Source organism: Elusimicrobium sp. An273, assembly GCF_002159705.1.
Classification (GTDB): Bacteria; Elusimicrobiota; Elusimicrobia; order Elusimicrobiales; family Elusimicrobiaceae; genus Avelusimicrobium; species Avelusimicrobium gallicola.
The window spans coordinates 1-113,567 of sequence record NZ_NFJD01000002.1; the positions used below are offsets into that span (position 1 = coordinate 1).

Annotated in this window: 104 protein-coding genes and 2 tRNA genes (1 of these 106 running past the window's edge); 29 read left to right on the forward strand and 77 right to left on the reverse strand. The window is 51.5% G+C overall.

Annotation, left to right across the window (positions count from 1 at the left end; genetic code table 11):
• Nucleotides 1–334: 334 nt before the first annotated feature.
• The 9 genes from B5F75_RS02720 to B5F75_RS02760 form a co-directional block, all read right to left on the reverse strand.
• Nucleotides 335–416, reverse strand: a tRNA-Leu gene (locus B5F75_RS02720).
• 115 nt (nt 417–531) lie between these two features.
• Complete coding sequence (secG, locus tag B5F75_RS02725) at nt 532–828, reverse strand: preprotein translocase subunit SecG (RefSeq protein WP_158093754.1); 297 nt, start codon at nt 826–828, stop codon at nt 532–534.
• A 200-nt stretch (nt 829–1,028) separates the two neighbouring features.
• Complete coding sequence (locus B5F75_RS02730) at nt 1,029–2,228, reverse strand: phosphoglycerate kinase (protein ID WP_087287598.1); 1,200 nt, start codon at nt 2,226–2,228, stop codon at nt 1,029–1,031.
• 94 nt (nt 2,229–2,322) lie between these two features.
• Nucleotides 2,323–3,048 carry a Bax inhibitor-1/YccA family protein gene (locus B5F75_RS02735; protein ID WP_087287601.1) on the reverse strand — a complete coding sequence of 242 codons (726 nt, stop codon included), beginning with the start codon at nt 3,046–3,048 and terminating at the stop codon, nt 2,323–2,325.
• A 110-nt stretch (nt 3,049–3,158) separates the two neighbouring features.
• On the reverse strand, nt 3,159–4,130 hold the full coding sequence (locus B5F75_RS02740) for a hypothetical protein (RefSeq protein ID WP_087287603.1): 972 nt from the start codon (nt 4,128–4,130) through the stop codon (nt 3,159–3,161).
• Between the two features lie 180 nt (nt 4,131–4,310).
• Complete coding sequence (gene groL / locus B5F75_RS02745) at nt 4,311–5,945, reverse strand: chaperonin GroEL (RefSeq protein WP_087287606.1); 1,635 nt, start codon at nt 5,943–5,945, stop codon at nt 4,311–4,313.
• Nucleotides 5,946–5,965: 20 nt separating this feature from the next.
• Nucleotides 5,966–6,259, reverse strand: a complete 294-nt coding sequence (locus B5F75_RS02750; RefSeq protein ID WP_087287609.1) for a co-chaperone GroES — start codon at nt 6,257–6,259, stop codon at nt 5,966–5,968.
• 160 nt (nt 6,260–6,419) lie between these two features.
• Complete coding sequence (locus tag B5F75_RS02755) at nt 6,420–7,244, reverse strand: PP2C family protein-serine/threonine phosphatase (RefSeq protein WP_087287612.1); 825 nt, start codon at nt 7,242–7,244, stop codon at nt 6,420–6,422.
• Nucleotides 7,241–9,559 carry a serine/threonine protein kinase gene (locus B5F75_RS02760; protein ID WP_087287615.1) on the reverse strand — a complete coding sequence of 773 codons (2,319 nt, stop codon included), beginning with the start codon at nt 9,557–9,559 and terminating at the stop codon, nt 7,241–7,243. The genes B5F75_RS02755 and B5F75_RS02760 overlap by 4 nt, the downstream gene beginning before the upstream one ends.
• Nucleotides 9,560–9,719: 160 nt before the next feature.
• On the opposite strand from B5F75_RS02760, the gene B5F75_RS02765 reads away from it, so the two are divergent.
• Nucleotides 9,720–10,181: a transcriptional coactivator p15/PC4 family protein gene (locus B5F75_RS02765; RefSeq protein WP_087287617.1), complete on the forward strand. Its 462-nt coding sequence runs from the start codon at nt 9,720–9,722 to the stop codon at nt 10,179–10,181.
• A gap of 57 nt (nt 10,182–10,238) precedes the next feature.
• Here the strand turns inward: B5F75_RS02765 and waaF are convergent, their stop codons facing one another.
• From waaF to B5F75_RS02805, 8 genes are all read right to left on the reverse strand, one after another.
• Nucleotides 10,239–11,813 carry a lipopolysaccharide heptosyltransferase II gene (gene waaF, locus B5F75_RS02770; protein WP_087287620.1) on the reverse strand — a complete coding sequence of 525 codons (1,575 nt, stop codon included), beginning with the start codon at nt 11,811–11,813 and terminating at the stop codon, nt 10,239–10,241.
• Nucleotides 11,800–13,074, reverse strand: coding sequence for a 3-deoxy-D-manno-octulosonic acid transferase (locus tag B5F75_RS02775; protein WP_087287623.1), 1,275 nt, complete (start codon nt 13,072–13,074; stop codon nt 11,800–11,802). Before B5F75_RS02775 ends, waaF begins: the two co-directional genes overlap by 14 nt.
• Nucleotides 13,075–13,255: 181 nt before the next feature.
• Nucleotides 13,256–15,514, reverse strand: coding sequence for an AsmA family protein (locus B5F75_RS02780; RefSeq protein ID WP_087287626.1), 2,259 nt, complete (start codon nt 15,512–15,514; stop codon nt 13,256–13,258).
• Between the two features lie 48 nt (nt 15,515–15,562).
• Nucleotides 15,563–15,880 carry a YkvA family protein gene (locus B5F75_RS02785; RefSeq protein WP_087287631.1) on the reverse strand — a complete coding sequence of 106 codons (318 nt, stop codon included), beginning with the start codon at nt 15,878–15,880 and terminating at the stop codon, nt 15,563–15,565.
• Nucleotides 15,881–15,890: 10 nt separating this feature from the next.
• Nucleotides 15,891–17,681 carry a Na/Pi cotransporter family protein gene (locus B5F75_RS02790; protein ID WP_087287634.1) on the reverse strand — a complete coding sequence of 597 codons (1,791 nt, stop codon included), beginning with the start codon at nt 17,679–17,681 and terminating at the stop codon, nt 15,891–15,893.
• Between the two features lie 154 nt (nt 17,682–17,835).
• Nucleotides 17,836–18,978, reverse strand: coding sequence for a glycerophosphoryl diester phosphodiesterase membrane domain-containing protein (locus B5F75_RS02795; RefSeq protein ID WP_087287638.1), 1,143 nt, complete (start codon nt 18,976–18,978; stop codon nt 17,836–17,838).
• A gap of 61 nt (nt 18,979–19,039) precedes the next feature.
• On the reverse strand, nt 19,040–20,230 hold the full coding sequence (locus B5F75_RS02800; protein ID WP_158093755.1) for a BaiN/RdsA family NAD(P)/FAD-dependent oxidoreductase: 1,191 nt from the start codon (nt 20,228–20,230) through the stop codon (nt 19,040–19,042).
• Nucleotides 20,231–20,336: 106 nt separating this feature from the next.
• On the reverse strand, nt 20,337–21,512 hold the full coding sequence (locus tag B5F75_RS02805; protein WP_087287644.1) for an iron-containing alcohol dehydrogenase: 1,176 nt from the start codon (nt 21,510–21,512) through the stop codon (nt 20,337–20,339).
• Between the two features lie 177 nt (nt 21,513–21,689).
• Here B5F75_RS02805 and B5F75_RS02810 point away from each other — a divergent pair, with 177 nt between their 5' ends.
• Nucleotides 21,690–22,151: a Fur family transcriptional regulator gene (locus B5F75_RS02810; protein ID WP_158093756.1), complete on the forward strand. Its 462-nt coding sequence runs from the start codon at nt 21,690–21,692 to the stop codon at nt 22,149–22,151.
• A gap of 31 nt (nt 22,152–22,182) precedes the next feature.
• Nucleotides 22,183–22,722: a rubrerythrin gene (gene rbr, locus B5F75_RS02815; RefSeq protein WP_087287650.1), complete on the forward strand. Its 540-nt coding sequence runs from the start codon at nt 22,183–22,185 to the stop codon at nt 22,720–22,722.
• Nucleotides 22,723–22,794: 72 nt separating this feature from the next.
• Here the strand turns inward: rbr and B5F75_RS02820 are convergent, their stop codons facing one another.
• Together B5F75_RS02820 and B5F75_RS02825 are read right to left on the reverse strand one after the other, a co-directional pair.
• The gene (locus tag B5F75_RS02820) at nt 22,795–24,180 is read right to left on the reverse strand and encodes an MFS transporter (RefSeq protein WP_087287654.1); all 1,386 of its coding nucleotides are present in this window, start codon (nt 24,178–24,180) and stop codon (nt 22,795–22,797) included.
• Nucleotides 24,161–25,600, reverse strand: coding sequence for an MFS transporter (locus B5F75_RS02825; RefSeq protein ID WP_158093757.1), 1,440 nt, complete (start codon nt 25,598–25,600; stop codon nt 24,161–24,163). The genes B5F75_RS02820 and B5F75_RS02825 overlap by 20 nt, the downstream gene beginning before the upstream one ends.
• A gap of 342 nt (nt 25,601–25,942) precedes the next feature.
• Here B5F75_RS02825 and B5F75_RS02830 point away from each other — a divergent pair, with 342 nt between their 5' ends.
• Both B5F75_RS02830 and B5F75_RS02835 read left to right on the forward strand, forming a co-directional pair.
• Complete coding sequence (locus tag B5F75_RS02830; protein WP_087287660.1) at nt 25,943–30,310, forward strand: MFS transporter; 4,368 nt, start codon at nt 25,943–25,945, stop codon at nt 30,308–30,310.
• 198 nt (nt 30,311–30,508) lie between these two features.
• The gene (locus B5F75_RS02835) at nt 30,509–31,870 is read left to right on the forward strand and encodes an MFS transporter (RefSeq protein ID WP_087287664.1); all 1,362 of its coding nucleotides are present in this window, start codon (nt 30,509–30,511) and stop codon (nt 31,868–31,870) included.
• A gap of 355 nt (nt 31,871–32,225) precedes the next feature.
• On the opposite strand, the gene B5F75_RS02840 is transcribed toward B5F75_RS02835, so the two are convergent.
• On the reverse strand, nt 32,226–33,815 hold the full coding sequence (locus B5F75_RS02840; RefSeq protein ID WP_087287667.1) for a bifunctional metallophosphatase/5'-nucleotidase: 1,590 nt from the start codon (nt 33,813–33,815) through the stop codon (nt 32,226–32,228).
• Nucleotides 33,816–33,900: 85 nt separating this feature from the next.
• The gene (gene pyk / locus B5F75_RS02845; RefSeq protein ID WP_087287670.1) at nt 33,901–35,322 is read right to left on the reverse strand and encodes a pyruvate kinase; all 1,422 of its coding nucleotides are present in this window, start codon (nt 35,320–35,322) and stop codon (nt 33,901–33,903) included.
• A 165-nt stretch (nt 35,323–35,487) separates the two neighbouring features.
• Here pyk and B5F75_RS02850 point away from each other — a divergent pair, with 165 nt between their 5' ends.
• Entirely contained in the window at nt 35,488–35,946 is a 459-nt protein-coding gene (locus B5F75_RS02850; RefSeq protein ID WP_087287672.1) for an alanyl-tRNA editing protein, read from the forward strand.
• A gap of 13 nt (nt 35,947–35,959) precedes the next feature.
• Nucleotides 35,960–36,850, forward strand: coding sequence for a DUF3078 domain-containing protein (locus B5F75_RS02855; RefSeq protein ID WP_143351234.1), 891 nt, complete (start codon nt 35,960–35,962; stop codon nt 36,848–36,850).
• A gap of 32 nt (nt 36,851–36,882) precedes the next feature.
• Here B5F75_RS02855 and B5F75_RS02860 read toward each other — a convergent pair whose 3' ends face one another.
• The 8 genes from B5F75_RS02860 to B5F75_RS02900 all read right to left on the reverse strand — a co-directional run bounded on the left by B5F75_RS02860 (nt 36,883) and on the right by B5F75_RS02900 (nt 44,357).
• The gene (locus B5F75_RS02860) at nt 36,883–37,782 is read right to left on the reverse strand and encodes a hypothetical protein (protein WP_143351235.1); all 900 of its coding nucleotides are present in this window, start codon (nt 37,780–37,782) and stop codon (nt 36,883–36,885) included.
• Between the two features lie 315 nt (nt 37,783–38,097).
• Nucleotides 38,098–38,808 carry an SIMPL domain-containing protein gene (locus B5F75_RS02870; RefSeq protein ID WP_087287683.1) on the reverse strand — a complete coding sequence of 237 codons (711 nt, stop codon included), beginning with the start codon at nt 38,806–38,808 and terminating at the stop codon, nt 38,098–38,100.
• Nucleotides 38,809–38,912: 104 nt separating this feature from the next.
• Complete coding sequence (gene gap, locus B5F75_RS02875) at nt 38,913–39,923, reverse strand: type I glyceraldehyde-3-phosphate dehydrogenase (protein WP_087287685.1); 1,011 nt, start codon at nt 39,921–39,923, stop codon at nt 38,913–38,915.
• Between the two features lie 87 nt (nt 39,924–40,010).
• Complete coding sequence (locus B5F75_RS02880; RefSeq protein WP_087288286.1) at nt 40,011–40,502, reverse strand: YbaK/EbsC family protein; 492 nt, start codon at nt 40,500–40,502, stop codon at nt 40,011–40,013.
• Nucleotides 40,503–40,581: 79 nt separating this feature from the next.
• On the reverse strand, nt 40,582–41,904 hold the full coding sequence (locus tag B5F75_RS02885) for a S1 family serine peptidase (RefSeq protein ID WP_087287688.1): 1,323 nt from the start codon (nt 41,902–41,904) through the stop codon (nt 40,582–40,584).
• A gap of 87 nt (nt 41,905–41,991) precedes the next feature.
• Nucleotides 41,992–42,492, reverse strand: coding sequence for a DUF1893 domain-containing protein (locus tag B5F75_RS02890; RefSeq protein ID WP_087287691.1), 501 nt, complete (start codon nt 42,490–42,492; stop codon nt 41,992–41,994).
• Between the two features lie 167 nt (nt 42,493–42,659).
• Complete coding sequence (locus B5F75_RS02895) at nt 42,660–43,616, reverse strand: L-lactate dehydrogenase (RefSeq protein WP_087287695.1); 957 nt, start codon at nt 43,614–43,616, stop codon at nt 42,660–42,662.
• A 93-nt stretch (nt 43,617–43,709) separates the two neighbouring features.
• Complete coding sequence (locus B5F75_RS02900) at nt 43,710–44,357, reverse strand: outer membrane beta-barrel protein (RefSeq protein ID WP_158093758.1); 648 nt, start codon at nt 44,355–44,357, stop codon at nt 43,710–43,712.
• A gap of 84 nt (nt 44,358–44,441) precedes the next feature.
• Here B5F75_RS02900 and B5F75_RS02905 point away from each other — a divergent pair, with 84 nt between their 5' ends.
• Nucleotides 44,442–45,023 carry an inorganic diphosphatase gene (locus B5F75_RS02905; protein WP_087287699.1) on the forward strand — a complete coding sequence of 194 codons (582 nt, stop codon included), beginning with the start codon at nt 44,442–44,444 and terminating at the stop codon, nt 45,021–45,023.
• A gap of 65 nt (nt 45,024–45,088) precedes the next feature.
• On the opposite strand, the gene B5F75_RS02910 is transcribed toward B5F75_RS02905, so the two are convergent.
• The 3 genes from B5F75_RS02910 to B5F75_RS02920 all read right to left on the reverse strand — a co-directional run bounded on the left by B5F75_RS02910 (nt 45,089) and on the right by B5F75_RS02920 (nt 46,992).
• On the reverse strand, nt 45,089–45,403 hold the full coding sequence (locus B5F75_RS02910; RefSeq protein ID WP_087287702.1) for a 7(1) septoil knot domain-containing protein: 315 nt from the start codon (nt 45,401–45,403) through the stop codon (nt 45,089–45,091).
• 110 nt (nt 45,404–45,513) lie between these two features.
• Complete coding sequence (locus B5F75_RS02915) at nt 45,514–45,960, reverse strand: cyclophilin-like fold protein (RefSeq protein WP_087287704.1); 447 nt, start codon at nt 45,958–45,960, stop codon at nt 45,514–45,516.
• Between the two features lie 9 nt (nt 45,961–45,969).
• Complete coding sequence (locus tag B5F75_RS02920) at nt 45,970–46,992, reverse strand: alpha/beta hydrolase (protein ID WP_087287707.1); 1,023 nt, start codon at nt 46,990–46,992, stop codon at nt 45,970–45,972.
• A 387-nt stretch (nt 46,993–47,379) separates the two neighbouring features.
• Between B5F75_RS02920 and B5F75_RS02925 the strand changes: the two genes are divergently transcribed.
• Entirely contained in the window at nt 47,380–48,717 is a 1,338-nt protein-coding gene (locus B5F75_RS02925; RefSeq protein ID WP_087287710.1) for an alpha/beta fold hydrolase, read from the forward strand.
• Here B5F75_RS02925 and B5F75_RS07615 read toward each other — a convergent pair.
• From B5F75_RS07615 to B5F75_RS07350, 21 genes are all read right to left on the reverse strand, one after another.
• Nucleotides 48,695–48,823, reverse strand: a complete 129-nt coding sequence (locus B5F75_RS07615) for a hypothetical protein (protein WP_255375226.1) — start codon at nt 48,821–48,823, stop codon at nt 48,695–48,697. The genes B5F75_RS02925 and B5F75_RS07615 overlap by 23 nt on opposite strands.
• A 288-nt stretch (nt 48,824–49,111) precedes the next feature.
• A tRNA-Ser gene (locus tag B5F75_RS02930) sits at nt 49,112–49,202 on the reverse strand.
• Nucleotides 49,203–49,286: 84 nt separating this feature from the next.
• Nucleotides 49,287–50,243: an NAD-dependent epimerase/dehydratase family protein gene (locus B5F75_RS02935; RefSeq protein WP_087287713.1), complete on the reverse strand. Its 957-nt coding sequence runs from the start codon at nt 50,241–50,243 to the stop codon at nt 49,287–49,289.
• Between the two features lie 7 nt (nt 50,244–50,250).
• Nucleotides 50,251–50,739, reverse strand: a complete 489-nt coding sequence (locus B5F75_RS02940; RefSeq protein ID WP_087287716.1) for a hypothetical protein — start codon at nt 50,737–50,739, stop codon at nt 50,251–50,253.
• 1 nt (nt 50,740) lies between these two features.
• Entirely contained in the window at nt 50,741–51,454 is a 714-nt protein-coding gene (locus B5F75_RS02945; protein WP_087287719.1) for a TonB family protein, read from the reverse strand.
• Entirely contained in the window at nt 51,454–51,831 is a 378-nt protein-coding gene (locus tag B5F75_RS02950) for an ExbD/TolR family protein (protein ID WP_158093759.1), read from the reverse strand. The genes B5F75_RS02945 and B5F75_RS02950 overlap by 1 nt, the downstream gene beginning before the upstream one ends.
• A gap of 30 nt (nt 51,832–51,861) precedes the next feature.
• Complete coding sequence (locus B5F75_RS02955; RefSeq protein ID WP_087287726.1) at nt 51,862–52,515, reverse strand: MotA/TolQ/ExbB proton channel family protein; 654 nt, start codon at nt 52,513–52,515, stop codon at nt 51,862–51,864.
• Between the two features lie 14 nt (nt 52,516–52,529).
• A complete protein-coding gene (locus tag B5F75_RS02960) occupies nt 52,530–53,018 on the reverse strand; it encodes a phosphatidylglycerophosphatase A family protein (protein ID WP_087287729.1) in 489 nt (162 codons plus the stop codon).
• A complete protein-coding gene (pgsA, locus tag B5F75_RS02965) occupies nt 53,009–53,629 on the reverse strand; it encodes a CDP-diacylglycerol--glycerol-3-phosphate 3-phosphatidyltransferase (protein WP_087287732.1) in 621 nt (206 codons plus the stop codon). Before pgsA ends, B5F75_RS02960 begins: the two co-directional genes overlap by 10 nt.
• The gene (locus B5F75_RS02970) at nt 53,626–54,378 is read right to left on the reverse strand and encodes a LolA family protein (protein ID WP_087287736.1); all 753 of its coding nucleotides are present in this window, start codon (nt 54,376–54,378) and stop codon (nt 53,626–53,628) included. Before B5F75_RS02970 ends, pgsA begins: the two co-directional genes overlap by 4 nt.
• Entirely contained in the window at nt 54,359–56,668 is a 2,310-nt protein-coding gene (locus B5F75_RS02975; protein ID WP_087287740.1) for an FtsK/SpoIIIE family DNA translocase, read from the reverse strand. The genes B5F75_RS02970 and B5F75_RS02975 overlap by 20 nt, the downstream gene beginning before the upstream one ends.
• A 129-nt stretch (nt 56,669–56,797) precedes the next feature.
• A complete protein-coding gene (locus B5F75_RS02980; protein ID WP_087287744.1) occupies nt 56,798–57,511 on the reverse strand; it encodes a hypothetical protein in 714 nt (237 codons plus the stop codon).
• Between the two features lie 133 nt (nt 57,512–57,644).
• Nucleotides 57,645–57,899, reverse strand: a complete 255-nt coding sequence (locus B5F75_RS02985; RefSeq protein ID WP_087287748.1) for a hypothetical protein — start codon at nt 57,897–57,899, stop codon at nt 57,645–57,647.
• A 2-nt stretch (nt 57,900–57,901) separates the two neighbouring features.
• Nucleotides 57,902–58,417 carry an acetyl-CoA carboxylase biotin carboxyl carrier protein gene (locus B5F75_RS02990; RefSeq protein ID WP_087287751.1) on the reverse strand — a complete coding sequence of 172 codons (516 nt, stop codon included), beginning with the start codon at nt 58,415–58,417 and terminating at the stop codon, nt 57,902–57,904.
• A 47-nt stretch (nt 58,418–58,464) separates the two neighbouring features.
• A complete protein-coding gene (locus B5F75_RS02995; protein ID WP_087287755.1) occupies nt 58,465–59,883 on the reverse strand; it encodes a S1C family serine protease in 1,419 nt (472 codons plus the stop codon).
• Between the two features lie 100 nt (nt 59,884–59,983).
• Entirely contained in the window at nt 59,984–61,003 is a 1,020-nt protein-coding gene (locus B5F75_RS03000; RefSeq protein WP_087287758.1) for a hypothetical protein, read from the reverse strand.
• Nucleotides 61,004–61,072: 69 nt separating this feature from the next.
• Complete coding sequence (locus tag B5F75_RS03005; protein WP_087287761.1) at nt 61,073–61,756, reverse strand: nucleotidyltransferase domain-containing protein; 684 nt, start codon at nt 61,754–61,756, stop codon at nt 61,073–61,075.
• Between the two features lie 66 nt (nt 61,757–61,822).
• Nucleotides 61,823–63,934 carry a polyribonucleotide nucleotidyltransferase gene (gene pnp, locus B5F75_RS03010; protein ID WP_087287765.1) on the reverse strand — a complete coding sequence of 704 codons (2,112 nt, stop codon included), beginning with the start codon at nt 63,932–63,934 and terminating at the stop codon, nt 61,823–61,825.
• Between the two features lie 6 nt (nt 63,935–63,940).
• Nucleotides 63,941–64,210, reverse strand: coding sequence for a 30S ribosomal protein S15 (gene rpsO, locus B5F75_RS03015; protein WP_087287768.1), 270 nt, complete (start codon nt 64,208–64,210; stop codon nt 63,941–63,943).
• A 284-nt stretch (nt 64,211–64,494) separates the two neighbouring features.
• A complete protein-coding gene (locus tag B5F75_RS03020; RefSeq protein WP_087287774.1) occupies nt 64,495–66,450 on the reverse strand; it encodes a hypothetical protein in 1,956 nt (651 codons plus the stop codon).
• Nucleotides 66,451–66,647: 197 nt separating this feature from the next.
• Nucleotides 66,648–66,818 carry a hypothetical protein gene (locus B5F75_RS07350; protein ID WP_158093760.1) on the reverse strand — a complete coding sequence of 57 codons (171 nt, stop codon included), beginning with the start codon at nt 66,816–66,818 and terminating at the stop codon, nt 66,648–66,650.
• A gap of 204 nt (nt 66,819–67,022) precedes the next feature.
• On the opposite strand from B5F75_RS07350, the gene hydE reads away from it, so the two are divergent.
• The 13 genes from hydE to mltG all read left to right on the forward strand — a co-directional run bounded on the left by hydE (nt 67,023) and on the right by mltG (nt 81,087).
• Nucleotides 67,023–68,072 carry a [FeFe] hydrogenase H-cluster radical SAM maturase HydE gene (gene hydE, locus B5F75_RS03025; protein WP_087287777.1) on the forward strand — a complete coding sequence of 350 codons (1,050 nt, stop codon included), beginning with the start codon at nt 67,023–67,025 and terminating at the stop codon, nt 68,070–68,072.
• A 114-nt stretch (nt 68,073–68,186) separates the two neighbouring features.
• Nucleotides 68,187–70,982 (forward strand): pyruvate, phosphate dikinase, encoded by a 2,796-nt coding sequence (gene ppdK / locus B5F75_RS03030; RefSeq protein ID WP_087287780.1) that lies wholly within the window; start codon nt 68,187–68,189, stop codon nt 70,980–70,982.
• Between the two features lie 207 nt (nt 70,983–71,189).
• Nucleotides 71,190–72,584, forward strand: coding sequence for a hypothetical protein (locus tag B5F75_RS03035; RefSeq protein WP_087287783.1), 1,395 nt, complete (start codon nt 71,190–71,192; stop codon nt 72,582–72,584).
• A 132-nt stretch (nt 72,585–72,716) separates the two neighbouring features.
• Nucleotides 72,717–73,223, forward strand: coding sequence for an ankyrin repeat domain-containing protein (locus B5F75_RS03040; RefSeq protein WP_087287786.1), 507 nt, complete (start codon nt 72,717–72,719; stop codon nt 73,221–73,223).
• A 129-nt stretch (nt 73,224–73,352) separates the two neighbouring features.
• Nucleotides 73,353–73,697, forward strand: a complete 345-nt coding sequence (locus tag B5F75_RS03045) for a hypothetical protein (protein ID WP_143351236.1) — start codon at nt 73,353–73,355, stop codon at nt 73,695–73,697.
• Nucleotides 73,698–74,105: 408 nt separating this feature from the next.
• A complete protein-coding gene (gene gmk / locus B5F75_RS03050) occupies nt 74,106–74,699 on the forward strand; it encodes a guanylate kinase (RefSeq protein ID WP_087287792.1) in 594 nt (197 codons plus the stop codon).
• Nucleotides 74,700–74,719: 20 nt separating this feature from the next.
• Complete coding sequence (locus tag B5F75_RS03055) at nt 74,720–75,016, forward strand: hypothetical protein (RefSeq protein ID WP_087287794.1); 297 nt, start codon at nt 74,720–74,722, stop codon at nt 75,014–75,016.
• Nucleotides 75,017–75,018: 2 nt separating this feature from the next.
• Nucleotides 75,019–75,909, forward strand: coding sequence for a uracil-DNA glycosylase (locus tag B5F75_RS03060; RefSeq protein ID WP_087287797.1), 891 nt, complete (start codon nt 75,019–75,021; stop codon nt 75,907–75,909).
• 3 nt (nt 75,910–75,912) lie between these two features.
• Nucleotides 75,913–77,883: a replication restart helicase PriA gene (gene priA / locus B5F75_RS03065; RefSeq protein WP_087287802.1), complete on the forward strand. Its 1,971-nt coding sequence runs from the start codon at nt 75,913–75,915 to the stop codon at nt 77,881–77,883.
• Between the two features lie 9 nt (nt 77,884–77,892).
• Nucleotides 77,893–78,462 carry a DUF805 domain-containing protein gene (locus B5F75_RS03070; protein WP_087287804.1) on the forward strand — a complete coding sequence of 190 codons (570 nt, stop codon included), beginning with the start codon at nt 77,893–77,895 and terminating at the stop codon, nt 78,460–78,462.
• Between the two features lie 63 nt (nt 78,463–78,525).
• Nucleotides 78,526–78,852: a DUF805 domain-containing protein gene (locus tag B5F75_RS03075; protein ID WP_087287807.1), complete on the forward strand. Its 327-nt coding sequence runs from the start codon at nt 78,526–78,528 to the stop codon at nt 78,850–78,852.
• A 101-nt stretch (nt 78,853–78,953) separates the two neighbouring features.
• Nucleotides 78,954–80,114: a tyrosine--tRNA ligase gene (gene tyrS / locus B5F75_RS03080; RefSeq protein WP_087287810.1), complete on the forward strand. Its 1,161-nt coding sequence runs from the start codon at nt 78,954–78,956 to the stop codon at nt 80,112–80,114.
• A 7-nt stretch (nt 80,115–80,121) separates the two neighbouring features.
• Nucleotides 80,122–81,087, forward strand: coding sequence for an endolytic transglycosylase MltG (gene mltG, locus B5F75_RS03085; RefSeq protein WP_087287813.1), 966 nt, complete (start codon nt 80,122–80,124; stop codon nt 81,085–81,087).
• Between the two features lie 45 nt (nt 81,088–81,132).
• Here mltG and B5F75_RS03090 read toward each other — a convergent pair whose 3' ends face one another.
• Both B5F75_RS03090 and B5F75_RS03095 read right to left on the reverse strand, forming a co-directional pair.
• Nucleotides 81,133–83,049: a heavy metal translocating P-type ATPase gene (locus B5F75_RS03090; RefSeq protein ID WP_087287816.1), complete on the reverse strand. Its 1,917-nt coding sequence runs from the start codon at nt 83,047–83,049 to the stop codon at nt 81,133–81,135.
• Complete coding sequence (locus tag B5F75_RS03095) at nt 83,046–83,387, reverse strand: ArsR/SmtB family transcription factor (protein ID WP_087287818.1); 342 nt, start codon at nt 83,385–83,387, stop codon at nt 83,046–83,048. Before B5F75_RS03095 ends, B5F75_RS03090 begins: the two co-directional genes overlap by 4 nt.
• Nucleotides 83,388–83,539: 152 nt before the next feature.
• Between B5F75_RS03095 and B5F75_RS07530 the strand changes: the two genes are divergently transcribed.
• The gene (locus B5F75_RS07530; protein WP_239406345.1) at nt 83,540–84,019 is read left to right on the forward strand and encodes a type IV pilin protein; all 480 of its coding nucleotides are present in this window, start codon (nt 83,540–83,542) and stop codon (nt 84,017–84,019) included.
• Between the two features lie 50 nt (nt 84,020–84,069).
• Here B5F75_RS07530 and B5F75_RS03105 read toward each other — a convergent pair whose 3' ends face one another.
• The 11 genes from B5F75_RS03105 to mnmE are packed head-to-tail and all read right to left on the reverse strand — an operon-like array spanning nt 84,070 to nt 96,865.
• Nucleotides 84,070–85,158 carry a UDP-N-acetylglucosamine--N-acetylmuramyl-(pentapeptide) pyrophosphoryl-undecaprenol N-acetylglucosamine transferase gene (locus B5F75_RS03105; protein ID WP_087287822.1) on the reverse strand — a complete coding sequence of 363 codons (1,089 nt, stop codon included), beginning with the start codon at nt 85,156–85,158 and terminating at the stop codon, nt 84,070–84,072.
• Nucleotides 85,159–85,161: 3 nt separating this feature from the next.
• Nucleotides 85,162–86,412, reverse strand: coding sequence for an FtsW/RodA/SpoVE family cell cycle protein (locus B5F75_RS03110; protein ID WP_087287825.1), 1,251 nt, complete (start codon nt 86,410–86,412; stop codon nt 85,162–85,164).
• 3 nt (nt 86,413–86,415) lie between these two features.
• Nucleotides 86,416–87,501 (reverse strand): phospho-N-acetylmuramoyl-pentapeptide-transferase, encoded by a 1,086-nt coding sequence (mraY, locus tag B5F75_RS03115; protein ID WP_087287827.1) that lies wholly within the window; start codon nt 87,499–87,501, stop codon nt 86,416–86,418.
• 5 nt (nt 87,502–87,506) lie between these two features.
• Nucleotides 87,507–88,850 (reverse strand): UDP-N-acetylmuramoyl-tripeptide--D-alanyl-D-alanine ligase, encoded by a 1,344-nt coding sequence (locus B5F75_RS03120; RefSeq protein WP_087287831.1) that lies wholly within the window; start codon nt 88,848–88,850, stop codon nt 87,507–87,509.
• Nucleotides 88,851–88,896: 46 nt separating this feature from the next.
• On the reverse strand, nt 88,897–90,591 hold the full coding sequence (locus tag B5F75_RS03125; protein ID WP_087287835.1) for a peptidoglycan D,D-transpeptidase FtsI family protein: 1,695 nt from the start codon (nt 90,589–90,591) through the stop codon (nt 88,897–88,899).
• Nucleotides 90,592–90,593: 2 nt separating this feature from the next.
• Nucleotides 90,594–90,851 carry a septum formation initiator family protein gene (locus B5F75_RS03130; RefSeq protein WP_087287838.1) on the reverse strand — a complete coding sequence of 86 codons (258 nt, stop codon included), beginning with the start codon at nt 90,849–90,851 and terminating at the stop codon, nt 90,594–90,596.
• Nucleotides 90,848–91,738: a 16S rRNA (cytosine(1402)-N(4))-methyltransferase RsmH gene (rsmH, locus tag B5F75_RS03135; RefSeq protein WP_087287840.1), complete on the reverse strand. Its 891-nt coding sequence runs from the start codon at nt 91,736–91,738 to the stop codon at nt 90,848–90,850. The genes B5F75_RS03130 and rsmH overlap by 4 nt, the downstream gene beginning before the upstream one ends.
• Complete coding sequence (locus B5F75_RS03140) at nt 91,738–93,087, reverse strand: hypothetical protein (protein ID WP_087287843.1); 1,350 nt, start codon at nt 93,085–93,087, stop codon at nt 91,738–91,740. Before B5F75_RS03140 ends, rsmH begins: the two co-directional genes overlap by 1 nt.
• A gap of 3 nt (nt 93,088–93,090) precedes the next feature.
• Entirely contained in the window at nt 93,091–93,741 is a 651-nt protein-coding gene (locus B5F75_RS03145; RefSeq protein WP_087287845.1) for a 16S rRNA (guanine(527)-N(7))-methyltransferase RsmG, read from the reverse strand.
• Nucleotides 93,722–95,515 (reverse strand): tRNA uridine-5-carboxymethylaminomethyl(34) synthesis enzyme MnmG, encoded by a 1,794-nt coding sequence (mnmG, locus tag B5F75_RS03150; RefSeq protein ID WP_087287847.1) that lies wholly within the window; start codon nt 95,513–95,515, stop codon nt 93,722–93,724. The genes B5F75_RS03145 and mnmG overlap by 20 nt, the downstream gene beginning before the upstream one ends.
• Entirely contained in the window at nt 95,516–96,865 is a 1,350-nt protein-coding gene (mnmE, locus tag B5F75_RS03155) for a tRNA uridine-5-carboxymethylaminomethyl(34) synthesis GTPase MnmE (protein WP_087287852.1), read from the reverse strand.
• Between the two features lie 190 nt (nt 96,866–97,055).
• Here mnmE and B5F75_RS03160 point away from each other — a divergent pair, with 190 nt between their 5' ends.
• Nucleotides 97,056–97,610, forward strand: coding sequence for a flavodoxin family protein (locus tag B5F75_RS03160; RefSeq protein ID WP_087287855.1), 555 nt, complete (start codon nt 97,056–97,058; stop codon nt 97,608–97,610).
• 68 nt (nt 97,611–97,678) lie between these two features.
• Here B5F75_RS03160 and jag read toward each other — a convergent pair whose 3' ends face one another.
• From jag to B5F75_RS03190, 6 genes are all read right to left on the reverse strand, one after another.
• Nucleotides 97,679–98,956, reverse strand: a complete 1,278-nt coding sequence (jag, locus tag B5F75_RS03165) for an RNA-binding cell elongation regulator Jag/EloR (RefSeq protein WP_087287857.1) — start codon at nt 98,954–98,956, stop codon at nt 97,679–97,681.
• Nucleotides 98,957–98,970: 14 nt separating this feature from the next.
• A complete protein-coding gene (gene yidC / locus B5F75_RS03170) occupies nt 98,971–100,575 on the reverse strand; it encodes a membrane protein insertase YidC (RefSeq protein ID WP_087287860.1) in 1,605 nt (534 codons plus the stop codon).
• 83 nt (nt 100,576–100,658) lie between these two features.
• Entirely contained in the window at nt 100,659–100,895 is a 237-nt protein-coding gene (gene yidD, locus B5F75_RS03175; RefSeq protein ID WP_087287862.1) for a membrane protein insertion efficiency factor YidD, read from the reverse strand.
• A 21-nt stretch (nt 100,896–100,916) separates the two neighbouring features.
• Entirely contained in the window at nt 100,917–101,294 is a 378-nt protein-coding gene (gene rnpA / locus B5F75_RS07765; RefSeq protein WP_087287865.1) for a ribonuclease P protein component, read from the reverse strand.
• A gap of 4 nt (nt 101,295–101,298) precedes the next feature.
• Complete coding sequence (gene rpmH, locus B5F75_RS03185; RefSeq protein ID WP_087287867.1) at nt 101,299–101,436, reverse strand: 50S ribosomal protein L34; 138 nt, start codon at nt 101,434–101,436, stop codon at nt 101,299–101,301.
• Nucleotides 101,437–101,632: 196 nt separating this feature from the next.
• The gene (locus B5F75_RS03190; protein WP_087287870.1) at nt 101,633–102,940 is read right to left on the reverse strand and encodes a hypothetical protein; all 1,308 of its coding nucleotides are present in this window, start codon (nt 102,938–102,940) and stop codon (nt 101,633–101,635) included.
• A 150-nt stretch (nt 102,941–103,090) separates the two neighbouring features.
• Between B5F75_RS03190 and recO the strand changes: the two genes are divergently transcribed.
• Nucleotides 103,091–103,801 carry a DNA repair protein RecO gene (gene recO / locus B5F75_RS03195; protein ID WP_087287874.1) on the forward strand — a complete coding sequence of 237 codons (711 nt, stop codon included), beginning with the start codon at nt 103,091–103,093 and terminating at the stop codon, nt 103,799–103,801.
• Nucleotides 103,802–103,871: 70 nt separating this feature from the next.
• Complete coding sequence (locus B5F75_RS03200; protein ID WP_143351237.1) at nt 103,872–104,492, forward strand: hypothetical protein; 621 nt, start codon at nt 103,872–103,874, stop codon at nt 104,490–104,492.
• Between the two features lie 46 nt (nt 104,493–104,538).
• Here B5F75_RS03200 and B5F75_RS03205 read toward each other — a convergent pair whose 3' ends face one another.
• Nucleotides 104,539–105,198: an HAD family hydrolase gene (locus tag B5F75_RS03205; protein WP_087287881.1), complete on the reverse strand. Its 660-nt coding sequence runs from the start codon at nt 105,196–105,198 to the stop codon at nt 104,539–104,541.
• A gap of 88 nt (nt 105,199–105,286) precedes the next feature.
• Between B5F75_RS03205 and B5F75_RS03210 the strand changes: the two genes are divergently transcribed.
• Together B5F75_RS03210 and glyS are read left to right on the forward strand one after the other, a co-directional pair.
• Entirely contained in the window at nt 105,287–106,162 is an 876-nt protein-coding gene (locus B5F75_RS03210; protein WP_087288288.1) for a glycine--tRNA ligase subunit alpha, read from the forward strand.
• Nucleotides 106,159–108,237: a glycine--tRNA ligase subunit beta gene (glyS, locus tag B5F75_RS03215; protein WP_087287884.1), complete on the forward strand. Its 2,079-nt coding sequence runs from the start codon at nt 106,159–106,161 to the stop codon at nt 108,235–108,237. Before B5F75_RS03210 ends, glyS begins: the two co-directional genes overlap by 4 nt.
• A gap of 48 nt (nt 108,238–108,285) precedes the next feature.
• Here glyS and B5F75_RS07535 read toward each other — a convergent pair whose 3' ends face one another.
• The 3 genes from B5F75_RS07535 to lipA all read right to left on the reverse strand — a co-directional run bounded on the left by B5F75_RS07535 (nt 108,286) and on the right by lipA (nt 110,685).
• Nucleotides 108,286–108,777 (reverse strand): pilin, encoded by a 492-nt coding sequence (locus B5F75_RS07535; protein ID WP_087287886.1) that lies wholly within the window; start codon nt 108,775–108,777, stop codon nt 108,286–108,288.
• Nucleotides 108,778–109,421: 644 nt separating this feature from the next.
• Nucleotides 109,422–109,766, reverse strand: coding sequence for a hypothetical protein (locus B5F75_RS03225; RefSeq protein ID WP_087287888.1), 345 nt, complete (start codon nt 109,764–109,766; stop codon nt 109,422–109,424).
• 25 nt (nt 109,767–109,791) lie between these two features.
• Entirely contained in the window at nt 109,792–110,685 is an 894-nt protein-coding gene (gene lipA / locus B5F75_RS03230) for a lipoyl synthase (RefSeq protein WP_087287890.1), read from the reverse strand.
• An 84-nt stretch (nt 110,686–110,769) separates the two neighbouring features.
• Here lipA and B5F75_RS03235 point away from each other — a divergent pair, with 84 nt between their 5' ends.
• A complete protein-coding gene (locus tag B5F75_RS03235; protein WP_087287892.1) occupies nt 110,770–112,872 on the forward strand; it encodes a SpoIID/LytB domain-containing protein in 2,103 nt (700 codons plus the stop codon).
• 64 nt (nt 112,873–112,936) lie between these two features.
• Here B5F75_RS03235 and B5F75_RS03240 read toward each other — a convergent pair whose 3' ends face one another.
• A protein-coding gene (locus tag B5F75_RS03240) for a hypothetical protein (RefSeq protein ID WP_087287894.1) crosses the window boundary here: on the reverse strand, nt 112,937–113,567 show its end. The gene runs 1,148 nt beyond the window's last position; only the last 631 of its 1,779 coding nucleotides appear in the window; its start codon lies off the right edge, out of view — the gene reads right to left on this strand; its stop codon occupies nt 112,937–112,939.

Sequence of the window (113,567 nt, forward strand, 5' to 3'; positions counted from 1 at the left end):
CTGCAGTCCGGGCTCGCGGCACTCGCCTTTCGCTGCGCTCAAACTCGTGCAACGCTGCGCCTTTCTCGTCCCTACGCAGGCCAAGCAGTTGGCCTGCTCTCTAGCGCAATAAAAAACCCGGGTTTACACCCGGGTTAAAATCATGCGCAGAGAGGGACTCGCCTTCCGGTCATTTTCCTGACGGAAAATGCCTGCAGTCCGGGCTCGCGGCACTCGCCTTTCGCTGCGCTCAAACTCGTGCAACGCTGCGCCTTTCTCGTCCCTACGCAGGCCAAGCAGTTGGCCTGCTCTCTAGCGCAACAAAAAACCCGGGTTTGCACCCGGGTTAAAATCATGCGCAGAGAGGGACTCGAACCCTCAAGCCTTGCGGCATGCGCCCCTCAAACGCACGCGTATACCAATTCCGCCACCTGCGCGAAAAATTGTACTAAGAGGGATTTTTAAAGAACTGCCTGCTACGTATATATTCTAGCAAAAAAATATATCCCGCGCAAGAAAACACTCCCCCGTTTTTACGAGGGAGTTTGAAAATTATTTGCCCGCTTGAGCCGGGGCGGTCGGCGCCGGAATTTTGACGGAATCCAACACCGATTCGGAAGATTTTTTGTTGGAGGCGATCGTCAAAATAATAGAAGTGCTCATCAGCACGGCGGCCAAAATAGCGGTGAATTTATTGACGGCATTAAACGCGGTGGGGCTGGCAAACAAATTATCCGCTCCCGAGGCGCCAAAAATACCGGCGGCAGAACCTTTGCCGCTTTGTAACAAGACCAGTAAAATCAGCAATACGCAAACGATAAAGTGCAAAATCAAAACTAAGGTATACATGTTAGGCAATTCTCCTATAAAAAATAACAATATCATTATACAAATTTTTGGCCCCGGTGTGCTTTCCTTCGGCTGTAGAGGCCCTTTCCCTGTCGGTTGGGCAGAACCCGTTTAGTAGGCAATTCTTGCTTAAAAATAGACCGGGCCTAAGAAACAGGCCCGGTTTGTGTAAGCAAAATACTGCTTAAGAAATTGCCGTCTTATTTGGCTAACGCCACTAAGCCGGGCAATTCTTTCCCTTCCACAAATTCCATGCTGGCGCCGCCGCCGGTGGAAACGTGGGAGAGTTCTTTTTGATTGAATTTGCCTTTTTTCAGCACGTTGACGCTGTCCCCGCCGCCGATAATCGTGGTGGCGCCGGCTTTCGTGGCGTCAATCATCGCCTGGGCAATGGCAAAGCTGCCTTTGGCAAAGTTCGGGAATTCAAACACGCCCATCGGGCCGTTCCAGAAGATCGTTTTGCATTTCAAGAGTTCTTCGCGGAACATCGCCATCGTTTTCGGGCCGATATCCATACCCATCAAATCGGCCGGGATATTGATGTCTTCCACCGTTACAGGTTCGGCCGTTTCGGCAAATTCTTTGCCGCAAATGTGGTCTACCGGCAACAGAATCTTTACGCCTTTTTCCTGCGCTTTGGCCAATACGGCTTTGGCTTCGTCTTCTTTTTCGGCGTCAAACAAAGATTTGCCGATTTCGTGGCCCTGTACTTTGAGGAACGTGTACGCCATACCGCCGCCGATGACCAGGACGTTTACTTTATCCATCAAATTGTTAAGCAGCATAATTTTGTCGGACACTTTGGCCCCGCCTACTACCGCGGCAAACGGTCTGGCCGGGTTTTCCAAGGCTTTGCCCAAAAATTCTACTTCTTTCTGTACGAGGTAACCCGCGCAGCCGGGCAAGAAATCCGCAATGGCGCTGGTGGAAGCGTGGGCGCGGTGTACCGTACCGAAGGCTTCCTGCACAAACACTTCGCCGTGTTTGGCCAGTTGTTTGGCAAATTCGGGATCGTTCTTTTCTTCTTCGGGGTGGAAGCGGAGGTTTTCCAACAAGGCGATTTCGCCGTTCTTGGTTTCGGCTACCACTTTATCGGCTTCCGGGCCTACGCAGTCTTTGGCAAAGTGCACCGGCACGCCAAACAGTTTTTCCACTTCGGCGGCTACAGGAGCCAGGCTGAATTCCGGGCAAACCTTGCCTTTCGGGCGGCCCAAGTGGGCGATCAGCACGATGCGGCAGTTATTGTCCAGCAAGTGTTTAATGGTTTTTTCGGTAGCAACGATGCGTTTGTTGTTGTCTACTTTTCCGTCTTTCAGCGGCACGTTGTAATCCACGCGCACCAAGACTTTTTTGTTTTTCAGGTCAACATCCTGAATTTTTTTAATGCTGTCAAAATTCATAGTTTCCTTGACTCCTTTTTGAATTCCGGCCCGGCTTTAGGCCGTGCCTTTCACTTCTTAAATTTTACAAAATTTGTACGGCTCCGGCACGCATTTATTTGCGCTGCATTTTGGCCAAAAGCTGCAAAATTTCAATATACAGCCACACCAGCGTAACCAGCAGGCCAAATCCGGCATACCATTCCATATGTTTCGGCGCCTGATAGCGGGAGGTCATCGCGTCAATAAAGTTAAAGTCCAACAGAAAATTGAACGCCGCCACCGCACAAATGACCACGCTGATGCCGATAGCCAGCGGCGAGTTGGACGTTAAGTACGCGGTGCTCACGCCAAAGAGCGAGAGAAGAAAAGACCCGATATACAAAAGCGCAATGGCCGCAGTGGCCGAGAAAATGCCCACGGCCAGCCCGCGCGTAACGCGGATAATGCCGGTTCTGTAGACAAACAACATCACAAAAAACACCAGCACCGTGATCGCTACGGCATTAAACACAATTCCTTGGAACTGCGCATTGTACATGGCCGAAATAACGCCCAAAAACAACCCTTCCAAGAAAGCATAAATCGGGGCAGTAATCGGGGCGGCCGTCGGTTTAAAAGAAGTAATAAGCGCCACTACAAAAGCTACAATGGCGATAATCCCGGTGGCTCCGGCCCAGCTTTGGTAGTGCGTCCAGGTAATCATTCCGCCGACGACGCAGAGAAAGAGCAACAAGAACGTTTTATTAATGGTGCCCTGCAGCGTCATAACGCCCGTGTCGGACAGGGCGCGTGCTTGTGCGCGTTTAAACGCATTTTCATTTAACATCGGATTATTCATAGATACCCCCTTTTTTGAATTTAATTTATTATATGAAATTTGGCGCCGTTCTATACTAAAAACACCGGCCTTTTTTTAAGGCCGGTGTTCGTTTCGCTTCTTGGTAAAATTTATTTGAAATACGGGGTTGCCGTTTGATCCAAGAACAGGCGGTTTTTAATGCGTTTCCAATCGCCGGGGCGTTGTTCCAAGACGGTTTTTTTGATGAAGTTCAAGTCTTTTTCACTCAGCGTGAAATAATCTTTGGAGGTTCTGCCGTCAAAGGTGTGGACGATGTCGTTAAAAGTAATTTGCAACGCATAACCCAAAATACCGTCGTTGTAGCCAGCTAAGAATTCTCTGCCGCTCGGAGTGACCAAAAACAACGGGTCGGTGGCCGTGCCGGAAAGATCCGTGGCGCCTTCTTCCAACTGCAGCATATTGCCTTTAATCGAGTTGGTTTTCAGTTTTCTTTCGCGGATGGCATTGGTTCCCAAGCGGGCCGTGTTAATTTTAAAGGTGTTGACGTCGCTCAGCGCAAACAATTTGTTGGGCGAAGAAACCGCCAGCACGTTTACTTTGGGCAGCTCACTTAAGAACTTAGCGGTATTGGCATCTCCCGTCCACAGCAACATTATATCGTCGTTATAGGCATAATTTTTGGCCGGGATAGAGTAGTTGCCTACGCTGAAGTCGGAATCTATTTCGCGTCCGTCGCGTTCGTAATAGGTGGGTTCATATACCTGTACCGGGTCGGGGCTGTAGCGCATGCAGGTGCCGGAAAGAATCAGCCAGTTGGAGTCCAGCGCGTACGCTTTGCAGGCTAAATCGGCTTCATACGGGCCTTTTTGGATTCGGCCGTTCTGCGGTTCATCTTCACTCGGGAAAACGACGCCGTCCTCCACATAGCGGGTGACGTATTCGGTAATTCTGAAATCTACGCGCAGATTGTTTTTAATGGCACCGTTATTGTTCTGCAGGGCGTTAGCCACTTTGGCATTAACGGCCGCGCTTACATCGGCTTTAGAAGCCGGTTTTCCGGCGGCAAATGCAGCGGTAACCCCTAACAAAGACAAACAGACAAGAGCGAATGTTTTTTTCATAGTTTCTCCTAAAGGAAATATACCTTTCTTTACTTATCATATATAATAAATGCGGATATTTCCAGGGCCAAAAGGCCCAGGCCCTTCGGACAGAGGGCCCAAAAAATATAGGTCTTTTGGAAATCTTACCCATAAAAAAAGCCGGCCTTTTTCAGGCCGGCTTTTGGTGTGGCATTTAAATTACATCATGCCGCCCATTCCCCCCATGCCGGGCATGGCAGGAGCGTGAGCGCCTTCTTTTTCGGGAGCGTCCGCCACCAAGGTTTCGGTCAAGAGAACCGTCCCCGTAATGGACGCCGCATTTTCCAAGGCGGTGCGAACCACTTTGGCCGGATCTACTACGCCCGCTTTTAAGAGGTCGCAGTATTGGTTCTTTTCCGCATCGTATCCGTCGGCCGCGCCGGTCATCTTGAGCACATTGTCTACCACTACGGCTCCGTCCAACCCGGCGTTGACGGCGATTTGTTTCAAAGGAGCCGTCAAGGCTTTGCGGACAATGTTGATACCCGTGCGGATATCTTCGTTATCGGCTTTTAACGCGTCCAACTTCTTTTGGCAGCGCGCCAAGGCCACTCCGCCGCCGGGTACAAGGCCTTCTTCCACACCGGCTTTGGTGGCGTTTTTGGCGTCTTCCACTTTGGCTTTTTTGGCTTTCAGTTCCGTTTCCGTGGCTGCGCCTACGCTGATGACGGCTACGCCGCCGGAGAGCTTGGCCAAGCGTTCTTGGAGTTTTTCTTTGTCGTACTCGCTCTTGGAGTTTTCAATCTGTTTGCGGATTTGTTCCGCGCGGGCGGCAATGGCTTCTTTGCTGCCTTTGCCGCTGACGATGGTGGTGTTTTCTTTGTCCACTACCACGCGGGCACATTGGCCCAGCATGGCCAGTTCGGCTTTGTCCAGCTTAATGCCGCGTTCTTCGCTCAACACTTCGCCGCCGGTCAAAATGGCGATGTCTTCCAACATTTCTTTGCGTCTGTCGCCAAAGCCCGGAGCTTTTACCGCACAGCCTTTCAAGGTGCCGCGCAGTTTGTTGACTACCAACGTAGCCAGCGCTTCGCCGTCCACATCTTCGGCAATGATGAGGAACTGTTTGCCGCTTTGTACAATTTTTTCCAGTACCGGCAAGAGTTCGTTCATAGACGAAATCTTTTTATCCGTTACAATGATGTAGGGATTTTCAAGCACGCATTCCATTCTTTCGGAATCGGTTACAAAGTAAGGCGAAATATAGCCGCGGTCAAACTGCATCCCTTCCACGATGTCCAGCTGAGTCGTGGCGGTTTTGCCTTCTTCTACCGTGATGACGCCTTCGGCACCCACTTTTTCAATGGCTTCGGCAATCATATTTCCGATTTCGCGGTCGTTGGAAGAAATGGTGGCAATTTGCGCTTTTTCTTCTTTGGTTTTGACCGGTTTGTGCATTTTGTTCAGTTCTTCTTTGGTGGCTTCTACGGCCATTTCGATGCCTTTTTTCACCAAGGTCGGGTTGGCGCCGGCGGTGATGTTTTTAATCCCTTCGGTCAGCATGGCGTTGGCCAATACCGTGGCGGTGGTGGTACCGTCGCCCGCGACGTCGTTGGTTTTAGAAGCTACTTCGCGGATGAGCTGCGCGCCCATATTTTCAAATTTGTCTTCCAGTTCAATGTCTTTGGCGATGGTTACGCCGTCGTCAATAATCAAGGGAGAGCCAAACTTTTTTTCCAACACTACGCTTCTGCCCTTGGGGCCCAGCGTAACTTTTACTGCGTTTGCAACTTTTTCAATGCCCGATTTCATTTTGGCGCGGGCTTCATCGCCGTAAATAATTTGTTTAGCCATAATGTTTCACTTCCTCTCTCTTACCCCAAAATGCCCAAGATTTCGTCTTGGTGAATGATTAAATACGCTTCATCGTCCAGCTTGATTTCCGTGCCGGAGTATTTGCCGTACAGCACGCGGTCGCCTTTTTTCACATCCATGGGCGCCCGTTCGCCTTTGTCGTTCAACTTGCCCGGCCCGACGGCTAACACTTCGCCTTCCATCGGTTTTTCTTTAGCGGTGTCCGGAATGATGATTCCCCCCTTCATGGTTTCTCTTTCGATGGGCTTTACGATTACGCGGTCGCCCAACGGTTTAATTTTAACTTCTGCCATATTCCATTCACTCCTTTACGAAAATATGTTTCAAATCGCCTGCGGTGTTATTAGCACTCGCTTAAGCTTAATGCTAATTTAGCATATCTGATGAAAATTGTCAACCCCTTTCTTAGAGTGCTAAAAAAGGGGTTGTTCATTAAGACGGTACAAACAGATTTTATGCTTTTGAAAAGAAGCGCCGCAAGCGCTGTTTAAAGGACATTTTTTGCGCAGGCAAAATCTTGATTAAAACGGCCGAGATATTGTCCTGCCCGTCGTTTTCATTGGAAACGCGCACCAGTTGTTTGCAAAGCTTTACAATCGGGGTTTGCTGGCCTTGCGCCAACATGGCGGCCATATCGCATTCGCGCAGGCCTTTGTAAAGCCCGTCCGAGCACAGCAGCAGCATATCCCCCACTTTTACCGGGAATTTAAGCAGGTCAAACTCGATGTTCTTTTTGATTCCCATGGCGCGGGTTAAGACGTTTTGAATTTTAGAGTGATCCGCTTCCGCCCGGGTCAGCAGGCCGCGGCGGACGTGTTCCATCGCCAAAGAATGGTCGGTAGTGATTTGGACGATTTTATTATCGCGGAATAAATATAAGCGGGAATCCCCCACGTGTACGGCGGTGGCGCAGTCTTTGTCAAACAAAACGCCCGTCAGGGTGGTGCCCATCATGCGGTAAATATCCGAAGATTGCGCCGTGGAGTAAATGGCGGCATTGGCCAGATTGGCGGCCATTAAGAGTTTTCTTTCCACCGGGTCTAACTTGGGCAGGAAATTATCCGGAATTTTTAATTGCTGGTTATTTACCTTGCGGATGGTTTCCGCCAATACGGAAACCGCAATGTTGCTGGCAATTTCTCCGGCGCTGTGCCCGCCCATTCCGTCGGCTACGACGCCCAGCCCCAAGTCGGAAGAGATGAGGACGTTATCCTCGTTTTTCTCGCGGATTTTCCCAATATCGGTTACGGCGGCAAACTCAATATCGAAGCTGCTCATAATTCCTCACTGAAAAAGATAGTTCCCGCACAGGAAATAATTCCAAACACGTATAACATCGCTAACAAAAAGAAATATGCGTTGTTATGCTGGGCATTTACGTTAAAGTTTTTTACGGGGAAGCTCATCGCATAATCCCACACGGTAAACTTCATTTTGCTTTCCCCGCCCCGGTAATAATTCAGCAGAAAGTAGATAAAAAGCGGCTTGGTATTTTCGTCAAATACGTTCGGCGCCTCTTGGTTTATTTTTTTGGATAAAAATTCATAGGCCTGGTCATCTGGCATATTGGTCAATTCGTTTGTTTTATTAAGCGACGCAAACACCTGCCGGCGCGTGTCTATTCCGACCAAATCTTCTACTTTTTGGTTGGATTTAACGACGTCGGTTTCTTTGACCACGATGTTGGCGGTCAGCACATCAAGCGATTTGTTGATGTTGCCCGCCAGGCCGGAAACGGAATAGGCCCAAATGGCCGCCCCCGCAAATAACAGCAGGAAACAGGGCAGCAGAATGCGGTCTTTTTCGCTGCGGGCCGCCAAGTGGTACACGCACAGCACCGCACAAAAGAGCCCCGCATAAAAGACGATTTTCACCACCAGCGACTGCGTATCCGGCGCAATGGACAAGTGGGAGGATAAATACGCCAGCACTATGGCCAATACCGACAGGGAAGCCGCCAAGATGCGCTGCCCCAGCGAGCGGTTAATCGTCCAGCACAAGCTGACGGCCCATGCCGCGACGAACACCAAATAGCATAAGTAATACTCCGGCGTAAAAATAAATTGGCTTACGTTGGCCAGTTCCATAAACGGCACTTGCGGGGTAAAGAGCCCCGCCATATAAGACACCAACGCCAGCACCAAAAGTAGCGTAGTGGAACGGGAAAAGGCGCGAATGGACGACGAGGCAAACACCACCACCAACAACCCCAGGGCAATGCCCGTCATCAGCAGTTGGTTGGGCTCATAAGTGGAGGCAAAGAAGGGCATAATCAGATTGGACACCAGCCCGGCTTGCTCGTCTATATGGACGGAACAGATTTTGCCCAGCAGGTAAAACACATACATAACCGCTCCCGCCAACACCATAAAAAGCGGCAGGAAAATGGCCATTTTGGCTAACACGCGGGCCCCCAGGCCAAATTTATCCGTTAAAATCGGCTTGTCCGCTTTTTTGGCGGCGGGTACAAATACGTCCACCGGTTTTACGTCTTTTGCTTCCATCATGCGGATGGTGGGCTGGGAAGCTGGCTTTCTCTTTTCGGCGGGTTCATTAGGTGCCGATGCATCCACCTGCGGTATGAGTGGCAAATGGGCAGACGAAGTGGTCGGCTTGCGCACGGCGGCCTGTTCGGCGCGTTGCCGGCGGATGGTTTCGGTCGTTCTTTTTTCTTCTTTTACAATGCGAAGCGGGCCTTCTTCCCCCAAATCAATCGCACGGCCCGAGTTGCCCATTCTCACGCGCAGTTGGTCTTCCGCGCGCATTTTTTTAAAGTAGAGATACGTTTCCTTGGCGGTTTGAAAGCGGTCATCCGGATTTTTGCTCATTAGTTTCTGCACCGCCAGCGACAGCCACCCCGGCATATCCGGCCTCAGTTTAGCGGGATCCGGTACGGGGTCATTGATGTGTTTTTGAATAATATCAATCGTGTTTTTTCCGTTATAGGGAAATTGCCCGGTCAGTACGTAATACAAGCTGGCCCCTACGGAATACAAATCGGCGCGGGTGTCCAAATCTTTTCCCAACGCCTGTTCCGGCGCAATGAAATACGCCGTGCCGGCCAGTTCGGTGGTTTTGGTGGAGCCTTTTTCTTTGTCTACTTTTTTGGCGATACCAAAATCCACCAGCTTGGGCTGGCCCTGCGGATTGATTAAAATGTTGGAAGGTTTGATGTCGCGGTGAATAATACCTTTGGCGTGGGCGGCGTCCAAGCCCAAGAGCACGCCTTCAAACAAATCCAGCACCAAACCGATGGGAAGCACTTTGTTGCGCTTAAGCAGCATGGAAAGCGTCTGCCCTTCAATAAAGGACATGACGATAAAATAATACCCTTTTTCTTTGCCTACGTTGTATACGTTTACGATGTTGGGGTGATCCAACTCGGCAATGGCGCGGGCTTCGGTCAGGAAAAGTTCCACGGCTTTTTTGTCGTTTGCCAAGGCGGGACTTAAAATTTTAACGCATACGATTCTGTTTAACGCTTTATGGCGCGCTTTATAGACGGCGCCCATGCCGCCTTCGGCCACTTTGTTTAAAATTTCGCATCCGGAGATTTCTTTTCCTACCAAAGAAGAAGAAGGGTTTTCGGTCATAATCGTCCTTAATTAAAAAGTGGAAAACTTTTAATTTATTATACAAAAACTGCTTGATTTTATCCTAGGCAATCACTAGAATATAACTAAAGCTATCATATCATATTTTAGAAGATAAGCAACAGGGGGACGCCTCCTTTTGGGCAGGCGGAAGAAAAAAATGAGTGAAAGCAGCTTTACTTTATTACGGGATATCGGCTCTTGCCCGCTGGAAAACGGGGAAGAAATCCGCTTTACGATTGACGCCTACCGGGGCTACCGCTACGTATCGGTGCGGCGCTATGTCGCTTCGGACAGTTTTTCTGGCGCGACGCGCGACGGCATTACCATGACGCCCGAAATCGTACGCGCGCTGGAGCCGCTGCTGGCCGCCTTGCCCGATGATCCCAAAGCCGTTTCCAACGGGCAGTTGGGTAAATTTGCCAAACGGCCGGGCATTTGCGTGGTGGCGTCGGTCGGTTCGTTTAAAGGGCGGCGCGGGCTGGACTTGCGCCAATGGCAGGAAGACTGCGGGTTTACCAAAAAAGGAATTTGGATTCCGCTTGAAAAACTGCCGCAAATTAAACAGCTCTTTTTGAAAACAAAAGAAGCGCTGGACGAGCGGCCGGACGACATTTTTTAACGGTTTGTTACACATAAAAAACCCCGGAAATTCCGGGGTTTTTTTATTGTACAAGGTCTATTTGGCGGTTGCCGGTTCGGCTTTTTTCTCCGTCTGCGCGGGCAGGGAGTGGTTTTCTTCCAGCATCTCCTTGGCGTTTTGGAAAACGCGGTCGGGCAGGATGTCTTTCATACATTTAAAATGACCCAAGGGGCATTTTCTCCCCCCGTGCAAGGCACACGGGCGGCAGGGCAGGTCTTTCACTTCCATCACGCGGTGCCCTTCCCCGTACGGGAAAAATCCCAACTCCCGCGTGGTGGGGCCGAAAATGGCCAAGGTGGGCACGTCAAATGCGGTGGCGATGTGCATGGGGCCGGAATCGTTGGTGATAAACAGTTTAAAGTGTTTCATCAGCGCCATTAAGTCGGCCAGGCTCGTTTTGCCGCACAAATTGGCGGCGTGCCCTTTGGAAAGCTGGCAGATTTTTTCGCCCAGGTCGGCGTCTTTGGCGCCGCCGCCCACGAGCACGGCCTTCACGCCCAGTTCCGTTTGCAGGCGGCTGATGAGCTGCACAAAATACTCCATGGGCCAGCATTTGGTGGGCCAGGCGCTGCCCGCGTGAATGCCGACTAAGGTTTGCCCTTCCAAATTGAAATCTTTCATCAGGCGGGCCACATTTTCTTCGGCGGACGGCGCATAGCGCATGCTGAGTTTTTCGGCCGTAAATTTCTCTTTTACAATTCCCTGCAGGAGCGACAAATTCCGCTCCGCATCGTGAATCATCCACGAGAACGGAACCGTCTTGGTATAGAAGAACCACCCTTCGCTGGACGTAAACCCAATGCGCACCGGCACGCGCGAAAGCCAGGCAATCAGCGCGCTTCTGAAGCTGCGGTGCGGCACGAGCAAAATATCAATGCCGGAATTTTTAATGGCTTTGGCGGTTTTCCATACGCCAAAAATTTTGTTCCAGCCTCTTTTGTCGTTTAAAATGATTTCGGAAACTTCCTTCATCGGGCGGAAGATGTCTTCCGTCTGCGGGCGGGTGATGACCACGATTTTTGTCTCCGGGAACAGCTTGGCCGTTTTTTGGATTAAGGGCGTGGTCAGCACGCTGTCGCCGATGAACGAGGTTTGGAAAATACCTATTTTGTTTACTTTTTTGCCCGTCATATTGGCGTGCTGGTAGGCCCAGTCGCCCAGTTTGGGGGCTTTGTATTTAATGTCAATGTCCCACGCTTTTAACGCTTCCAAGTATTTGTCCAGCGTGTGTTTTTCCAAAACCGGGGAATTTTTGTGAAATTTAACCAGCATGCGGCGGGCCACGGAATTTTTATCGTAGCGGATGCGGTTGGGAATGCGGCTGAAAAAGCCCATCAAAATGCTTTTTAGCGTGGAGTGCAAATCCAAATAATGCGTGTAGTGGCCCGCGCGGATTTGGCGGATGTTGGCCCAGAGGCCCTTTTTTGCCACCATAATTTCGTCAATGTCCGGGTGCCCGGCCAGCACTTGGGCAAACTGGGGCTTTACCATTAGCGTAATGTGCGCGTGGGGCCATTTGGCTTTGAGGTTTTTGTACACGGGAGAAGACAGCACAATATCCCCCAGCGAAGAAAGGCGTACGACCAAAATTTTAGGTTCATTTTCGTTCATAGTTTTTTACCACTTCCATTATTTTGTCGGTTGCTCCTTTAAAGCTAAGCGCCGCTTTGCGCGCTTTGTCGGACATATTCTCCAGCTGGGCCGGGTCGGCCAGCAGGCGCAGTACCGTTTCTTTAAAATTGGATTCGTCTACCAGCACCCCCCCGCCGTTTTCCAATAGGGCCTGGGCGGTAAGCGGGGCATTGTAAAAGTATTTTCCGAATAAAACCGTTTTGGACAAAATGGCCGGCTCCAGCAAATTATGCGCGCCGCGCCGCTCCACAGATCCCCCCACAAAAGCCAGCGTAGCGCAGGCGTAGAGCGATTGCAGCAGCCCCATCACGTCGGCGCATAAAATATCGGTTTCTTTGTTAAAATTTTGCTGGCTTACAAACGCGTAGCGCAGCCCGCTTTGGCGCAGGGTCATTTCAATTTCGGGCTTGCGCTCCAAATGGCGCGGGGCAAAAATAATTTTAATCCCTTTTTTGACAAATTCCGGCGCGGCGCGCAGAAGCATGGTTTCTTCCAGCGGGTGGGTGCTGCCGCAGACCAGAATTTGCTTTCCGCTCCAGCCCAAGGCGGTAAGGATTTTGTTTACTTCCGCGGTTTTGGCGGGGCGGTCGTTTAGCGTGTCGTATTTAACGTTTCCGCATACAAAAATGTGGTCTTTGGGCAGGCCCAATTCTTCGTAGCGCTGGGCGGCTTGCTGGGTTTGCAGGGCCGCAAAGGCCAGTGTTCCCAGTACTTGTTTAAATAAGGGGCGCACGCATTTGTAGGCGCGGGTGGATTTGGCGGAAATCCGCCCGTTAATCAGGGCCGCAGGAACGCCTGCCTGATGGGCGGCTTGGAGCATATTGGGCCATATTTCCCGTTCTACAATAAACAAGCGGTAAGGTTTTGCCAGCGTGATAAAACGCTTGCAGGAAGGATAAAAATCCAGCGGGGCAAGCAGCGCCTTGGAAATGTTCGGGTTTTTTAAAGCGGTTTCTTTGCCGGCTTCGGTGGTGGTGGTTACTAAAATGTCGCGTTTATAAAAATCTTTCAGGCGGGCAATCACTTCTTTCATCGACATTACTTCCCCCACGCTTGCGCAGTGAAGCCAAATGGCTTTTTGCGGGATTTCCCCCTCTTCTTCTAGCCCGAAGCGTTCTTTCAGTTCTTGGCCCAAGTGTTTGAGCAGGCCCCTGCGGGGCGAGAGCAAAAACCCCACCACTACGCCCAAGGCGGCAAACGGGAAAATCAGGTTCGTAAGGAAAAGCAAAAAATGTCCCATATATTGTTTATTATATGATATTTCCGCACACGCGTCAGCTGAAATCGGCGCCTTGCAAGGCAAATTAAAAAGGGCTTTTAAGAAACGCCTTCGGCTAAAGGGCCGCCGAGGAAAGAAGAAGGAAAAGTTTGGTGTAAAAAAATCCCCGGATTTCTCCGGGGATTTTTAAAAAACAGCTGTTTTATTTCTTTTCTTCGGACGAGTCGGACTTTTTAAACAGTCCCCCCAGTCCTTTCAAGGCGTCTTTGGCCGCGTTTACCGTACCTTTTACGGTGTCCGCGGCGGCGTTGGCGGCGGTGGCAGCCACTTTGCCCGTTGTTTTTACCGCGCCCGAAGCCACATTGCCGGCGGCGTTGGCCGTCCCGCTGACGACTTTCCCGGACGTTTTATAATTCAAAATGCCCCCCACCAAGGAGCCTACCGTGCTGACTACGTCCAGCTTGCCGCTGGGGTTGTCCATCGTGCCGCCGATTTTGATGACGACCGGCGTTTGCGAGGTAAGCACCGTGGCGGACACTTTCATATCCAACGCCTGCGTGAGGAAGTTAATCGTGCCCGAGCCGGAAATGTCGGTTACCTGCGAGTTGAAGGTGGTTTTGTCTACGCGCATCACGCCGTTTACAAACGTGTAAACGCCTTCGCCGCTGGTAAAGGAAATTTCGCCTTTTTGGGCGTTTTCCTGCGCGGGGAACAGCTCCACATTCAGCGCGCCCGCCACCTTGCGCACAATGCTGATAGGCAAGAGCAGAATTTTTACGATTTTGTTTTCTTTTACAAACGAATCCAAATTCGTAATGGCGCCCGGCTGCAGGTTAAAGGACACTTGTCCGTTGGCCTTGGTCATGGTGTCGGTAATATCGGTCAGATTGGCCGTTAACGAAAATCCGTCCGCCCGGAAATAAGGCACTTCAATGGGGCCTACTTTTATGTTGGCTTTAAGGTTTAAAAGCAGGTTGCCGGAAGAAGCCGCAGTCGTTTGGGCGGCCGGCTGGGCTTCTTGAGAAGCGGAGTCCTCCGCCGCGGTTTGCGGGGCCGCTTCAGCGGTCGTTTCCGCAGCGGCCGCGGGCAGTTCTTTTAGCGTAAACTTGGCTAAATCCAGGTTCAGCACCACGTTCATCACGTCTTTGATATTCTGATACGAGAAGGAAGACGTGAATTTTTCCCCGTTTAGCAATCCCGTCAGCGAATTGGAGGAAATGTTATCCAGCGAAGCGATATTGACCGTGCCGTTTAACTGCGAAACGGTAAACGGTTCATACATGGCGCTAATGTCTTTAAACGTAACCGAGCCGCTGATGTCTTTTCCTTCGTTTTTATCCGTGGCTTTAAAAGACCCGCTGATGACGCCGCCCGGATTAAAGCCGGCTACGGTGCTGGTCATCTGGACGATTTGGGCCAGGTTGGTGGTCAGATCGGCATTGACGGAATACGTGGGCGCGGGGCCGTTCCAGCCTACGGTGCCGTAGGCCGAGAGGGCGCTGTCCATCACTGAGAGCTTGGCCTGCGAAATGGTGGCGGAAGATTTTTCCAAGTCCGCCGCGGCCTTCAGGTTCATATTGATGACCGGCAGCGAGAAATCCGGTAGGTTGGGCAGGAAGTCGGCGAAGATCGCGTTGCTGATGCCGCTTAAGGTGCCGGTTAAATCGGCCTGCGGTGCGGTAAAATCGCGCACGCCGCCTTTCAATTGGAATTTGACCGTTTTATAGGAAGCCGAGATATCGTTTACCGTCACGTAGGCGTTTTTCATATCCAAATTGGACAAAAATACGCGCAATGCGATATTGACCGGTACCGCCACGGCAGGGCCGTTCTTTTGCTGATAGAACGTATTAAAATTGATTTTAACGTCAAACGGTTCCGCCAAATCCAGCTGGTTGATTTCCAGGTTCAGCTTGTCTACGGAAGCTTTCATCCCGGTCTGCAGGTCGTGATATGAAAAACTGCAGTCGTTGGCGGAAATTTTATCGGCCAGCAGTACAAACGCCGAAGACGAAGCCGCCGCCGGCTGAGCCGGTTGCTCCGCAGAGGCGGCCGCCGCCGGGTCGGACGCGGGGATGAGCGTATCAAAGTTAAACGAGCCGTCTTGCTTTTTAATAACGTTGACATCCAGTCCGTCCAGCTGTACGGTGGCGATTTCTACGCGTTTTTTAAATAAGGGTTTTAACGCAATTTTTACCACCAGTTTATCGGCCTTGGCAAAGGTGCCGTTTTGGAAGGTGGTATTTTCCGAAATGGCAAAATTGTCCAGCGTTACCCCCACCAAGTTTAGGGAAATGCCGTCAAACGAAATTTCCCGCTGCAAATTGTTTTTTGCGTACTCAAGCGCCATAGACTTGAGTTTTTCGGGCGGGAACATCAGCCGCAGGGCAACCAATGCCGCCACCCCCAAAATCACGAGCACAAGCGCGATTTTGAAACAGAGTTTCAGGAATTTTTTCATAGGTATATTGTAGTTTTTTACGTCTTGGGTGGCAAGCAAAAGAGGACGTTATTTTTTGTCGGCAGGGTCAGGCGGGAGAACCTGTGCCTCCAACACATTTTTTGCCTCGGCGCGCGCCGCGCGGAAAGCGGAAAGATCTTTATGCAGCAAAGTAAGCACCAGCAGGATAAATGCCCCGTCGTCCGTAATGCCTATTATCGGCATTACGTCTGGCAATACGTCTATGGGAGAAAGCAAATACACCACGCACAGCACCGCCCAAAACAAGGTATTCCAGGGCATTTTCCAGCGTCCCCGCACAATGGCCCACAGCATGGGGAAGAAGCTGGTAACGTCCTGAAATACCGTTGTCGGGCTGAACTTCATGCAAAGCTCCTTATGCCTGCGGCGGAAGGGCAGGTTCCTGTTGTTCCACCATCGGGTTGTGATACACCCGTTCTTCGGCGCGCATGCCCAGGATGTTTTCGTTTACGCGCATGGCATAATCGCCGATTCTTTCAAAGTTGTTTAAAATATCGGCGTAAGCGGTAATGGAATCGGGCGAGGCTTCCTGCCCGGCGTTGATGCGTTCGCGGCGGTCGCGCAGCAGGCGCTTGCGCAGGGCGTTTAGTTGCTCCTCGTCGTGAATGGCTTCGGCAAAGGTGCGTTCGGCCTGATCGTGCCACTGGCGGGTGGGCTGTTGGAAATCCACCAGTACGCGGCGGGTGCGCTTGGTAATTTCTTTCGTCAGTTTGGCGATAATTTCCAAGTCGTTTACGTCCGCCTGGGCAAAGGGCTGTTTGGTGTGGAATTTTTCCAAAATGCGGGCGATTTTTTCGCCGCAGTCGCCCATGCGCTCAATGCTGTTAAGCACGTCAAAAAGCGAAAATGCCTGCGCCACCGCATGGCGCGAAAGGTTGCCGTGCGAAAGCGAAGTTAAATAGAGGTTGATTTTGTGTTCCAGCACGTCGGTCGTTTTTTCGGCTTCTTTTACGTCGTCAATCAGGCGTTGGAACATTTTTTCGTCGTCCACTTTTACGGCGTGGATGAGTTTATCGGTCATTTTGGTTACAAAGCTCATCATCCGTTCCACTTCTTTGCGCACCGCAATCAGCGCCAGTTCCGGCGTTTGCGTAAAGCGGGTGGAAAGGTAAATCAGTTCGTGTTCTTTTTTGTCTTCCCGTTTGGATTTGGGAATAATCAGATACGTCAGCTTGGCCAGCTGGTTAATCAGCGGCAGCATCAGCATCGTGTTTAACACGTTAAACGTGGTGTGGAAGGCGGAAATGTGATACGGCAGCACGGCGGTAAGCACTTCGGTCTCCTTGGTATAAGGCGAGCCGGGCACCAGCCAGTCTACAAAGTGTACAAAGTGTTTGAAAATGCACGCTACCCAAAACACGCCAATGACGTTGAACAGGAAATGGCCCAGCGCCGCGCGGCGTGCGTTTTTGCTGGCGCCGATGGCGGCCAGGTTGGCGGTAACGGTGGTGCCGATGTTTTCCCCCAGCACCAGCGCGCAGGAAGTAGGAAAATCAATAATCCCGGCGGCGGCGCAGGTAAGCGTCATGGCCATAACCGCGCTCGAAGACTGCAAAATAACCGTTAAAATCGTACCGCTGAAAATCAGGATCAACAGGTTAAAAAGATTATTGGGCTGAAAGCGGGAAATCCATGCCACGACTTGCGGGTTTTGGGCAAAGTCGGCGGGGATGGCGTTTTTCATAATATCCAATCCCAAGAACAAGAGCCCGAAGCCCACCATGGTTTCGCCGATGCGGCGCACGACGATAAACCGCGGAATAAACTGGGCGAAAAAACCCACCGCAATGACCGGCAGCGCAAAAAGCGAAATTTGCATTTTAAACCCGAACAAGCTGACGATCCACGCCGTCATGGTGGTGCCGATGTTGGCCCCGAAAATAACGCCTAGCGACTGGTGCAGCGTCAGCAGGCCGGCGCTGGCAAAGCCCACCACCATTACCGTGGTGGCGCTGGACGATTGAATAATGCTGGTTACCAACGCACCGCAGGCGGTGGCCGCAAAGCGGTTCGTGGTGGCGATGCCCAAAAGCTGGCGCATTTTTTCGCCGGACACTTTTTGCAGGCCGTCGCTCATGATCTTCATACCGAACAGAAAAATAGCCAAGCCGCCTAAGAGGTTAAGCGTGTTTAGCAGGGTTGACATAAGGGGTTCTCCTTAGTAAATGAACTTAAAAAAAGAGAGAGCCCCAACACAGGGTTCCCTCCGTAACATGCGGCAAAATTTGATTCTTTGCAACTTTTAAAAGATTGCAAAGGACGGTGTATGCAAGAACTGTCGTAAGCGTATCGGTGCATAGTTATTTGGACATTTTAATGCTTTGTCCTTCGTTTCCTTCCTCGTTTTTGGACGTTTTTTCTTCTTCTTTTTTCGTCCACATTTTTCTGTTTTCTTCTATTTGTTTTGCCATTTCGTCATCAAACAAAATCGTGGGCATGCGGTCTTCTTCCGTATACTGCACCACATCGTTGGCCTGCGGCTGGTAGACCTGCTCCAAGTGTTGTTGGACTTCTTTTTCGTCGGTTACGGTTTTAACCGAAGCTTTGGTGACCTGAATTTGGGCCGCTTCCTGCGGGGTAACAATTTTTCCAACTCCGGGCGGAAGCACGTTGTTGTCCTCTCCAAAGACCTGAGTGGTTTGCGAGGTAATCTGCGTTTGGGCCTCAGGGGTAAAAGAGTCGCGGTTTTCACCGTAGTCGCAATTTAAGAAAAAGAGCAGAAAAGTGGCAAAAGCCCAGCAGCCTACGGCCATTATAATAAAGAAACACCCGGCCCCCACCGCATACCAGCCCGGCGTAAGCGCGGCTAGGTTAAAACTGTCCGCAAAATGAAGCGGAATAATTACATAAAGGGCCCGCAGAATACCGAGGGAACAGAGCACCGGCAAGGCCGTGCAGACAAGCAGCACGAACATGGTTTTAAAGAAGGCTTTTATCCCCCGCGTCATTTCCCAGCTGTAAATAATGGCTTTTACGGGGCCTTGGGCGCGCAGCGCGATAGCGGGGATGGCAAAACAAAGCCGAACCGATACAAAAAAGGCAAGTAAGCTTACCAGTATCTGGCCTGCATTTTGGAGATACTTAAGCATGGGCAGCAGTATCAGAATAGCCAGTACGCAAGCCACCCCCAGCAACAGGTTAAAAAGCAGCAGGTAAAAACAGGGAATGACCGATGCAGAAAGCGAGTTGGAAAAAGATTCGCCGAAGTTATCGGCTTTTGCCGCCAGTACGCGCCACAACAGCACCACCAAAAAGGAAGACGCCAACACATTAAACAGCTTAATCAAGATAGGCGAGATGTTAAAATGAGGCAGCCACCACGGCAAGGAATTTAATGCCAATGCAATGATAATGTAGACGAACAGCACCGTACCGGCGCGGTTTACCAAGCGGAGCCCTTCCAAGAGCAATTTAAAAATGTTTTGTTTTTCTCTTAAGTTCATGTAAACCCTTTACTCTATACACCCAACATTATAGCAAAACGCGCGTACGTGCGCGCGAAAATTAAAAAAGTTTTTCAAGCGCCTTGGCGGCGGCAAAACCGCTGCTCCACGCCCATTGCAAATTAAATCCCCCCAGCCGGCCGGTAACGTCCAACAACTCTCCTATCACATACAGTCCCGGCACGTCGCGGGCTTCCAGCGTAGTGGGATTGATCGCCCGGGTGTCCACCCCTCCGGCAGTTACTTCGGCGCGGGTGTAGCCGGCGGTACCGGCGGGCACAAAGGTAAAATGGTTTAACGCTTGGGCGGCGGCTTGCAGCTGCGGACGGGGTGCGTTGGGCAAATCCCCCTCCCACGGGGCTAAGAGCGTTTTGGCCGTTTTGGCGGATAATTTTCCGTGCAGGGCCGCGGCAAAGGAATGAACTTTGTTCTTCTGCGCATGCAGGTATTCCAGCGCATTAATGTGCGGCAAAAAGTCAATTTGCACGCTTTGGCCGGGTGTCCAGTAAAGCGAGGCTTGCAGCACGGCCGGGCCGCTGACGCCCTCGTGCGTAAACAGCAGCTGCCCTTCAAACGCGTGCTTACCGCAGGAAACGACCGCTGACAGACTGCTGCCCGCCAGTTGACGGAACCGGGCTTGCAGCGGCTTAGGAAACGTAAGCCCTACCAGCGCGGGGCGTGTTTCCACGACAGGGAGCCCAAATTTCTGCGCCATTTTAAACCCAAAGTTGGACGCCCCCAGCGCCGGAAACGAAAGCCCCCCGCAGGCCAGCACCACGTGCTGTGCCCGAACAGGGCCTTCCGAGGTAACGACGGTAAACAGGCCGTTTTCCAAGCGTACGTCCAAGGCTTGGGTGTTGGGCAAAAACTGCGTGCCGGCGGCTTTGGCACGGCGCACCAGCATTTGCACAATCGGCACGGCGCCAAACGAAAACAACTGTCCGTCGGCGCGTTCTTCAAAGGGAAGATGCTCCGCGTGCAGCAAGTCCACAAAATCCTGCGGCGTAAAAGCCGCCAAGGCATTTTTGCAGAAGTGTTTATTTTGGCTCAGGTAATCGGCCGCGGAAACAAAACGGTTGGAGAAGTTGCAGTTTCCCCCGCCGCTCACGCCCACTTTTACGCCGAATTTGGCGTTGCGGTCAATTAAAATTTTGGACTGGGCAAACGACCCCGCGCACATCAGGCCCGAGGCGCCCGCCCCGATGATAGCGGTATGAAAAACCGTGTTTTTGAAGTCTTGCGGGGTGTTCATAAATATAGAATAGCAAAAAAGGCCTGTTTCCGCTTGGTGAAATTGATTCTTGCTCAGCATAAAAAAGCCAGGCCCGCAAGGCCTGGCTTTTTAATAAAGAAGGGAGCTATTTGTAAGCTTCTTTCATAATTTGGATGGCTTCTTCGTGCGTCAACGAATGAACGTCCAGCGTAAATAACCCGCCCATTGTTTCTTTGGCGGTGGTGGCCAGCTTGTCCATTTCGTCGGCTTTTACGCCGTAGTCGCTCATTTTCAGGTTGTCCACGCCGCAGGCTTTTTGCAGTTTTTCCAGTGCGGCAATAAACGCTTGGGCGCGCTTTTCGGCCGGCAGGGAGCGGACGTCCTCGCCCATCGCCTGCGCCATATTGGCGTAGCGTTCGTCGGCCACTTTGCCCAGGAAGAACTTGTAGTACGGCAGCGAGATCATAATCAGCCCCGCCCCGTGCGGCAATTTGGGGTAATAGGCGCTTAAGGCGTGCTCCAGCGAGTGTTCACTGGTGCAGGAGGAAAAGGTTTCCACCATGCCGCCCAGCGTGTTGGCCAGTGCCACGTTGGCGCGCGCTTCCAGGTCGTTGCCGTCTTTTACGGCGCGCGGCAGGTATTTGGCAATCAGTTCAATGGCTTTCAAGGCAAGCGCGTCGGAAACGGGCGTAGCGATGTTGGCAATATACCCTTCCGTGCAGTGAAACAGCGTGTCAAACCCTTGGTAAGCGGTCAAATGCGGCGGAACGGAGGTCATCAGTTCCGGGTCTACAATGGAAAGCGTCGGAAACGTAAAATCCCATCCGGTGCCGATTTTTTCGGGCCCGTTGGTAATCACCGTCCACGGGTCGGCTTCCGTACCGGTGCCGGCCGTGGTGGTAATGGCCACAATGGGCAGAGCCCCTTCTTTGGGGAATTTGCCTTTGCCGGAGCCGGCGCTGATATAATCCCAATAATTGCCGGGGTTTTTGGCCATCACGGCAATGGATTTGGAGGAATCAATGCTGCTTCCCCCGCCCAGGCCGATTACAAAATCACATCCTTCCTTGCGGGCCAGCTCCGCGCCTTCTGTGACGTGGGCCAAAATGGGGTTGGGCAGAATTTTGTCAAACACCACGCTCTCTACGCCTTGCTGCGCCAATAATTTTTGAACCCGTTCCAAATACCCGTACTTGCGCATGGACGTACCGGCCGAAATCACAATCAGGGCTTTTTTGCCCGGCAGTTTGGCGGTGGCCAAATCGTTTAAGCGGCCGGCGCCAAATAAAATTTTAGTTGGCAAATAACAATCAAATTTCATATTCCCTCCTGCAATTGTACGACTACGGTTATTATAACATTTTGAAAAGGCGCCTTTTGGCGGTCTTGTTGCTTGTTTTATGGTATGATAAAGAAACGAAAAATAAAATCTGAAAAAAATCCGGTTTTTTTGTTCGCAAAATATGATATACTTTTATTAAGAATTATTATTAATAATATGAACCTCCAACTAAACGAACAAAAAGAAGAACTTCAGAAACGGCTAAACCGCTTTGAAGCGCAATGCCGGGCAAAAGGCCTGCGCGTTACCGAGCAGCGGCGGGAAATTTTTTGCACGGTGGCGCAGTCGTGCGAGCACCCCAGTGCGGAAAAAGTTTTCCAGTCCGTGCGCAAGACCCTGCCCAATGTGTCGCTGGATACGGTGTACCGCACGTTGGCCTCGCTGGAGGATATGGATTTACTGATGCGGGTAGGGCTTTCGTCCAAGGCCCGCTTTGACGGGGATTTGCGTCCCCACTGCCACTTTGTCTGCACCCGCTGCGGCGAAGTGTACGATATCTTCCCGCAAACGGGCGACGCGCCCCTGCCGCTGCCTCGCGCGGCGCGGGAAATGGGCGAAGTAAAGCAGGTTAATTTGCAGCTTCGCGGAATTTGTAAAAAGTGCCAAGCCAAGAAATAAGGCGCTTATGGGTAAGAAAACAGGAGAAACTATGGAACTCAAAGGATCTAAAACCGAAAAAAACTTAATGGCGGCTTTTGCGGGTGAATCGCAAGCTACCAATAAATACACCTATTATGCTTCCAAAGCCAAAAAAGAAGGCTTTGTGCAAATCAGCAAAATTTTTGAACAAACCGCCGGCAACGAACGCGAACACGCCAAATTGTGGTTCAAAGCCTTGCACGATAACGACATTCCGACCACGGCCGAAAACCTGTTGGATGCCGCCAACGGCGAAAACTATGAATGGACGGATATGTATGCCACTTTTGCCAAAGAAGCCAAAGAAGAAGGCTTTGACAAACTGGCCTATCTGTTTGAAGCCGTGGGCAAAATTGAAAAAATGCACGAAGAACGCTACCGCAAGCTCCTGCACAATGTAGAAACGCAGGAAGTATTCAAAAAAGCCGGCATCGTCATGTGGGAATGCGCCAACTGCGGTCACATTCACATCGGCGAAAAAGCCCCCGAAGTGTGCCCCGTGTGCGCCCACCCGCAGGCTTATTTCATGATTCACCCGGAAAACTATTAATTTGCCGGATGACTTTGATTTGCAAAAACCCCGCCGTTTGGCGGGGTTTTTTTATGCACAAATTTTGCCGCTTTAATCCCGCTTGGCCGATAGAATTCCCCCCGCCAGCGCCACCGCCGCGCCAAACCACATGGCGGCCTGATAGCCGTGCAAAAAGGCGGCGTCGGGGGCCGCTCCCCGGCTGATAAAAAGATTTTGCACCGCCGCATATACCGCCACGGAAAGGGCAATGCCCATAATCATTCCGGCGTTTCTGGCCAGCGCATTTACGCTGGAGACGATGCCCAACTTGTTTTTGGGCGCCGCGCTGATGACGGTATTGTTGTTAGGCACCTGGAAAGTGCCCGAGCCGCAGCCTGCAATCAGCTGTGCCAGCGCAATGTAGAAGAAGGACGTTTCCCCGTCCATAAACGAGAACATCAGGGTGCCTGCAATCACCAGCCCCAGCCCAATGGTCGTAATCAGGCGGGCCGGATATTTTTCGGACAGCAGCCCGCTGATCGGCGACGAAAGCGCCAGCGCCACCGGGAACGGCAAAATCAGCAGGCCCGTTTGCACCGGATCCAAATGTAAAATATCGGCGGCGTAGAACGGGAATAAGACGGAATTGGTAAAAACCGCCATAAACCCCAGTACCGCCACCGCATATCCGTAGGAAATGGCGCGCACTTTAAAAATGGACAGTCCGATAAAGGGCGTTTTGGAAACTCTTTCGCGGTAATAAAATAGCCCAAAGAACACGGCCGCCGTTGCAAACGCGCCTAAGATAATGGGCGCATTCCAATGTTTGGACGGGCCGTCGTTTAGCGCATACAAGAAGGAAAAACAAGAAATTAAAAAGAATACCGCCCCCCACATATCCATACGCATTTTGCTCTTGGGGTTAAAGCGCGGAATGATTTGCAGGCCGCGCCAAATGCCAATGGCGCAGACGGGCAAATTGACCCAAAACACGCTGGGCCAGCCAAAGTGTTGGATTAAAAAACCGCCTACGGCAGGCCCCGCCAAAGAGCCCAACGCCACCACGGCCCCGATGCCGCCGAGCGCGCGCCCGCGGTCTTTGCCGGAGAAGGCTTTTGCGATAATGGCCTGCGAGTTGGCCATCATGGCCGACGATCCCAGCCCCTGTACCGCGCGGGCGAAAATCATCATCGGCAGGCTGCCCGCCAGCGAGCATAAAATACTGCCGACGCCAAACACAAAAAAACCGCCCAAATATAATTTTTTGCGGCTGTAGAGATCGGAAAGTTTGCCGAATATCGGCAGAAAACACGTTACCGCCAAGAGATAAATCGTAACGATAAACTGGATGTTTTCAATGTTGGCGTTAAACTGATTGGCAATAGACGGCAGCGCCACGTTGACGACGCCCCCGTCCAGCGTGCCCATAAAGGTGCCCGTTGCCGTAACGGTAAAAATCAGCCACTTGCGCGGCAGGTTAAGCAGTTGTTGACTCATAAAAACCCGTAGGCTGTTTTTTGCGTTTCTTGCGTTTTTCGCGCGCGGCCGAGAAGTACGCCGCCGCCAGCGCCATCACAATGCAAAACACCATAGACGCCTGATACGCATTCATAAAAGCGTCCTGTCCCGCCAGGCCGGCTGCCAAGTAATGGCGTTTGACCGAGGAAAAAATCAAGACCGACAGCGCAATCCCCATCACCGCCCCCATATTGCGCGCCAGCGCGCTGATGCTGACCACCATGCCCAGCCGGTCGCTTGGCGCCCCGCCGATAATCGTGTTATTATTGGGGGCCTGGAAGGTGCCCGAGCCGGTGCCCATCATCAATTGGGCCACAATAATGTACGCGATGGACGGGTGCGTGCCAATGCCTACAAACATAGAGGCCCCGATAATGATAAACCCGAATCCCACCGTCGTGATTAAACGCGCCGAATACCGCTCCGACAGCCAGCCCGACACGGGCGAAGCAATGGCCAGCGCCACGGGGAAGGGCATCATCAGCAGGCTCATTTGCAGCGGAGAGCGGTGCAGAATGTCGGACATATAAAAAGGAAACAAAATAGAGTTGCAGTTAAGCGCAATAAACCCCAAAAGCGAAACAATGCACCCGTAGGAAATGGCCTGTATTTTAAAGAGGGAAAGGCCGATAAACGGGTTTTTGGAGGTACGTTCACGCATATAAAAAATGCCAAAAAACAGGACGGACATCACAAACGAACCGATGATCAGAAAAGACGTCCAGTGTTGGCTTTCGCCCTCGTCTAAGGCATACAAAAAACAGAAACAGAACAAAATAAAGCAAATGGCGCCCAAGACGTCCATTTTTACCTTTGCGTTGGACTTAAAAAGCGGGATAATTTGTATGCCGCGCCAAATGCCCAGCGCGCTGATGGGCACATTAATCCAAAACACCGACTGCCAGCCCCAATGCTGAATTAAAAATCCCCCCACGGCAGGCCCCGCCAAAAAACCCACCGCCACCATGGCGCCTATGCCGCCTAAGGCGCGGCCGCGGTCTTTTCCGCGAAACGCTTTGGCGATAATGGCCTGGCAGTTGGAAATCATCGCGCTGGCGCCAAGGCCTTGCACAATGCGGGAGAAAATCATCCAACTTAAACTTTTGGAAAATGCCGCCAGCAAAGAACCCACGCCAAAAAGGAGAAAACCCGTCAGATACAGGTATTTGCGGCTGTACATATCGGAAAGTTTGCCGAATACCGGCAGGAAGCAGGTGGTCGTCAGCAGGTAGATGCTTACGACCCATTGAATGCGCTCCAGCCCGGCGTTTAAATCGTGCGCCATGACGGGCAGTGCAATGTTGACGATTCCTCCGTCCAGGGTAGACATAAATACCCCGATAGCCGTTACGGAAAAAATCAGCCATTTATAGGCAATGTGCGGTGCTTGTATTTTCATATATGTTGATACGTTAAATCGTCTTGAATATCCAAATGTTTCCATGCAACATTAAAATATCCATACTTTATTATTTTATTTTATTTAGACCCCCCTTACAAACAAAGGGAACGGATCATACAGGAGATTTTTGGACTTTTAAAAAAGACTTTTTGTCAGTTGCTTTTTTTATGTTACAATAGAAAAGGAAACCTCTGTTTACCGACGTTTCAAAACCGAAAAAGAAGGGTCAAAAAGTCCTAAGAAAAAAATGGGCCTTTTGGCCCTTGTTGCTAAATTGATTTTGTGTTAGCATTAGGTTATAAGCAGAACCAAAAACTATACTTTCTGGAGACAACTTATATGAATAAACTGATAGCGTTAGTGCTTAGCATTTCGCTTATCTTCGGAAGTATTACTCCCTCCCTAGCTCAGTCCAACAAACTGATGAAAGGCGCGCAAAAAGCCTTGCAGCAGTCTGGCAAAGAGATTGCGGGAGCCGGAGCACAACTTCCCAAAACGCTTGAACAAGCAGCAGGCGTTTCTGCCGCCCAAACAGTCAAAAAGGCTTTATCTGCCAGTGCCGCTGTTGAGGGCGTTTCTGCGGCGGTTACCAATTCGGCGGCTAAGCCGAATGCTTCTGTTTCCGTAAATACGGCGCCTAAAGTCCCCGATTTTGGCGGCCGCTTGGAACATGAAATTCTGGCGCAGACCAAAGCGCACCAAACCGCGCCGAAAACGCTGAAAGAAATCCAAGCCATTTTGGCCCGCACGGATTTCTCGGCCCAAGACGCGCAGAGCGTATATAACCAAATTTTTAACGTAGACTCCCGCTCCGCCTCGGTTAAGGAGTTTTTGTTATTAAACACGCTGCCCTCTGTGGCAGTAGAACGCGGTTTCGCGTTGAGCGAACAGCATGCGGCGTTAGCGGTAGATTTTTACCGCCGCACGTTGCTTTCCAATCTGCAGGAAGGCCCTGCCTTTGCGGATTCTGTTTCGTTGGAAGAGCTTGTCTCCCTCTCTCCTAAAAATCCGGAATTTGCAAAATTGGATAAATGGTCCAGATCCATGGCGGCCGTAACGGACTTAGGTTTTTACGGCTCGGCCAAGGATGCGGCTTTATTGCTGAACGTTTATGCCAAAACCCCGGCGGCCTTAAAACCCGTTACGGAAGTAATCGTAGGCCGCGCGTTGTTGAATTTACAAGCTTATAAAGAACTTGAAGAAATGGCGGCCATGGCTGCCGAAAACGGACAGCTCTCCAGCGAATTCTGGAAAGGGCTGCAGTCCTATTCCAACCAACAAGGGTTGAGTCTGTCGCTTCCGTCCGTGGCGGCTAAATTGGATGCCAACACTTCCTCCCAGCTCAAACGCATTTTGAAACCGTGGAGCGAACTGAACGTCCGCCATTTGGATTTTTCCGCCAAAGCGACCGAAGACTGGGTGGCTTTGAATGCGGGTAAAGGCAAAGTTATTGCGGCCCCGGTGCAGAAAGAAGGTCTTGCCAAAGAAGCCGCAACGGATGATGTGTTTACCCCTTCGTTGGATTTAAACTTGGCCGGTTTACAGGCGATGAACGACCTGTCCGTCGGCGCCTCTCCGGTTCCGACTTCCGCGGGTGAAACGATCATTCCGTCTGTTCCGGGCGATCCCTCCACGGGCGAAGGCCCCGGCGGCATCATTGCCCGCGTAAACAGCCGCTACGCCAATGTTTCTTATACCAAACCCGTTTCCCAAGCCTTGCAATACGGGTTGGAAAAAGCGGAACGCAAATATATCCAAGAATACGGCAAAACCCCGGTTTTGGAAGATAAAGCCTTCCAGAAACTCTGGGTGGAATCGGTTAAGCCGGAATTGGAAAAATTGGCGGCTTCCAACAGAAAATTGACGGCTAAAGTGCAAAATGACGTCATTGCCACTTTGGAAGCCAGCTTTGATCCGGAACACGTGATTGCTCCGATCGAAAAAGTTTCCGTCTTTAAGAAAATTTCCCAATACTTCCATAACAGAGCCGACCGTGCGGCCGCGGCGAGAGCCAATCGTGCCGCGCAGGAAGCCAGCATCACCGGGTTGGAAGTGTCGTATCCGGCCAGCTTGGAAAGCGCTCCCGGCACTTTTATCCCGCAGGATTATGAAGTAAAATTCGTATTTGATTCGGAAGCGACGAAAAGAGCTTTCTTGAATGTCGGCAAATTGGATTCGGAAACGTTTGTCATTGATTCCAACGGTTCCCTGTTGCTGCGTGCTCCGTCCGGCGCCGTAAGAGGCTTGATGGGCGTGCAGATTGAAGGCGGCAATGCCGCTACCAAACAGGTATTCCGTGCCTTGTCTTCGCATCGCTTGGCGCCGCGCTTTGAAGCGGAAATCGCCAAAGGCGAAGATGCCGTGATGGATCTGCTGACGGAAGTGCGCGTACCGCTGCGCACCATTCTGCCCGGCAGCCTGTTGGAAGCAAACCCTGAATTAAAGCAGTTCTTAGTAGCAAAAGATTTAGAATCGGCCCAAGCGGCTTTTAGAAACACCGGCAAAGTGATGGAATCTGCCAACGCGGTTTCTGCGGTCTTGAAGGATTTGGCTGCCAAAAACCCGGCTACGGATCAGATTGAATTCCACCTTTTTACCGATAAAGCCGGTGATTGGGCGTTGAAATTGACGGCTTTCTCGGAAGGGCTGAGCTCTTTCGGTCAAGCCATCTCGGCTGCGACGAAGGTGTTTGGTAACATTTCTTCGTTCCTGACGAACTTGCCTTCTTCCGCCGGTCAGTTCGGGCCTGCTTTGGCTCCGTTCATCAGCGGCTTGCAGAGCAAATTTGGTTTGAAACACACCGCCTATATGGGGCAGGCTTTGTCGGCCGTCGGGTTGGGCATCTCGGCTGGCAGCTTGGCCATGGGCGCTATGGGCATGTTGCCTGCTATGGCCGCGTTCATCGGTATGGTAGGCGGTATTTTGGTCAACGGTATTGCCGGCAACGGTATTATCAAACAGACCAACAGCCCGATTGCTAAAGCCATTGCCAACGATCCGGTCAGCGCTTCTTCTACGGTGGCGGATTTGAACTCGTGGGCTTCCGCGGGCGGTATTTACTGCTACTTATTCCTGCCGATCGTAGGCGCGGTAACCACGGCGTTGTTTGGTACCGGCGTGGGTCTGGGCACCTTGGCTGCTATGTTTGGTGTAGCGGCGGTGGCGCCGGTGGTGTCTTCGCTCTTGATGAAAGCTTCGAAGATTACCAATATCAGAGAAACCCTCAAAGAAAAGAATAAAGACGGCTCCACGAAAACCTTCCTGCAAGGGGTGGGTGCCAACTTGAAGTATGCCTTTACGGGTACGCAAAAGCAGGAATTGGAACAGTTAATTAACAAAAAAGCCGCCAAAAAAGGCGTCGCGCCGGAAACGATTAAACCGACGGCGTGGATGAAAGCTAAATCTTATTTGAACCAGTACCTGGTGCAGATGGCCGGCCGCGTAGGTTTGTATCACTTCGGCGGTATGGTGTTCAACTCCGGCCCGGGCACGGTGCTGAAAGAAGTATTCGCCAAACCGGAACAAGCGATGTTGGCCTCTTTCTTGGCCGTGTACTTAACCGTATTCGCCGGCCGCAAATTGGGCGCCAAAGCCATGGGAAGAGGATTGATTACCGATAAGGCGTTGATCGGGCTCTCCAGCTTGATTGCCGTGGGTGCAGGTGCGCTGTCTATCATCCCCGGATTGGATATCTACACGCGCAGCGGTTTGTGGGCTTTGGCCGGTTTGGGTTTTGCCAACTTGGCCAACCAGGAACAAGCCATGGCATTGAACCGCCCGGAAAACGCGGACAAGAAAGCCGCCGTATCCATGATCTACGTATTGGCCCGCTTGACCGGTATGGGAACGATTATCTACGGTATGCTGTCCGATAGCATTGCCGCCTTGCCGGGCATGACGGTTGCCCAGGGTGCCATCTACGGGTTGGCGCTGCCGGTTGCGGCGACGTTGCTGGCCACGCTGTGGAACAAGAGCCTGATTACCAAAGACTTGAAAGATCAGTTCAGAATTTGGATGACCAAGAAGCCGAAACTTTTAAGCTATCCGATTCTGCGCTCGGAAGTGGAATCTGCCCTCACCAAAAATCCGAACTTGGGTACCTCGCTGGTAATGGATGACGCGTCCCAAGAAGTGATTAAAAACTTGGGCGACGGCTTGATGAGCCGCTACCGGGTAGACTTGAGAACGCTGGAACAGACGATGATCTCCGTCAACGATAAAGCGGCGTTAGACTTGCACCGCTTGGATATGGCCCGCAAACTCTACAGCCGCCTGCCGGAAAACACCAGACTGGCTACGGGCAATCCGTTGACGTACGAACAGTTCCGCGCCGAAGTAGAACCCTTGTACAACAGCATTGTAAAGGCTCGTGCGACGGGTGCTTCGGAAGAAAGCGTCAACAAGCTGATCAATGATTCGTTAACGGGCATTATGGCCAAATATCCGGTCGGCCGTGCAGATGTCCGCGTGATTGAAACCCGCTTGATGGAAAAGACCCGCTTAGACCGCGTGCGCATTGCCACGATGAAATACATCTATGGCAAACAGCTGACCAAAGAAGCGGAAACCGAAATTGCCGCGCAGCTGAAAAAAGTACCGGCTGATACGGACAAGCAGGAAGTAATCGATCACGTGTTGGAAAAATACCAAGCCATGGCGAAAGCCAGAGGAGTAGATTTTATTCTCCCCTCCAATGCGGTATTATAAATCCAACAGGCAGTAACTTTAAACCCCGGTCTTAAGGCCGGGGTTTTTAGTTAAAAGACAGAAGAAAAAACGCGCTGAAAACGTCGTTTGAAAACGATTCAAAAAAAGGTGTAATTTTCTTCTGAAAAGCAACCGGAAATGTGTTATAATAAAGTGGTAAGGATGTTCGTATTACTAATCATATAATAGGAGACTTGAATGCTACGGAAGTTTATTGATTGGTTTAAACCGCTGCCCGATGCCGCGGAAAAAATTACCGATCCTCAAGAAATTACAAAGCAGTATAAGCGCTGGAGACTTCGCTTATTTATCAGTGCCTATATCGGTTACGCCATGTACTACGTAACCCGCCAAAACTTGAACCCGATTGCCCACGTATTTAAAGCGGAAACGGGTATTACCAACGACCAATTCGGTTTGATGGTATCCATTTCGCTGATTGCGTACGGCATTGGCAAATTCGTAAGCGGTATGTTGGCTGACAAAAGCAACATCCGCGTTTTTTTGGCTTTTGGTTTGATGGCCTCTTCCGTCATTAACCTGTTCTTTGGTTATTTGACTTCTTTCTTCCTGTTGGTTCTGTTCTGGACGTTAAACCAGGCCTTCCAGTCTATGGGATTTCCTCCGATTTCGCGTATTTTCGCGTATTGGTTCTCTCCTAAAGAAAGAGCGAGCAAATGGACTTTGTGGGCTTCCGCCCATACGGTGGGTATTTCCATTGCGGCTATTATCGCTGCGGCCATTCTGAAACTGATGGATGTAACGCCTCTTATTCACTGGCAGTATGTGTTTGTGCTGTCCGGTATTTTGGGGTTGATTACTTCTTTCTACATTCTGCGCAGCGTAACCGATACGCCGGCGAGCGTCGGCTTGCCGCCTGTGGAAGAATACACCGGCTGCCAGCAGTTGGTAACCAAAGAAGCCAACGAAGGCGAAAGCTATTGGACGCTCCTTCGCAAATATGTACTTACGAACAAATACATCTGGATTTTGTCCGTAGCGTTCCTGTGCGTGTATTTCGTACGTTATGTAACGTTGTCGTGGGCGGCTATCTTCTTGGATACCCGCGAACTTTCCAAAGCCAGCATTCCGCTGATCTTCACGCTGAACCCCTTGGTGGGTGCTTTGGGTGGTATTACGGCCGGTATCTTGACGTCTAAGGTATTCGGCGGCCGCTGCACGCCTTCCAACGTGATTTACTTTGTGTTGTTGGCTATTTCCGCTTACGGGTTCTACCTGTTTGCGGGCCCGGATCATCTGTTCCTGACGGGTTTCTTCATCGCCGCGCTCGGTTTCTTCGTGGACGGCCCGCAGAACCTGATCAACGTGCAGATTTCCTTGCTGACCACCAAAGAATCCGTGGCCGCAGCGTGCGGTTTCTGCGGATTGTTCGGCTACGTGGGCGGCTTCTTAGCCGGCAGCGGTGCTTCCTTCATTTTGGAACACTGGGGCTGGGCGGGTGTGTTTAACGCCTGCATCGTTTCCTGCGTCATCGGCGTGTTGTTGGTCATGACGGCTTGGAAAAAAGAAAACCGCGATATTAGCGCAGCCGCTAAATAACGCTAGAAAATCCTTTACAAAACCCCGCGCTAAACGCGGGGTTTTTTATGTGTAAAAAAGCAGATAGGACGGCGTTTTGCAGGAAAAAAGAATCTGCCGAAAATCGCCTGCCTCTTAGAAGTGCAAGAAAAAAGAACGACGAATCCGGCTAAACAAATCCTGCCGGGTTGGAACAACACAGGGGCGGGCCCCGGGGCCGGCTGGAGCGCGGCGCGCCGATACGGCTGAAGGGGCAAAAGGAAGCTAAACGCCTGTAGGAATATCGGGGTTGCTCTTTGCTCCCGTTTTAAGGAGAAAGGAAAGGCCGGGCTTTTAAAACAGCCCGGCCTTTGCGTAAAACAGCGCCAAATTCGATTTATTTTACTTGTTTGATGCGCAGGTCTTGCGGCGCTTTAAACTGCTTTTCGGCAGGTGTTTGGCCCGGCAGCTGTTCTACAATGTCAAACAGCAATTCGCCGCTTGTTTTTTTGTAGATTTTTTTCTGCGGGTTTTTGGTAATTTTGAAAGGAGCTCCTTCAAAATACCCGTCCGGAATATGCCCAATCGCGGCGGCGCGGTATGTTTTCCGGCCGGACATTTTTTTGCCGTTAAGCAACAGTTTCGTTACCTTGACGGGATGTTTCTTGTTGCCGGGTTTGCATTTGTATTCAATGTAGACATTGTCCGAATAGGCAAACATAGAGTAATTTTTCCCGTCCGGATTGCATTTTAAGCTGTCCTCAACGGCCTGCTTAAATTTTTTGCCGGTAATGTTGAAGGTGGACACGTATTCCGTATACGGCAGCAGTTCGGCCAGGTCGCGCCCCGTCAGGTTGCCGGGGTTTAAATCGCGGCGGATGCCCGGCAGCTGGAACAAGGCAAAATCCACTTTTTCCTGGGGTTCCAGCCATTTTTTCATATAATCGGCCAGCATTTTGGCCACATCCGGTGCGGCGTCCGGCCCTTGCGGGTATTTGTAAAGAGTGACCGGAACCGAGGCAAAAACGCGCGTAAGCGATTTGTCCTCTATCTGATCCAGCTTTTCTTTAACGGCTTTATTTTCCCCCCATTTTGCGGGATTTAAAGCGATATAAGAAGACGTAACGCCGGTTAATTGGCCGGTTTCATCGTCAAAATCCAATTCTACGCGGCTGACTCCTTCCAGCATCGATCCGCTTTCCACAAACAGCGGGCCGTTGTCGCCCATTTTATGCTGGGCGTGCTGCAGGTGGGCATGGCCGCCTAAAAATACGTCAATCGTGTCGGCGGCGGACGGCGCGGCCGTGAGGACGTCCATTAATTGGGAAGGTTTGCGCGGGTCGGCAATGGAGTCGTGGGCCAGCAGCAGTACGGCGTCGGGCTGTGCGGCTTGGAGTTCTTGGAGCAGTTTTTCCCAGTCGGCGGCGGAAAGTTTTTTAAGCTCCATACCGCTCATGCCGGGGCCGTCCATGGAAAAACCGATGACGGCTACTTTTTTGCCGTTCCAATTGAAAATTTTATAGGGCTGAATCTGTTTGCCGGGAATTTGCAAACCTTCTACATTGACGGAAAGCACGTCCCCGTTAAATCCCCCCAGCATTTGGCCCAGCGTTTCGGCGCCAAAGTCGCTGTCGTGGTTGCCGATGGTCAGCGCGGCGTAGCCTTGGCCCGATAGGTTTTTAGGGGTTTTGCCGGCGGCATTCATCAGTTCAACGGAGTAGCGGCCGTCGGAGGCGTTGGCTTCTTTATTGCCGCTTGAAAAATCGCCGGAGTCCAGTATCACAAAAGGTTCTTTTTCTTGCAGCAGGACGTTTTCTAAAACGGCAAACCCGCCGTGAGGCTGCCCGGATTTATCGGCGCGGGAGAAATAGTAGCCGTGTATATCGCTGGTATGATAGACGGCCAGTTTTTCCGCGCAGAGCGGCTGGCAAAAGCACACTGCGGCCAGCGGCAGCGCCCAAAGGAACATCATTTTGCGTAAGCGCATAGCACCCTCCTGTTATAAGCTTTTGTACAGTGTAGCAAAAAAAATCCCCTGCCGGGGCAGGGGATTTGTAAACAGTTTACGCAAGTTAGATGTTCATTACGTAAAGCATATTGGTGGTTCCGGCTTTTCCGAACGGAATACCGGCGGTTACCACTACGTTGTCGCCTTCTTTGGCGAGTTTTTGCGCCAAAACGGCTTTTTTGGTTTCGGCGGTCATATCGTCAAAGTTTTTCAGGTTTTCAATCACAATCGGCGTAACGCCCCACACAACCGCCAACTGGCGGGCCGTGGTGATGTTAGGCGTCAGGGCCAAGATCGGCAGCCCGCCGGCGCGCTGTTGAGAAGCACGCAGGGTGGTGGAGCCGGAGTCCGTGAACGTTACGATTACGTTGGCCGTATCCATATTGGTGGCTACCAAGCTGGCGGCCGAGGTGATGGCGCCTTCTTTGGTGGAATCGTTTTTGCGTTCCAAGGTGGAAAGCCCTTTGCGGTAGCGGTGATCTTTTTCAACCGTTTCAATGATGCGGCGCATAGTGGCTACGGCTTCGTAGGGGTGGTCGCCCTGGGCAGTTTCGGCCGAGAGCATGACCGCGTCCACACCGTCGTAAACGGCGGTGGCCACGTCGGAAGCTTCGGCGCGGGTGGGCATGACGTTGTGAATCATGGATTCCAACATCTGCGTAGCTACGATGACCGGTTTGCCCGCTTTGCGGCAGCCGGAAACGATTTTCTTCTGCAAGACCGGCACCAATTCGGGGCTGGTTTCCACGCCCAGGTCGCCGCGGGCAACCATGATGACGTCGGTCAAGTCAATGATTTCGCGCAGGTGTTCAATGGCGGAGGGTTTTTCAATCTTGGCGATGATGTGGGCTTTGGATTTCATCAAGCTGCGCAGCTCAATGATGTCTTCCGGTTCCTGTACGAAGGACAGACCGATAAAATCGGCGCCCAGCATTTCGGCAATTTTCAAATCTTCTTTGTCTTTGGCGGTCAGCGCGGAGAGCGGCAGTTTTACGCCGGGCACGTTGACGCCTTTTTTGTTGGACAGTTCGCCGCCGGCGATGACGGTGCAGTCGGCCGTATCGGCGGTGTGGGCGTCCACGCGCAGGCGGACGACGCCGTCGTTAAGCAAGAGCTCCAAGCCGTCTTTCATCGCGGCAAAAATTTCTTTGTGCGGCAGGCAGACGCGGGTCTGGTCGCCCGGTTCCGGGTTCATATCCAAGCGGAATTTGTCGCCTTCTTTCAAGGTAATGCGGTAATCTTTAAAGGTGCCGATGCGAAGCTTCGGGCCTTGCAAGTCAAATAAAATACCCAGGGTGCAGTTGTATTTCTTTTCCATTTTGCGGATGTTGGTTACTCTTTCCTGGTATTCCGGCAAAGAGCCGTGGCTGCAGTTGCAGCGGAACACGGATACCCCGGCTAAAACTAATTGTTCAATTGCTTTTTCATTGCTGGTGTCGGGCCCAATGGTCGCGACGATTTTGCAAAAGTCTGTATTCTTAGGCATAATGTATTTATTCTTCCTCAATCATCACATCTAAAGTAAGGGGCCAAACAGCTTCCCCTTCTGACATATATTTTATTATTTTTAGAGAGCGTTGTCATCGGGTAGTTGGTGCGCCCGTCTATTTTTTACGTTGAAAAGACTACCCAAATCCGCTACAATATACCCATGACTACCAACCCCGAACTCTCCCCAAAAAAAGATTATTATGCCCCCATGCACACGGCGGAACATATTTTAAACCAAACCATGGTCAGAGTGTTTGGCTGTGCCCGGAGCAAAACCAATCACATCGAAAAAGATAAATCCAAATGTGATTATTTCCTGCCGGTTGCCCCCACCGAAGAACAAATGCGCGAAGTGGAAGCGTTGGTAAACGACGTGGTTGCCAGCCAGCTGCCGGTAACGGCCGAAGAACTGCCGCGCGACGTGGCGGAAAAAAGCGTAGATTTGTCTTCCCTGCCGGAGCAGGTTTCCACGGTGCGGCTGGTGCGGGTGGGCGGATACGACGTGTGCCCCTGCATCGGAAAACACGTGCAAAACACCCGCGAAATAGGGCGTTTTAAGCTGTTTAGCTGGGATTATCAAAACGGACGCCTGCGCGTGCGGTTTAAATTGGAAAAATAAAATGGATAACAAAATGAAACGAACTTTGGTTTGCTGTGTATTATTTTTCAGTATCTTGTTGTTGCCCGGCGTAAGAGCCGGGGCGGAAGGCGTTAAACGAGGCTGGGAAGTGGAACTGTCCAAGCTGTCGTTTGATTTTAATTCCACCGAAGTAAAAAACGCCACGGAATATAAAGATTTCCCGCAGGCGCGCCTGAACGCCGATTCCCAAACGGCCATTCGCGGCTTTTTGGATGCGTCGGCCGATTATTATGCCCACCGCTATTTGTGGAGCAACGAACTGATTTTGGATTACGGGCGCACCAAAATCCGCCCGGTGGACGGCGAAACGCTGACCAACGAAAGCGCCGACCAAATCCTGTTTACGACCGGCTATACGCAACGGTTGTGGAATATCCCTAATTTTTTAGGCGGTTTTGAGCTGGGGCCTTTTGCCAATTTAGGCTATGAAACCGAATTTACCAAGCCGGAAGACGCCGCCCGCAAAAAAGTGCTTCGCGCCACGGCGGGTGTAAAACTGTTTGAAGGCACGTATTTAAAAAGCTTGTTTGCCGCGGTGGTGGGCGAACGGGATTATACGTATTCCCCCACTTCCAACAAACTGGCGTGGGAAGCGGGCCTTAAAATAGAACAGCCCGTGCGGGAAGGCGTGGTGGCCAAGTATGAAGTTTTCTTCCGCGATTATTTAAGCGAATCCCAAAGCAACCAGACGGACTTGGATTATGAATTTTCGGCCGACGCCCGCCTGGAAGTTCAGCTGTATAAGAATTTGTATTTAGCCCCTTTCGTAAGCTTCTACACGGCGCAGGCCAAGTATTTCGGCAAGCGGGGCGAAAACCTGTATATCGGGGTGTCGCTCTCCTTTAGCCACTTGTTTAAAGCGGCAGACGAAATTTCCGAATAAACAAAAACCCGCCGGAAGGCGGGTTTTTTATGCTAAAAGAGCATTCGTCCAAATTGCCCTGTCCAGCGTTGGTGCGGCTGGAGATTGCCTTGCTTGGCTTTTGCGAAAATGTCTTTTATGTTCTCTAATCCGTATTCCCCCCATACTAACACATTAACAATGTCCTCCGGGGCAATGTCTTCGTACGAATAATAAATGGTTTTGGTGCGGTTGAGCACGGGGTCTGCGCCCAGGAGCATAGAAGGTTTGCGGCGGATTTCAAAAACCACGCCGATTCCGTTTTTCTTGCTTCCGCTTTGGAAAATATAGTGGCTGGCTTCCACCGAGGAAGACGACAAGCTGATGGCTGCGCGTCCGTCGGTTCCGGCATTCCATTTGGAAGTATCGGGCGAAAATCCTTTTTTTAAGATCTGGATTAATTCTTCCGGCGTAAGAAGCATGCCGCGAAATAAAATGCGCTCGGCGTCTTGGTCGGCTATGTAATGCGGAGCCGATTGATACGGAAAAATGCGTCTCATAAAGAACCCTTCCAAGTATTCTTCCGGCAAGTGGTAGCCGCGCAGCAGATTTTGCTTTTGCAGCAGGATATTGGCCACCAGCAGCATGCGGTCTTTTTTATTTTTTCCCGCTTGTTTCTTTAAAAACACTTCTTTTAATTTTTCTTTATTGACTTTTACCGTACGCGGGGAAATTTTTGTAAAAACCGGGGCGTATTGCGCCGTATTTACCTGTATGGCTTTCGCCGCCGAAAACGCAGGCAAATAACCGCTGAATTCCGGCTTTGCCGGGAGAATGATCCTTCCGGATTGCGCGGAAAGCGCTTTAGCAATTTGAAACGCGTTTTTAGATGCCGGCACCTGTGCATAGCTTGCCGAAGCCGCCAAGAAACTGCACGCGACGCCCATCCATGCGGCTTGAGTTATTTTATTCATTTTCCTTTACCTCTGTTTTTTGAATTAAAATCCAATAAAAAACCCCGGATTTTTTAATCCGGGGTTATAAAAAAGCAATAGATCTTTACATTGATTTTATCATCCCGGACGGCCCGTCGCATTCCACGATCATGTTCTTAATGGAAATCATCTTGGAAATATTTTTAAATAGGCGGGTAATCAGTCCGGACGCAAAAACCGCTTCTTGCACAGCCAAGGCGCAAGAAGTATTTCCGACGAAAGAAAATAAGTTTTTGCTCAACATAAATAAATTATACCGCATTTTTACCGTCGGGGCAAATTATTTAAGCCCGGTTATTTTATTTTGTACGTCAGTTCCACCGCCGCGCGGACGGAAATCATTCCCGTGGCGGGGGCGGATTCTTCCGATGCGGAAGCCTCCGGCACCAGCACATTTTGGCTGACGTTGCTGGCCCAGCGGGGCGACCAAAAGGCCGAGGCGTCCGCTTCTCTAAGGTCAGTCAGCTTGCCCAATTTTACTTCGGCCGCTTCTGCCATTAGACGGGCTTTTTCGCAGGCGGCGCGTATGGCCTGCGTGCGGGCTTGGTCGCGGTAGCGGCGCAGCTGGGTGGAATAGAACGAAACGTTGGTAATGCGGTTTACCCCCCGCTCCAATAAGGCATACAGCACGTCTTCATATTGGGAGGGATCTTCCAGGGTAACGGTAAACGTTTGGGAAATTTCGTACTGCAGTTTTTCGGGGCGGTTGGCCGCCGGGGCCGTATACACCGGCAAAATTTGCAGATTATCCGCCTGAATAAAGCGTTCTTCCACGCCGCGCGTGCGCAGGTATTGCAAAATTTGGGAAGAAGCGGTGTTTAACCGCTCGGCGCCTTGGCGCAGGTTGTCCGTTTTTTCAAAAAGACCAAAGGTAATGGCGGCGCGGTCGGGCGGAACGCGCACCTCGGCTTCGGCCGTTACGTGCAGCTGCGGCGCCTGGGCCAAGGCCGCGGCCGGAAATAATAAAAAGCAGGCGAGTGCAAACAAAAAGTAAAGACGTTTCATAATATATCCTCCCTGGGGTGTATCCGTATTATAAATTATTTGGAAAAAATAGCCAACAAAAAAGCGGGCTCCGAAAAGAGCCCGCTTTTCTAACTGGGTTAGAGTTATTTGTTGACGGAAGCCATGTGGGCGATCAAATCCAGCACTTTGTGAGAGTAGCCGATTTCGTTATCGTACCAAGACACGACTTTCACGAAGGTATCCGTCAGGGCGATACCGGCTTTGGCATCAAAGATAGACGTAAGCGGGCAGCCCAAGAAGTCGGAAGATACCACCGCTTCATCGGTGTAACCCAAAATGCCTTTGAGTTCGCCGTTGGCGGCTTCTTTCATCGCGGCGCAGATGTCTTCGTATTTGGCCGGTTTAGCCAAGTTGACGGTCAAGTCCACCACGGAGACGTCCAAGGTCGGAACGCGCATGGACATACCGGTCAATTTGCCGTTGAGTTCCGGAATTACCTTGCCTACGGCTTTGGCGGCACCCGTAGAAGACGGGATGATGTTGCCGGAAGCGGCGCGGCCGCCTCTCCAGTCTTTCATAGACGGGCCGTCTACAGTTTTCTGGGTAGCGGTGGTGGAGTGTACGGTGGTCATCAAGCCTTCTTTGATACCCCATTTGTCGTTGAGCACTTTGGCGATAGGAGCCAAGCAGTTCGTGGTGCAGGAAGCGTTAGATACGAACTGGGTGCCTTTGACGTAGGTTTTTTCGTTGACGCCCACTACGAACATCGGGGTGGCGTCTTTGGACGGAGCAGACATAACCACGTATTTGGCGCCGGCTTTGATGTGGGCTTGCGCTTTTTCCTGGGTCAGGAACAAACCGGTGGATTCAACGACGTATTCGGCGCCCACTTTGTCCCAAGCCAAGTTGGCCGGGTCTTTTTCGGCGGTTACGCGGATTTTTTTGCCGTTGACGATCAGCTGGCTGTTCGCCACATCAGCTTCCACGGTGCCGTTAAATTTGCCGTGCATCGTATCGTATTTGAGCATATAAGCCAAATAGTCAACGGGGCACAAATCGTTAATGCCGACGATTTCAATGTCATTGCGTTCTTGCGCCGCGCGGAACACGAAGCGACCGATGCGGCCAAAACCGTTAATACCTACTTTAATCATAGTTGCTACATCCTCCATAGATTTTTTACTTCTGCTATATTTTACAATTTTTTGCGGCTTTCGTATATCCGTCTCTTTTTATGGGGCTCAATCCGCGGGCGTATGTTCCTGCCAGTTTTTGCAGACGTCCACCCATTTTTCGGCGCGGGAGGCCGTTTCCAATTCGGCGGGCGTCAAGCGGACGGCCGTGTTCCCGCTTCCCCCCGCGGGATAAATCGTTTTAAAACGTTTTAACGAAACGTCCAAATACACTTTTACCCCCTCCTTGGCGGCAAACGGGCATACGCCCCCCGGGGCAAAACCCGTCAGGGCCTCCACTTCGTCCCCTGCGGGCATCTTTGGCTTTTGACCAAATACGGCCTTGTATTTGGGGTTATCCACTTTGGCGTCCCCGGCGGTAACCAGCAAAATAACGCCTTCTTTTAACACGAAAGAGAGGGTTTTTGCAATCAGGGCCGGCGGACACCCCAGCGCTTGGGCCGCCAGCGCCACGGTGGCGCTGGATGCGTCCAGCGTAATTACGCGGTCTTCCAGCGAAAACTGCGCGAGATAGTGGGTTACTTTTTCTACAGGGTTCATCTTGATTATTTTATCTTTTTCCAAGCCCCAAAAAAACCGGCGGTTTAGGCCGCCGGTTTCGGTTTATGAAAAGCGCATGTTATAACTGCGGATAGATTTTAATCGTTTTGCGTTGGCGGAAGGTGGGGTTGTAGACCGATTGAAACGCCGTCAGCAATTTTTGTTCCTGCAAGTCATAGGTGTAGGTGGTTTTTTTGTTGCGGTCGGTTTTGGTGCGGTTTTCCACAAAGGCATAGCCGTCTTCCGTCCACGAAGCGTGGCGGGTGGTAATCTGCAAAAACTTGGCCTGCGGATAATTTTCCAAGGCTTCCTGTAATTTAGAATACGGCAATTTGGAAGGCACTTGCAGCTGCCAAAGCATATGGTTGTTGGCGTCGGAAAGAGAAAGATGGGTAACGTATTCTTCAATGGCAAAATCGGCTATTTTTTGGCCATTGACGATAAAGGGAAACGTGCCTTTGCCCGGGTTGTGGTATGCTTCCACCAGATTTTTAAGATAATAAGAAGGCGTGGCATAGGCAATGTCGGCCTCTTCCCCGGCGGTGCTGTAAATACTGCCGGTGTGAATGCCTACCAATTCATTTTTGGAATTTAACACGGCGCTTCCGCATAAGCCGGGGCGCGCCATGCGTTCCAGCGGCATGGTGGTGCGAATGGAAAGCGGCGTGCAGGCAATAATTTCCCGGTTGGTTACGGCGGTGGGCACCGGGCCGGAAAAGCCTTTGGAAATTAAATTGATTTCATCGGTAATGTCTCCTAAGCGGTAGGGAAGCAGCAGCGGCTCGATTTCGGCCGGGAATTTAACCAAGGCAATATCCAGCATGCTTTGCGGCGACACGGCCACCACTTCCACGGGCACTAACTTTTGCAAGCCGTTTTTATAGATGATTGCCGTGAAGGTTTTGTGCAGGGAGTATTTTTCCAGCGGATCTCCCGCAATGGCGTGGGCGGCAACTACCCCGTAGACTTCTTTTTTCCCATTATATTCAATGGAAAACACCGAACCGGAAAACAGATTGGAACGGACGCTCATGTCATTCGTTTCCCGGGATTGGAAAATATAGGCATCCGAAGGAATGGCATTGCTGGTGGCGGAAGCTTGGAGTTCAATGTTGGCCTTGCGCAGGGAATTCACTTCCTGCTGCAGTTCTTGCAATTTTTCCAAAATGGCGGCTTTTGTCATATTGGGAACTACGGGCGCCTGGCGGAGCGTGCCCGCTGCGGGAGCAACGATTTTAAGTTTGGGAAGAGAAGTTTCAAGCGGCACTTTTTTGAGGCCGGAAACGGATTTTTCCGTCGTTGCTTTCACGGTGGAAGTGATCATTTTTGACTTTCCCTGGGCCATCGCTGCCCCCGGAAAAGCAAACATAAAAATAAAAAGGGAAATAAAGATTTTTCTCATATTTATATCATAGCAAGCCCTTCGTGCGCAAACAAGGGTCAAAAGGCCTACTTTGAAGTAGGCCTTTATAATAGGACGGGCTTGCGGTTATTTTCCGGTATAGTTCTGAGAAGTCAGTTCCTCAAATCCCGCTTTTAAAATCGGGAAAGCCTGCTGGGCGTCATCTAAGGGGCGGGCGGCCGTTTCCATGGGGCAGCTGCCGGTTTTGGAGCGGTTTAAAATATAGTCCACCTCTTTGTCGGCCGTGTAGGCAATGTGGTACTTTTTTAAGATCGGGATGGCCTCTTTGGAAAGCATTCCCGTGTGCAAACTGGCTGCACCGCCGTAGGCAAGCAGCAAGGCCGACGCCCGCCCGGTTACCTTATCGTACATTTGGGCACCTTTTAAATTGCCGGTTTCCAGGTGTTTTAACAGCGGGCCTAAGCCGCGGCCGTTGTAGGTTTCAACGCGTCCGTCCGGAAAGACGGCCACCAAATCATGCCCTTTGGCAAGGGCCAGCAGTTCTTCCTGCGATACCGTGCGCTGAGAAACAGCACTGCAGGCGCAGAGTAATAAACAGCCGGTTAATAAGCTCATCAATTTTTGCATGGCGATCTCCTGTAGAAGCAGTATGTGTATAGTATAGAATATGGAGCCGGCTCCAGCGCAAGCATTTTTTTCGGCAAGTTTAAATTGCCCCAAAGCAGGGGCCACTGGGGTAAACCGTTTAAAAAAATACCCGCCTTGCGGGCGGGTATTGATAAGAGAAGAAAAACTTAAATTTGGTTTTCTTCCAAGATTTTTTTAAGCGTGTCGGCCGATTTTTTAAGGGCGGACACTTCTTCTTCGTTTAACTGCAGAGGCACATGGGTTTCCACCCCTTGGCTGTTGACGATGGCCGGCAAGCTGAGCGCCACGCCGCTGATGCCGTATTCCCCGTTCATCTGGGCAGAAATCGGCAGGATGGATTTTTCGTCGCGCACGATGGCTTCGCAAATGCGTTTGACGGACATGGCAATCCCGTAATAGGTGGCTTTCTTGCGGGCGATGATTTCGTAGGCGCTGTTTTTGACATCTTCGGCAATTTTCCGGGTAGCTTCCTGGTGGTTGAAGTGCCCGCGCATTTCGCAGAATTTGTCCAGCTTAATGCCCGAGACGTTGGCGCAGCTCCAAGCGGCAATTTCGCTGTCGCCGTGCTCGCCGATGATAAAGGCGTGCACGCTGCGGCTGTCCACGTTTAAGTGCTGGCCCAAGTTGTATTTCAAGCGGGCGGTGTCAAGCACGGTGCCGGAGCCCAGCACGCGGTTGGGCGCGTAGCCGCTGAGCTTGAGGGCTACGGAAGTTAAAATATCCACCGGGTTGGCTACAATGAGCAAAATGCCTTTAAAATCCCGTTTGGTAATTTCGGGAATGATGGACTTAAAGATAGCGATGTTCTTTTTGACCAAATCCAACCGGGTTTCGCCGGGTTTCTGGTTGGCGCCGGCGGTGATAATAATAAGGCCCGCGTCTTTTAAATCATCATAATTGCCGGCATAAATTTCCATCGGTTTGGCAAACGGAATGCCGTGGCTGATGTCCAACGCTTCGCCTTCGGCGCGGGCTTGGTCGCTGTCAATAAGCACCATTTCGGTAAACAGGCCGCTTTGCATTAAGCTAAAGGCCGAGGCCGCCCCTACAAATCCGCAGCCGATAATCCCCACTTTGTTAAAATTTACGAAATTTTGTTCCATACAATTCTCCTTACTCCATATATATTATTTTATCAAATATGGAACGTTCAAAATAGCATAAAAAAGCCCCGTCATAAAACGGGGCTGAAGAGATTAAAAATAAAAACGGCCGGCCAAGGCTGCGCTCAAGCCGGAACGGTCTGAAAGAACGGCTCCGTCTTTTGTGATTTTGGAGGAAAAGTTATATTTCAGATCCAAGCCCAAGGCAAAGGCCTGCGTAAAGCGGTACTCTACCCCGCCGGTAATGTGCGGGAAAAATTTGCTGTCGCTTAAATCATCGAGCTCCGTATGGAGGTAGCTTAGCCCCAGGCCGAGCCAATAACTCCAGTTTTGCAGGCCCTTATTCCATTTATAATAGACGGTTACCGGGATGGCATAGGTTTCTTCCGTGGCGGTGCCCAGGCCGTGTAACTTCAGTTCATTTTCTCCGTAAAAATCCAGTCCGGCCTTGACGCCGATTTTGTTTTCCTCGGAAGAAGGCCATTCGTGCAAAACTTCCAACGCAAAAATTCCGCCCGACTTGCTCAACTCTCTGTTATAGGCCGTAGCGTAGTCAAACAGGTCTTGCATCGTTTGGGGGTCATTTTCGCCGTAACCCAACTTTACGGCAGCCCCCCAGTCTCCCGCCGCTGCGAAAGGGGCAAAACAAGATAAACAAAATAGGGTAAGAAGCAGTTTTTCATGGGGATATCCTCCGGTTAAATATAGCGTTATGATAGCGGCTTTGAAAGCGAAAATCAATATCTTGGAAATATCGTCCAGCGGGCAAGGCAGGCTGGATAATTGCTATAATTAAAAAGTAAATTAAAGAGAAAAGAGGTAGAGATGTTTACAAGTAATTTTAATCCGTGGCACCATGTGTCTCCCGGCGACAAAAGAACCCTGCCGGACGTGGTAAACGGCGTTATTGAAATTCCCAAAGGCACGCGCGCCAAATACGAATTGGACAAAGAAAGCGGCCTTTTGCGCTTAGACCGCGTGTTGTATTCTTCCGTGTATTATCCCGCCAACTATGGTTTTATCCCCCGCACGTACGGGGCGGACAGAGACCCGCTGGATATCTTGATTCTTTCCCAGGCCGAAGTCGTGCCGCTGTGCATTGTGCCGGCGCGCATTATTGGCGTAATGCGCATGTTGGACAACGGCGAGGCCGACGATAAAATCATCGGCGTGGCGCAGGGCGACCCGAACGTCAGCCACTATACGGATATTTCCCAGCTGCCGGAACATTTGGTTTCGGAAACGATGAGCTTTTTTGAAGATTATAAAAAATTGGAAAATAAGAGCGTCGTGGTGGAAAAAATCTTTGACAAGAAAACAGCCGTTAAAATTTTGCAGGAAGCGTTTATCGCGTATGAAGAAAAATTTGTTACGTACAGCAATTTTTCCCACTACTGCGAAAAGTAATCTTGTCCGGTATTTTAAAAAGCTCCCCGTTCGGGGAGCTTTTTTTATGCGCGTAAAGTGCAGTTTTACGGAAGGCCGGGGAAAAAATCCACCATTTGAATGGTAAAATCCGGCGAGAATTCCACATATTGAATTGTAAAGTCCGGCATAAATTCCACAAATTGCCATTCCCCGCATTTGTTGGGTGAGAAAACAGTGTTTTGTACCCGCAAGTCCGGCCGGAAGGGAACTTTTTGGACGGTAAAGTCGGCCATAAATTCCACTACCTGCACCCGTCCATATAGGGGAATGCCGTTATAGGTGCAGTCGTCCGCAATTTCCCCCGCGCCGGCCAGCGCAGCACATGCCAACAGGGTCATGGTTAATATATATTTTTTCATAGGGATTCCTGCTTAGTATGATAGCAAGAAAAAAGTATTTTTGCCACTTGCTTTAGCAAAAATCGCACGTAACGCTTCGGTGCAACCGCTGTTAAACAAAAGGTAAAATTTCAGCGGGAAAACGTAACCGTTACCGTATTGTTGCCCAACATCTGCACCCATTGCTGCGGGTTTTGCACCGTGCCGATGCGGGTGTAGCGGTAGCTGGAAGGAAAATCTTTGTAAAAAAGCACTAAACAATCGTTTCCAAACAGCATTAAATCCCCCGCTTTAATGTGCCCGGCCGTTTTGGGTTGGGCCGGCAGCGGGCGGGAAAGATAATGATATTTTTCGTTGTTGTTTAAATCATTCATCGTAACCGTCAGCGGCGTGCTCTCGGCAAAGGCGCGTGCGGTGGGATTGTCCGCCAAAATGACGGGAAAAGATTTTTGGTTAATCAGGAGGTTCATAGTCAAGGCGTTTTGCGGTTTCGCGTCAAGCGTGTTGCTTTCTGCCTGCCAAGCCAAGCAGGCAGAAAGCAAAAGAATAACGGCCGACAAACTGCTCAAAAAACGCATATCCGTTTTCTACTTTAAGTTGTCCTTAAAGAATTTTTCTATTTTATCAAACGGGATTTTTTGCAGGTTGTCGTACAGATCCACGTGCGTAGCCCCCGGGATGATGAGGAGTTCTTTATTGTCCCCCGTCAGCTTTTTAAACGCGTCTTCGCTAAAGTAGCGGCTGTGGGCTTTTTCGCCGTGGATCATGAGCACCGCACTGCGGATTTCATTGCTGTAGGCCAGAATGGGCAGGTTCATTAAAGACAGGGTGGAGGTCATCGTCCAGTTGCCGTTGGAATTGATGGAGCGTTTATGAAAGCCGCGCGGCGTTTTGTAATAATGCCAATAGTCCTGCACAAACCAAGGCTCTTGGCCGGTTAATTTTTCGGGCAGGCCGGGCTGAGGTGCATACGTGCCGGACTCAAAATCCCGGGTGCGCTGGGCATTTAGCTGTTCTTTTTGGGCGTAGCGGGCGTCGGCGTCCATGGCGTCAAAATAGCCCTTGGCGGAAACGCGCGTCATATCGTACATCGTAGACGTAACGGTAGCCTTGATGCGGGTGTCCATGGCGGCGGCGTTGATGGCAAACCCACCAAAGCCGCAAATTCCCAAAATCCCGATCTGCTGCGGATTGACGTTTTTCTGCGTGCTTAAAAAATCTACCGCGGCGCTGAAATCTTCGGTGTTGATGTCCGGCGAAGCAATGTTGCGGGGCTTGCCGGAGCTTTCCCCCGTGTAAGAAGGGTCAAACGCCAAGGTGATAAATCCGCGCTGGGCCAAGGTTTGGGCATACAGGCCGGAAGCTTGCTCCTTCACGGCGCCAAACGGGCCCGATAGGGCGATAGCGGGCAATTTTTCCCCTTTTTTAATGGATTTAGGGGCGTATAAGTCCCCTGCTAATTTGATGCCAAAGCGGTTTTTAAAAGAAACTTTTTTTACCGTTACCAAGTCGCTTTTGGCGAAAGTTTTATCCCATGTTTTTGCATTTACCATCGTATTTCCTCCCAAAAAACAAAGTACAGGCAAGAGCCCAATGAGTATTTTTTTCATAGGTATCCTCCATGTAAGTATATTGTAAATGCTGGAGTTAACTCTAAGTCAAGGGTTTTTATGGGGCATTTTTGTACGGGGTAATGCGGCAGAATGGCGGAAGATAAAAATGACAGACAGATTTTTCCGGGTGTGAGACTTTGTAAGGAGACGGGGTCTTTCTCAAAACATATACTGGTATTGTGAAAACCGCCCTATCCCCCCCATTAATTTTCCAAAATCCACGCTGATTTGATTGCACGCTTTTTCCTCCGTCGCATCGCGATTTTTCATCTATGACCACCGGTGTCATACCATGCTTTTTAGATATGCTAAATATGTAAAAATATAAAATTTGTTACAATAAAAATGCATTGGTGAAAATTAGGTAGAGGGGCTAGGGTAACCATGAAAAAAATTATTATAAGCTGTTTGTTTATCCTATCTTGCTATGTAGGTTTGCATGCGCAATCTACAGGAGAGATTTTAACCTTTCCCCCTAGTCCGGAAAAGGGGTTTTTCTGGGGCTATGCACTCTACCTGCCCAAAACCATGAATACCTCTCACAAATTGCCCATTCTGCTGATTATGACCGATTGCGGAGTAACAGACTCTATTCAAGAAACAGAAGAAAAAACGCTGTTTCGTTTGCGCCATGAACTCAGCGAATATCCTATCGCCGATGAACTGGGTGTGCCTTTAGTCATGCCTATCGTGCAACGGCCGGAAGATTTCTATACGCATGCGTTAAGCCGGGCCGTATTTACATCGCAAGAAGAACCATTTAAGCGGCTGGATTTACAAGTATTAAATATGCTCCGGGATGCGCGTCAACAATTAAGTAAACGCCATATTCATACAAAAAATAAATTTTTAGTAACGGGATTTTCAGCAGCGGGCGTATTTGCCTGGCGTTGGGCCATGCTCCATCCCGAATACGTCCTTGCATTGGCCACCGGCGGAGCATTGTACCATATGCTGCCGATTGAAGAATTAAACGCAGAGCGTTTAATCTATCCCGTTGGGGTAGCCGATATGCAAGAATATACCGGGAGAAAATTTAATAAAAAAGCGTGGTCAAAAATTCCGATTTTATCTACCAATGGAGAAATGGACGATAACGACACTTTCTTATATGAAGAGTGTTTTGCAGAAAAAGTAGAACGTCCTGTGCTGCAAAAAGTGTTACCCGGAAAAGACGTTTTTGAACGCCGGGCACAATCTTTGCAATTATTAGCTAAACTAGCCCCCAATGTACAAACACATCTATATCCTTGGCTGGGGCATGAACCTGTTACCCAAGACGTCATCGCATTTTTTAGACAATACGTTCCCGCTCCTGCATTTCAACTGACAGATACGTCTGATCGGAAACCGGATTTCCCCGTTAATATCGTTAAAGCCATGTGGGGAAACGACCCACAGATTCCCGAAATATACAAACAATGGATCGCAGAGAATGATTTCGTATTACTAACCTCCGCTTCGCATCCATATTGGGTATACAATCAATATGCCGAAATAATTATCTCCTGCAACGGTGAAAAAATAATTCAGTCCCAAAAGGCTGGAAGTTTTTCGGATGGGGAAAAAACTTTTATATCATTTAAATTTACCCCAAGTGACTGGGAAAATTTAATAAAGAAAAAAGGATGTAAATTTAGTATTCATGCTTTACATCCGCAATTTTTACATATCCCAGATACGCTGACCGTTCCTCCATTCAATTCCCAAAATCTACGCTGATGTGCTTGCACGCTTTGCCCTTATTGCATACCGATTTTTTGTCCATGCCCAACAGTTCCAGGCCCTGCTTGGGCAGGTTCATAACGGCGCGGTGTAATGTTAGCATTAAAGAAAAGGAGGCTTCCCCCTATGCCGGACACGCGGATACATAGGTCACGGAAGAACATTAATTATACCCTTCTATCTTGTGTAAGAAATCCCCTGCCGAAAAAATTACAAATATGGAAAAGGTCAAAAAATGTGTTTCCAAACTGCCCGGGACAATAAAAAACAGGGTGCCTCACTTTTTTGGGGAAAATACCTTTAAACCCTTGAAATAAATTGACATGTTTCCTAACGTAAAAAGAGCAAAAAAGAGCCCGCTTCTTAGAAGAAACGGGCTCTCGTCTAAATACGGAGAGGGAGGGATTCGAACCCTCGATACGGGAATTAACCCGTATAACGGTTTAGCAAACCGCCGCTTTCGGCCTCTCAGCCACCTCTCCAAAAGGGTTTTTCTTGCCGTATTTCCGACGGCTTATATATTATAACAAAATTTAAACCGCTTGTCTGGCTTATCCGCGGGCGTGTTAAAAACTTTTCTTTAACCCTTCCGCCAGCGGAGTAAACTTTTGACCGGTTAACTGCTGCCACTTTTTGCCCGAGCAAATCCAATGCCCCGGCACGGTCGCCTCGGTTACTTTGTCGTAATTTAAAGCCGGCTGGGCCCCGCTGATGTGGGCGGCCAATTCGTATATCCACGCCGCCGTGCGCAGCAGCCATTTGGGGGCGTGCGGCATAAACGGCTTGTGGCAGTTCATGGCGCGGGCCATTTCGGTAATGAAATAATCCCAGGAATACACGGCGTCTTCCGTTACAAAGAAGGTTTGTTTGTCAGTATCCGGGCGGGCAAACGCCAGCCACAGCGCCTGCACCAGATCGTCCACATGCACAAAGCTGAAGTATCCGTTGCCGGAAGTGTTTACCATCACGCCGCGGCGTACCCAGAGCGCGATTTTCGAGACGCCCGAATCGTTTTTTCCGTATACGATGGGCGGGCGGATGATCGTCCATTTTACGCCGGGGCGCAGGGTATGCACGGCCTGCTCTCCCCCCCATTTGGTAATTCCATAGTCGGACACGGGATTCGGCGTCATTTCTTCGGTACGGGGATGATCTTTGTCCGGCGCGTAGCCGCTGGCCGCCAAGCTGGAGACGTGCACAAAAGTCTTGATTTCCGGCATTTCGTTTACGGCCTGCACCACGTTGCGGGTGGCGGTAACGTTGGCTTTTTCAAAATCTTCGCGTTTAAACCCGAAAATGGCGGCCGCCAGGTGGAACACCCCCACGCAGCCTTTCAGGGCGCGTTTGAGGGATTCTACGTCATTATAATCGGCTTGGATGAGCGTAACCGAAGGATTGGCAGGCTGCTCCTTGGGGGTGCGGCGGGTAACAATGCGCACGTTGAAGCCTTCCTGCAAGAGTTTGTCCGTCAGCGCGCGGCCGATAAATCCGTTGCCGCCGGTAATTAAAAGGGTATTTTTCATAATTGCGTTACTCCACTTGGATATCAATGGATTCTATTAAATCGTCGGTCGTTTCGGAGACTTTTTTCTTAATCTGATCTTTTACCTTGTCCCCGTCCAAATCCTGATTGATAAAATTTTCTTTCCGGCGGGCATTGCGCCGTACAAAATCAAAATTAAAGGTGAATCGTTTTAAGCCTTTTTCAATGTCGGCCTTGGTGGGAATTTCGCCGTATTTGATTTTGTTGATGGGGGTTACTTTGTCTTCCTGCGGAAAATACCACAACAGCGAATACATAATCGCGCATAACAAAACAAACGTGATGAGCTTATTAAACGTTTCCAAGTTATAGAGCCCGAACAAGTTGGAGATTACCGACAATACCATAATCACGCCCGTCCACATGGCAAATACCACGCCGATAAACGTCCAGCCGGAAGTGCCGAAATCCGGGTAGAGCACCATGACGGTAAAACAACATAAAATCAAAAGCGCAAAACGCTGCCATCCGTTCATATTATATCTCCTGACGGAACTCTACGCTGACGGTGAGTTCGTCTTTTTCGTAATACATCGGCAGCGGCGCAAAAGGGCCGGCGTTGATGACGGCGGACGTGGCGGCGAAGTCAAAGGTATCATCCCCGGATTTGCGCGCTACCTGCAAATCTTTTATTTTGCCGTCGCGGGCGATGGCAAAGGAAACCAAGGCCGAAAGTTCCGTTCCGGCGGGGCGCCGTTTTTCCCATTCAATCCACAGCGAGTTGCGCACTTGGGTAATGTACCACGGATAGGGGAAATTGGCAAAATCGGTTTGAATGTTGCCGCCGGCAAATTCGCCTTCTTTAGAGGCCGTCCCCCCTCCCGCCTGTGCTTTGGAATCGGCGGCGTCGTCCAGCACGCTGGGGGCCGCCAGCGGGGCGGGTTTAGGCTGGGCTTTTTTGGTTTGTTTTTTAGTTGTAATTTCCGATTTGGAAGCGTAGGCTTTTTTGTTTGTTTTGGGGGCGGGCTTGGCCACGGCTTCTTTGGCGGGCGCCGGCGCCTGTACGGCGGCTTTGGGCGCTTTTACGGGCGAGGCCGCTTCCTGCCCGGTGGTGGCTACCACCTTGCCCGTGCCGATAAAATCAATGGTATACGTGGCCGCGGCCTTCTTGGCGCTGGGCGCCAACAAAAGGAGCAAAAACAGTGCGGCCAAAATATGCAGGCCGCCGGATAGGGCCAGATATCGGTTCATTAGTTTTTAGAAAGTACTCCAATTCCCAGCTTGGCGGCGCCGAGTTTTTTGGCAATGTCAAACACGTCCACCACCTGTTGTATCGGCACGTCTTTATCTGCCTGTACAAGAATGGTCTTTTTGCTGGCTTTTCCCATGCGCAAAATCAATTCGCGTTCCAGATTTTTGAGCGTCAGCTTTTTGTTCATCACGCTGATCGTGCCGTCTTTTTGCACTTCAATGCGGATGACGTCGTCCTCCGCTTGGGTGTTGATGGCTTGGGATTTGGGCAAATCCACCGTCATCTGCATTTGCACCAGCATCGGACTCATGACCATAAAAATGATGAGCAAAATCAGCGTGATGTCGATAAAAGGCACCATGTTGATTTCTGCCATTACCGTTCTGTTTTTGTGCGTGCTCATAGCTTAAAACTCGCCGGATTCGTCGTTGTGGCGGTAGATGATTTCGTTGGCCGCGCTTTCCAGTTCCTTGGCAAAATAGTTGGTTTTGGAAAGGAAGTAGTTGTAGGCGATTACGGCCGGAATAGCCACAAATAAGCCGGCCGCCGTGTTGATAAGCGCTTCTGCAATGCCGGCCGCCACAACGGAAGCGCCTGCTCCCGCGGCGGTGGTGGAAGCCAAATCTTTAAACGCGTGCATCACACCGATGACCGTGCCGAACAGCCCGATAAACGGGGTAATGCTTCCCAAGGTGCCCAGTACGGTCAGGCGGCGCTGGAGTTTGGAAATTTCCCAGTCGATAATGGAATCGGAAATTTTTTCCAATTCGGCGTCCGAGCGGTGGCGTTCGCGCACGAGGCGCAAAATCAGGGCCGCGGCAGGCGTATTTTTGACGATGTCTTTATGGCAGGCGTCTTCCACTTTTTGGTAATTTTCCGAGCGGATGGGATGGCGGCAGTAGGCAAGCAGCTTGCGTGAGAGCGAAATGGAAGAACGCAATTTAAAAAAGCGTTCCAAAATGACGGAAATGGAATATACCGACAGCAGCAACAATAAAATTAATACCGGCCCGCCGGCGGCTAAAAGCTCGCGCACGTTGGTCATATTGGAAAAGTCCATATTTTCTAATCTCCTTAGGGTTGCCCCTTTACAAAAAATATAATAAAAAGCTGAATTAAGATATTGGCCATCAGCCCGCCGGCCACATCGTCAAACACTACGCCGAAGGCATTTTCCATCCGGTCAAACGTTTTGACCAGCCACGGCTTTAGCGTGTCAAACGTACGAAACAGCACAAACGCCGCCGCCAAGTACGGCCAAGTGCGGGGCAAAAAGGCCATGGCGGTAATATAGCCGGCCATTTCGTCAATCACAATTTTGGGATTATCGTGCCCCGTATACCCCTTAAATTGTACTTTTTTACAGATAATTACGGCAAATACCCAAAACGCCAGCATGGCAATCAGGTACAGCATCGCATCCCGGGGGAAAACCAATACCAGCGCCACCCCCCACAGCGTGCCCAAAAAGCCGGCTCCCGTATTTTTCTTATATTTAAATACCAGCGGCGGCAGATAGCTTACAAACAGCCCCGTCGCCAGCGCCCGAATGATTACTTGCATACCGGCAAACTCCAGGATTTTTTAAGCAAATCCCAGTTGTTTTTCAAATACGAAATCGCGCTGATCCACGTAATCACCGCCGCAATGGCGGTAATGGCGTACGGAATTTTTTGAAGCGTGATAAAAAGAATAATGCACACGCTTTTGGCGCCGCCCGTCAAAATATGGGCCAGGTGGTATACGTCCAGCACAAAGAAAATCGTTCCCACGGCGGTCATTTGAATAACGGTCTTGAATTTCCCCCACCGTTCCGCCGCCATTACTTTGCCTTCCAGCGCGGCAATCACGCGCAGGGTGGAAATCATCAGTTCGCGCAGCAGAATAAAGAATACCGCCCAAATCGGGATATCCAGTTCTTTAATGCCTACAAAGGCAAAGAAGGCCGCCGCCACCAGTATTTTATCCACAAACGGGTCTACAATGGCGCCAAAGGGCGTGATGGTATTGGTTTCGCGGGCGATTTTTCCGTCCACCCAGTCGGTGCTGGCGGCCAGAATAAAAATAAGCGTCGCCACGAGGCGCGACCAGGCAAACGGCATTAAAATAAACAAAAACATCACGATAGACAGCGCAGCGCGCGTGAGGGTGATTTTATTGGCTAGCGTCATCATTTGTTAAATCCTCCAAATACGTCCGCCGGGAGCGGTTTGTTCTTCTGGGTATTTTTTAAATCGGCCCGCGTAACCATCAGTTCCGATTGAATGGTAATGACCTGCGGGAAAAAATCCCGCTTGGAAAGCGTTAAATACAGCGTATATTCTTCCCCCTCTTTGGGTGTAAGCACCAAAACGGCGGTCTGCCCGTCCTGCTTTTGGACGGCGGCGGAATGCTTTTCAAGCAGGGCCGTGTAGTTGCCGAAGTCAAACAGGGCCTGATTGGGCTGGCCTTGCTGCCAGTCCGCCCAGGAAAGGGTGGTAACGTGCTGGTTGTTTTCGTCCAAAATAACGATGTCTTTTTTGTCGGTAACGGCCGTTTGCTCCAAGAACCCGTCCGGGCTGAGGGTATCCAGGCGCAGGCGGTTTTGGGCGCGGTCGTAGAATAATTTTCCTTGGGAGCGGCTTACTTCCACGCCGTCGTAAGAAGTGTTTTGGATAAAATCGGTTTGCAACAACGCCAATTTTTCGTCCCATTGTTTTAGTTTGTCCGCCAGCTGTTGGGCCGTCAGGTCGGGCAGCGGCGCCGGCTTGGGTTTGGCGGCGGGTGCGGGTGCTGGTTTAGGAGCGGGTTGAACCGGCTGCACTTCTTGGGCCTGCGGTTGGGCCGGGGCCGTTTCTTTCGGCTCGGGCTGATCGGAACAGGCGGCCAACACAAATGCGGCGCAGACTACCGCCCACAGGGGGTTATTTATAGACAGTTTCATAGGTTTCTTCCTGATAATTTTTGTCGTACGGAAGGGAGTTTAATTCTTCCAAGGCTTGGTCAATCATTTCATAATGGATTTCCCAGCGGTTGGAGCCTTCCGGTTTGGAAATATATCCTTTCATTTCCAGCACGCTTAGCATATTGGTGGCGCGTGCGCTGGAACCAAAGTGTGCTTTTAACAAATCCTGCGATACGCGGCGGCGTTCCTTGATTAGGTTTAACGCCTGGATTAATTCTTCGCGGCTGGCGCCCAGCCCGTCCTGCGGGCGTTGGTGCGGGTTTTGTTCGGCTACGATCTGCACGGGATAGTCGGGCCCGCCCTGCGCACGCAGGAAATCGGCCACGGCTTTGATTTCTTTCTCGGACACATACGCCCCCTGAATGCGAAGCGGGTTTTTGTCCGAGGTGCTTTGAAAGAGCATATCGCCTTTGCCCAGCAAATCTTCGGCGCCGGTGGAATCCAAAATGACTTTGGAGTCGATAGACGACGCCACCTGCAAAGCAATGCGCGAAGGCAGGTTGGCCTTAATTACGCCGGTAATTACTTTTACCGAAGGCCGCTGCGTGCACAAAATGAGGTGTATGCCCAGCGCGCGCCCCATTTGCGCCAAGCGCTGGATGGAGTCTTCAATAGAGGCTTTGGTCTGGAGCATCAGGTCGGCCATTTCGTCAATAATCACGAAGATGTAGAACATCTTTTCTTCGTTGTTCTGGGCGGCCCACTGGTTGTAGCCTTCAATGTTTTTCACTTTGGCCAGCTGCATAATCTGCAGGCGTTTTTCCATCACTTTTACCAGCATCTGCAGCGATTTGGCGGCGCCGTTGGCGTCGGTTACCACGTCCACGTCGTCGCAAGAGGTTTTGGGGTCGTACAGATACGGAATGCCTTCGTACAACGTAAGCTCCACGCGTTTGGGGTCAATCATTAAAAATTTGACTTCGTCCGGGCGGTGCTTGTACATCAGCGACATAATAATCGTATGCAGACAAATGGATTTACCGCTGTTGGTGGCCCCGGCAATTAAAATATGCGGCCATTTTTCGGCGGCGGAGCCGGCCGGGTTGCCGTCTGCGTAGCGGCCCAGCGCAATGGGAAGCACCGCTTTGGAAGAGGCGTACACGGGCGACTGCAGAATTTCCTTCATCGTTACCATGACCGGGCGGTCGTTTGGAATTTCAAAGCCGACGGCGTTTTTGCCCGGAATGGGCGCCTGCACGCGGATGGCGCGCGCCTCCATGCTGGCCTGAATGTCCTGCGTGCGGGCCGTGATAGAGGCAATGGTAACGCCCGGGTCGGGCTTGATTTCATAGCGGGTTACCACAGGCCCCGGCGATACGCCGGTTACGCTGGCGCGGATATCAAAGCTTTTTAAGGTGTCTTCCAGGCGGCGGGTGGCTTGGGCGATTTCTTCGTCCGTCGGGCCGACGACGCCGTCTCCCGCCGGGTTGTTCAGCAGGCTAAGGGGCGGAAGAACGAATGTTTTGGGATCAAATTTTTTCACTTCGCCGGTTTCTTCGCCGTCGGGCGTTTGGGCGTTTTGGGCCGGAACCGGGGCGGAGAGTTCTTCGCGGCGGGGCAGCGTGATTTGTTCGGCTACCGGGCGGCGGATTTCGGGCTTGGAGCGGTGAATTTCGGGCGCGTGGTGGATTTCTTCCGCCACGGGGCGGGCCGGTTCTTGGGCGGATTTTTCTTTTATTTCCGCACGCCCTTCGCTGACGCGTTGTTTCAGCTCGGCGCGGGCGTCCATCCAGCCGTTAAAATCGTTGCGGATAAACTCCACCGTTTTTTGCAAAATAACCGCCCACGGAATGGCAAACAGCATATGAATGCCTACCAAGGCCAACGCCAGCGAAAACACGGTGGCCCCCACCGTTCCGCTGACGCTTTTAAGCGCATAAAAAAGCGATTGCCCCGCCTTGCCGCCGCTGATAAGCGAATCGGTAAAAATAAGTTTAAGAAGCGTCAGCAGGCTGGAGAAGGCGGCCAAAGTAACCGAAGAGCCCAACAGAAAAAATAAAAAGGAAGTGCTTTTATTGCGGATGGTTTGAATCAGCCAATACGCCAAAAACAGCGGAATCAGCCCCGATCCCTGCCCCAAGAGCTGGAAAAGGTAAGTGGACACTTCGTCCCCCGCCGGGCCTTTGGAAACGTTAAACCACAAGATGCAGAACAGCCACAGGCACAGCGCGCCGGCTAAAATATACAGCACCGTGCGCATCCAGGCGCGGGAAGAGGTTTTTTTCGTTTTCTTTTTAGATTTTTTGGCGGCGTAATAATACTTTGGCATATCCTTATTTTACATTTTTTTACGAAGTATTTGGATATTTCTGCCCCCAACAAAAAAAGCCGTATAAAAAACGCCGCAGTCTTTTCCTCATTGCGGGAGAAAAAGACTGCGAAACGCTGCAAAATAAATTTATTTTTCCACTACTTTTCCTTTTTGAATTTGAAATGGCTTGCCCGCATAGTAGAGTTCAATGACCTTAGCGGCTTGATCCTGGTATACAAACACGTCTAGCGGTTCTTTCCCGGCGCCGGAAAGCTGCACCCGGGTCAGGATGGGGCGGTTGGGCAACGTTTCCAAAAATCCTTTTATAAAATTGGGGCCTTCAAACGTGTATTTGGAAACCACATAATAAAATTCCTTGAGCGTCAGTTGCTTGTTGGGGTATTTGGCCAGATTCGCCACCAAGGTGCGCTGCAAGTCCAGCAATTCCTGGTCGGTGCCCAGGTTATCTCTCTTCCAAACGGCGCGGGATACGAATTTAACGTTGTCCAGCGAAATAAAAGCTACGTCGCTTGGCAAATTAAGAGCGGGCGGCTGTTGGAGGCGGGCCAGCATTATTTTATAAGCACTTTGCACCGGAACCTGCGAATGAAGATAAATGCGCGTTATTTCCCGAAGTTCGGCCCGGCTGAGCATTTGTTTGCCTAGGGAAGAAGACAAATCTTTATAAAATTTGGGAAAATGCGTGCTGTATCCCCCTTCTTTCATAAAAATACTGCGGGATAAACTTTCAAATCCTTTGCTGCCTATAGGCAATTTTTGGGCATAAACCGATGAGGAAAGCCCGGCAAACAGAAGCGTAAGAAACGTAAAAAGCAAGGTCGTTTTTTCATAGGAATTCATTCTCTCTTTCGTGTTATTAATTATATTCTAGGTTTTATCGAATACCCCCACAAGAGACAAAAGGCCCATTTTGAACATGGGCCTTTTTGGAAGGTAAAGCATAAAAAACCCCGCTTTTACGCGGGGTTTCAAATTACATATTTTCAGCAATCGGTGTGGCCGGAGGCACGGGTGCGGGCTTTTGGCCCCAGGTAACGTTGTAGTTAATGCCGTCCGCTTCCAAGGAAATTTTTCCTTGGCTGTAGAGGACGCCCAACGCCAAGTACAGCACCGAGCTGGACAGACGGAACATAATTTTAAGCTGCCACGAAGAGGCCGTTTTATGTTCTGTCAGATACTCCGTCATACGGGAGACGGCAGTTTGAATGTTTTCTTGTAGCGGCGTCATACTTATACCCGTTCAATGGCAAACAGCGCATCGCCTTGTTTAACGGGCTTGCCGTTGTCTACCAATACTTTTTTAATGATGCACGGGAATTCGGCGCGCATTTCGTTAAACACTTTCATCGCTTCAATCAAGCAGATAACGTCGCCTTTTTCCACTCGGGCGCCTTCTTTTACAAAGGGCGGAGCCGACGGAGTGGAACCGCGGAAGAAGATACCCATCAACGAGGATTTAATTACTTCTTTATATTGTTCCTGGGCGGGCACGGCCGGATGCGCACCGGAAGCCGCAACAGCACTTCCGCCCACGCTTACCGGTACCGGCACCATGGCGGGTTTGGCTTTTACCAAGCGCAGGTACAGCCCTTTTTGATCGTATTCAATCGTGTCCAGGTTGTTGTCCTGCATAAAACCGTAAAGCTGTTTGACTTCCTTTAAAATCGGGGATTCCTTCACGGCAGGCGTTTTAGCCGCTTTGGCTTTTTTGGCCGGAGCCGTTTTTTTGGTTGCTGTTTTTTTCATAAAAGAAATAACCTCGTGTTTCTGATTGATACCAAAACTGCTTTTATTTATTTTACATAATTTTGACCGTCTTGATACAGGACGTTTGCCTTTTGAGGGGTTTGCGGGCGGTCTAAAATTTCTTCCCGAAGGAGTTTTTTCTCGTCTATCGGCTGGTCGATTCCCAGGGTGCGTTTTACTTCAAAGGCGGAAATGGAAAAATTCAGTCCGGCCGCTTCGGAATTTTTATATCCGTAGCTGGTTACCCCAATTACGTTTCCGCTTTTCTTGTGTACCAGCGGCCCGCCGCTGTTGCCGCGGTTGGTGGAAACGTCGGATTGAATGACGTCTACGCCGTTTTCGTCTTTTACGGCGCTGATAATCCCCTCGCTTACGCTCCAAAATTCTTCCATCGGGTTTCCTACCGCAAAGACGGAATCCCCCGTCTGATAGTGGGAGCGGTCGGCATCCAGCTTAAAATAGGGAAAAGTCCCCTCCGCCTTCAACAGCGCCAAATCGCGGGAATCATTTACTTTTATCACCCGCGCATACCGAAACGGCGGTTCTGCGCGGCGGGGTTCAAAGGGAAGATCTTCATACAGGTAGTAGCGTACGTCGCGATTGCCGCTTACGACGTGGGCGTTGGTAATCATATATCCGTCCGGGCTGATAAAAAACCCCGTTCCGTGCCCCTGGGGCGTTTCCACATACGTCGTTTTTTCCATAAACGGGCGGTAGCGGCGGTCGTTGCGGGCCAAAGCGGGCGAAATGCCGGGCTGAAATACAATCCGGTTTTCTTCCAATTCTTTCATCATTTGCTGCAGGCAGGCGCGCAGGTCGTCTTCCAGCGTTTGGCGGATGCTTCCCCCCGCCGAAGAAGTGTATACGGGGGCAATCAGCGGGAACAAAACGGAAAAAGTAAGTTTGTTAAACCAATACGCCCCGATTGCGGTATTGCTAAACTCCAGATAGCTTACCCGGTCGGCGTCCAGTTTAATAAGGGGCATGCGGGTGTGCGGGTCGCGCAGGGTAAGCACGGTAAACGTATGAAATTTGGGAATGCGGTACTTGCGCGCCCAGAGAAAGCCGTCCTCCGCTTCCAGCGAAGAATAGACCTCGTTTTCTTCGGTTACTTTATAATCCAGCTCGGCGATATAATCATATTGGCGGCGAAAGCGGTACTCGTTTACGTCCGCCTGCGAAAAAAGCGTGCCCAAAGCGTCCGCAGCGGCCACGGCGGCGCCGTCGTCAATGCGAAACGTATAGGAATTAATCGGGGTCAGATTGTCGTCTTTAAAGGTAAAGGCCTGCTGGAGAAATCTATCCGCGGGAACCATTACGCTGGCTTCTATTTTGTCGTCAAACGGAGGCGTTTTGTAAATGCCCCGCTTAATCCGGCCGTGATAATTGCAGCCGAAAGCAAACAACAACAAAAATACCAACGTTCCGGGCAGAAAGCGCCGTGCGTTTCGTGTAAAGCAAACCATATATTGATTATAGCAAACTAACGAAAAGGGCTGACAAAGAGGATCTCTTTTTGCTCATAAAAAACCCCGCCTGCAGGCGGGGTTTAAAACGGAAATGTTTTTATTTCTGGGCAGCGGCCTTCTTGGCGGCGGCTTCCTGGGCAACGGCAGCTTGAGAAGATCGTTCGTATTCTAAGCGGAGAGATTCAAAATCTTTGAGCAATTTTTGTTGCTTTTGGGATAATTCTTTCCCTTCCCGTTGTGCCTTGGCCGCTTGGTGCAACGCTTTGCCGTAGCGTCTGTTAAAACGCTGAAAATCACGTTGTACCTTTTTAAAAGGACGCACAACCGGTTCCACCATGGCCGCTTCAGCGGGCTTTAACTCTTGCTTAGAGGCCTTCTCTTGTTGTTCGCGAATACGCTGTGAAGACGCCTTCATTTCTTCAATCAGCTGTTTTTGGGCGTTGATGCGTTCCTGATCTTGGCGGTCGTAGCGGTTGCAGTCGGCTTCGGTAATGTCTAAATTTTTAAGAAGAGCCTCTTTCTGGGCATTATGGCGCTGCCAATCAAAGCAATCGGCATGGGCATAATGTTTTCCTTGGTCGTCTTCCCAAGAGGAAATAGCCCCGCAGGCCGGGTTAATCGGCTTGCCGCAAACGGCACAGGTGTGGGTGGCGTATTTGGAATCCACTTTCAGTTCACATTCGTTGCGCTTGGCCGCCGTTTGAAAGAAAGAAGTGTCTTCGCTGGCTTTCCAGCCTTTATAGAATTGGCAGGCGCACGGCGAATGTTTTTTGACGTACCAATCGCGTTTGGGGGTAATTTGGTAGCCGTCGGATTTTAAAATTTTTTCATGGCAGACGGCACACTGGGTGTAGTCTTCTTCTTTTACGGTAGGCAAAGCTTTGGCGGCAGGCTGGGGCGCCTCTTTTGTTTTAGGCGCTTCCTGCAGGGCAGCAGCCGCCCGCACCGCACTCATTTGTTTGGCAAATTTTTTGTTAAAGGCAACTGGATCAAAGGTGACCGGAATTTTGGTATCCCAGGCAAAACCGTTGCCCATCGGAATTCCATACGTGGCCTGCGCCGACGTATAGACGGGCATGGCAAAAACGGCCAGCAACAGAAAACGGATGATTTTCATAGTAATCCTCCTTACGGATATATGCTAATAGTATCAGTTTTATTGAAAAGAAAACAAGGGCCTAAAGGCCTAATTTCCGCTGGGTCTTTGGCAATAGGCCAGCAAACGCTGGCAGACGTTTAGCAACCGGGCCGCCGCCGCGGGCAGGGCCTCTTGCGGGGGAGGCGTTAGGCTGAAGCGCAAAATTTCCCGCTCGTCCGGCTGCGAGAGCGCCTGCAGGAGCTGCCACTTGGTTGTTATATAGCGGCCGGTGCGCATATAATGGGCGGCTTGGAGCATAAAGAAGGCGGATTTCCCGAGCAATTTTAAAAAATCAGCACTTAATTGCCCGTGCACCCATGTATGCACCAGGGCATGGTAAATGTTTCCGGCCGCGGTTTGGACGGCCTGGCGGGCATCCTCGCAAGCGGGCGGCGGCAATACGTCTGCCAGCCCGCCATAGAGCCAATGCGTATCCTGCATAAATTGAAACAAATCCGCCCGGGGCCAGTTTTTTAAATCTTCCTTTCCGCCAAAGAACCCGCATACCGGGTGCGTAAGGGTTGTGGGCATATGCGAAAGAATTTCTTTATAAAGAGAAATATCCTGCGCCGTAAGCGTGTCCAGCACCACCACGGCGTCTATATCGCTGGACGGGGTTTGTTCTCCCCGCCGGAAACTCCCCTGCAGGCCTACGGCTTGGAGCCTGCGTTTAAAAACCGGCTGCAGCTGTCGGATTAATTCGTTCATCCACGGGTAAATATCAAAAGGCATTTTTCCCCCTTAAAAACAAAATCCCCGGAGCGATTGATACCGCTCCGGGGATAACAGCGTGTGAAACTATTTGAGCAAGGCTTTTCTGGAAAGTCTTACTTTTCCGTTATTGTCAATTTCCACGCATTTTACTTCCACAATGTCGCCGAGTTTTAACACGTCTTCGACTTTGTTGATGCGGTGTTTTTCAATTTCGGAAATGTGCAACAGTCCGTCCTTGCCGGGCAAGATTTCCACAAACGCGCCGAAAGGCTGAATGGAGACTACTTTCCCTTTGTAAATTTTGTTTACTTCGGGTTCCGCGGTCATCATTTCAATTTCGGCTTTGGCCTGATCCAAGCGGTCGCTGTTGGCGGCGGCAATGGTTACAATGCCGTCTTCGGCGATGTCAATCTTGGCTTCGGTGGATTCGGTGATGCGTTTGATGTTCTTGCCGCCGGGGCCGATTAAGGCGCCGATTTTGTCCACCGGGATTCTCATTTTGTAGATGATCGGAGCGAAGCGGGAAATGTTCTTTCTCGGTTCGGCGATCGTTTTTTCCATGTGATCCATGATGAACATGCGGCCTTGGGTGGCTTGGGAAATGGCCTGGCGCAAAACGTCCAGCGGGATGCCGGTTTTGAGTTTTACGTCCATCTGGAAGGCCGTAATCCCTTTGCGCGAACCGGTCAGTTTAAAGTCCATATCGCCCAAGTGGTCTTCCAAGCCCATAATATCGGACAGCACTACAAATTTGCCTTCGCCGGAGATGGCGCCCATCGCAATGCCGGAGCAGGCCGATTTCATCGGTACGCCCGCATCAAACAGGGCCAAAGATCCGCCGCAGACGCTGGCCATGGAGGAAGAACCGTTGGATTCCATGATGTCGGACACCACGCGAATCGTGTACGGGAATTCTTCTTCGCTGGGGATAAGCGGCATTAACGCGCGGCGAGCCAGTTCCCCGTGGCCGATTTCGCGGCGGCCCGGAGAGCGATCTGGCTTGCATTCGCCCGTGGCAAAGCCCGGGAAGTTGTAGTGCAGCATAAAGCGTTCGTAGGTGGTGTCGTCCAACCCTTCCACCATTTGCTGGTCATCGGGGGTGCCCAATGTGGCAACCGCCAAAGACTGGGTTTGCCCGCGGGTGAACAAGGCGGAACCGTGGGCGCGGGGCAAGAGGCCGACCATAGAGCTCAAGGGTCTGATTTCGTCGGGTTTGCGGCCGTCCACGCGCACGCCTTCGTGCAGCACCAGGTTGCGGGATTCTTCATACATGATGTTTTCCAGCGCGATGCCCGCATACACGGCGGCGTTTTCGCCGTAATTCGGGGTCAGCTCTTCGGTAAACGAAGCTTTCAGCTGAGCTACCTGCGTATCGCGGGTTTGCTTGTCGGAAAACGCATGCAGAATTTTTTTGGCTTCTTCGCGGAATTTGCCGTTGGCCAGATCCGCCACTTCCTGCGGCAGTTTTTCCACGACGTATTCAAATTTCGGTTTGCCGGCCATTTCGCGCAGTTTCATTTGCGCGGCGCACATTTTGTCAATTTCCGGCTTGGCAATTTCCATCGCTTTGATGATGGCTTCTTCTTCTACTTCTTTGGCACCGCCTTCCACCATCAGCAGCCCCTGCGCGGAACCGGCAATGACCAAGTCCATATCGCAGGATTCCTGTTCTTTTTTGGTGGGGTTGACGATGTACTGCCCGTCTTTGCGGCCGATGCGCACGGCGGCTACGGGTTCGTTGAAAGGAATGGAAGAAATGACCAGCGCGGCGGACGAAGCCAGTACGGATAATACATCGGCGTCGTGTTTATCGTCGCTGGAGATAACCATCGCCGTTACGTTGGTTTCGCAGGCGAAACCTTCCGGGAAAATGGGGCGGATGGTGCGGTCAATAATACGGGAAGACAGCGTTTCTTTCTTGCTGGCGCGGCCTTCGCGTTTGAAAAAACCGCCGGGGATTTTGCCCGCGGCGTAGGTTCTTTCTTTGTAATTGACGGTAAGAGGCGTAAAATCGGAGATACCCGGTTTTTGCTCTTTCGTGGAAACGGCGGTAGCCAGCACCATGGTTTCCCCCAAGGTGGCCACTACAGCCCCGTCGGACTGTTTGGCGATTAAGCCGGTTTCCAGCTTAATGGTTTGTCCGCCGACGGTTACTTCCACATTGTGAATATCAAATTTGTGGTTGAAATTTTGCATTAGAGGTTATTTCCTTAATTTAAGTTCTTGGGTTACTTTTTGGTATTTTTCAAAGTCGGTTCTTTTGAGGTAGGCGAGCAAGCGTCTTCTTTGGCCGACCAATTTGTTAAGCCCTCTTTCGCCCGCAAAATCTTTCGGGTTGGCTTTGAGGTGGTTGGAAATATACTGAATGCGTTCCGTGATGAGCGCAATTTGTACGGCGGCAGAGCCGGTATCATTAGCGCTGGATTGGAATTTGCTGATGATGTCTTTTCTGTCTTGCATCGAAAGTACCATTGTTTTGTACACTTAGATTGTATTCTGCCGACCAAGCATTCCTTATCCCAAGGGATACCGAGCCGGAGGCCAATCTTCTCCTATGTTTAATTTTTATACTTACTTAAAGTACATATTTATTATACCAAATAAAAAGGATAAAGAACACGCCCGGTGCTCTTTATCCTTTCTGTTGTTTATACTATAGCAAATTTGGAGCGTTTTTTCCTGCTTATCTGACGCCCCCAACACATAAAAACGGAGCCCCCGCAAAAGAGGGCTCCGTTTGGCGTTCGGTTAAAATGTTAGTTTTTCCCCTGCCCTTTTTTTACCAGGCGCTGCAGCTGGAGTTCCAAAAGGTCAGCCGATACAAGCCCGCTGGCGCGGAGTTCGCTGATTTCTTGCTGCAATTCCGCTACCGAGGCGTCCATCCCCCAGCGTTCTCTAAGCGAAGGAATCAGCCTTTCCACAATCAGGTGCCCCTCTTCGTAAAAGTATTCGTTGGGGTGCATGCGGCAGTAGGTAAGGAACTTGGCCACATCGTTGTACTTTTTATAGAGCTTGTTAAACGTTTGAATGCGGACGTTTAATTGGGCCGTTTCCCGCGGGGCCAAGGCTTTAAGCAGCGGGTTTTGAATATCGGTATGAAGCGCTTTTACGTCCGCCTGTTTGATTTCCCCTTTGTCTAAGAGTTGCTTGGCCTCGTCCAAACGCTGGGCCGTTTGGCGGAGATAATTTTGCGCCAGCGGCAGCAGAATTTCGTGCGCTTGCCGCGCCGCCGGGCCTTTGGCGTCCAGCGTGCGAAGGGTATTGTCAAACAGTACGCCTTCTCTGTACCGGGCAAGCACTTGGGCGTAGTCGGTATTTTCCGTAAGGGTGCGGGGATTCCCGGCCGCGCGGGGCAAAGCGGCGTTTTTCTGCGCAGCCCACCACTTAAGCATGCTTAAGGTTTGCTGCGGGGTCGCGTTGGCGGTGCCCAACAGATATAAGGTTTGGCCGGTTTTGTCGCTGGACAATTTGCCGGACAGCCCTTTGCGGATGTCGGCCGCCATGCCGTCAAAAAATGCTTTTTGGGGAGGTTTGTTGTAGTTTAAGAAGATTTTTACCAGTTCTTCGTCGCTAAAGGTGGCCAGCCATTTGCCGGTGAAATTCGTCCAGGCCGTAAGCGGGATGCTGCCCTGAATGGGTTTGCCAATGGAAAGCACCACTTGTTTGAGCGGCCGCAAGTGCACGGGGAGCGTATTGCTTTTGGCTTCATCCAGCAAATTGTAAAAATTGATGGCCACTTGCTGTTCCTTGAGCGTTTTGTTGGCCAGAAAACGGGGCAGCTGACCGTTGTGGGAGGTCATCCATAACTTGGTGTCAATGACGGTCAAGACTTTATCCGTCCCGGTTCGTTCCAAAATGTCCGTTATATTTCTGATATTGAGCGTAGGATTATCCTGCGCAAATTGTTTGTAGAACATCGTGCTGTAGAGGTGTTCCGTGCGCGGCACCATGTAGCTGGTTTGTTTGGACGGATTGTAATAAAAGAATTCTTTGTCCAAGTTTTTAAACGTGTTTAGCAAGAGGGCTCTTTCGTTGGGGCTGCAGCGCATGGAGAGGATTTCTTTATAAGAAGGCATTAAAGATTCCAACGCTTCCATCCCCGTGCGGAAAGAGAACAAATCCTGAATGTCGGGATTTACTTGGTTTTCCGCCATGGCGTCTTGCTGGAAAATTTGCCGGTTGATGGCGGATTCTACGGCGGACATATTTTGAAAATTCTCTTCAATTTGGGCGTTTTTCATGCGGTTGGGCGCGGGCAAATCCTGCTGCGTATTTTTCAAAATACGGTCTTCGCCGGTTCTTTTTGTTTTGGGAGTTTTGGGCAGGACGTCCGTGCTGTAAAATTCTTTGACGGATTTTTTCCACATTTCTTTCGGGGTCAGAAAATACTGATCGTTTTTGTTCGGCACGTTTTCCACCGACTCCAAAATAACCATAGAATTGTCTTGCAGGGCCGCGCCGGCTGCCGGGGCCGCCGAGGAAGCCGCCGCCGAAGGAGAAACGAGTTTGGACGCTTCCGCCGCCTGTTTTGCGGCTTGGGGAACTACGGCCGGGGGCGCGGGTTTGGCCATTTTTTCGGCATTTTTGGAGCCAAAGAACCCTTTTAACAATTTGGTAAACGTATTGGCCTGCGCCGGCGCGGCGTTAATGCCCGCCATGCACACAAATAAAGAAATCAATAGAATTTTGGCTGTTTTGCGGCGAGGATTCATATATTTAGCAACCTCTAATGTTTAATTTATGTCTATACTTCTTTATTATAATAAGAATCTTAGTGCTTTGTTACAAGGGTCTAAAGACCTAACTAAGCCTAGGCCTTGCCTGCGTGCCGCTAAAAAGCCATAAAAAACGCCCGCCGGAGATATAGCGGGCGAAGGGTGTTCTTGTAGGAGAGATAGAAACACACTTTTTAAAAAACATACCCCAAATGAAGCGCAGCGTAACGCTCGGTATTGTAGAGCTCCAGATCGGATAGGGTGTGGAAATCTCTAAACTCCCGGCTGATCCAAGCAAATTCCCGATCCAGGCGCTGCTTTTTAATCAGCTGGGTGGCTACGGTTTTTTGTAATGCGGTATTCATACAGCGCCTCCTTGCGTTAAATTTGTCCTGCTTGATATTAATAAGATAGCGTTTTCGTCGTAAAAATAACAGGGTCGTTGGGCCCAAGGGCCCAGGAAATTTGGGCCCAGCTTTTTGGGGTTGCTTGTCCCATTTTTATTTTTCCCCCGGGCCCATTCTTTTTTGGGCCTTTGGGCCTATCTTTTTATTTGATATACTTCCTATATGCAAACGCTGGATGATTGGACGCAAAAATATCTCTCCCGCCCGCCGCTCACGCGCGGCGATATTCTGCCGCTTCTTTCCCTGTCCGACCCGGCCCCTCTGTTTCGGAAGGCCGATTCGATCCGCCGCCGGTTTGTGGGGGACGGCGTGTACCTGCGCGCGCTGATTGAATTTTCCAACTATTGCAAAAACGATTGTATGTACTGCGGCATTCGCCGCTCCAACGCCCAAGCCGTGCGCTACCGGATGACGCCGAACGAAATAACCCATACCGCCCGCCAGGCGGTAGCGGCCGGATATAAAACGGTGGTGCTCCAATCGGGTGAAGACCTTTGGTTTGACGCGGATAAAATGAGCGATATCATCCGCCGCATTAAAAATTTGGGCGCGGCCGTTACGCTAAGCCTGGGCGAAAAGACGCGCGAAGAATACGCCGCTTACCGCAAAGCCGGTGCCGACCGCTACCTGCTGCGCATTGAAACGACCGACAAAAACCTCTACGAAAAGTTGGATCCGGCCATGAGCTGGGACAACCGCGTGCGCTGTTTGGAAGATTTAAAAGAACTGGGCTATGAAGTAGGATCCGGCTCGTTGGTAGGGCTGCCGGGGCAGACCTTGGAAAGCCTGGCGGAAGATTTGCTGTTTTTTAAATCCCTGCCGGTGGACATGGCCGGCATCGGCCCGTTTATCCCCCACCCGCATACGCCGCTTGCGCAGGAAAAGGCGGACGGCCATTTTGAGCTTTCGCTTAAAATGATGGCCATTATGCGCCTGATGCTGCCGGACATCAATATCCCGGCCACCACCGCCATGGAAACGCTCCACCCCCAAGGGCGGCTGTTGGCCTTGCAATGCGGGGCCAACGTCATTATGCCAAACGTTACGGCGGAAACCTTCTGCAAGAATTACGAACTCTACCCCGGCAAGCCGCACCCGGGCGCCCGCGCCGCCGCGGCCTGGCAGGAGCAGCTGGCCTCCATCGGGCGCAGCGTTTCGGCGGGGTACGGCTTTCACGGGGACTACCTCAAAGAACAGCGCGCCGCCCGCTGAGCTTCCCCCTGCAGAAAAAATTTCCTTTTCTTTTGGAAATGTATTACAATATAGAGGACAAAACGGACTTTCCGTCCGTTGGGATTATTTTTTGTATTGGAGAGACGACCGCATATGGTAAAAAAGACCGTTAAAAAAGCGGCAAAAACCGCCGCTAAAAAGGCCGTAAAAAAAGCAGTAAAATATGTCTACTCGTTTGGAGCGGGTAAAGCCGAAGGAAACGGCAAAATGAAAGAGTTGTTGGGCGGCAAAGGTGCCAACTTAGCCGAAATGGCCGGCCAATTAAAACTCCCCGTCCCCCCCGGATTTACGATTACCACCGAAGTCTGCACCTATTATTGGAACAACAAACGCACCTATCCCAAAACGTTGAAAGCCGACGTGGAAGCCAACCTCAAGAAAATTGAACGCGAAACCAAAAAACAGTTCGGTTCCGAAAAGAACCCGCTGTTGGTGTCCGTCCGTTCCGGTGCGCGCGCTTCTATGCCGGGTATGATGGAAACGATTTTAAACATCGGTCTTACCGAAAAAACCATTCCCGGCATGATTGCCAAAACCGGCGACGCCCGCTTTGTCTACGATGCGTACCGCCGCCTGATTATGATGTATTCCGACGTTGTGATGGAAAAAGCCGCCGGCATTGAACCCAAAGACGGCGAAGGCATCCGCAAAATTTTGGACGGCATGCTGGAAGAGTTGAAAAACAAACTCGGCGTGTCGGACGATACGCACATTCCGGCCGAAGAACTGCAGAAACTGTGCGTGCAGTTTAAAGCCACCGTCAAAAAAGTACTCAAAAAAGACTTTCCGGACGACCCCATGGAACAGCTCTGGGGCGCCATCGGTGCGGTGTTTGCCTCCTGGAACGGCAAACGCGCCATTGCCTACCGCAACATTGAAAACATCCCGCACGACTGGGGTACCGCCGTCAACGTACAGACGATGGTATTTGGCAATATGGGCGACACCAGCGCCACGGGCGTGGCATTTACCCGCAACCCCGGCACCGGCGACAGCCACTTCTACGGCGAATACTTAATCAACGCCCAGGGCGAAGACGTGGTGGCCGGTATCCGCACCCCCTCTCCGATGAACAAATGGTCTGCCAATGCGCATTCCAAACACCTGCCCACCTTGGAAAAAGTAATGCCCAAAGTGTATAAGGAATTGGACGCCATCCAGAAAAAGCTGGAAAAACATTTCCACGATATGCTGGATATTGAATTTACCATTGAAGACCAAAAACTCTGGATGCTGCAGTGCCGCGTAGGCAAGAGAAACGGCACCGCGGCCGTGCAGATGGCGCTGGATATGGTCAAAGAAAGACTGATCAGCAAAGAAGAAGCCGTCCTGCGCGTAACGCCCACCCAGCTGGGCGAACTGCTGCTGCCGGCCATTGACCCCAAAGCCGAAGCGGGCGTGAAGCCCATTGCGCAAGGCTTGCCGGCGGGCCCCGGCGGCGCGGCGGGTAAAATTGTATTTAACTCGTTAGACGCCATTAAACTGCAGGAAGCGGGCCAAAACGCCATTTTGGTGCGCGAAGAAACCAACCCCGAAGACATTGAAGGCATGCGCGCGGCGGCGGGTATTTTAACCCAGCGCGGCGGCATGACCTCGCACGCGGCTTTGGTGGCGCGCGGCTGGGGTAAATGCTGCATTGTGGGCTGCGGCGAATTGGAAATCAATTTGAATGCCAAAACCGTCAAAATGGGCGGCAAAACCTTTAAAGAAGGCGACGAGCTGACCTTAAACGGTACCAAAGGCTACGTGTATGAAGGCGCGCTGAAGATGTTGGCCGCGGGCGAAGGAAACAAAAACTTGGCGGCTTTTCTCGCGCTGTGCGATAAAGTGCGCACGATGAAAGTGCGCGCCAACGCCGATACGGAAGAAGACGCCATTAAAGCCCGCAAATTCGGCGCCGAAGGGATTGGGCTGTTCCGCATTGAACACATGTTCTACGGCAAAAATTCCGACAAACCCTTGTTCATCCTGCGCAAGATGATTCTTTCCGGCAGCGAAGAAGAACGCAAAGCCGCCGTGGAAGAACTCTTCCCGTATATGAAAAAGGAAATCAAAGCCACGATGAAGGCCATGGCCGGTTTCGGCGTTACCGTGCGCTTGATGGATCCGCCGCTGCACGAATTTGTGCCCACTTTGCCCGAAAAACAGGCCGAATTGGCCAAAGCGCTGGGCATCACGATGGACGTATTCAAAGACCGTGCCGCCAGCCTGCACGAAGTCAACCCGATGATGGGGCACCGCGGCATTCGCTTGGGTGTAACCTATCCGGAAATTACCACCATGCAGTCCCGCGCCATTTTTGAATCCGCGGCCGAACTGATTAAAGAAGGCGTCAAAGCCCAGCCGGAAGTAATGATTCCGCTGACCTGCGACGTAAACGAAATCATCAGTCAGAAGAAGCTCATCCGCGCCGCTTACGATGAAGTCGTGGCCAAAACGAAAGTCAAAAAGCTCAACTTCTCCGTGGGGACGATGATTGAAATCCCCCGTGCGGCGGTGTTGGCCTATGAGGTGGCCCAGGAAACGGACTTCTTCTCTTTCGGCACCAACGACCTGACGCAGATGACCTTTGGCTTCTCGCGCGACGATATCGGCTCTTTCCTGCCCGAATACTTAAAACAGGGTATTTTGGAAGCCGATCCGTTCCAAACGCTGGATCAGCGCGGGGTAGGGATGCTCATTGAGCACGCCGTTGCCGAAGGGCGCGACGCCAAACCGAACCTAAAAGTAGGTATCTGCGGCGAGCACGGCGGAGACCCCGAAAGCGTGGAATTCTGCCACCGCGAAGGGTTTACGTATGTGTCCTGCTCGGCGTTCCGCGTGCCGATCGCCCGCTTGGCCGCCGCACAGGCTGCCGCCAAAGACGTGTTGGCTAAAAAACGCAAATAATCAGTTGGTTTAAATCCTTGCCGGGGCCTTTAAAAAGGCCCCGGTTTTTTGTTTTCTCTGCCGCCCACGGGCAGGGCGGGATTGTAATTGTTCCTTGAAAAATACCACTTTAGATATTAAAATATAAGGGTAAGATAAAAATATGAAAGGATCCTTTCAGTATTTTTAGCTGTTTTTTGTTTTATCATTATTTATAAGGAACAGAATATGAAAAAAATATTCGTTTTGTTGCTTTTTTGCTTATGTGCCTGTATGCCGGCCCATGCGTGGGTGTTTCTGCAATCGGTGCAGGAGAATAAAAACACCAGCGTGTTGCTGCCCAAAATTATCAACCGGCAGGCGCACATACGGGTGTGTATGGATCTGTTAGACCAAAACAGCCGACCGAGTTCCAACCCGTCCACCGCCAACGAAAATTCCGACACCTATCAGAAAATCCGCCCGATTATTGAATCCAGCTATCAAATGTGGATGGATACTTTGCGCAACACCATTCAAAGCTCCGGGCGAAGTGCGGAATTTGCGGATGTCCTTTCACTGTTGCCCAAGAAAAAACTTACTTTTGAATTTATTAACCCGGATTTGTCGCCCTGTGTAGACGATAAAGCGCAGGATCTGTACGTTCGGGTGGTGCCTGGCGTCCAGGCGCCCGGCGCGGCGGCTTATGTGCGCGTGCATAACAATTTGGTCGCCATGACGCTGGACAAGTGGGATGTTTATTCTCCGGAGGAACTCCGAGGGCATGTCCTGCACGAAATCGGGCATACTTTTGGTTTGGGCGATATGTATCAGTCCAGCGCCAAAAAGAGCTACAACAGCCGCACCTACACCACGGCGGACATTCAACCCCTGTGGGAAACCGCCGCCTGTATGAATGACAGCTGCAACGGATATACGAAAAGAGTCCCCTATTCCGAAACGCAGGCGGTGTGGGATGAAGCGCGCGGGGGCTTTAGATCCATTTCCAAGTCCCGCTATAAAACGGTTTTTGTAGAAAATTCCGCCGAAAAGCTGACTTGCGACGATATGGATGGTCTAGTCAACTTGCTGGATTATTATTTCCCTGAAAAAATGTCCAAGCGGCGCACGGAAGGGTGGCTGAGTTTTTGCCGCGACAAAAACCTGGCGTATGCCTATTCGCTGCCGTTTACGGTAACGCCCGAGGAAAAAGCGGCTTTTGCCCAATTTGTCAAAAAAGGGCGCCTGGGGCTTTCCCCCTTAATCGGCAAGACGGAATTTTTGGCCAATTATACCAAAAACATTGTAAACGGCACGGCGCCGACGGGATACTCCTTGCGCCGCAAACAGTTGCAGCAGCAGGCCAAGCAGGAACTTTCTCAAGCCGTAGTAGGAAATCAAAAGCCTGCCGCCGCAGCGCCTACCGTACCCGATGAATGCCCTGTATGCCACAAGCCTTTGCGGGGAACGGATGCCATCCGTTTGTGCGACCGGGATTCAAAACGCCGTATTCGGGGCGGTTGCGTCTATCTTCACAGAGGCTGCAAAGGCAATTTGGGAAACCCAGATGCTTTGAAGAGTTTTTTAAAAACGGTGGATCCCAAATATGTAGGCCATTCGGAGAAGACACGTGTTGCTTTCTAAAAAACCCCGCTTATGAAGCGGGGTTTTTCGTTCGGTCGATTCAGCAGCAAACGGACTGACCGTCTGAAAAGAGTTGACAGTACGCCTGCTATTTAAGTAAAGTAACCCTAGCTTGTGGGGAGGTGTGTCCTTATGTGTGGGTGGCTTGGTATTTTGCTGGTGGTGGTGATAGCCGCGGGGATTTGGTATTTTTTCCCCCGCCGGCAGGCGTTGTATGCCGGGGTAAATCCGCCCATTATTGAATTTTTAACTACCGAGCTAAAGCGTTTTCCTCTGCACCAAGCGGTATTTCAGAATGACGTGGCAGCCGTACAGCAGCTGTTAAAAGAAGGGCATTCTATTGAAGAAGAAACCGACGACGGCCAAACCGTACTGCATATCGCGGCGGAATGCGGGCTGGAAGAAATGTGCCGGTTCGTTATCAAACAGGGTGTGAAAGTGGACTCTTTGGACAATTTTGGCGGAACGGCGCTGCATGCTGCGGCGGCCTGCCAAAACGGGGTGGGCGTGATACGCGTGCTGATAGAAAACGGGGCCGATGCGCATCTGAAAGACGCCGCCGGCATGACGCCGGGTGCACTGGCGGAAAAATACAAACATTTTAAAATTGCGGCTTACTTAAAACTGCGCGGCGACTAAACAGGTACACCCCTGGTAAACAGACAAAATTTTATTGTAATATCTATATTACTCTGTAAATTGGAAGGCGGCAAATACAAGGAAGCGCTTTCGTCTTGCTCTAAGGCGTATGAACTTTATCAAAAAAACATGGCCTACGCCAAACAGCATAAGGTAGCCGTTCGCGCGGCGGTGGCGTCGTCCAATATGCCTTTTATTACCGATCCCATTATTTTGTTCCCGGATCTGCAGGAAGACGTAATTTTTGCCCGCGTGATGAAAGGCGATTTAAAGCTTTCCCAAGCGTTAAAAGAAAACGCCTCGTTAACCGGGCAGGGCGGCCTGATTGGATTCTTGCGCGGCGCCAACAAACGGATGCCCAATGCGTTTTCGTACGTGACGGAATCTTTCCGCAACTGGAAAGGCTGTTCAAAAGCTTTGGCGGAAGCCCAATCCGAAGTGGCGGTAGATCCGGCGCAGTTCTGTGTAAAATAATAAGACCGGTTTATCACAAAAAGCCTTCCCTTGAGCGGGGAAGGCTTTTTTATGGGCTCATTTAGAGAAGAATGGGCCGTTTGGCTCATTTTTTTCTAGGTCTTTTTTCTGTTCCCCCTTGGGCCCAAAGGCCCTTTTTTTTATTCTCCCAAAGAGCCATACTGTGTATATACAGGAGGCAACTTATGCAACTATCCGCCGACAACTTTTTAATTATGAGTATGGAATTTATCGCCGTTTCTTCCCAAGGTTCCCAAGCGCCGTTTTTATCTTAATTCTCGCAGTATCTCCTTTTCCGCCTGTCTTTCAAAGACAGGCGGTTTTTTGCCCAAGGCGCGCAAACAGAAAAAACAGATTTTTAAGCCCTTTTCTCTTTACGACTTCGGGATTATTTACTAAAATATAACAATGAAAGCTTTTCCCATAATTGTATCCTCTCCGTCCGGCGCCGGCAAGACGACGATCGTGGACGCGGTGCTCAAGCGCAACAAAACCGTTTCCCGCGTGATTACCGCCACCACCCGCGCCCCCCGCACCGGGGAAAAAGACGGCGTGGATTATTTATTTTGGAGCATTAAGCAGTTTGAACAGGCCATTAAAAAAGGTCAAATGCTGGAATGGGCGCAGGTGCATACGCACTACTACGGTATTCCCAAAAAATCGGTGGACAGCCTGATGAAAAAAGGCATTTGCCCGATTTTGGTGATTGACGTGCAAGGCGCCCGCACCGTAAAAGCGCAATATCCGGACGCGGCAATGGTGTTTATCGTGCCGCCCAGCTTAAAAGAGCTTAAAAAGCGCATTTTGGGCCGCAACGACAATACGCAGGATATTGAGCTGCGTTTGGAAACGGCCAAAAAAGAAATGCTGGAGCTGGATCATTACGATTACGCCCTGCTTAATGACGATTTGGAAGAAGCCGTAGACAATATGGCCGGCATTATTGCCGCGGAGCAATGCCGTGTAAGCCGGCAGGATTTAAAAATTAAAAACCTGAAGTAACAAAGCGAGGGAGCGAGAATATGTCCGTAAAAAACGATAAAGAATTTGATGCCAAATTGATGAACTTTGACGGCGACCGCTACGACGTAGTGGTATTGGCGTCCATTTGGGCCAAGGAACTCAAGAAAAAAGACGAATATAAAAACCAGCCCAATGCGGTAGTCATCAAAGTGGCGTTGGACGATATCTTATCCAACCGCGTTTCCAAAGACGAAGTGCTTCGCATCAGCAAAGAAAACTTGGAAGCTGAATTAAAAGCCCAGGAAGAAGCCCGCAAAGAAGCGGAACGCAAAGCCAAAGAACCGATGAAACTGTAATTATGGCAAACGATTCGCTGCGCCGGCTGGCTGTAGAGTTTAAAAATTTTCTGGCCGCCCAGGACGAGGACGAATTTATTTCGGCGGCTGCGCCTTCCCGCGCGGCCGCTGTTGCGTCCGGCGCGCCGAAAGAGCCCTTGCCCCGCATGCCGGAAGGCGAAACGCTGACGGTAGAATTTCCGCGGGCCCAGCAGGCCGCCGCAGCCGTGCAGCCGGAGCCTGTTTCCGTTACCGATGTTTCTGCTTCAGGAAATGTAATGAACACTGCCCAAAAAACGGCTGCCCTTGCGGAATTGGCCGAAACGATTAAAAACTGTACCCGCTGCCCGCTGGGCAGCACCCGCATTCACGCCGTTCCCGGCGAAGGAAACGTGGACGCCGAGCTGATGTTTGTGGGCGAAGGCCCCGGATACGACGAAGACCGCCAAGGCCGCCCGTTTGTGGGCCGCGCGGGCCAGCTGTTGGACAAAATGATTGCCGCCATGGGCCTTTCGCGCGAGCAGGTGTTTATTGCCAACATTGCCAAATGCCACCCGATGACCGATCCGCTCCACCCCGAAAAACACGGCAACGACCGCGCCCCAAACGCGGGCGAAATTGCCTGCTGCCGCAAATATATTGAACAGCAAATTGCCATTGTCTGCCCGAAATACGTGGTGGCCTTGGGCGGAGTATCCGCCAAGGCGCTGATTGCGGATGCCAAGTCGCTGGGCGCGCTGCGCGGCAAATTCTACGATTTACACCTAGACAGCGTAACCCTTCCCCGCCCCGTCCAGATTATAGCCACCTTCCACCCGGCCGCGCTCTTGCGCAACCCGGGCTGGAAAAAGGACGCTTGGATTGATTTGCAAATGGTCATGGCTAAACTGGGCCTAAAAGCCCCTCACAAATAAGTTATGTACTGCAAAGTAGTGTTTGACGTTCCGTTAGACCGCGATTTTGATTACGCCGTTCCGGCAGAATTGGAAAATAAAATAATGCCCGGGGTGCGCGTAACGGCGCCGTTTGGGCGGGTGCTGACGGGCGGCATGGTAACGTCCGTAAGCGAAATCTGCACCGCGCCAAAGGGTGTGACGCTAAAGGAAATTGCTTCCGTGGTAGACAAGCGGCCGCTTTTCGGTTCCGATTTATTCCCGCTGATGCGTTTTATGAAAGCCCAATGGGGCGGGCCGATCGGGCAGATTTTATTTTCGCTCGTTCCCCCTCAGCCCTATTTCAAATTGGATAACGCCCCCACTTCCGTTCATATAGACATCAAAACGCCTTCTATGCGCTTAACTCCCTGCCAGGAAACAGCCTTGCAAACGGTGCGCGCGTTTGCGGCGTACGAATTTCATCCGGTGCTTTTAAACGGCCCTTCCTATACGGGCAAGACCGAAACGGTGCTTCGCCTGGCGGGCGAGGTGCTGGCGGGCTACGGCCAAGTGCTTATCACCGTGCCCGACATCGCGGCGGCGCGGCAGTTTATCAGCGAAGCGGAAGAACGCTTTGGGGCGGACAATGTGTTTTGCTGGCACAGCCGGATGCTTTTAAGCAAAAAGAAAAAATACTTTTCCGCCGTTTCCAACGGCCTGCCCTGTGTGGTGATTGCCACGCGCTCCGGTGCGCTGCTGCCGTTTAAAAACCTGCGTTTGGCGGCCGTGTTGGATGAAGGGGACGATAATTATAAACAAGAAGAAAACAAACCCTATTATCACTTGCGCGAACTATTGATGTTCCGCGCCAAAATGCACGGGGCGGTGTTGTTGTTCGTGTCGGCTACGCCCAGTTTAGAGCTCTTGCAAAAAGTGCACCGGCAAGAAGTGGCGCAGCTTTCGTTTACGCAGGCGGTGCCGGGGCATGCGTTTACGCCGCAAATTAAACTGACGGATAAAAAAGGCGAAAAAAGCCGCTTTCTGTCCGATTTTTTGCTCGCCCAGCTGACGGAGAATTTACAGCGAAAAGAAACCTCCCTTTTAATTTTAAACCGCCGCGGCTATTCCAACGCGTATTATTGTTTAAATTGCGGCGCGTACGCCAAGTGCAAAAAATGCGGCGCCATTTTAGCGCGCGAAAATACGCCCGAGCACGGCGACCGCCTGGTCTGCAAAAAATGCGGCCATACCGAAACGCTGCAGCAGGAGTGCCCGCATTGCCATAACTTGATTTTTAAATCCCGCGGCGGCGGCACGCAAAAAGTGGTTACGGAGCTTGCCAAATTCTTTCCCAAAGCGCATTTGCTCCGCCTGGACTCCGATACCCTTAAAACCAAGGCCGGGCAGGGATTTGAAGCGTTAAACGCCCTTAAAAGCGGGCGGGCGGACATTATTGTGGGCACGCGGCTTGCGTCGGGCGCGTTGCGGGGCGCCAAAATTACGTTGGCGGCGGTGCTGGACGCCGAGTTGGAACTGGACGGGCCGGATTTCCGCGCTTCGGAAAAATACGGACAGATGCTTTTTGCCCTGCGCGGGCATTTGTCGGGCGTTTCCGACGGGCGGCTTATTATCCAGGCGGCCGATAAAGAAGCGTATGACTATGAGCACCTTTTTGCAGGCGATTACAACGCCGCTGCCCAAAGCGAGCTTGCCCTGCGGGAAAGTTTTGCCTATCCGCCTTACGTACACTTGGCCAAAATGCTGATTAAAGCCAAAGACGCCGATGTGCTGGCAGCCGAAACGGCGCGCATCAAACGCTTGGCGGCGCCGCTGGTTTGCCAGACGTTGGGGCCGGTGTGGTGCGCCAAAAAGACGGACGTTCTTAAAAAACAGTATTTGCTTTTTAAGACGGACGAAGCCCGCTGGCTGGAGCTGGTGGCCGCGCTGGACAGTTTTGTCCCGGTCAAAAAAGCGTCGGTCAAACTGTCAGCCGATCCCTATGATTTTTATTAAGGAGAAAAGATGAATTGGACGGATTTGTTTCGTTTTTCCCCCCGCGCGAGCCGGCAGGAATATGCCTTTGTTTCTTTGTGCACGCAAGGCATTTCGCTTCTTTTTTATGCGCTGCAGGGGCGCTTTGCCTCGGAGGGCCTTTCGTGGATTCAATTTATTTTGGCCTTGGCGTTTGGCTTTGTATCGGCCGTGTTATTGTGGGCGGTGTTTTGGGTAGGGCTGGCGGTTTCCTTCCGGCGGATGCATGATATGAATTTGTCCGGCCTGTGGTATGTGGGGTATTACGTGGCGGTGGTGTGCGTCGGAGTCGTATTTTCGGAAATCTGGTGGGTGGCTACGGTATTGGGCGTAGCGGCGATGCTGTTTTTATGTCTTAAAAAACCGTCTTCCTCCAACCGTTTCGCCGCGGCTGCACCGGCTTTTATGCCCGGGGTATTTTCCAAACGGGGCGTTTTTGCGGCCGCGGTAGTGGCCTGCATATTGCTGTCCGTCGGGCAAGTGGCGCTTTCGCGTTGGCAGCTTGCGTCCGCGCAAAAATCCTTCCCCGCCCGGCAAATTCAATCCGTTCCCGCCCGCTAACCTTTTTTTCCGCACACCAGAGACGGCAGGTTTGCTATACTGTATATACAAAAGGGGGTTCTTATGATAGGAAGAATGGGCCGATTAGGCTATTTTATCCGCTTGTGCATTTTAAGCGTACTGTATGGATTGGGCGTGCTGTTTTTTACCATGGGTGGAAAGGGGCAATCCCTAAATCCGGTGGCGCTGTTATTCTTGTTTTTGGGAAGCGGCATTTTGCTGGTTTCTTTTTTATCGTGGCTAAGCGCCACGGTGCGCCGGCTGCATGATATGGATTTTTCCGGCTGGTGGGTGTTGCTGGTGTGTTTGTTTCCCATTTTGGTTTTGGTGCTGTGCCTGTGGCCCGGCATACAGGGATATAACCGCTTTGGCCCGCCGATCCGGTACTAACAAACAAAATTTGAGCCGCCGCCCGCCGAAGAACCGGCGGGCGGTTTGGCGTGGTATATGGTAAAATATAAAAGATAACCCGTTTCGATGGAGAAAACAACATGACTGTGGAAGAACAAATTAATTTTTTAACGCGCGGCTGCGTGGACGTGGTAACCAAAGCCGACTTGGCCAAAAAACTGGAAAGCGGAAAAACGCTTAAGGTAAAACTCGGCTGCGACCCGACCAGCGCCGACCTGCACCTGGGGCACAGTGTGGCGCTTTCCCTGCTGCGCCGCTTTCAGGATTTGGGGCATAAAGCCGTGCTGGTCATTGGCGATTTTACCGCCGCCGTGGGCGACCCTTCCGGCCGCGATTCCACCCGCCCGGTTCTTCCGCGCGAGAAAATTTTGGAGAACGCTAAAACCTATACGGAGCAGGCATTTAAAGTGTTGGATCCGTCCAAAACGGAAATCCGTTTTAACAGCGAATGGCTGGAGCCGTTTGTCTCCGGCAAGGAATTGATGCAAACCCTGCAGAAAGTAACGGTGGCGCAGGTGTTGGAACGAGATGATTTTAAAAAACGGATGGCGGCCGGAAACCCGATCAGCATGCTGGAAGTGCTCTACAGCTTGTTTCAGGGGCAGGATTCCGTGGCGCTGGAAGCGGATGTGGAATTGGGCGGAACAGACCAAATTTTCAATTTGTTGGTAGGCCGCCAGCTGCAGAAAAACCACGGGCAGGAACCGCAGGTAGCCATTACGGTGCCGCTGTTGGTGGGATTGGACGGCGTGAAAAAGATGTCCAAGTCCTACGGCAACTATGTGGGATTAAACGACGAGCCGGGCGATATGTTTGGCAAGCTGATGTCTATTCCGGATGAACTGATGCCGATGTACTACGAACTGTTGACCTCGGAAAATATGCAGGACATAAAAGCCATGCACCCCATGGCCGCCAAGAAGAAACTGGCCGGCCTGTTGGTAACGCGTTTTCACGGGGAAGAAGCGGCGCGGGCGGCGTTGGAAAATTTTGAAAAAGTATTTTCCAAAAAAGAACTCCCCACCGATATGCCGGAATTTAAGCCCGAAGCCGGGGCGATGCTCTCGGCGGTCATTTTCGCGGCGGGTGCGGCACAAAGCAAAAATAAAGCCCGCGGGCTGATTGAACAGGGCGCTGTGCGGTTAAAAGGCGAAAAAGTAAGTGCGGACGGGCCTTTGTCCTTTGAACCGGGCGATGTGCTGCAGGTGGGCAAGCGCCACTTTTTTAAACTGGTAAAATAAAAACGGAATGAAAAAATTTATCCTTTTGCTTTGCGTTTGCGTGTGTTTGCTGGCCGGAGGCTGCTGGGCGGTAAAGGCTTGCTTTTTTAGCAAGGGGCCGCTGGTAGTGGTGAAGATTGAGCCGGGCCAAAGCGGCAGCGAAGTGGCGCATATGCTAAAGGAAAAGGGAATTATCCGCAGTGAGCTGTTGTTTAAGGCTTTGCTGCGGCTGACGTCTTCCGCACGCGATTTAAAAGCCGGCCGGTTTGATTTGCGCAAAAATACGTCCGCCTTTGAAGTGATTAACTGCATCAAAAGCGGCAAGTGCACGCATTACGAAAAAGTTACCTTTTTAGAGGGCTGGCGGAGCGAAGAAATTTCCGAACTGCTGGCGGAAAAAGGAATTACGGACGCCCGCGCATTTTTGGATATTGTGCGCGAGAAAAACCTGGAAGGATATCTTTTCCCCTCCACGTATTTGTTTGCCGAAAATACGCCTGCGCAAAAAGTGGTGGATGAAATGCTGGCGCAGTACCGCAAAAATATCGCGCCGCTGTTTCGCAAATATCCGACGAATTTGACCGAAAGACAAGTGCTTACCGTCGCTTCCATTGTGGAGCGGGAAGCCGTCGTGCATGACGAGCGGCCCAAAATTGCGGCGGTGTATTTGAACCGTTTCCGCATCGGCAAACGTTTGGAGGCCGATCCGACCGTTCAATATGCGCTGGGATTTAATTTAAAGGAAAACCGCTACTGGAAAAAAGGCCTTACCTACAAAGACCTGCGCATTAATTCTCCCTACAACACCTACCGCAACGCCGGCCTGCCGCCGGGGCCGATTTGCAACCCCAGCCGGGAATCGGTGTTGGGCGTGCTGAACCCGGAGAAAAATTTTGACGCGCTCTATTTCGTGGCCGACCGCGGCGGAAGGCATGTATTTTCCAAAACGTTTGACGAGCACCGCCAAAACATCCGCCGCATACGAAGCCGCTGAGTACCATTTAAAATCCCGCCGTTTCCGGCGGGATTTTTTTATGGGCTATTCTTTAAAGTATAACGGCCTTAGCGAGTTGGCCACCGCCAAAAGCGATACGCCCACATCCGCAAATACCGCGGCCCACATATTGGCCATTCCCATTACGCCCAAGGCCAATACGCCTGCTTTTACCGCCAGCGCAAATACCACGTTTTGCTTGATAATGCGCAGGGTTTTGCGGGAAATCCGTATCCCGGCGGCAATTTTTTGGATTTCGTCTGTCATCAGCACTACGTCGGCGGCTTCGATGGCGGCGTCCGAGCCCAATGCTCCCATCGCCAGGGCCAAGTCGGCCCGGGCCAGCACCGGCGCGTCGTTGATGCCGTCTCCCGCAAAAGCCGTTACGGCGCCTTTGGGGGCATTGGCAATAAGTTCTTCCACCTTCTCCACCTTGCCGGCCGGCAAAAGCCCGCCGTAAGCTTTTGTAATGCCCAATTCCTGGGCGGTTTTTTCAACGGCGGAGGGTTGATCCCCACTTAAAATAACAAGCTCTTTAACCAGCTTTTTTAATTGTTTTACGGCTTCCTTGGCCCCGGGTTTAGGCATATCCCCCAGTTCCAAACGGCCTTTGTAAACGCCGTTCTGCGCTACATATACACACGTGCCGCTCCCGGCTTGCATTCCTTCCACGCCAAACCGTTCCAATAAGCGGGCGTTCCCGGCCAAAATAACGTCTTGTCCCTGCTTATACTCAATTCCTTCTCCGGCACGTTCCAGCACGCTTTCCCCTTCTGTTAAGGGGCGTTTTTGGGCTTTGGCCGCATGCAAAATGGCTTTGGCCACCGGGTGGTTGGAATGGCCTTCTGCCCGGGCCGCCAGCTCCAGCACTTCTTGCGCTTGAACTCCGTCCGCCGGTACCACCGCCGTTACTTCAAACACGCCTTGTGTTAAGGTTCCTGTTTTATCCAATGCCAGCGTATAGATGTGCGCCAAACGTTCCAGATAAGAGCCGCCTTTAATTAAAATGCCGTTTTTGGCAGCCCCCCCAATTCCGCCAAAAAAACCCAGCGGAACCGATAACACCAGCGCACACGGGCACGAAATGACTAAAAAGATAAGCGCCCGGTAAAACCACGTTTTAAACGACGCGTCCGCCCAAACCAGCGGCGGAATCACCGCCACCAATACTGCCACCGCCACCACGGCGGGCGTATAGATGCGGGCAAAACGGGTGATAAATTTTTCGGCAGAAGATTTTTTGCTGGCGGCATGTTCGGCCAGTTCCAAAATTTTGGCTACCGCCGAATGGGCATACGTCTTTTGCGTACGGATGTGCAGCGTGCCGTCCACGCTAATACAGCCGGCCAGCACTTCTTGCCCGGCTTTTGCGCCGACCGGGCGCGATTCGCCGGTAAGGGCCGACGTATCAATATGCCCGGAGCCCGACAGAATGACTCCGTCCAAAGCCACCCGCTCCCCCGGAAGGACGAGTGTCGTTTCGCCAATTTGCACGTCCTGCGGGGAGACTTTTTCTTCTTTTCCGTTGCGAATAACGCGTGCAAAGTCCGGCCGCAAGTCCATTAATTTGACAATACTGCTGCGCGATTTTCCGGCGGCAGCTTCCTGCAGCATTTCCCCAATTTGGTAAAACAGCATCACAGCCGCCGCTTCAGGGTATTCCCCAATTGCAAACGCGCCAAAGGTGGCAATAGTCATTAAAAAGTTTTCGTCAAAAAATTTTCCCTGGCGGATATTTTGAAGCGATTTAACCAGCACTTCCCCCCCGCTGATCAGGTAGGAAAGAATATAGAGCGGCAGTTTTACCCACCCTTCGGCTGGCAATAACAGCGCGGCCGCAAATAATACTGCCGCCAAAGCCAATTTTTTCCATCCGTTTTCTTCCGGGTGCGTTTCCTGGCCGTGTGCCGCGGCGCAGGCGCTGCAGTCGTGGCATGGGGTTTGTTTGCAATCCTGACTCATAATTCCTCCCGCACGTGTTCCAACCCTTGGTTGAAAATCCGTTTTACGTGTTCATCCGCCAGCGAATAAAAAATTGTCTTGCCCTGGCGGCGGTTTTTGACCAATTTGTTTTGTTTTAAAAAGCGCAGTTGGTGGGAAATGGCCGAATGCGTCATCCCCAGCTCATCGGCAATGTGCTGCACGCATTGCTCGCAGTCAAAAAGCGCGCACAAAATGCGCAGGCGGGTGCTGTCTCCAAACACTTTAAAAAGATCCGCCAAATCATACAAGGTTTCTTCCGGCAGCTCGAGCGAAGGCTTGCACACGTGCGCAGTCGAAAGTTTTGTTTTCTTATTCATAGCAAATATCCTTTTTATTATTACATATGAACATATGTTCATATATTATTATAATAATTGTTTTTAATTTTTTCAAGCATTTTATTTTTATCTTGAGCCGGGAAAGAAAAATTGTATACTATTTGGGTAGCAACTTACAGAAAGGAGTGTATATGAACAAACAGGGCTTTACGTTAATTGAAATACTGGTAGTCGTATTGATTATCGGTATTCTGTCGGCCATTGCGCTGCCGCAGTATGAATCGGCGGTGGAAAAATCCCGCATGTCGGAGGCTTTAATTAATTTAAAAGCAATCACGGATGCCAGCCAGCGCTATTTTCAGGCAAATCCGAACGAAGGCATTATTGATCATAAAAACAAAATTGCCGACGTGGATTTAAGAGGCGGTACGTGGGACAACTCGGGAAAGGTCTATACGACTGACTTATTTAGATATGAATTGGGAACCGCCAGCTTGGGCAGAACGGTGGCGTACCGCTCGGATAATTTGGCCAACGCCAAAAATTCCTATATCTATTATGTATGGCAATTGCCGGACTTAGGACAAGGGGGCACGCTGAAAGGTTGTTCCGTTGGCAGAGAAGACCCGGAAATAGGCGAACAAATGTGCAAATTCTTCTTGGGTATGTAAGTATTTCGCAAAATAAAAGCCCGGTCAGCTGACCGGGCTTTTTTAATGGACTAGAGATTTTTAAGACGTCTTACAATTTCCTTGGCGGCCGTCATCGGATTGGGAATGCGCAGGCGGGAATAGGCCGAACGCATATAATAGAGGTCGCGGTTTTTCCCGGTAAGCCGCTCAAACACCTGTGCCAAATGCGGGGCCAGGTTTTTATCTTCCGGCACCAAGCGGGCACAGCGGGCATTGGCCAAAATTTTGGCGTTATAAAACTGATGGTTCGCCGCGGCATGTGGAAAGGGCACCAAAATAGCCGGCAGGTGGCAATACATCAGCTCCGCCAGCGTGCTGGCGCCGCTTCGGCATACGGCCAAATCCGCCACATGCATAAGGGCATAAATTTCGTGCGAATACGGCATCACGGACACATTGGAAAACCCGGTATATTCCTGCCGTATCACGCCAAACCAGCGTTCCCCGGTAATATGAATAAACTGCCAAGAAGCCAGTTTGGGTGCCAATTTGCGGATAATTTGCGCGCAGGCGGCGTTTAGCCCTTTGGCGCCTTGGCTGCCGCCAAAAATAAGCGCCGTCCGCTTTTGAGGATCCAGCCCCAAGCCTTCCAAAACGGCGTTGCGGTCGGGCTTTTCGGCAAATTCCCGGCGAATAGGCGTGCTGGTAAGCACGGCATTTTTGATTTTCTTTTTGACGGGAAGCCCCAGCATAAACAAATCGGCAAATTTGCCGCATACTTTATTGGCTAATCCCAGCCGGGCGTTGGAATCGTGTACGGCGGTTTTAATTCCCATAAAATGCGCCGTAAAAATCAGCGGGAACGAAATGTATCCCCCCGTTCCAATGGCGGCGTCCGGGCGGAAATCTTTGATGATGCGGCGGGTTTCCAGCAAAGACTTAAAAAATTTGTATACAAAGCGGATGTGCCGCAGCGGGTTTACGGAGCGGGGCAGGCCGGTAAAATCAATTTCCCGGTAGCGCAGTTTGTGCGTTTCCAAAATTTGGGCGGCGGGATCGTTCTTGCGTACGATAAAAAGCACCGCCAGCCCTTGGCGCCTGAGCTCTTTGCCCAAGGCCAACCCCGGATAAAAATGTCCCCCCGTTCCGCCGGAGGCAATTAAGAATCGTCTGTTCATAGTTTATTTATTCCTGTTTTTGTAATTGGTAATATCTTCGCGCAGGTTGTTTTGGGTGTTGTCCACTGCGGCTAAGTTTAAAATAATACCCATCATCACCAGCGTCATGATGACGGAAGATCCGCCATACGAGAAAAACGGCAGTGCAATCCCTTTGGTGGGCAGCAAGCCGATGGCCATGGCCATATTAAAAAAGGCCTGCATACAAATAGTAATCGTCAGCCCGAAGATCACCAGACCGTTAAACTGCGTCTTGGCCACGCGCGCCAAACTGATGCCGCGGATGAGCAGCCAGCAGAAAAACACCAAAATCACCACCACGCGCACCAGTCCCAGTTCTTCGCACATGATGGAAAAGATAAAGTCCGTATGGGCGGCGGGCAGGTATTCCAGTTTCAGCTCGCTGTTGCCCAGGCCTTTTCCAAACCAGCCGCCGGAACCCACCGCCAAGAACGACTGCACCAGCTGATAGCCGCTGCTGCCGGCGGTGGCGAAAGGATCCAGAAAGGAAAAAATGCGTTCCCTTCGGTAACTGACAAAAAATAACTGCTGTATAGCAAGCGGCGCAAGCACCACGGCCGGCACCGCCAAGTGCTTCAGCCGGGCCCCGGCCACCAGGAGCATAAACACAAACACCGCCCCCATTAAAGTAGGCGTGCCGATGTCTTTCTCGGCTAAAATAAGCCCCAGCGTAATGCCGGCTACCGCCATGGGTTTAATAAGCAGTCTCCAGTTTTTGGTTAGTTTGCCCGATACGCCGTTTAAATAATCCGCTATATAGATGACCAGCGTTACCTTGGCAATTTCGGACGGCTGTAATTTGAAAAATCCAAAATCAATCCAGCGGTGCACATTGGCCTGGGCGCGGGTAAATAATACCACAATCAGCAATACCCAGGTAACGTACATCAGATTCATGGGCGAAAAAATTTTCAGTTTTTGCAGTTTGTCATACGTCTGGGACAAGAACAACGCCGCCGCAATGCCCAGCGTGTCAAACAAAATTTGGCGTTTAAAATAAGCGGTAGAATCAAACGCGCTGGAAGAATACGTAAAAATCAGCCCGAACAATACAAACGCAAACGTGATAAACGCAATGCGCTTATCCAGCTGCAAGGGCTGCCAACCGCCGCGCGCGGGAGCCGGCTTGGTGCCGCTTGGGCGGAAGGACGCCCCCCGGCCTTTGTACTCAGCCGGCGCCTTGCGTATGAAGTTATTGCGCCGCTTGGGCGCTTTGTTAAATAGCCGAACCATAGTTTACCTGATTTTTAACGACGCCAACGCCAACAGCATCAGCATAGCCCCCACAATCCAAAAGCGTACGATGACTTTCGGTTCCGGCACGCCTAAAAGTTCAAAATGATGGTGTATGGGCGCCATTTTAAAGAGCCGTTTGCCGTGGGTGAGTTTAAAGTATCCCATCTGCAGCATGACCGAAAGCGTTTCCAACACGAAAATTCCGCCGGCAATGGGCAGCAACAGCTCTTGCTTGACGCACAGCGCCGCCGTTCCGATAACACCGCCCAAAAACAGCGAGCTCGTATCCCCCATAAACACTTGCGCCGGATAGGCGTTAAACCACAAGAACCCCAAGCACGCGCCGATCAGCGCCCCCATAAATACGGTAATTTCCCCCGCGCCGGGCACGTAAATAATTTTCAAATAATCGGCAAAATTCACGTTGCCCGCCAAATAGGCAAAAATGGCATACGTGGCCGCCGTAAATACCATGCATCCGCTGGCCAGCCCGTCCAGTCCGTCCGTCAGGTTTGTGGCGTTGGAAGAGCCCACAATCACCAGCATGGCAAACGCAAAATAAAAGACGGACAAATCCACAAACATCTTGCTCATATACGGAATAATCAGCGAAGTGGTGTAGTTGCCGTTGGGCGGATTAAGCGCCAGGTAGCCCACCACCACTACGGCCGTAAAGAGCTGGATGGCCAGCTTGATGGAAGATTTCATCCCTTCCGGATTCTTTTTTACCAGTTTGGTGTAATCGTCCATTACGCCCGCAATGCCCAGCGTAACGGTGGTAAAGAGGAGCAGCCAAATATAATTGCTGTCCCACCGCGCCCACAACAGGACGCTGACCACCAAGCTGAGAAAAATCAAGATTCCCCCCATCGTAGGCGTGCCGCTTTTAGAAAGGTGCGAGGCCGGGCCGTATTCGCGTTCAATCTGCTGAATCTTGTACGAGCGCAGTTTGGCCACCACTTTTGGCCCGATCAGGAGCGTCAGCAAAAAAGACGTAACAATCGCCGCGCCGGTGCGAAAGGTAATATAGCTAAAGATATTTAAAAAGCTAATGTCGCCTGTAAATAACGAAAGATAGTATAACATCGGGTTTAAATCTCCTTAAGTATATTTTCAAAATTCATCGCACGGGACGCTTTTACCAGGCACGTGCCGCCTTTTTTAAGCGCGGCGGAAAGTTCCTTCGTCCAGCCGCTGGGGGTGAGCGAGTAGAACGCGTGAATGCCGGGGACGTCTTTTAATTTGTCATACGCATACTTCATTTCCGGCCCGGCCAAAAACGCATATTCCACCCCGTTGTCCTGCAGTTGGCGGGCAATCAGGCGGTGGTATTCTTTGGAAGTTTCCCCCAGTTCTTTCATATCACCCAGCACGGCAATGCGCGGGGTGGCGGTTTCCCGTCCCAAAATTTCCAGCGCGTTTTGCATACTGGCGGGGTTGGCGTTGTAGCAGTCCAAAATAAATTCTACTCCGTCTTTTTGCAATCTTTCCATACGCATGGGCATAGGGGTATAGGAAAGGAGGCCTTTTTTGACGTTGTCCATATACAGCCCCAGCGCAATGGCGGCCGCCGCGGCGGCGGCGGCGTTTAGCTTATCGTGGCGCTGCAGCATAATGTCCAGCACGTAGGCTTCGCCTTTGTAAGTAAAGGAAAATTTTTCCGTTTCCAAAATTTGCAAATCCGCCCCCGGATGAAACCCGAACGAAAGGCTTTTTCCCTTGTATTGGGTTTTTAAGCGGGCGAGCAGGGGGTCGTCTGCGTTATACACTAGCGTCCCGCCGCTGTTGAGGCATTCGGCAATTTCGGTTTTGGTTTTGTAGACGGTTTCCAAATCGTGGAAAAACTCTAAATGCGCCGCCGACACATTGGTAATCACCGCCACGTCCGGCACCGCCAGCGAAGCAATTTCGCGGATATCGCCGGGATGGGAAGCCCCCAGCTCAAAAACGCCGTACTGGTGTTTGGGCTGAATTTCCAAGAGCGAAAACGGCACCCCGAACTGATTGTTAAAATTGCCCATATTGGCAATGGTTTCCCCCGCCGTTTCGCAAATGGCGCGCAACATTTGCTTGGTGGTGCTTTTGCCGTTAGATCCGGTAATGGCGGCCACTTTGAGGGTGCTGTTTAAGCGGTGGTATTTGGCTAGTGCCTGCAGGGCTTTTAACGAATCGTCCACCAGTATAAAAGAGACGTCTGAACCGGCGGGAAGGGCAAACCCTTTTTCGGCCAGTACTACGCTGGCCCCTTTTTGCAAGACTTGGGGAATAAATTGGCGGGCGTCGTGATTTTTGCCTTTCAGCGCGAGGAACGCATCGCCGGGGCGGATGACGCGGGAATCCGTTACAAACGACGTAACAACGGCCTGGGGATGGGAAGACACCAGCTCCGCATGGGTAATTTGGGCAATTTTACTGACGGTTAAATTAAGCTTCATACATACTCCTTACAAAAATCAAATGCATACGCCCTTACGGGAAACATCAAAAATCGGTTTGATCCGGCGCCACGCCTTTCATGGCCAGCATCCGTTCCATAATTTCTTTAAATACGGGCGCCGCCGTGCTGCTGCCGAAAGAATACTTTTCCGGGTTATCCAGCACCACCAGCACCGTAAACTGCGGGTCGGACACGGGGGCAAACCCGCAGAACGACACAATATGCTGCCGCTTGGCATAGCCGCCTTCTTTGCTCAGTTTTTCGGCGGTTCCGGTTTTCCCCGCCACATTGTAGCCTTTAATTTGCGCCCGCTTGCCGGAACCCACTTCCACCACGCTTTGCAGGGCTTTTTTCATTACTTCGGTGGTTTCTTCTTTTAGCACGCGGCGGATTTTAACGGGCTTTGATTTCACGTCCACTTTTCCGCCCGCGTATTCAATGCGGTCAATGATGTGCGGCTGCATCAAAATACCGCCGTTGGCAATGGCCGAATAGGCGTTAATCAGCTGGATAGGCGTTACCGCCACGCCGTAGCCGTAGCCTTTGCTGGCGGTGTCCACCACCGTCCAGCGGCTGTACGGGGGCACATTGCCTTTGGATTCGCCGTTAAAGTTGATGTCCGTCTTGGTGCCAAAGCCAAAGGCCTTGAGATAATAAAATAAATTTTTGGCGCCCAGTTCCAGTGCAATTTTCCCCGCGCCGATGTTGGAGGAAAGCTGCAAAATTTCCGGAATGGTCAGGAAGTCTTTTTTATGCTGGTTGTCTCTTATCACCACGCCGCGGGCCACTTCCCACTTGCGGTCGGACATATCAATCTGGTCGGTAATGTGCACGACGCCCGCGTCCAGCGCCGAGGAAATGGCAATGCTTTTAAAGGTGGAGCCCGGCTCGTACGTAAACTGGAACGCCAGCGACTGCCCGTCTTTGGCCGGGTAGGAGGCCGCCGCCAGAATTTTGCCCGTTTTGGGCTCTTGCACAATGGCAATGCCATGCTTGGCGCCGATGGCTTCCACTTCTTTTTTAAGGGCGCTTTCGGCGTAGAACTGGGCCACGGCGTCAATGGTTAAATAAACATTGGCTACGGAAAGTTCTTCTTTTAATTTGCGGTCGTAAATAATTTCGCCGCGGCGGGCGCGTTTGGCGCGTTTTTTGCTGATGTCTTGGCTCAGCTCGCGGTTGTACATTTGCTCAATGCCCGACAGACCGAAATTTTTGGAATTGGACGCCCCGATTAAATCAATGGCGCTGCTTCCGTACGGGTGGATGCGTTCGTATTCGGGGGTCAACTCCAGCCCTTGCCCCAGCCGGGTGCGCAAAATTTGGGAAATTTTGATGTATTTATCCGGTTTAATTTTCTTGGCCACAAAGAAGAAATTAGACGCGCGGTTCCATTTTTCCAAAATGCGCCGTTTGGGCATTTCCAGCGTTTCGGCCAAAAACGCCACCGTTTTGTTTTTATCCTGCACGTAGCGTTTGTTTACCCCGCAGGAATGGGTGCGGACGGACTCGGCCAGTTCGCGGCCGTTTACGTCCAGAATTTTGCCGCGCAGGCGGTCTTCCGCCAAATAGTTGTAAATGGCGCGCTCGGCCTTGGAAGAAAATTCTTCATACAAAAAAGTCTGCATATAAAACAGCCGCACAAAAATGCACAGCGGCGCCAGCAAAATGACCAGGCCCGCCACGCGCATGCGGTTTTTGACGTTGAACACAAAGGGAGAACCAGACTTTCTTTTAAACATATTTATTTTTCTTCCAGTACTACAATTTCATGCGGTTTGGCCGGCACCATGCCCAGTTTTTCTTCCGCCAGGCGCGTAATGCTGCCCGGCCCGGACATGCGGGAAATTTCCAGCTGCAAGTATTGGTTGCGCGCTTCTTTAATTTCCACTTCATTTTGCAGTTGGCTGATCGTGCGGCCCGAGCGGTTGATTTCAATGCGCATCACCGCCACGCCAAAGAGAAATAACGCCAACACAAATACCATGCCGAAAATTTTCATAATTTAATCCTTTCAATTACCCGCAGTTTGGCGCTTCGGGCCCGCCGGTTTTGGCGTACCTCTTCGTACGGCGCGGAAATGGCGTGTTTGTTGACAAGCAGCCACTCCCCGCTGCGGGCCAATTCTTTAAAACGGGTTTTGACCAACCGGTCTTCCAGCGAGTGGAATGTAAGAATGGCCGCCCGTCCGCCGGGTTTTACAATATCCCCCAGCGCGCCCAAGGCGCTTTCCACCGTTTCCAATTCCCGGTTGCAGGCAATGCGCAGGGCTTGGAAGGTTTGGGTGGCGGGGTGTGTTTTGCCGCGTTTGCCGCCGTAGACTTCTTCCACCAGTTTGGCCAGCTGAGCGGTAGTTTGCAGGGGCTGCTGGCGGCGGGCCTTCATAATGGCCAGCGCAATGGCCGTGGCGTTGCGCTCTTCGCCGTATTCTTTTAAAATCCGTTCCAGCTCATCCATCGGCCAGGTGTTGACGATTACCTGCGCACTCAGCGGGTTTTGGCGGTCAAAACGCATATCAAGCGGCCCGTCGTGCACAATGCTAAAGCCCCGTTGGGGATTGTCCAGCTGGTAGGAACTGAGGCCCAAATCAAACAAGGCGCCGTCCGCCCCCGCAAGGCCCAGTTTGTGCAGTTCCTGCGGGGCTTGGGTATAGCTGGCGTGAAAAGCAATCAAGCGGGGGTCGTTTACGCGCTGGCGCGCCATTTGCAGGGCTTCTTCGTCCTTATCAAAGCCCAAAATGCGGGCCTGCGGCCCCAAGCGGCTTAAGAAAAATTTAGTATGCCCCCCCAGCCCCAGCGTGCCGTCTACATACACGCCTTGGGGGTTGGTTAACAAAAAATCCGCAATCAGCGGCGCCATAATGGGAATGTGAACCCAGTTTTCGCTCATCAGTTAAAACCTCCCTTATAGGAGTTGGTGGGCACCATTTGCAGTTTATTAATTTTGGTTTTCTGCGGGGCCGGTTGGCTGGATTTCTGGACGGCCGGCCGTGCGGGCGCCGGGTTGGAAACCGGCTTGCCGGCTGCTTGCGCTGCGGCCGGGCGTTGGGCGGGCGCGGAGGCTTTTTTCGCGTCCGACTGCAAAATTTTTCCTTCCTCGTACGCTTTTTGCAAATCGTGCCGCCAGACGTTTTCCAGCACGCTGATGCGGTTAAACGGCATGCCATAAGCGCGGTAGAGCGCCTGGTGCAAGGGCGTCTTGGCCTTCAGTTCGTTGCAGAAACGGTAAAATTCATCCCGGCTGCGGGTTTTAAGCAGATAGGAAACTACGCTGTAGGCTTGCGTGTACCAGAGCTCGGCCTGAGAGGTGCTGTAAGCGTCCAGCGTTTCCAACACGGTCATTTCCTCAAACGGAATAATTTCTCCTTTTAAAATGCGGCGCAGGCTGCGGTCTACCCAGCTGGGTTTTTGTTTGGTGGTGTTAATTTGCATATATACCGCCATCCCTTCCGACAGCCACAGCGGCGAGATCGTAGGCAGGAAATATCCGTCAAAATACAAGTGCGTCAATTCGTGCACGGACAGCGGGTAAAAACTGTCCCCCTCAATCACATACATCGTGTCCGCCCGCAAATCGGACGACGCCCCCGACCACGCCGGGCGTTTGGTAAAAGCCATATAGCTGTTCTTCTGGCCAAACAGCATGACCAAAATTTTGTTGGGTTTAATGATGATCGTAAACGGGGTTAAATCCAGCATCAAATTGCCGTGTATATTGTCCAGCACGGTTTTAATGGTGGGCGTAACCGGGTTTTTTTCGCGGTAAATCAGATAGTTGAACGTATCCGCCGTCAAAAAACCGGGCGGCGGCGGCATCCAGCGCACTTTTTGGGCGGAATCGGCGGGGCGGAAGACTTGCGCCGGCAAATCTTCTATGCTGTCTTCGGGCGCGATGGTCACGATTTTTTCCAGACCCGAAATCATTTCGTCAAATTGTTTCTGATCGGCTTGGTTGGAAGGCGCGTTTGGCGTACGCGGCTCCGGCATGGGCGGGAGGGAAATTTCCGGCCGCAGTTCCCGCGCGCGGCCGCGTTCGTCTTCTTGGGGGGCCGCCGCCGGCTCCAGCGGAACCGGTTTGACGCTGGCCGGTTTAACGGGCTCTATCACGTCCGGCCGCGGAGCAGGCGCAAAAAGGTCTTTCACCATTTCCTTTGGACTTAGCCCAAACGAACGCAGCAGCGGCGGTGCTACCAGCACCGCAGCCAAAATCCACAGGAAAATGACGAGTTTCTTAATCATATTTTATGCTTCGCGTTTTTCAAACAGCGCCAAATGGCGTTTTTTATCGTCGCACGGCAAACTGTAGCGTTCTACGCCCAAGAGTACCGCGCCGCAGGCGTGCGGGTCGCACACGTCCGTCTGCGGGTGTTCCCCCTGAAAAGCGATAAACACGCCCCCCGGCTTAACGGCGCTTAAACAAGCCGCCAAAATATCGGGCAGCTGGCCCATGGCGCGCTCGGTTAAAAAATCAAAGGCGAATTTCGTTCCCTGCCCCAGCCGCACTTTTTTTACTTTGGCGTTTGAAAGGCCCAGCTGCAAGAGGGCCCAGTTCATAAACGAACAGCGTTTTTCCAGGCTTTCAATCAGCGTTACCTGCGCCTGCGGCAAGGCAACGGCCAGCGTAATGCCGATATATCCCGCCCCGGCCCCGGCATCCGCCGCGTGGCAGGAAGAAAGATTTTTAATATGCGCCATGGCATAAATTTTGGCGGCGGCGGTCAGCCCGTCGCAAATATGGCGGGAGAGAATTTCTTCCAAGCTGGAGGCACTGGTTAAATTTAAAAAATCTTTTTTTTCCCACACCAGCTTGGCATATTGCACCAGCCGGTCGGCTTGCTCGGCGGAAAGAGGCAGGCCCGCCCGGGCCGCAAAATCAATGAGCTGCTTTTGCATTTTTAAGCCTCCTAAAGCGTTCAATATGCACGGCCAAAAGCTGCAAATCCGCCGGCGTTACGCCCGGAATACGGCCGGCTTGGCCCAAGGTTTGCGGTTTAACCGCCGCCAGCTTTTGGGCACTTTCAAACAACAGGCCGCGCACGGAGGACGGGTCAAACCCTTCGGGAATTTTGACGCTGTCCATTTCGGCCAGCCGCTCGGCGTCTTTTTTGTTGCGCTCGTAATAGCCGGCGTATTTGTGATAAATATCCGCATGGGTGCGGGCTTTTTGCACCGTCCAGGGGAAGAGTTCCGTTTCGTCCTCATCCGCCGGGGCGTTGGGGTGGTCAATCAGTTTTTGGCACAGCGCTTTGTATTTTTCAAAGGGCGCCTGGTATTTTTTGTCCAGCATGCCCAGTTTAAAGGCGTGCGGCATAAGGCGCAGGTCTGCATTGTCGTTGCGCAACAGAATGCGGTACTCCGCACGGGAGGTAAACATCCGGTACGGCTCGTTGACGCCTTTGTTGATTAAATCGTCAATCAGCACGCCGATGTAGGCTTCGTCGCGCCGCAGGACAAAAGGCTCCTTGCCCTGCACCTTCAGCGCGGCGTTGATGCCCGCCATAATCCCCTGCCCGCCGGCCTCTTCGTAGCCGGTGGTGCCGTTAATCTGCCCCGCCATAAACAGCCCGGGGATCCGTTTGCTTTCCAGCGAAGGGAACAAATCGCGCGGGTCGGAAAAATCGTACTCAATGGCATATCCGGGCCGCGTAATGGTGGCTTTTTCCATGCCCGGGACGGATTTAATCAGCGCGCGCTGAACGTCTTCGGGCATGCTGGTGGAAAAGCCTTGTATATAAAATTCTTCGGTGTGAAAGCCTTCCGGCTCCAAAAAGAGCGGGTGGCTGGTAACGTCCGGAAATTTTTTGATTTTATCTTCCACCGACGGACAATACCGCGGCCCCAAGCTGTGAATGTTGCCGCTGTACATGGCGGAGCGTTGGAAATTGCTGCGCAGGATTTTGTCCGTTTCCAGGGTGGTGCGGGTAATGTAGCAGCTTAAAAAAGTGCGTTTGGACTGTTCGGTTACGTCCGTAAAATGCGAAATGGGCTGGAGCGGATTGTCGGACGGCTGGAGACGGAATTTGGAATAATCCAGCCCGCGGGCGTTAATGCGCATCGGCGTGCCCGTTTTAAAGCGCAGGATATTTAGTTTCAGCTCTTCCCGCAGGTTTTTGGCCAGCCCGTCCGAAGGCATATCGTTGTAGCGGCCGCCGCGGAACATTTCCGTGCCGATGTGAATCGTCCCCGCCAAAAAAGTGCCCGTAGTCAAGATCACGCTTTTGGTGTGATAAAACGTGTTGCGAAGCGTCAGCACGCCGTCTACCGCGTTGTCGGAGACCGAAATTTTGACGGCTTCGTCCTGCATGATATCCAGGTTGGGCTGGAGTTCCAGAAAATGCTTGAAGGTAAATTGATAGACTTTTTTGTCGCACTGCACGCGCGGGGAATGCACCGCCGGGCCTTTGCCGGTGTTGAGCATATGGTAATGCAGGGCGGCGTGATCGGTTACGCGCCCCATGGCTCCGCCCAGCGCGTCAATTTCGCGCACGATTTGGCCTTTGGCAATGCCGCCGATAGAGGGATTGCACGACATTTGAGCAACCGTATCTAAGCTTTGGCTAAGCAGCAGGGTCTTGGCGCCCAGTTTGGCAGCCGCCAGCGCGGCTTCGCAGCCGGCATGCCCGCCCCCAATCACAATGACATCATACTGATCTTCACAAACAAACATTTATTTCCCCATACAAAACTTCGAGAAGATAATCCCCAGCACGTCATCGGGGGTAACTTCTCCGATTAAATCTTGCAAATCATTCAACGCCCGGCGCAGATGTTCGGCGTAAATTTCCCCGCCGGCGTGCGATTCCAAGCGAATCAGCGCGCTTTCCAGCTCCGTTTGGGCCCGCAGCAGCGCTTCGTAATGGCGCAGGTTGGAAATCATCAGTCCGTCCGCCGTCTGCGCTTCGGTTACGTCGGCCGTAATCAAATCTTTCAGCGCGTTTAACCCGTCCCCCGTTTTGCACGAAACCGAGACGGACGGATATTGCTCCTGCGCTTGCAGCGTGGGGCGGCTAGCGGATAAATCGCTCTTGTTCCACACCAGCACGGTGCGTTTGTTTTGGCGGCGGATGTCCTGCCATAATTCCTGTTCTTCCGGCGTAAGCGGGCGGGACGCATCCAGCACGAATAAAATCAAATCCGCCGCTTCCATTGCGCGGTGGCTGCGGCGCATGCCTTCTTTTTCCGCCGGATCCAAGGCGTGTTCGCGAATGCCGGCGGTATCGGTTAAAATAATTTTTTGGCCGTTTATTTCCAGCGTTTCTTCCACGGTGTCGCGCGTCGTGCCGCTTTGGTCGGACACGATGGCCCGGTCAAACCCCACCAGCGCATTAAGCAGGCTGGATTTGCCGCTGTTGGGCGCGCCCACGATGGCGGTTTTTAATCCGTCTTTAATGTATTTGCCGACGGAAAAAGTATCCGCGAGCGCTTTAATGTGCCCCAAAACGGCGCTGAGTTCCCCCCGCACAAAATCGTCCGACAGGGGCGTCATTTCCTCGTCCACATCATCCAGGCGCACCTCAATCTGCGCCAGCAATTCGGAAAGGCGTTTTTTGATTTCTTCCAGCCGCGCCGACAGTTTTCCGTCCAGCGAGTCCATCGCCAATTTGTGCGCGGCTTTGTTGCCCGAGGCAATTAAATCGCACAATCCCTGCGCTTCCACCAAGTCCATTTTCCCGTTTAAAAAAGCCCGCTGGGAAAATTCCCCCCGCTTGGCCATCACCGCGCCGTTTTGGCACAACAGCTCCAGCAGCCGGCCTTTGATGTAGGGCGAGGCGTGAACGGCAAACTCCGCCACGTCTTCTCCGGTAAAAGAATGCGGGGCCTGAAAATACGTAACAAGGGCTTTATCCAAAACCGCGTCTCCGTCGTAAATCGTGCGAAGCGCCTGCTTGCGCGGTTCGGGCGGTTGCGGGCGGCGAGTAAGCACCGCGAGCAGACGGCAAACTTCCGGGCCGGACAGCCGCACCAAAGCGACCGCCCCGCCAGCTCCCGTAGCCAAAGCGCAGATGGTATGTTGCATAGGTATATTTTATCACTTTTTGGGGCTGTTTTTGGGCGGTTTTTTCTCCTCGTAAAAACCGCCTTTTTCCGACCCGCGCAAAAAAGAATAAAAAAAGCTATACTTGTACTAGGAAAACGCCGCAGCGTTTCCCGCTCCGTGCGGCCCGCGCCTAAGCGGAGGGATAGGGTTTTGATGAGGAGATTTTGATATGGCTAAAAAAGTATTGGTTTTAACCGGCAGTCCGCGCCAGCTGGGCAACAGCGCCCTCTTGGCCGATGCTTTTATACAGGGCGTGAAAGCCGCCGGGCATACGGCCCAAGTGTTTGAAACCGCTTTTCATCCGGTTTTGCCCTGCAAAGCCTGCGACAAATGCTGGACGACCGGCAAACCGTGCGTTTTTAAGGACGATTTTGAAAAACTGGCCCCGATGCTGGAAGAAGCCGACGTGCTGGTGTTGTGCACGCCGCTGTATTGGTTTAATATGACGGCCCAGCTTAAAGCCGCGGTGGACAAGCTCTACGCCTATATGAAGCCCAACGCGCCGCGGAAACTGAAAATTAAAGAATGCGTGCTGCTTTCCGCCGCCGAAGGCAATGAACAGGACGGCGATTATGAAGGCTTGAAAGCCACCTACAAGGCCATTGCCGATTATTTAAAATGGACAGACCGCGGCATGATTTTGGCCGGCGGCACCTGGGACGCGGGCGACGTGATTAAAACCGGCAAGCTAAAAGAAGCCCTGGAGCTGGGCCGCACCCTTTAAACGCAAGTTGGCTTTTTATGACATAAAAAACCCCGGCTTTTTAGGCCGGGGTTTTTGGTTGGTGCAAATTATTTGTTTTCCGTTTTGGGCTGTTCGGCCGGCGCGTCAAAGAGCGGGCCGCAGCTGCAAGCCGGTTTTTCTTCGGCCTTCGGGGCCGGTTCGGCGGCAGGCTGCTGCACCGGGGTAACAGTCAGCGTTTCCTGCACGGTAATGGTTTCGTGCACCGTTACGGTTTCCTGCACCGGGGTTTGCGCCGCTTGCACAGGGGCCGGTTGGGCCGCTTCCTGGGCGGGCGTTTCCGCCTCGCCTGCACAGCAGGAGCAGGATTCGTGGTATTCGTTTAATTCTTTTTCTTTTTCCGCTTCGGCTACGGCTTCTTGGGCGGGCGTTTGTTCGGGAATGTCTTCCCCGATGACGCCGGGCACAAAATCCGCCGGGGCAGTGTGGGCGTGCGCCAGCTCAAGGGCTTTTTCGGTGGGGCGCAGGGTTACTTTGCGCCATTTGCCTTCCCCTTCCGAGGCGGTGGTAACAAATTCGTTGCCTTCCACGGCGCGGTGGATGTAGCGGCGCAGCTGGGCACTCATCGGGCGGAAGCGGAAGACGCTGTTGCCGCGTTTAATCATATCAATGCCTTTGGCAATTTCGGCGTCAATTTTGTCTTCGGCTTTTCTCCAGTAGTTCTGCGTGTCGGTAATGACGGAGATCGGCTTGTCAAAATGGCGGCTTAAGGCCAACGTGCACAAGTATTGAATGGCTTCCAGCGTTTTGCCTTCTTTTCCAATTACAATAGCCGGGTGGTCGCAGTCAAACGTAAGTAAAATGCGCTGTTGTTTTTCGTCCCACCAGACGTTCAAATTTTCCACTTTCACGCCCATATGCGTAAGCACTTTTTCCAAGTATTCTTTGGCTTCCTGCATGGGAGCTTTTAAATTTTCCGGAATGACGGCATTTTGAATGGCCTCGCTCGGCAGCAATTGCGGCTCGTTGGCTTTGGGCTGTTTTTCGCGGGCTTCACGCGGCTGCGTGTTGGTATATTCGCTCTTGCGGGAGTTTCTGCGTCCGCCGCGGGATTCGGAGCGGTCTTTGCGGCCGCGGCCGCCGCGGGAAGACTTGGAGGAACGTTTTTTCGGCACGTCCATATAGATTTGGGAATCCAAATCCGCCGTGCTCCAGCGTTTTTGGCGCAGTTCCACCACCGCCGGGCGGGCCCCAATGCCCAAAAAGCCTTTTTTGGGGTTTTCCAATACGGTTACTTCCACTTGGTCTCTTCTTAATCCTAATTCTTTTAGCCCTTTTGCAATGGCTTCGGATACTTCTCTTGCTTGTACTTTAATTTTGCTTGGCATAACAAATTGGCTCCTTAATTCGCTTTCGCGATTTTTTTATTAACAAAGGTTTGAATTCCGAACGTGAGCAGGCTGTTGGTCAGCCAGTACAGCACCAACCCCGAAGGGAAATTCATAAACAACAAGGTAAAAATAAGCGGCATATATTTAAACATGGCAGCCTGCGCCGGATCCGTCCCGGCGGGGATGTTGCCTTTTTGCTGGAAATACATCACCGCACCCATTAAAATGGGCAGTAAATAGTACGGATCTTTAGACGACAAATCCGTAATCCAGAACACAAACTTCGCCCCGTGCAAAGACCACGACGTCCGCAGGGCGTTGTACAACGCCAGGAAAATAGGCAGCTGAATGAGCATCGGCAGGCAGCCCGCCAGCGGGTTGACTTTGTATTTGCGGTACAAGGCCAGCGTTTCGCGGTTGAGGGATTCCGGATTGCCTTTGTATTTATCCTGGATGCGTTTCATTTCGGGTTGGATTTTGCGCATTTGAGCGGCCGATTTAAGCTGCATCAGCGTAAATTTAAACAAGATTGCCTGCAGCAAAACGGTAATCATAATAATGGCTACGCCGTAGTTGCCCGTCCAGCCGTAGAACATTTCCAAGATGTTGCGGGCAATTTTACCCAGCGCACCAAAGAAACCGAACGCGATGGAACGGTCTAAATGATACGGCAGGGTTAAGAACTGCTTATAATCTTTCGGCCCGAAATAAAAATCCGATTTATACGTTTCTTTGGATTTGGCTTCCACCGTTACGCCCGGCACGCCGACGGAAAACTGCGGCCCTTCCAACGTACCTTCGCCGGCAAGGCCCCACAACCGTTTTTGCGTACCGATTTTTTCTTTAGAAGCGGCCAAATCGCCCGGCTTCCAGCCTTGCGGAATCAGCACCGCCAGGAAGTAGCGGTTTTCAATGCCGGCCCACAACCAGGGCAGTTCGGGCTGTTTGTCGCCTTTGGCAAAGACTTCCAAGGTCGGTTTTTTCTTATTTTTCTCCTGCACCAAATACACCGCTTTCGACTCGCGCTCGTTGTCGTTCATTTCGCTTTTGACGGTGGCGAGCCCCGGGCCGAAATTCCAATTCCACGGCGATACGGCCAGCGCCTGAGCGGTGTTGTTTTCAAACGTAACGGACACATTGTTAATGCCGTTATCGTTAAAACGGTACTCTTTATATACGCTGAACCCGGGGACGATATCCCCCACAAACGTAATGGAATTTTTGGTGCGGGCAAATTCCGCAAAGTCTACCTGCGGCAAGGTGGCAAAGTACCCCTCTCCTTTGTAAGGGGTTAAATCCACATCTTCAATGGTATCTTTAAACAGGTAGGTTTTGATACCCGCCCCTTTGGAAGAAAAAGTAACATCGGCCTGAGGAAGGCTGAGGGTAAAGAATTCTTCGGGTTTGGGAGCGGAAGCGGTTTCTTTGCTGACGGGAGAGGCACTGGCCAAGACGGCTTGTGCGGCCGTTTGGCGCTGGGATTCTTGTTCGGCTTTTTTCAGCTGGGCCTCGGCGGCTTGCTGCGCCGCGCGGGCTCGCGGAATGGTTACAAACTGGTTGTAACCCGTAATTATCAGCAAGAACAACATTGCCGTAATTAGAAACTGTCTGTTCATAAAACTCCTCTTATTTCAGCGCCGCATGCGTCCGGCGATGCAGCGTCTAAGAGGAAACTTCCCGCTAGACAGAAAAAACAGTACTAGGGCACCGGGTCATATCCGCCCGGATGCAAAGGGTGGCATTTTAACACCCGCACCAGCGCGAGCCATCCCCCTTTAAACGCGCCGTGTTTGGTGATCGCTTGCTTTGCGTATTGGCTGCATGTCGGCTCAAAGCGGCACACGCCCCTGGGCCCCAAAAAAGGGCGAACCAGCAACATAAAGATGTTGAGAAGCAAAAGCAACAAATCCTTTAATAAAAGCGAAAGTCTGTTCATATTCCCTTCAATAATATGCGGTTAAGACTTATTTTCTGAAGAGTGTTTTAATAAAGCGGCTTTGCCGCACAGTGTCTTGAGCGCTTCCTGCGCTGCGTGCACATGGGTTATTTTTTCGCTTTCCCGGGGGCTGAAAACAAGGTCAGTCCCTTCTTTTATATTTTTTCTGTTCAGTCTGAAAGCTTCTCTTAAAAGTCTTTTGGCGCGGTTGCGTACAACCGCCGGGCCCAGTTTTCTGGACACCACTACCGCAAAACGGGCCGGCCGGGTATTCTCCGGGCCGGACCGCCACCACAGTATAACGCCGTTATACTGCAGTTTGGCACCGCCATGGATGACCTGCTGAAAATCTTTCTTGAGGTGCAGGCGGCTACTTCGCGGCAGACCGTAAGACGGCATATCATTAAGCTCTGATCAATTCGTGGCGGCCTTTGGCTCTTCTGGCGCTGAGTACTTTTCTCCCGCCGGCGGTAGCCATTCTGGCTCTGAATCCGATATGTTTGGCACGTCTTCTTTTGTTAGGTCTGTAGGTCGGTAACATGTTTCTCTTATACGTTAATTCTGGCCCGGAAACCGGACTGGAAAGAACGTATCTCCTGTATTAATTTAAAATGGTTTCTGTGTGAAACGTACTGATATTATATCTTTTCTGCGGGGCATTTGCCAAGCATTTTGCGCGAAAGCATTTCAAGCAAATCCCGCCTTCCGAAAAGAAGGCGGGAGAGGAAAAAAACGGTTTATTTGACGGGCGTGGCAAAAACGGGCTTGTCTAATAAGCTGCGGTCAATAATCTGCCCGCTGTTGCTGGACGGGAAGTAAATAATCACTTTCTTTTGAGGATTCAACAATTCCTCGGCTCTGCCCGCCGGATGATACACAATCCCGGCCGGAATTTCATATACGATAAAATCCCCCATCAACAGGCTGGTATAGGGTTTTCCTTGCCCCTTAAAAGCCTGGTGCAAATCGCGGGCCAAATCGGCTTGGCCGTCATAAAACCGCTTGGGGGCGGGTTCCATGGAGAGCTCGCCCGAAAGAGAGATTGAAATAGGAGTCGCGCGTTTGGGCGTAAGCGAAGCAATTTTGTCTTGCAAGACGGGCGGCACCCAGTCGGCCGGGTGCACGTCAAACGAACCGTCCGCGTAGCGCACCGCCATGCTGTCATAGCGCAGCAGGCCAATGCCTTCTACCCTCGCCGGGCTCGAGAGCACAATTACCTGCACCGGCTGCCCGTTTATCGGATGTGCCGGCAAATCATATACGCGGCCGAACCCCAAAGACGGGTCAAACAGCGAAGCCAAAGACTTTAACTCCTGGATTTTATAAGAGGCACCGGCCCGTTCAAACGAAATATCAAAAAACGGAGAAGGATTATTTTGCGCGTAGGCCTTTTCATACGTTTCCGCAAAGTTTTTGGGGGCCTGCTCAGGCGTTAAGAATTCCGCTTTTCCATCTTCGTGGAGAATTAAATAGCTGCCCGCCGGGCACGCTTGTTCTACATCGGAAAAATAGCGCAGGCGGTCGTTTTTGACCACAATAATTTGTTTGCCCGTTTTTTGGCTGACCAAACGCACCGGTTTGGGCGTCGTTTTCATCAAATAGCGAATGGTAGCCTTTAACTGATGGGTCTTTTTAAAATGTTTGGCTTCCAAACGCACGAGGCGCGCCGTTTCGCCGGAAGGAAGCTGATGAACTTCTTGCAAAGAGGCGGGCGGAGGCAGCTGGCGGGCCACTTGCTGCGCTACCCGTTGCGAAAGGGCCTTGTCCAGCGGGGCGCTTTCGGTTTCAAATGGAATTTCCAGCTGGACGGGATCCCCCGGAAAGCGAATGGTAAGCTGGCGGCCCGCCGCTTGAGCCGCGGCGGAGGATACCGCCGGCAGGCGGCCGAGATTTTGGGAAGCGCCTTTAAGCAAAGTTTTCTCGGAAGACTGGGTGGCCGCTTTGACGACCGTAGTCAGTTTTTTCCCCCCTTGTGCATAGGCGGAACAAACACAGCCGGCACTGCATAACAAAGTTAACAAAATGCGCATTTTGCGGTAAAACATATCTGTCGTTCTCCTGTTTCTAATTTCTAAACCTCTTTTATTATTATTTCAAATTCGCAGGGTGCAAACAAGGAGCAAAAGACCCATTTGGGCGTGGGTCTTGCGGGTAGGTCTTTCTCGGATATTTCAAAATTTGCTATTCTTTTACTAATGATATTTACCGACTCGGGAATTATTCTTTTGCGGCAGGATTTCCGTGAAGCCGACCGGATGGTTTCGCTCTATACGCGCGAACACGGGCGGATTCACGTGCGCCTGCCCGGGGTGGCGCGCGCGGCGGGCAAATTAAAAGCCTTAAGCGAGCCCTTTGTCTATGCCGATTACCGTATTTATGTGCGCCGCGGCGGCGTGGTGGGAACGGTTACCGGCGGCAAACTGCACCAGGTATTTCCGACCATCCGCAAAGATTTAAAAAGAACGGCGCTTGCGTTTCATTTTTGCGAGCTGTTCCAGCGGCTGACCCCGCTCCACCAACCCAGCGAAGAAAAATTTGAACTGCTTTTGGCCTCGCTTACGGAACTGGAATACGGCGAGCCCAACCCCGCCTTTGCCGCCGCATTTACCCTGCGGCTGATGATGCTGGCCGGGTTTGGCTTAGACCACCCGGTGCTTCAAATTTCCCCGGAATTTTGGCGGCGCATGCACGAGGATAAACTTTCCTCTTTGGTGTTTACCGACGCGGAAGATTTGCTTTCTTTAGCCAAATGCAACAGCGTATGCCGCCGCTTTTTAAACCGCTATTTGTCTTACCCCCTTCACACGCTCAAGAGCTTTGGCCTGGAAGATACGGAAGACCTACATCAAGAGCATGAAATGCCCCTGCCGGACTGGGCCCCGCTGGAAACGGCTTCCGCCCATTAAGGTTGGCATTTTTTTCGGGCCCGTTTCGCTTTTAAAATAATAAGAGATAAATACAGGAGGATGTTGATTCGTGAATAAATGGATGAAAACCGTACTCGTTTTAGCCGCCTTGGCTATGCCAATATACCCTGCCCAAGCCGGCGGATTTTTTGGGAAAAAGCCCCAAGTTCTTTCGTGGCAGGAAGCCCTGACCAACGCCAACCGAAAAGTGGACAATGAAGGAGCCGCCTCCGTTTTGGGCGTGCGGGTGGGCGAGCACGTGCGCCGCATCGGGCTGCACGCCACGCTGCACAAGCATATGCAGGATTTCTTTCAATCTTTGCGCCGCACCGGAAGCACTGAAGCGGCGGCGCGCAAATGCCAAGCCAATTATGAGCTTATCAAACAAACCGCTTTACGCAACCCGTTGTTTGCCCATTACGAGCTGACGGCGCTTGTCCCGGGCGACTTTTGCACGCTTTCCGCCCAAGAATTAACCCGTATTCGGCGGTTTTTCCAAGGCGTCCAACCGCTTGAGCAGGCCCTGGCCTACCAAAAAGTGTTTCTGCTTACCTTAAAAGAAGGAACCGCGCGGATGTGGTTTGTGGTGAACCCGCAGGATAAAACCCTCACGTTTAACTACAACGACCCGCGGGATTTGGAGACCCTGGACGAACTGAAAACGGATTGGAAACCCCTCTTGGTTAAATAACAAAAGCCCCGGCCAAAACCGGGGCTTTTTATCGCGTGTAAACGGGTTAGGCCAGCAACTCGTCCATATCCGGGTAAATGTCTTCCAGCGAATGATAGATTTTAAAGGCGTTTTCCCGCACGAATTGGGTGGGTTTTTTGATTTGCGGCACCACGCAGGTGCGCATGCGGGCGGAAATGGCCGCCGTAGCCCCGGCGACGGAATCTTCAAACACCAAACATTCCGACACGTCCACCCCCAACTTTTGGGCGGTTTTCAAATACACTTCCGGATCGGGTTTGGGGCGGAATACATCGTCGGACGTGGTAACCGAGGAAAAATACTTTTTAATTCCTTTCTTTTCCAGCAAAAACATCACCCAGCGCGTAATGTTGGAGGAGGCCAGCGCCACCTTCAGCCCCCGGTTATAAAAAAACTCCACCGCTTGTTTGGCGCCGGGGCGAAAGCGGATTTCTCCGTCGTTGGCCAGGTATTCTTCAAAAATTTCCCCCGTCCGCACGTGCAGTTTCTGCATATCGGTCTGCGGGCCAAAATGCTGCAAAATAAAGCGGGCCGCCTCCTCCCGGCTGATGCCTACGCACGATTCAAACAGTTCATACGTAAAATTTAATCCGTCTTCGGCGGCGGCTTTCTTGTAGCATTCAAAATAAATCGGTTCGGTGTCGAACAACAAGCCGTCCATATCAAAAATAACCGTCGTAATCATATAGGGGTATTATAGCAGTTTTTGCGCGGGCAAACTTCTGCGCCGAAGGTTTGTATTTTATATAATGTATGTAATTATGAAATACGGTATGAATTTTCAGGATATGATATCCGCCCTAAACACCTATTGGACTAAACAAGGCTGCGTCCTCGTTCAGCCCTATGACGTTGAAAAAGGCGCCGGCACCTATAACCCGGAAACCTTTTTCGGCTCTTTGACCACCAAACCCGTCAAGCGCGCCTACGTGGAACCCTGCCGCCGCCCGGCGGACGGCCGCTACGGCGAAAACCCCAACCGCTTGGGCAAATACTATCAGTATCAAGTCATTATGAAACCCGCCCCGGCCAACATTCAGGAAATCTATTTAAACTCTTTAAAAGCCATCGGCCTAGACCCCAAACAGCACGACGTCCGCTGGATTGAAGACGACTGGCAGTCCCCCACGTTAGGGGCGTCCGGCGTCGGCTGGGAAATTTGGCTGGACGGAATGGAAATTACCCAATTTACCTATTTCCAAAATATGGCGGGCTACGCGCTGCACCCCATTACGGTGGAAATTACCTACGGCTTGGAACGCATTGCCATGTATTGCCAGAAAGTGGACAATGTTTTTGACATCCGCTGGAACGACGAAATTACCTACCGCGACGTCCACCACGAAGGCGAGCGGCAGTTTTCGCATTATTATTTTGAAGAATCCAACGTAGACCACCTGCGCCGCTATATTCAGGAATGCGAAGAAGAATGCATGGCCTTGTGCAAAAAAGGCCTGTATCTGCCGGCGTATGACAACGCGATGAAACTTTCGCACTATTTTAATATGTTGGAAGCGCGCGGGGCGATTTCCGTGTCCGACCGCACCAATAACATCACCAAAATCCGCAACTTGGCCAAAGCCTGCGCCAAAACCTATGTGGAAAGCGTAGAAAAACAAGAACACCAAAACGAGGAGGCCGCCAAATGAATGCTTTGCTGGAAATCGGCGTAGAACACTTGCCCGCCCGCTTTATGGCGCCTGCCTTAAAGCAACTGGAAACGTTAACCGCCCAACTGTTGGACGAAAAAAGAATTGCTTATAAATCGGTGGAATCTTTCGGCACGTACCGCCGCTTAGTCGTGTATATAGAAGACTTGGCCGAAAAATCGGCCGACGTGCAAAAAGAAGTTAAAGGGCCGCCTGCCAAACTGTTAAAAGACGCCAACGGCCATTTTACCCCCCAAAGCGCCGGGTTTGCGCAAAAGAACGGCATCGCTCCCGAAAAATTGACCGTCGTGGAAACGGAAAAAGGCCCCTTTATCTATGCGGTAGTCAAAATCAAAGGCGAAAAAACGGCCAAACTCCTGCCGGAAATTTTTACCCGCATCGTTACCGGGTTGGAATTTGCCAAAAATATGGTGTGGGAAGAATCGGGCCTGCGCTACGGCCGCCCGATCCGCTCGCTCATCGGGCTTTACGGCAGCAAGGTGGTCAAATTTACGGTAGCCGGCGTAACCTCCAACCGCAACACCTATCCGCTTTCTTCCTTCGGCCGCAAGCCGATTAAAGTGGAAAAGGCCGACAAAGCCTATTATGTGGATTTGCTCCGCTCCCAGCCGCAGCCCATTTTGGTACTGCCGCAGGAACGCAAAGAAGCGTTGATTAAGACCGTTTCCAACGAAGCCAAGGTGCGCGGCTACCAAGCCGATTTAGACCCGGAATTAATTGAAGAAACCGTCTGGTTTACCGAACACCCCGTGGCCGTAGGCGGCGATTTTGAAATTAAATTTTTAACCCTGCCCAAAGAATTGGTTACCACGGTGCTTAAGAAACAAATCAAAATGTTCCCCGTCCTAAACGACAAGGGCGAACTGCAGCCGTATTTCATCGCCGTGCGCGACGGAATTTCCGTCAACCAAAACGAAGTGCGCGACGGGTTTAAAAAAGTGATGTCCGCCCGCCTCTCGGACGCGGTGTTCTTCTTTGAAAACGACAAAAAAGACGGACTGGAAACGTTTAAAGAAAAACTCAAAAACGTGCAATTTCTGGAAGGGCTTGGATCCATGTACGAAAAATCGGCCCGCACCGAGAAATTGGCGGATTGGCTGTGCGATAAGCTGGGCCAGTCTTCTCTGCGTGATACCGTGGACTATGCGGCCTCGCACGCCTATGCCGATTTGGCCAGCCACGTCGTGTACGAATTCCCCGAATTGCAAGGCTATATGGGCGGGCAATATGCCGCCTTGGAAGGCCGCCAAGACGCCGCCAAAGCGATGGAAGAATTTTACTATCCGCTCACTTCGTCTTCCCAATTGCCGGAAACCAAAGACGCCTGCATCGTATCGCTGTCCGGTAAAATTGATACGTTGGTAGGCAACTTTTTAATCGGCCAAATTCCGACGGGAAGCGAAGATCCTTTCGCCCTGCGCCGCCAAGCCTTTGGCGCGGTGCGCATCCTGCTGGAAGGAAAAATGAATGTGTCGCTTAAAGAATTGGTGGAAAAATCGGCTTCTTTGTATCCGGCCGGTACGCCGGATAAAGGCTTAAAAGAACTGCCGGGCTTTCTGTATCAGCGTTTGTCCTTGGTATTGGAACAGCGCGGCCATACGCCTGCGGCCTTAAATGCGGTTATTAATTGGTACGAAATGCCGCTTACGCAAGTAGAGGCGTTGGTGAGCGCGCTGGACACGGTTAAAACGGGCGAAGATTTTGCCCAGCTGTTGGAACCGGCCAAACGCGTGTGCAACCTCCTTAAAAAGGCGGACAACGTAACCGAAACGGTGGATGAAAAATTGTTTGAACTGCCGGCGGAAAAAGCGTTGTACGACAAAATCCACGAGGTGGACGGCCAACTGGGCTGTGCGGTACACACCGCCTGCACGCAGGAAGAATACCTGCGCATTCTTAAGACCTACGGCGCGTTTAGAGAGCCTTTGGAAATGTTCTTTAAAGACGTCATGGTCAACGTGCCGGATGCGGCCGTGCGGCAAAACCGCCTGGCGCTGTTGGCGCGGGTGCGCCGTTACCTGACGCAGACGGTGGCGGACATTACCAAACTGTAAGTTATTACATCCATAAAAAACCCGGCTGCTTGAGCCGGGTTTTTTATTTTAAAACTCCCAAACCGTTTCATCCGTGCTGGAACTTAATTTTTTGCCCCCCAAAGAAGAACAGAGAGATTTTCCTTTGTCATCTCTTCCAATGCAAATTCGTTTATTTAAACGGGCTTGCGTTCCCCCGTAGCTTGGGCCTACTAATTGAATGACGTAAGAGGTGCATCCTCCGCGAATCGGGCACACATACGGATTTCGAATTCCTTCATCAAAATTGTAAAAATAGTATTTTCCCGTACATTCCAAACCGTCCACACAGTCCAAGCTGTTTAATCCTATGGACAAATCATCCAAAGTACAGGTGTCGCTCTCTCCTTTTTCCAGCTCACATACGGCAGCAGCATTTTGAATGGTCTTCAACAAAGAAAGCGCCTCTGCCGCACGGGATTTTTCTACCGCTTTTTCATACTGGGGCAGCGCCACCGCGGATAAAATGCCAATAATTAATACTACAACCAATAATTCTATCAACGTGAAGCCTTGTTGCATAGAAATTCTCCTTTTCAAGAACTATATATACTATATCAAAAAAATTCTATTAAGCCCTCTCTCCGACGGTAAAATTACCCCTTGAAAAGTTTTAAATTCCGCCTATACTATCCATACAGGAAGTAAGTCCGTAGGCCCTGCCGGGGGCTGCTTGGTAAGCGGACAAAAGCGGTGACGTGAGGCAGTGTTGCTGTTGTTGTAAAGGTGCCGAGCCGGAAGAAGTTGGCCTGTGCGCTAGGGAGAGCCAGGATGGTTGGGTTACGTAACTGTCCGGGAGCTTGGTAAGGCATGGGGCCGGACGTATCTGGCCGCGGACGGGGCAGGGCGCTAAGTGTTGTTCCGTCTGGAAGTTAGGGCGCCGACGCGGAGACGTAAAGCGGTGTAGTGCGGCAAGAGGGTTACGTCGTACAAAGTCGTGTATAGCGGGTTTCCGGCGGTTGATGTAATTGCTTCGGCCGAGTGGAAACGAGAAGCGGCATAAGTCCCGGTGTAAGTTGGTTGGGCCTATCCTGAGAGCAGTAGATAAAGCAGTGAAGGAGTGAGAATGGAGACGTCAAGATGAACCCCTCGGTTTGAATAACCGGGGGGTTCCGCTTTATATCCTTAAAAACCCAGTGCCTTGGCACCGGGTTTTTTGTAAGAAATTATTCCAATACGCTGGGCGGCGGCAGGAAGGTGGTTTCGGTAGGCGCGCTCTGGGCGGAAGATTCGCCGGAGTCGTTTTCGGTTTCCTCATCCTGCAAAGGGGTTAAAATCATTTCTTCGTAGCTTTCGTCCGGCAGGGGCGCAATATCCACTTCCTGCGGAATATAGACTTCCTGCTGGGCGGGCGTTCTCATTTCCACCCGGCCGGAAGTTTCCGAACGGGAAGACTCGGCCGCAGTGCCCGACGAATAAGCATTGCCGGGGTTCCACCACGCAGGCGGATTTCCGGCACAGGCGGCCGCCAGCACCGCTACGGCCGCTAAGAAAAATATATTTTTCTTCATACTTGTATTATAGCAATATCGCTTCCTATTTGGACACGCCGCCGCTGACCGCCCGTGCGTACAGCGCCCCGGCCCGGTAGCTGCTGCGCACCAAAGGCCCGCTGGCTACTCCTTTAAATCCGATGGACAGGGCATATTCTTCCCACGCGCGGTATTCGGCCGGCTCGGGGTAGCGCGCCACCGGATAATGCGCCGCGGACGGCGTCAAATACTGCCCGATGGTCAATAAATCCACCCCCGCCGCGCGCAAATCGCGCATCAAGGCCCGAATTTGCCCGTCGCTTTCCCCCAGCCCCACCATAAAGCCGGTTTTGGTAAAAATATGCGGCGCCAGTTTTTTGGAATTTTCCAACAGCGTAAGCGTCTGTTTATAATCGGCCCCTATGCGCACGGCCGCATATAAGTCGGGCACCGTTTCCACATTGTGCGCCAGCACATCCGGGCGGGCCTGCAAAACGGTTTGCAGGGCGGATACATCACCGCGCAAATCCGAAATCAGCGGTTCCACCTTTACCTGCGGCGTAAGCGTTTTAATGGCCCTAATCACGCGCGCAAAATGCGCGGCGCCGCCGTCATTCAAATCATCCCGCGTGGGCATGGTTAATACCGCATAGCGGATGCCCCACTCTTTCACGGCCTGCGCCACTCGTTCGGGTTCGTTTTCATCGGGCGGCAGCGGGCGCGCTTTGGTCACCGCGCAAAAGCGGCAGCCGCGCGTGCAAATATCGCCCAACACCATAAATGTAGCATCGCCGCAATTAAAGCACTCCCCCCGGTTGGGGCAGCGGGCGGCATGGCAGACGGTATGCAGCAAGTGTTGGTCAATGGACTGCTGTGCGTGCAAAGCCGCGCTGGAACGCAAGGCCGCTTTGTTGCGGCCCACTAAATCTTTAAGCCACTGGGGCATAGGTGTAGTCATGATTAGTATTATAGCAAAAGCGCTTCCGTGGCGACGAGGGCGATATGATATAATAAAAAAGAAATCTTATTCGGAGAAACGGGTGTGAAACATTTTTTGGTTTTTATCGCGCTGCTTGCCGCGTGCGCCTTTCCGGCCGCCGCGAATACGCCTGCCGCCCAAACGGAAGAACAGCGTTTGCAGGAAGCGGGCGACTTGTATTTTGCGTATAAACAAGACGACGCGCTGGAAGCCTATATCGCCCTTTCCAAAGATACCGGCAACCGCCAGGCGTTTTTAAACGCGGCCTTTATCGCCATGGAGCAGAACAATCCCAAACAAGCGGTAGACATTATGTCCGCCGCGTACAAGCTTCATCCGCAAGACCGGGAAGTCATCGAAATGGCGGCCGAAGCGTATCTGGCGGACGGACAATATATCACGGCCGAAAAATTCCTTTCCCTCTTGCCCGAAGACCCCCGCCGGGCCGGATTTTTTCATATCAATCTGGCGCGGGCACAAATGGGATTAGGCGAAAAAAAGCTGGCCAAATATAACCTAAAAATGGCGGCGCGCGCGGGCACGCATCCGGCGCTGGCCAATTACCTGTTGGGCATTTTGTACGAAGAAGAAAAAGACTATAAAAAAGCGGCGGATGCGTTTCGCAAGGCCACCGTATACGATCACCAATTTATTGAAGCCAAAAAACATTACGCCGCCGCACTGGAAAAATTGGGCAATTACAATGAATCCTACCGCCAGTACCGAATGATTTATTCCTCGGAAAAGAATCTAAAAGACGTCAACGCCGCTTTGGCCCGCCTTAAACCGCGCCTGACCCGCCCGGAAAAAGAAATTACCGGCGGAAAAGAAATCATCAAACATACCTTTGTAAAGCCGCTTCTCCCGCCGGAAAACGTAAAAACCAAACAAATTAAAATAGGCCTGGGTATGCGCTCCAACGGCCGCCCGTCCGCGCGGAATACCGTGCATTTTATTCCCTCGCATGATTTTACCGTTACGGACGCCCAAACCGGGCGCGTCTTGGCCCGCGGCAAAGCCAAAGAAAGCTGGGTGGCCGTCCTTAAAGACGGCAAGGCCCACCTGTTAACGCCGGCCAACAAAAAGATTTTTTTCAAAAAATCCGTCATTGTTACCCCCCGCTCCAACACGCAGGGCGAAGGCCACACCATTATTGTGAAAAACGTAATGAGCGGCGCCGGAATGACCTGGGCCAGCGTGGACGATAAAGAATACCGCGGCCAACTGCAAATTACTCACAACACCACGCTTAACACCCTCATTCCCATTAATATCGTAAATATAGAAGAATACCTGCAAGGCGTCATCGCTTCCGAAATGCCCACCCAATTTCCGATGGACGCCCTGCGCGCGCAAGCCGTGTTGGCGCGCACCTATGCGCTTAAGCACTTGGGCAAACACAAATACTACGGCTACGACCTGTGCGACACGCAAAACTGCCAGGTGTACGGGGGCGTTACGTCCGAAAGCGAACGCGGAAACGCGGCGGTGGAATCCACCATGGGTGAAATTTTGACCTATGAAAATAAACCCATAGAAAGCGTATTTTCGGCCAATTGCGGCGGGGTAACCCAAAGCGCCAAAGAAGCCGGCTGGTATGATACGCCGTATTTGCAGCCCGCATCGGATTATAAAGATTTTGATTTTGACCAACTTCAGCCTTACCACTTTAAAGAGCTGCTGCAATATCCGCACGACGCCTACAGCCGCTACGACAAAAACGTCAGCTTGGCGGCCTTCCGCTGGACACGCGTCGTGGACGAAGAAGACCTGAGCCAACTGATTAAACGCCAGAAAAAAGACATCGGCCGCATCACCGCCCTTATTCCGCAGCGCCGGGGCCGCTCGGGCTACGTAAGCCGATTGCTGGTAAAAGGAACCAAAGGCAATTTAACGCTGAATAAAGAAAACGTCATTCGCAATAATTTAAGCCTGGGCATGCTGCGAAGCAGTTACTTTATCGTGGAGCCCAATTACCAAGACCGCGAATTAAAATTTTTTGTGTTCTACGGCGGAGGCTGGGGCCACGGCGTGGGGTTTGACCAAACCGGCGCCGCCGGACGCGCCGAAGACGGGCAAGGCTATAAAGAAATTTTGCAGCACTATTTCCCGCTGGCCACGTTTGAGTCCCCCTCGCAAAAAAGCGCCCAACCCGCAAAAAAATAATTTTTATTCCGCCCGTAAAAAAACGCCCCGATGATATATCGGGGCGTTTTGGCAGTTAACAGATTTATTGACCGGCCAATTTTTGCTGTGCCGAAGCTTGGATTTGCTGGATTTGTTTTTGTTTCTCCGCCTCCGGCAGATCCGACGCCACCACCTCATTTACCTTTTCATACATCTCCCGCAACACAGGGCGGGCTCTTTCCTGCAGGGCGGCTTTTTGCTCGGCCGAGGCGCCGCGCAAGCCAGGGTCTTTCATAATTTGCGCCAACGAACTGTCCACTTGGCGGTTTAAGCGGGCTTCCTGCATTTGTGGATCGTTTTGAATTTGTTCCAACTGTTTGTTTACATCCTGGCGCAGCTTCATGGAAGCTTGCTGTTTATCCGTTTTGGACGAATCGGGGTTTTGCCAAATTTTCATATATTCGTCGTAGTATTTTTGGTATACCGCATCAATGCGGCGGGCGCCGTCCTCGCCGTACACCATGCCGGCCGTTTGCAGTTTTTCCTGGCGTTCCTGGCTAAGGGACTTGTCAATCGCCGCCAGCTCCTTTTCGCCCGCTTTGTAGCTGCGCGCCAGCGTTTTTCCTTCTTCTTCATCTTTCAGGCGTTGGGCCACTTCCTGCTTTTCCACTTCATCTTCCGCTTCCATTAAGCCCTTGGTGGATTTGCCGCTTTTGGCAATTAAGTCTTCCAAC

What these genes read in the sequence shown, in the direction of transcription:
- secG (WP_158093754.1), bottom strand. Translation starts at nt 828, where the DNA reads ATGTATACCTTAGTTTTGATTTTGCACTTTATCGTTTGCGTATTGCTG.
- B5F75_RS02730 (WP_087287598.1), bottom strand. Translation starts at nt 2,228, where the DNA reads ATGAATTTTGACAGCATTAAAAAAATTCAGGATGTTGACCTGAAAAAC.
- B5F75_RS02735 (WP_087287601.1), bottom strand. Translation starts at nt 3,048, where the DNA reads ATGAATAATCCGATGTTAAATGAAAATGCGTTTAAACGCGCACAAGCA.
- B5F75_RS02740 (WP_087287603.1), bottom strand. Translation starts at nt 4,130, where the DNA reads ATGAAAAAAACATTCGCTCTTGTCTGTTTGTCTTTGTTAGGGGTTACC.
- groL (WP_087287606.1), bottom strand. Translation starts at nt 5,945, where the DNA reads ATGGCTAAACAAATTATTTACGGCGATGAAGCCCGCGCCAAAATGAAA.
- B5F75_RS02750 (WP_087287609.1), bottom strand. Translation starts at nt 6,259, where the DNA reads ATGGCAGAAGTTAAAATTAAACCGTTGGGCGACCGCGTAATCGTAAAG.
- B5F75_RS02755 (WP_087287612.1), bottom strand. Translation starts at nt 7,244, where the DNA reads ATGAGCAGCTTCGATATTGAGTTTGCCGCCGTAACCGATATTGGGAAA.
- B5F75_RS02760 (WP_087287615.1), bottom strand. Translation starts at nt 9,559, where the DNA reads ATGACCGAAAACCCTTCTTCTTCTTTGGTAGGAAAAGAAATCTCCGGA.
- B5F75_RS02765 (WP_087287617.1), top strand. Translation starts at nt 9,720, where the DNA reads ATGAGTGAAAGCAGCTTTACTTTATTACGGGATATCGGCTCTTGCCCG.
- waaF (WP_087287620.1), bottom strand. Translation starts at nt 11,813, where the DNA reads ATGAACGAAAATGAACCTAAAATTTTGGTCGTACGCCTTTCTTCGCTG.
- B5F75_RS02775 (WP_087287623.1), bottom strand. Translation starts at nt 13,074, where the DNA reads ATGGGACATTTTTTGCTTTTCCTTACGAACCTGATTTTCCCGTTTGCC.
- B5F75_RS02780 (WP_087287626.1), bottom strand. Translation starts at nt 15,514, where the DNA reads ATGAAAAAATTCCTGAAACTCTGTTTCAAAATCGCGCTTGTGCTCGTG.
- B5F75_RS02785 (WP_087287631.1), bottom strand. Translation starts at nt 15,880, where the DNA reads ATGAAGTTCAGCCCGACAACGGTATTTCAGGACGTTACCAGCTTCTTC.
- B5F75_RS02790 (WP_087287634.1), bottom strand. Translation starts at nt 17,681, where the DNA reads ATGTCAACCCTGCTAAACACGCTTAACCTCTTAGGCGGCTTGGCTATT.
- B5F75_RS02795 (WP_087287638.1), bottom strand. Translation starts at nt 18,978, where the DNA reads ATGAACTTAAGAGAAAAACAAAACATTTTTAAATTGCTCTTGGAAGGG.
- B5F75_RS02800 (WP_158093755.1), bottom strand. Translation starts at nt 20,230, where the DNA reads ATGAACACCCCGCAAGACTTCAAAAACACGGTTTTTCATACCGCTATC.
- B5F75_RS02805 (WP_087287644.1), bottom strand. Translation starts at nt 21,512, where the DNA reads ATGAAATTTGATTGTTATTTGCCAACTAAAATTTTATTTGGCGCCGGC.
- B5F75_RS02810 (WP_158093756.1), top strand. Translation starts at nt 21,690, where the DNA reads ATGAACCTCCAACTAAACGAACAAAAAGAAGAACTTCAGAAACGGCTA.
- rbr (WP_087287650.1), top strand. Translation starts at nt 22,183, where the DNA reads ATGGAACTCAAAGGATCTAAAACCGAAAAAAACTTAATGGCGGCTTTT.
- B5F75_RS02820 (WP_087287654.1), bottom strand. Translation starts at nt 24,180, where the DNA reads ATGAGTCAACAACTGCTTAACCTGCCGCGCAAGTGGCTGATTTTTACC.
- B5F75_RS02825 (WP_158093757.1), bottom strand. Translation starts at nt 25,600, where the DNA reads ATGAAAATACAAGCACCGCACATTGCCTATAAATGGCTGATTTTTTCC.
- B5F75_RS02830 (WP_087287660.1), top strand. Translation starts at nt 25,943, where the DNA reads ATGAATAAACTGATAGCGTTAGTGCTTAGCATTTCGCTTATCTTCGGA.
- B5F75_RS02835 (WP_087287664.1), top strand. Translation starts at nt 30,509, where the DNA reads ATGCTACGGAAGTTTATTGATTGGTTTAAACCGCTGCCCGATGCCGCG.
- B5F75_RS02840 (WP_087287667.1), bottom strand. Translation starts at nt 33,815, where the DNA reads ATGCGCTTACGCAAAATGATGTTCCTTTGGGCGCTGCCGCTGGCCGCA.
- pyk (WP_087287670.1), bottom strand. Translation starts at nt 35,322, where the DNA reads ATGCCTAAGAATACAGACTTTTGCAAAATCGTCGCGACCATTGGGCCC.
- B5F75_RS02850 (WP_087287672.1), top strand. Translation starts at nt 35,488, where the DNA reads ATGACTACCAACCCCGAACTCTCCCCAAAAAAAGATTATTATGCCCCC.
- B5F75_RS02855 (WP_143351234.1), top strand. Translation starts at nt 35,960, where the DNA reads ATGAAACGAACTTTGGTTTGCTGTGTATTATTTTTCAGTATCTTGTTG.
- B5F75_RS02860 (WP_143351235.1), bottom strand. Translation starts at nt 37,782, where the DNA reads ATGAATAAAATAACTCAAGCCGCATGGATGGGCGTCGCGTGCAGTTTC.
- B5F75_RS02870 (WP_087287683.1), bottom strand. Translation starts at nt 38,808, where the DNA reads ATGAAACGTCTTTACTTTTTGTTTGCACTCGCCTGCTTTTTATTATTT.
- gap (WP_087287685.1), bottom strand. Translation starts at nt 39,923, where the DNA reads ATGATTAAAGTAGGTATTAACGGTTTTGGCCGCATCGGTCGCTTCGTG.
- B5F75_RS02880 (WP_087288286.1), bottom strand. Translation starts at nt 40,502, where the DNA reads ATGAACCCTGTAGAAAAAGTAACCCACTATCTCGCGCAGTTTTCGCTG.
- B5F75_RS02885 (WP_087287688.1), bottom strand. Translation starts at nt 41,904, where the DNA reads ATGAGAAAAATCTTTATTTCCCTTTTTATTTTTATGTTTGCTTTTCCG.
- B5F75_RS02890 (WP_087287691.1), bottom strand. Translation starts at nt 42,492, where the DNA reads ATGCAAAAATTGATGAGCTTATTAACCGGCTGTTTATTACTCTGCGCC.
- B5F75_RS02895 (WP_087287695.1), bottom strand. Translation starts at nt 43,616, where the DNA reads ATGGAACAAAATTTCGTAAATTTTAACAAAGTGGGGATTATCGGCTGC.
- B5F75_RS02905 (WP_087287699.1), top strand. Translation starts at nt 44,442, where the DNA reads ATGTTTACAAGTAATTTTAATCCGTGGCACCATGTGTCTCCCGGCGAC.
- B5F75_RS02910 (WP_087287702.1), bottom strand. Translation starts at nt 45,403, where the DNA reads ATGAAAAAATATATATTAACCATGACCCTGTTGGCATGTGCTGCGCTG.
- B5F75_RS02915 (WP_087287704.1), bottom strand. Translation starts at nt 45,960, where the DNA reads ATGCGTTTTTTGAGCAGTTTGTCGGCCGTTATTCTTTTGCTTTCTGCC.
- B5F75_RS02920 (WP_087287707.1), bottom strand. Translation starts at nt 46,992, where the DNA reads ATGAAAAAAATACTCATTGGGCTCTTGCCTGTACTTTGTTTTTTGGGA.
- B5F75_RS02925 (WP_087287710.1), top strand. Translation starts at nt 47,380, where the DNA reads ATGAAAAAAATTATTATAAGCTGTTTGTTTATCCTATCTTGCTATGTA.
- B5F75_RS07615 (WP_255375226.1), bottom strand. Translation starts at nt 48,823, where the DNA reads ATGCTAACATTACACCGCGCCGTTATGAACCTGCCCAAGCAGGGCCTG.
- B5F75_RS02935 (WP_087287713.1), bottom strand. Translation starts at nt 50,243, where the DNA reads ATGAAAAATACCCTTTTAATTACCGGCGGCAACGGATTTATCGGCCGC.
- B5F75_RS02940 (WP_087287716.1), bottom strand. Translation starts at nt 50,739, where the DNA reads ATGAACGGATGGCAGCGTTTTGCGCTTTTGATTTTATGTTGTTTTACC.
- B5F75_RS02945 (WP_087287719.1), bottom strand. Translation starts at nt 51,454, where the DNA reads ATGAACCGATATCTGGCCCTATCCGGCGGCCTGCATATTTTGGCCGCA.
- B5F75_RS02950 (WP_158093759.1), bottom strand. Translation starts at nt 51,831, where the DNA reads ATGGCAGAAATCAACATGGTGCCTTTTATCGACATCACGCTGATTTTG.
- B5F75_RS02955 (WP_087287726.1), bottom strand. Translation starts at nt 52,515, where the DNA reads ATGGACTTTTCCAATATGACCAACGTGCGCGAGCTTTTAGCCGCCGGC.
- B5F75_RS02960 (WP_087287729.1), bottom strand. Translation starts at nt 53,018, where the DNA reads ATGCAAGTAATCATTCGGGCGCTGGCGACGGGGCTGTTTGTAAGCTAT.
- pgsA (WP_087287732.1), bottom strand. Translation starts at nt 53,629, where the DNA reads ATGATGACGCTAGCCAATAAAATCACCCTCACGCGCGCTGCGCTGTCT.
- B5F75_RS02970 (WP_087287736.1), bottom strand. Translation starts at nt 54,378, where the DNA reads ATGAAACTGTCTATAAATAACCCCCTGTGGGCGGTAGTCTGCGCCGCA.
- B5F75_RS02975 (WP_087287740.1), bottom strand. Translation starts at nt 56,668, where the DNA reads ATGCCAAAGTATTATTACGCCGCCAAAAAATCTAAAAAGAAAACGAAA.
- B5F75_RS02980 (WP_087287744.1), bottom strand. Translation starts at nt 57,511, where the DNA reads ATGAATTCCTATGAAAAAACGACCTTGCTTTTTACGTTTCTTACGCTT.
- B5F75_RS02985 (WP_087287748.1), bottom strand. Translation starts at nt 57,899, where the DNA reads ATGACGCCGCTACAAGAAAACATTCAAACTGCCGTCTCCCGTATGACG.
- B5F75_RS02990 (WP_087287751.1), bottom strand. Translation starts at nt 58,417, where the DNA reads ATGAAAAAAACAGCAACCAAAAAAACGGCTCCGGCCAAAAAAGCCAAA.
- B5F75_RS02995 (WP_087287755.1), bottom strand. Translation starts at nt 59,883, where the DNA reads ATGGTTTGCTTTACACGAAACGCACGGCGCTTTCTGCCCGGAACGTTG.
- B5F75_RS03000 (WP_087287758.1), bottom strand. Translation starts at nt 61,003, where the DNA reads ATGAAAATCATCCGTTTTCTGTTGCTGGCCGTTTTTGCCATGCCCGTC.
- B5F75_RS03005 (WP_087287761.1), bottom strand. Translation starts at nt 61,756, where the DNA reads ATGCCTTTTGATATTTACCCGTGGATGAACGAATTAATCCGACAGCTG.
- pnp (WP_087287765.1), bottom strand. Translation starts at nt 63,934, where the DNA reads ATGCAAAATTTCAACCACAAATTTGATATTCACAATGTGGAAGTAACC.
- rpsO (WP_087287768.1), bottom strand. Translation starts at nt 64,210, where the DNA reads ATGGTACTTTCGATGCAAGACAGAAAAGACATCATCAGCAAATTCCAA.
- B5F75_RS03020 (WP_087287774.1), bottom strand. Translation starts at nt 66,450, where the DNA reads ATGAATCCTCGCCGCAAAACAGCCAAAATTCTATTGATTTCTTTATTT.
- B5F75_RS07350 (WP_158093760.1), bottom strand. Translation starts at nt 66,818, where the DNA reads ATGAATACCGCATTACAAAAAACCGTAGCCACCCAGCTGATTAAAAAG.
- hydE (WP_087287777.1), top strand. Translation starts at nt 67,023, where the DNA reads ATGCAAACGCTGGATGATTGGACGCAAAAATATCTCTCCCGCCCGCCG.
- ppdK (WP_087287780.1), top strand. Translation starts at nt 68,187, where the DNA reads ATGGTAAAAAAGACCGTTAAAAAAGCGGCAAAAACCGCCGCTAAAAAG.
- B5F75_RS03035 (WP_087287783.1), top strand. Translation starts at nt 71,190, where the DNA reads ATGAAAAAAATATTCGTTTTGTTGCTTTTTTGCTTATGTGCCTGTATG.
- B5F75_RS03040 (WP_087287786.1), top strand. Translation starts at nt 72,717, where the DNA reads ATGTGTGGGTGGCTTGGTATTTTGCTGGTGGTGGTGATAGCCGCGGGG.
- B5F75_RS03045 (WP_143351236.1), top strand. Translation starts at nt 73,353, where the DNA reads ATGGCCTACGCCAAACAGCATAAGGTAGCCGTTCGCGCGGCGGTGGCG.
- gmk (WP_087287792.1), top strand. Translation starts at nt 74,106, where the DNA reads ATGAAAGCTTTTCCCATAATTGTATCCTCTCCGTCCGGCGCCGGCAAG.
- B5F75_RS03055 (WP_087287794.1), top strand. Translation starts at nt 74,720, where the DNA reads ATGTCCGTAAAAAACGATAAAGAATTTGATGCCAAATTGATGAACTTT.
- B5F75_RS03060 (WP_087287797.1), top strand. Translation starts at nt 75,019, where the DNA reads ATGGCAAACGATTCGCTGCGCCGGCTGGCTGTAGAGTTTAAAAATTTT.
- priA (WP_087287802.1), top strand. Translation starts at nt 75,913, where the DNA reads ATGTACTGCAAAGTAGTGTTTGACGTTCCGTTAGACCGCGATTTTGAT.
- B5F75_RS03070 (WP_087287804.1), top strand. Translation starts at nt 77,893, where the DNA reads ATGAATTGGACGGATTTGTTTCGTTTTTCCCCCCGCGCGAGCCGGCAG.
- B5F75_RS03075 (WP_087287807.1), top strand. Translation starts at nt 78,526, where the DNA reads ATGATAGGAAGAATGGGCCGATTAGGCTATTTTATCCGCTTGTGCATT.
- tyrS (WP_087287810.1), top strand. Translation starts at nt 78,954, where the DNA reads ATGACTGTGGAAGAACAAATTAATTTTTTAACGCGCGGCTGCGTGGAC.
- mltG (WP_087287813.1), top strand. Translation starts at nt 80,122, where the DNA reads ATGAAAAAATTTATCCTTTTGCTTTGCGTTTGCGTGTGTTTGCTGGCC.
- B5F75_RS03090 (WP_087287816.1), bottom strand. Translation starts at nt 83,049, where the DNA reads ATGAGTCAGGATTGCAAACAAACCCCATGCCACGACTGCAGCGCCTGC.
- B5F75_RS03095 (WP_087287818.1), bottom strand. Translation starts at nt 83,387, where the DNA reads ATGAATAAGAAAACAAAACTTTCGACTGCGCACGTGTGCAAGCCTTCG.
- B5F75_RS07530 (WP_239406345.1), top strand. Translation starts at nt 83,540, where the DNA reads ATGAACAAACAGGGCTTTACGTTAATTGAAATACTGGTAGTCGTATTG.
- B5F75_RS03105 (WP_087287822.1), bottom strand. Translation starts at nt 85,158, where the DNA reads ATGAACAGACGATTCTTAATTGCCTCCGGCGGAACGGGGGGACATTTT.
- B5F75_RS03110 (WP_087287825.1), bottom strand. Translation starts at nt 86,412, where the DNA reads ATGGTTCGGCTATTTAACAAAGCGCCCAAGCGGCGCAATAACTTCATA.
- mraY (WP_087287827.1), bottom strand. Translation starts at nt 87,501, where the DNA reads ATGTTATACTATCTTTCGTTATTTACAGGCGACATTAGCTTTTTAAAT.
- B5F75_RS03120 (WP_087287831.1), bottom strand. Translation starts at nt 88,850, where the DNA reads ATGAAGCTTAATTTAACCGTCAGTAAAATTGCCCAAATTACCCATGCG.
- B5F75_RS03125 (WP_087287835.1), bottom strand. Translation starts at nt 90,591, where the DNA reads ATGTTTAAAAGAAAGTCTGGTTCTCCCTTTGTGTTCAACGTCAAAAAC.
- B5F75_RS03130 (WP_087287838.1), bottom strand. Translation starts at nt 90,851, where the DNA reads ATGAAAATTTTCGGCATGGTATTTGTGTTGGCGTTATTTCTCTTTGGC.
- rsmH (WP_087287840.1), bottom strand. Translation starts at nt 91,738, where the DNA reads ATGAGCGAAAACTGGGTTCACATTCCCATTATGGCGCCGCTGATTGCG.
- B5F75_RS03140 (WP_087287843.1), bottom strand. Translation starts at nt 93,087, where the DNA reads ATGATTAAGAAACTCGTCATTTTCCTGTGGATTTTGGCTGCGGTGCTG.
- B5F75_RS03145 (WP_087287845.1), bottom strand. Translation starts at nt 93,741, where the DNA reads ATGCAAAAGCAGCTCATTGATTTTGCGGCCCGGGCGGGCCTGCCTCTT.
- mnmG (WP_087287847.1), bottom strand. Translation starts at nt 95,515, where the DNA reads ATGTTTGTTTGTGAAGATCAGTATGATGTCATTGTGATTGGGGGCGGG.
- mnmE (WP_087287852.1), bottom strand. Translation starts at nt 96,865, where the DNA reads ATGCAACATACCATCTGCGCTTTGGCTACGGGAGCTGGCGGGGCGGTC.
- B5F75_RS03160 (WP_087287855.1), top strand. Translation starts at nt 97,056, where the DNA reads ATGGCTAAAAAAGTATTGGTTTTAACCGGCAGTCCGCGCCAGCTGGGC.
- jag (WP_087287857.1), bottom strand. Translation starts at nt 98,956, where the DNA reads ATGCCAAGCAAAATTAAAGTACAAGCAAGAGAAGTATCCGAAGCCATT.
- yidC (WP_087287860.1), bottom strand. Translation starts at nt 100,575, where the DNA reads ATGAACAGACAGTTTCTAATTACGGCAATGTTGTTCTTGCTGATAATT.
- yidD (WP_087287862.1), bottom strand. Translation starts at nt 100,895, where the DNA reads ATGAACAGACTTTCGCTTTTATTAAAGGATTTGTTGCTTTTGCTTCTC.
- rnpA (WP_087287865.1), bottom strand. Translation starts at nt 101,294, where the DNA reads ATGCCGTCTTACGGTCTGCCGCGAAGTAGCCGCCTGCACCTCAAGAAA.
- rpmH (WP_087287867.1), bottom strand. Translation starts at nt 101,436, where the DNA reads ATGTTACCGACCTACAGACCTAACAAAAGAAGACGTGCCAAACATATC.
- B5F75_RS03190 (WP_087287870.1), bottom strand. Translation starts at nt 102,940, where the DNA reads ATGTTTTACCGCAAAATGCGCATTTTGTTAACTTTGTTATGCAGTGCC.
- recO (WP_087287874.1), top strand. Translation starts at nt 103,091, where the DNA reads ATGATATTTACCGACTCGGGAATTATTCTTTTGCGGCAGGATTTCCGT.
- B5F75_RS03205 (WP_087287881.1), bottom strand. Translation starts at nt 105,198, where the DNA reads ATGATTACGACGGTTATTTTTGATATGGACGGCTTGTTGTTCGACACC.
- B5F75_RS03210 (WP_087288288.1), top strand. Translation starts at nt 105,287, where the DNA reads ATGAATTTTCAGGATATGATATCCGCCCTAAACACCTATTGGACTAAA.
- glyS (WP_087287884.1), top strand. Translation starts at nt 106,159, where the DNA reads ATGAATGCTTTGCTGGAAATCGGCGTAGAACACTTGCCCGCCCGCTTT.
- B5F75_RS07535 (WP_087287886.1), bottom strand. Translation starts at nt 108,777, where the DNA reads ATGCAACAAGGCTTCACGTTGATAGAATTATTGGTTGTAGTATTAATT.
- B5F75_RS03225 (WP_087287888.1), bottom strand. Translation starts at nt 109,766, where the DNA reads ATGAAGAAAAATATATTTTTCTTAGCGGCCGTAGCGGTGCTGGCGGCC.
- lipA (WP_087287890.1), bottom strand. Translation starts at nt 110,685, where the DNA reads ATGACTACACCTATGCCCCAGTGGCTTAAAGATTTAGTGGGCCGCAAC.